A 115,343-nucleotide genomic window follows, 5' to 3' on the forward strand; every position below is an offset into this window, starting at 1 on the left:
CGGGTAGCGTAGCCACGAGGGTTTTACCTTCACCCGTTGCCATTTCAGAGATTTTACCTTGGTGAAGCACTGTTCCCCCGATGATTTGAACATCGTAATGTACCATGTTCCATTTAATAGGATGCCCTACTACGTTCCAAGTTGTGCTCCAGATGGCTTTATCGCCGTTGATTTTGACGTTGTCTTTCTTACTAGCAAGCTCTTGGTCAAAGATGGTAGCGGTTACTTCCAATGATTCATTTTCGGTGAAACGACGCGCGGTTTCTTTCACAATTGCAAAGGCAGTTGGCAAGATTTGAATCAAAACTTTTTCAAGCTCTTTGTCACGCTCGGCGATAAAAGTATCAATCTGCTTAAAAATTTCTTCCTTCTGGTTAACATCCATTTCGGCATTGTCAACAATCTGCTGGCGAAGAGACGCGATTTGGTCATCTATTGACTTAAGTTGACCTGCGATATACGTTTTGAGTTCTTCAGTAGCCTTGCGTAACTCATCATTGCTAAGATTGCGAAGTTTAACAAACTCAGCATTTACTTTTTCTACATAGGGAGTAAGTTCTTTCAAGTCACGGTCCGATTTCGTCCCAAAGAGCCCTGTAAAACTTTTAGTGAGGAATTTTATCATTTTTTTATATATAATAAGCTGCAACTGTCGTCGTATAAAGTCGCAGTGGTTTATCGTTTGTACCTTTCAATAATGCCAATTCTTTACATGTCACCAATATCGCGCCTAAAGTTCAACATTTTCGCAAAGTTAGCTTTTTGTCAGTAGTTTAATAACAATAATTGCCTCACAATATTTTATTCAGACAAATTGACAGTTAAAAATAGTGACTGACAGGTTGCCACTTTTGGTTGTTTTCTGCTATGCATACGGTTTAAAACAAAGAAAGAGGAGTCTCCTCCCCTTTCTTCTTGAGAATATCGGTTTTTACCAGAAAATCCAATAAATTAAACTAAAAGCCACAATAACAGCAATGGCGCCATACCGAAACTCAGGGGTAACTTTAAACCATTCGGGACGTACTTCAAAGGCATTGGCTTGATTTTTACCTTTGGATTGGGCGAGACTAATCGCAATATGCACTGCCGAACAAATCCAGAACACCACTCCCATGCGATTGAGGAATGGAAAATCAGGATACCAATTTTCAATCAATGCCGAGAGTGCAATACTCAATACAGCTGCCGCCAAAGCGCCGTTGGCCGTGGCTTTTTTCCAGAAAAAGCCCAGCAAAAAGATACTCAAAATACCCGGAGAAATATAACCTGTATAAACTTGAATATATTCGAAAGCCTGTCCAAAGTTGGCTAATAATGGACTTACCAACAAAGCAATGATAAAAGCAATAACAATCACTAAGCGCCCCGTCCAAACGGTTTGTTTTTCGGTGAGGTTTTTGTTGAAAAACTTCTGGTGAATATCTAATACATAAATCGTAGAAATACTGTTGGCTTTTCCTGCCAAACTTGCCACAATCGCCGCCGTGAGGGCCGCAAAAGCCAGACCTTTCAAGCCCACAGGAAGAAGATTGAGCAATACAGGGTAGGCATTGTCTGGTTTGACGATACCATTTTGGGTGATACCATTTACGATAGAGGTATCGGCATTTTCTTGAAACAATACATAAGCAGCCAACCCAGGCAATACCACTATAAAGGGCATCATCATTTTCAAGAATGCCGCAAAAAGCACTCCGTTACGGGCAGTATTGATGTCGGCACCTAAGGCACGTTGGGTCATGTATTGGTTACATCCAAAATAATTAAGGTTGTTGACCCACTGCCCTCCAATGATAAACATCATAATACCCGGAAGCTGATTGTAGGCATCAATAAATCCCCCACGACCGTCATGAACTTGGTATTGGCCGGGGGTAAAAATCATGTGTAAATGACTGTCGGCTTTTTCCCGAATCAGCCCTAAACCCTCTAATACTCCGGCCCCTGTACCTACTTTTACAGACAACAAATCTAGCGCCAGATAAGTAGTAGCCAAACCTCCAAATATTAAGCATACCACCTGAATAACATCCGTATATCCAATTACTTTCATTCCACCTAGGGTAATGATGACGGCAAAAGTGGTCAGAAAAATGGCACAAGGCATAAAAGCAAAACCCGTCATTTTTTCGAGACTCAACGCTCCTAAATAAATAATAGAAGTGAGGTTAACGAAAATGTACAAAAACAACCAAAAGACAGCCATGATAGTCGCCAATCGCTCATTGTAGCGTTTTGACAAAAACTGAGGCATGGTATAAATTTTGTTGTTGAGATACATGGGTAAAAAGTAAACCGCTACGATAATGAGCGCTACTCCTCCCAATAGTTCGTATACCGAAATGGCAATCCCCAATTGGAAGGCTTGCCCACTCATTCCAATAAACTGCTCCGCAGAGATGTTAGAAGCAATGATAGAAGCGCCAATCGCCCACCAAGTAAGAGAGCCTTCTGCTAAAAAGAAATCTTTTGAATCGGCAGTTTGTTTGCCTTTGTGTTTGTAAATCCAATAGCCATAACTAGAAACAATCACAAAATAAACGAGAAAGATTACGTAGTCTAGGGTTTCGAGTCCAAGGGTCATAGGGTGCTAGGTTTGAATGGGTAAAAGAGGTAAGGTTTGGAATATTTCGTTAGGTTAGTTTAACATTAATCAGCATCCTTGCCCATAGTAAGCATTTTTACCATGTTTGCGTTCATAATGCTTCATGCGTAAACTGTCTTTGATACGTGGAGTATGAGGGTTGATTTGCAAAGTCAAGTAAGCCATACGGGCCACTTCTTCCAACACCGCCGCATTGTAGACCGATTTTTCGGCATTTTTACCCCAAGTAAACGGCCCGTGGTTTTGGAGCAATACCATTTCTACTTCTTTGTGCGACAATCCTCTTCCCTCAAAAACTTCAAAGATTTGATTGCCCGTTTCGTACTCATAATCTCCCTGAATCATTTCATCAGAAAGTACAGCCGCACACGGAATGTCTTGATGCGTATGGTCGGCATGAGTAGTACCAAAAATCGGGATATCGCGCCCCGCTTGTGCCCAAGCTACCGCATAAGTACTATGGGTATGAGTGATTCCACCGATATCGTCCCAAGTTTTGTAAAGCAGCGCATGGGTTTTGGTATCAGATGAAGGGCGCATTGTTCCTTCCACCACCTTGGCATCATAATCCATGATAACAATATCGTCGGCTTTAAGAAGTTCATAAGGAACCCCGCTAGGTTTGATAGCAAAAACTGCCTTGTCTCTATCAACGGCGCTTACGTTGCCAAAAGTAAATAATACAAGTCCCAATTTAGGCAACTGCATATTGGCTTCGTAACATTCTTGTTTCAATGATTGATATAAGCTCATAAGAAATTCGTTTCTCCTGAAAATGTTATTGCTTGAAGTTAGCTTATTTATAGGCTACTTCGCTGTATCTCAACTGATTCTTCAAATCACGAATCTTGGTATCTTTGTCAATCACCACTAGCTCTACGCCAAACATATCAGCCAAATCTTCGATGTATTCGGTGCTGAGGTTTTGGCTATAGGCCGTGTGATGCGCTCCACCTGCCAAAATCCAAGCTTGTAAGCCTACTTCCATACTTGGCTGAGGTTTCCATAAGGCGCGTGCAGTTGGAAGTTTGGGGAATGCTTCGGTTACTTCTACGGCTTCCACCTCATTGACCAATAAGCGAAAACGATTGCCCATGTCAATCAAAGATACGTTAAGAGCCGGGCCTGCTGCGGCGTCAAAAACCAACCTTACGGGATCTTCTTTGCCTCCGATACCCAGCGGGTGAACTTCACACTTGACCTTACTTTTGGCAATCGACGGACAAATTTCCAACATATGCGAGCCTAAAACGAGGGGATTAGCAGGGTCGAAATGATAGGTATAATCTTCCATAAAAGAATTGCCCCCTTCCAATCCCGTTGCCATTACTTTGAGGGCACGCACCAAGGCCGAAGTTTTCCAATCTCCTTCTCCACCATAGCCATAGCCCGCAGCCATCATACGTTGAGAACCAATCCCGGGCAATTGTCGCATTCCGTGGAGGTCTTCAAAAGTATTGGTATAAGCCGCAAACCCGCCTTCTTCTAAGAAAGCTTTTAAACCTAGCTCAATACGCGCCGCTTCTATCAATGACTGACGCATAAGTCCTCCATTGTGGAGCGAAGGCATGAGTTCATACGTATCTTCATATTCTTGAATGAGCGTAAAAATATCAGCTTCTGAGATTTGATTGATGTACTTTACCAAATCTCCTACACCGTGGGTATTGACCGAAAAGCCGAAGGTCATTTCAGCGGCTACTTTATCGCCGTCTGTCACGGCCACTTGGCGCATATTATCTCCGAAACGTACCACTTTCATGGTTTGTAGTTCGTACTTAGCAGCCGCTACTCGACTCCATACGTTGATTTGTTGAATCACATCCGCTTGCTGCCAGTGGCCTACTACCACTTTACGATTGAGTCGCATCCGCGACATGATAAATCCAAACTCTCTATCCCCATGCGCCGACTGATTGAGGTTCATGAAATCCATATCAATGTTATCCCAAGGAATGTCGCGGTTGTATTGAGTATGTAAATGCAACAACGGTTTTTTGAGTACATTCAACCCTCGTATCCACATTTTGGCGGGTGAAAAGGTATGCATCCAAGCAATGATTCCGATACAGTCTGGCGCTACATTGGCCTCTTGACATATTGCATAAATTTCTTCGGGGGTTTTGACTACGGGTTTGAATACCACCCGAACGGGGATTTGGGGCGAGTCGTTTAGCGACCCTGCGATTACAGCCGAATGCTCATCTACTTGGCGAAGCGTCTCTTCTCCGTACAAATGCTGACTTCCCGTGACAAACCAGACTTCAAATTGTTTTAGCATGATTGTTTATAAATAGCTAGTTGTTTCTTATAACTTTTATTTTTGAACTACCTTAAAATTGTCAATTGATTGTCTGGATTTGGTAGTTCTAAATCCAAAATACCCCTTTGGTAAGGGAGCCTCATCCGTAAAGCTAAAAAATAGCCGATCATTGACATACAATTGCGTGATACGGTCTTGTACTGAGATTCGAAAATGGTATAATTTGTTGGCCTCCAAAAGGTGCTTCGTATCGGTATATTCGAGCAGTACCACGTGCTCTCCATCTGCTTGATACTTCCCAAATTGGGTTAGTGTGTTGTTTTCTGCTCCAATTTTGGCATAATACAAACTCAAAGAATCATAACTGGCTGCTAGAGGTTGGCGACCCATTACTGCCCCTAGATGAGGGTCAGAAGCTTGCCAAAAAAAATCAACATTGTTTAGCTTGTCATTAAATTTGCCTGACATCAACACCGTGCGGTCAAATTCCATAGTCCATTGCGAATTGAGCTCGTTTTTAAACCAAATAGTAGCTTCTCCACTTACATCCATGATCATCTGCCCATTTTCGACATAAATACTGTTGTGGGCGCTATCGAGCGTTTCTACGAACCAAAAATCAGCATTGAATCCTTGCTCAAAATTATCCTGATACGTAACTTTTTGAGCTACTGCTATACCAGAAAGCAAAAAACAAAACACCCACAATAAGCCCATCCTTTTAATCCCTAATTGATTGACTGACTATTTTTTCTCCACAAATTCCCCCAACGTTAAGTATTTTTGATAGAGATTTTGATACACCGCCACTTTATCTATCTCAGGTAGATATTCGGCATCAAACCCCGAACCCATTGCCTCTTGGGCTGCTTCCATAGAAGGGTGAATTCCGGCTGCTACGGCGGCGCACATAGCCGCGCCAAGCGCACAAGCTTGATCAGCACTCGCCGCTTTGATGGGCATATTGAGTACGTTGGCAAGGGTCTGCATCACAAAGGGTGATTTTTTAGCTACGCCTCCTATCCCCGTTACTTTTTTGATAGAAACTCCTTCTCTAAAAAATCTTTCGACAATAGCTCGTGAGCCAAAGGCAGTCGCTTCCACCAATGCTTTGAAGATTCGCACAGCATCTGTACCTAAATTTAATCCCGAAATAGCTGCTTTCAAAGTATGGTTGGCGTCTGGGGTACGGCGGCCATTGATCCAATCAAGGGCAATCGGGTCATTCTCGGTTACGGGGAGTTGGGAAGCTTGTTGCGACAAATAAGGAATCAGTTGTGTGCTAAGTTTCTGTGCGGCCTCTTCTCCTAAAAGCACTTTTACGGGTTCGACAATCACCTTCTGAAACCAAGCATATACATCCCCAAACGCCGACTGCCCTGCTTCCATGCCTAGCATCCCAGGCACAATCGACCCATCTACTTGGCCACAAATCCCTTTGATGAGCAAATGTCCAATTTCTTCATTGGGAGCAATCAACATATCACAAGTAGAAGTCCCCATCACCCTCACAAAAGTATAAGGCTCTATCTCTGCCCCTACCGCTCCCATATGAGCATCAAAAGCCCCGACACCTATCACTACGCTTGTGGACAAACCCAGCTTAGTAGCCCATTCTTGAGAAATAAAGCCCATAGGCTCATCAGAAGTGTAAGTATGGGTATAGAGTCGGTCTCTTGTACCTGCCAACAACGGATCTAATTTCACTAAAAACTCCTCTCCGGGCAGCCCCTCAAACTCACTGTGCCACATCGCTTTGTGCCCAGCAGCACAACGAGAGCGCTTGAGCGATAAGGGGTCAGTATTTCCGGTCAATACTGCCGAAATCCAGTCACAATGTTCTACCCACGAAAATGCGTGTTGGCGAACAGCGGCATCCGTACGAAGTGTTCGCAAAATCTTGGCCCAATACCATTCCGACGAATAGATTCCTCCTACGTATTTGGTATAATCTACATCCCAATGATGCGCCAAGTCATTGATTTCTTCGGCCTCAGCATTGGCAGTATGGTCTTTCCAAAGGATAAACATACCGTGAGGGTTTTCGGCAAAATCGGGCAAAAGAGCCAACGGCGTGCCGTTTTTATCAACTGCTACGGGCGTTGAGCCAGTAGTATCCACCGATATACCTTTAATTTGCTGCCTTACTTCGTCTGATACCGCTGCCAAAGCTCCTTTGATTGACGCTTCTAGTCCTTCCAAATAATCCAAAGGATGCTGTCTAAATTGAGAAATAGCAGGGTCACAATAAAGCCCTTGTTTCCAACGTGGATATTCAAATACGTGGGTTCCTACGCTCTCGCCTGTATGAGCATTGACTACCAACGCCCGCACCGAATCAGTGCCGTAGTCAACCCCTATCACATATTGATTTTGCATTTCTTTTGAACAAATTTTAACGGTTAAGTAGTTAAATTATCACTCACAAAAAGGCTCCTACGACGACTCTGGCATAAAATACCAAAAGGCATTGAATTTGCTCTCGTATTTTTGCTTATCAAGTCGGTAAAGAATCGCTTTTTTAGTAGCCGAATTTTCGTTTTTTTCGCCTGTATCTATCAACAATCCCGTCGATAAAATTTTACGACTAAAGTTGCGCCGATCAAGACGCATATCATAAATAGCTTCGTAGAGTTTTTGTAACTGGGGAATGGTAAATTTTTCGGGCAATAGTTCAAAACCAATCGGATGAAGTGCCGCCTTATACCGCAAACGCTCCAGGGCGTTTTCGACCATCCTATCATGATCAAAAATCAACTGAGGAACATTCTTAAGGCTTATCCATTGGGCATTATGAGCGCGAACCGACTCTTGGTCGTGCGCATGAATATTAATAAGAGCAAAAAATACAACAGATATTGTGCGTTCGACAGGGTCACGATTTACTTTGCCGTAAGTTTGAAGGTGTTCAACGTAAATATTATCAAGACCTGTCAACTCATACAAAATCCGTTCGGCACCTGCCTCCAAATCTTCCTCTTCTTTCACAAACCCCCCCATCAACGACCACTTGCCTTTCTCAGGCTCAAAATTTCGTTTGATCAGTAATAGTTTGATTTCTTCCCCATCAAAACCGAATATAATACAGTCGATTGCAACAAGTAAACGAGTAGAATGTAAATAGCGGTTCATTAAATGTGTCATTTCGACACAATAATAGACGCTTTTTTATTACTTTTCAACTATTTTCTTGAATTTATTAAAACATTTTTTTAATTACCAAGCATTTTAACAACATCATACCCAAAACGAAGTATCAAACCAAACACTACCACCAAAAATACGATTCTTATAAAGGTATTGCCGCGCAAGATAGCCATGCGACTTCCTAAAAACGAACCTACTATGTTACAGACCATCATTGGCAAGGCAATTTCAAACACTACGTACCCCTTCCATAGAAAGAAAACCAAGGAAGAGACATCAGCTACTACATTGATGATTTTGGCAATGGCAGAGGCTTTCAAAAACTGATATCCTACTACACTTACAAAGCCAAAAACCAATAAACTACCCGTGCCCGGTCCTACAAATCCATTGTAAAATCCAGCTGTCATCCCTATCAACAATCCATACCCAAGGAGTCGAGTGAGGGATACAGGAAGATTTTCTTCATGCCCTAAACGCTTATTGACATAAGTATAAATCGCAATCGCAGCCATCAGTAGCAGTATGATTGGCTTCAATATCTCTGCTTTCATGTGACTTGCTACCGTAGCTCCCCAATACGACATCAAAGCAGTACCCAAAGCTGTGAGCAACACTACATTCCACGGAACTTCTACTTTGCGAGCATATTGATACCCTGCCACGCTTGTGCCCAAAAATGAAGCAAAACGGTTTGTGCCTATTACTTGAGAAACCGAAAAGTGCGGAAATAAAACAAAAAGAGCAGGAACCTGTACCAACCCACCTCCACCCACAATAGAATCTACAAAACCAGCTAACAATGCCGCTAACGACGCCAAGATAATTTCCACCTACAAAGGGTTAAAATCAAACAATCAAAATTTTACTCACTCTTAAATATTGCTCCTCAATAATTTGATGGAGATTGCTATCAAAATCAATCCAAAAATCTTGCGCAAAACATCTGTCCCCGCTACTCCCAATAATTTTTCAATCCAGACCGAAGAGCGTAAGACCAAATAAATAAAAATAAGGTTAATCAGAATCCCGATGATGATGTTGATTTCTTGGTAAGCCGCTTTCAACGATAAAATGGTAGTCATCGTACCGGCACCCGCAATCATCGGAAAGGCAATCGGCACAATAGAGGTAGCATTGGTATGAACAGCGTCATGCTTGAAGATATTACGTCCTAAAATCATCTCTAAGCCAATCAAAAACAAAATCAAGGCTCCCGCTACCGCAAACGATTCGACATCTACCCCAAAAAGCCGGAGGATTTCTTTACCAATATATAAGAAAGCTATCATCAAACCACCCGATACAAAAGTGGCTCGACGGGCATTGATAGCACCTGCCTTACGACGCAAATCAATGATAACAGGGATAGAACCCAAAATATCAATCACCGAAAACAAAATCAGGGTGACGGAGACAATCTCTTTAAAATTTGGAATGGGCATACATTTAAGAATTCTGGAAGTGTAAAAGCTCTGCAAATCTACGAGGTTTTTGTAGGAAAAATGAGTGCGATAAAAAGTAACAATCAAAACACGTATATCTCTATTTCACCAAAGCGCGAAAGAGTGTTGATAAGGGCAGGTCATTGAGATAGAAAAAAGCTATTTTGTTTATACTTTGTCAAGACCTTTCATCTGTTTTTTTGACCGTTCTTCAAAGTAAGAAAAAAAATCTAGCCAAGTACCTTGCATCACAAAGTACCTTATATTAGCTTTGTACCATCGATTACCTATTAACAGCCATTTTGAAAACAAATAAAGGAAATATGGAGTGAGTACAGGAGGACGAGAAGCTTATAAAAATAACATCTGACCTTTTATACTCACTCTTGTTTTCAGTACTTTTTACAGCCATGACCGTCAATCAAAAAATTTCAAAACATGACAACAGCATGAATATTGAGAACGCTCAAGTGCAAATGCGAAAAGGAATCTTAGAGTTTTGTATTATGCACATCATCTCTCGGGGCGAAGTCTACGCTTCCGATATGCTCGACGAACTGACCGCGGCCAAAATCATGGTAGTGGAGGGTACGTTGTATCCGCTCCTTACCCGTCTCAAAAACTCAGGGTTGCTTGATTATAAATGGGTAGAATCTTCTTCTGGCCCCCCACGTAAGTACTACATACTGACCGATATGGGGAAACAGTTTTTGAACGAAATGCAACAAACTTGGATCGAGCTTTCGGACTCAGTGAATACCATTGTTCAGAAAACGAATGATTTGGGAGAAAAAAGCGAGCAACAGCCAACCAACTAATTGACAAACAAAACGGACAACTGTTAACTGATGCCACTGCATCCATTTGCCATGAAAAAGACTATCAGCATCAATATCGCCGGTCTAATTTTTTATATTGAAGAAGACGGTTACGATAAACTTAGAAATTACCTAAACTCAATCCAAAAGTACTTCTCTACTTACGAAGATAGTAAGGAAATCATTTCTGATATTGAAGGAAGGATTGCCGAAAAATTCTTAAACAAACAAAAAGCCGCCGAAAAGCAGGTCATTAGCCTTGAGGATGTCGAGGAGCTCATCAAAAGTATGGGTACTGTCGCGGATTTTGAAGCTATTCAAGAAGAAGAAGACTTGGCCAATGAAGTAGTACAAAATACCAAAATTCCAACTTCAAACGAACCAGTTGGGTCTACTTCCAGCTCATCTTATACTTCTTCTTCCACCACTACAGCCCCTCGCAAACTCGTTCGCGATACCAAACGTAAGCTTTTGGGAGGTGTATGTGCTGGTATTGCGCATTATTTCAATGTAGATCCTCTTTTGGTAAGACTTCTTTTCTTGCTCTTTTTCATGGGGCTACCGGCCTTGAGTGGAGGAGTATTTGGAGGAGATAGCATTGAATTTTTTGGTCCTTTGAGCGGAATTTCATTTTTAATGTACATCGCGTTTTGGATATCTTTTCCAGGATCTGAGACATTGGAAGAAGACAAGAGCATCAAGAAGTTTTACCGCAATCCTGACAAAAAAGTAGTAGGCGGAGTAGCCGCAGGGGTAGCCGCTTACTTTGGAGTGGATTTGGGGGTAGTCCGATTTGTGTGGGTATTGAGTATTTTATTGTTTGGTACAGGGTTTTTGCTCTACATTATTTTGTGGCTTATTACGCCTCGGGCCAATACCCTCACCGAAAAAATGGAGATGAAAGGCCAGCCTATCACTCTCGAAAACATAGAAACCAATGTAAAGAAAGCACTACAACCCGAACAAAAAGAAGAAAATATCCTTACAAAATTATTGTTATTCCCTTTCCGAGCAGTAGCGATTGTTTTTAATGGGTTGACTCCTCTGATGCGCTTTTTGGTAGTTGTTATACGAATCTTCGCAGGGCTGATGCTTGTAGCGATTGGGTCAGGTGCTCTTTTAGGACTTATCACAGCACTGCTTGCGGTGTTGGGATTAGGAACTTGGGATTTTGGCGATATTGACAATGATCTTATGCCTCTTCACTTTTTTATTGGTGAAGTATCACCCATGGCCTATATTTTTCTCTTTTTTGCCGCAGGTGCTCCTTTTGCAGCTATTGGATGGCTCGGCGTATCCCTTCTCGCAAAAGAAAACAAATTTTCGTCGGCGGTTTGGCAAACCTTACTTGGGTTATTTTTGGTGGGGATTATCGGAAGTACAATTTTTGGATTTCGATATGGAGCCAATTTCAGAAGAGAAGGCACCCTAGAGAAAGTACAGACTTATACGCTTCCTCAAACCCCGATATTGATTGATTTAAAAACTCAAAACTCTAGCGGCAATTACAACAATACTCATTTAGATTTAGAAGGTTATGAAGGTAACGTGGCCAAATTGGAGCTCCGTTTCCGCTCACAAGGTAGGTCGCGCCAAGATGCCGAGTTTAATGCTTCCAATATTCTTTATAATGTAGCTCAAAGTGATTCTTCTCTGCTGTTTGACGAAGACTTTACTCTCTCCAACAAAGCTTCTCGCTTCCGTGGCCAACGTCTCACTATGACACTTTATATGCCTTATGATAAAGCATTTAGAATGAGCCGAGACTTTTATGACCACTTCTGGGGAGTTCGCCACACAGCCCAAAAAGAATACGATCTCGAAATCAATGATGAGCTTTTCAAAAATGTACGTTGGAGTATTTCAAGAGATTCGGGACTGGTATGTCTTGACCGCCCTGTCATAGAGCAAAGAAACGACGACAACAACTATAGCGACAACAACGACATAGACGAACTTAGCGACGATATTGAGTCGGGTCTCAACGAAGCCTTTGACCGTTCTTTTGACAAAAAAGGTGAAATGAGTAAACAGTTTGAGGTAATTAATTTCAACAAAATTAAAGTAGACGGCGCTTTTGTGGTCACTGTCAAAAAAGGCGATACCCATAAAGTAGTAGCAGACGGCAGCGAAGAATCACTAGATGAAGTAGCGGTAAAAGTAGAAGATGGCACTTTGCGCGTTGAAAACCGTCGTAATCTCAAACTCACTGGTCAAAAAAGAACAGGATTAACGATTGTGGTTCCTAGCATCGAGGCGATAGATTTCTCAGGTGCCACCTTATCTCGCATCGAAAATTTCAACAACCTTGGTTCGCTCAAAGTAAACATTGCAGGTGCTTCCAAAACCATCATCAATGTGGAGGTCCAAAAACTTGATTTAAATATCTCCGGAACGTCCAAAGCAGAATTGCGCGGAAGCGCCAAAAACTTAGAGGCAAATTTGGCAGGGACTTGTTGGCTAGATGCCGAGCAAATGAACATTCAGACAGCCAGAGTTGAAGCCTCAGGCGTAAGCAAAGCCAACATGGGCAATATCCCTAATCTGACTTCAAATGCCAATGGATTGAGTCGCATACGTCGCCAAGGTGAAGATTAAAAATAATAAGATACAACCTATTCACAGCTGCCAAAAAGGCAGCTGTTTTTTTATATATCTTCTCTCAGATATAATTAGGCATCCTTTTTGCTAGGGGATGCTCGCCCTTTTCTTTTTGGTATAAATTACATCTTAAAGGTACTCTTTCTACATAAAATTGCCAGCCAAAGATGAATCATAACATTGGCATTTTTTTTGATTTATTATTTAGCATATAAGCAATAATGCAATAAGAGTATATGCCAAAAAATTTTAATAATCTTTTAGGGGTGCTTTGCGGAGTGGTGTTGATTGGCTTTTTTATATCCGAAAGCTGTCGCCCAAAAAACGACGACACCAATCCTACCTACGTAGATTCTACGGCACTTTCTTCTTGCATTTTGATGTCAGAAAGAATCAACGATGCCTTGCTCAAAACTTATGAGTATGATTCCTTGCGCCGTCTTACGCGTGTATTTGAATATAATGGCATGTCCCAAAACAATCGCCTTCTCAAAAGATACTCGTTTGTATACGACTCCAAAAGTCGGATTTTGCAGTTCAGAGAAACCAATTTAGCAGTTCGTGACCAAAGCTTTATTTATAACCTGGCTTATAGCAACAAAAATATTTTAGAAGCAATAGAAGTGCAGCGAGTATATAATTCTGGCGCACGTTCAGAAGATACTTTATTTGTCAAATACAACCCCAACAATCGGCTTACAGAACTCTCGTCGCGGCGAGGAATTTCGTCCAAATGGGAATACGATACCGAAGGAAATGCCATAAAATGGTTTGTAAAAACGCCTCTAATGCAAGCAGATAGCCTAGCCGCCGAATATGGTACCTTCGACGATAAGGTGAATATTTACGCTTTTTCACAAGGAATTCAACTCGTCAATTTACTAACAGGACGTGCTCCTAGTCGACGCAACCCTCTTAACTACACCACCTCTGGCCAAAGCGTAGAAGCTTCGTACCAATATAACTTAAAGCGGGTACCAACTTTGGCAGTGCTTAAATACAAAACTTCCAACAATACCCTGCGCGAAACGGTATACAGCTATGAACTTTCGTGTAAATAGTGTGTAGTTATCACTCAAAATCAGCCTCAAACTTAGGATTTTAATTTTTCGTTGTCTAAATGTCGAGTGGCATCTCTTTGGGTCTTTTTAGCCAGATTTTTCTCAAACGCCTCTGTTAAATTTACTCCTGTTTGATTGGCCAAACAAAGCAACACCCATAGCACATCGGCCATTTCATCTGGTAGATTTTTCTCCAAATCTGATTTTTTAAACGACTGATCACCGTAGGTACGCGCCATGATACGCGCAAGTTCTCCTACTTCTTCGGTTAGAATAGCCATATTGGTCAATTCACTGAAATACCTAACGCCGTAAGTCTTTATCCACTTATCTACATCTTGCTGGGCTTGTTCTAAAGTCATATTTTCTTAGTCTGTTTTTCTAATCCACAATCCAAATCCGGTCTGCTTCGTGGCCCTGCTCGCGCCATTCTACCAATACCCGCTGCGTATCTAAAGTATTGACTTTCATGCCTGTATAATCTGGCTCAACCGGAATCTCTCGATTATACTGCCGATCTATCAAAACCAACAACTCTACCTTGCGCGGACGCCCAAATGCCTGCATAGCATCTAGTGCAGCGCGTACCATCCGGCCGGTTGCCAGTACATCGTCGATGAGAATTACTTTCTTTTCTTCTATCACAAAGTTTACTTTGGTGGCATTAGGTTTGAGTGGCTCACGACGCCGGAAATCGTCTCGGTAAAAAGTCGCATCTAAATATCCCAATGGAATGTGTAAACCCGTAATTTGGCGGAGCTCATTGGCTATCCTTTCGGCAAAATAAATACCCCTAGGCTGAAGTCCCAACAAAACTGAATCAGAGAATTCTTGGTGATTTTCAATGACTTGTTGACAAAGTCGACTCACCATAATTTCGAGCAAAGGACTGCTCAATATAAGACGATTTTGATTCATATATCCTTTCTATTTTTAGTCTCACCATGAGTGCTCGCGCACCACTGAGTATTATTCACCACTTGCGCCACCAATCATTGTCAAAAACTCCTCTCCCGAAATCATTTTTACTCCTAATTTGGTTGCTTTATCAACTTTTGAAGCACCCGGCTTTTCGCCCACAATCAAGAAGTTGAGTTTGGCAGATACGCCACTTACAAGTTTGCCTCCATTGGCTTCGATTTTATTTTCCAGTTCTTCCCGGGTCATATTTCCAAAAGTACCTGTATAAAGAAATGATTTTCCTTCCAAAGCATTGGATTCTACCACAATAGGAACATCATCTGTTTCCATTTTCAAGCCTGCCGCCCGTAAGCGATTGACATATTCTCGATTGGCAGGCTCGCCAAAAAAGTCTACGATGCTTTGGGCGATTTTTTCGCCAATCTCAGGTACCTGACGTAGCGTTTCAAAATCGGCATTCATCAAGGCATCAATATTTTTAAAATAAGCTGCTAGCTTCTCGGCTACCGTAGCCCCCACAAAACGAATCCCAATCGCAAACAAAACTTGTTTGAAAGGTGCTTGCTTAGATTGCTCAATTCCTTTCAAGATATTCTCGACAGTCTTCTCTTTAAAACCGATTCTTTTGGTTTTACCTGTCTCATCATCCACGATCACTTTTTCTAATCCAAACAGCTTTTCATAACTCAAATCGTATAAGTCAGCGGGCTGCTGAATGAGTTTTTTATCAAACAATAGTTCAATTTTTCCTTCTCCTAAGCTATCAATATTCATCGCTTTTCGGTGAATAAAATGCTCCACTTTGCCACGCAACTGCGGCGGACAACCGCGTTCGTTGGGACAGTAATGATTGGCTTCCCCTTCTTTTCTAACCAATTCGGTACCACACTCGGGACAATGAGTGGGAAACTGAATCGGGAAAGTGAGTCTTGTAGCGCGTGCAGTTTGGTCTACACCCGTAATTTTGGGAATGATTTCGCCCCCTTTCTCCACAAAAACCACATCATTGAGAAGCAGGCCAAGGCGTTCTATTTCGTTGGCATTATGAAGCGATGCTCGCTTTACTCGTGTACCAGAAAGCCACAACCCTTTGCCATTTTGCTCTAAATTGTCAAGATTAGCCACGGGAGTTAGCGCCCCCGTACGCCCTACTTGGTAAGATACAGAGCGCAATACGCCTGGTTTATTTTCGGCTTTGTATTTGTAGGCAATAGCCCAGCGGGGGCTTTTAGCCGTAAAACCAAGTTCACGCTGCTGCGCAATAGAATTTACTTTTATGACAATCCCGTCGGTAGCTAGCGGCAAACTATGCCGCTTGGTTTCCCAATGATGAATATAATTTAGTACATCTTCGATAGTAGCGCATTTTTCCCAGCTTGGCGATACATTGAAACCCCAAGACTTGAGCGCTAGCAAACTATCTGAGTGAGTCGCAAATACCTCATCGTCTGCTAAGAAATAATATACATAACAATCAAGTTGACGTCGTGCCACTTCGGTCGAATCCTGCAGCTTAAAAGCACCTGATGCGGCATTGCGTGGATTGGCGTAGGTGGTTTCGTCAGCGTCTTCAAGTTCTTTGTTCAATTTCTCAAACACACTATTAGGCATAAATCCTTCTCCTCGTACCTCAAAATTGGCGGGTATTTGGGTGGCCCGAATCTTCAAAGGAAGAGTTTTAATTGTCCTGACATTGGCCGTAATATCGTCTCCACGGGTACCATCGCCACGGGTCACCGCTCGTTTGAGCACTCCATTTTCGTAAGTCATACTCAATGAAATACCATCAAATTTGAGTTCACACACATATTCATATGCTTCTCCGTTGAGTCCTTTTCGCACTCTTTCGTCAAAATCTCTGAGGTCTTGTTCGTTGTAGGTATTACCCAACGAAAGCATCGGATAGCGATGTGCTATGGTTTCAAAGTTTTTGGTAATCGTTCCTCCCACTCGCTGTGTAGGTGAATCGGATTGTTTTAGATGAGGATATTGATTTTCGAGTTGGATGAGTTCTTCCAACAACTTATCAAATTCATAATCACTGATTTCGGATACACTATCTTGATAATAACGATGATTGTAGTAATTCAGTAAATCAGAAAGTTCGACAATTCGTTCGGCTGGGTTCATGGGTTGTAATTGTTTTCGCAGCTAAGTAACATACAAAAGATGATTCGGACAAGCATATTCATGGGGGAATAAAACACGTCACTAACGTATAGGACTCAAAGAAGCTCTTTTAGCGGGTACATAAGATACAATCATCGTTACGAGGATTACCGTAAAAGCTGTTATTACAAAATCTTGCCATTGCATTTTGACAGGATAAGCATCTACCAACGAGCTTATCATACCCATCGACACAAAACCGTAGGTTTGTTGAAGCCAACAAATAATTACCCCCATCACTAGCCCCACAATAGCGCCCGTAAAAGCCACCAAAGCCCCTTCAAACAAAAATATTTTTTTCACAAGCGACGCAGTAGCTCCCATGGCAAATAGCATTCGAATATCGTCCTTTTTCTCGATGACGAGCATTGAAAGCGAGAAGAAAATATTGACAGCCGCCACCAAAATAATCAGCCCAAGCGTGATAGTCACGAAAAGTTTTTCGAGTCGGATAGCCCTCAGCAAATCTGCATTTTGCTCATCGCGAGTTTGTACTTGAAACCCTTCTCCCAGTTGAGATGCCACCACTGCTTTGATACGGTCGGGGTTGGAATGCGGCGTCAGTTGAATCTCCAAAGCCGAGCGTTTATCGCCATATCCCAAAAGCGACGACGCAAAAGACAAAGGCACAATGACATAATCATCAAAGCGCAATTCCAACATATACACACCTCCCACACGGATAATCTGCTGATTAAATGCATCAGGAGAATTGAGATTGAGAGTACGAGTATCACTTCGGGGATAGGCAAGTTCCAAAGGAGTAAAAATATCGTTGGTATTGATACCCAAAATCTGCTGTACCGTTGCTCCTACCACTGCTTTCAGTTCATCGCCGTCGTTTAGCAGCAGTTTTCCTTCTATCATAGCTGTGTCGAGCTGTTTGCGTTGAGAAAATGTCTCATCCACACCCTTGAGTTTTACCAATACCCTGCGGCCACCATAACTCGCAAGTGCATTGTCTTCAATCACTTGGGTAACAAACTTTACGCCTTCCAATTGGCTGATTTTCTTTAGTTTCGCAGGTTCTATCACAAATCGTTTGCCACTGGTAGGAGTTATTTTCAAATCAGGGTCAAAGCTTCGAAAAAGCTGTCGATTAAGTTCTTCCATGCCATTAAAAACTGACATCACAATCACGAGAGCCATCGTACCTACCCCCACCCCCAACATGGACATGTTGGAAATCAGGCTGATAAAGCTTTTCTTTTTTTTCGAACTAAAATAGCGTCGCGCTATAAAAAATGGAAAATTCATGCGTTAGTAAATTCTACTTTTTGGTGTTTTTGGGTAAACCATAACCCGCCCAAGGCTTGGTGGCATCATCTACGACAAGGGTCCAATCGCAAGTAGGACAAACTACTGGTGCCTTAAACTCCTTCACCCCGTCGTTGGCATAATCCCCAATTTTGGTAGAAACACCATCGCGTGGATTGTACCAATAAGCCACCAATTGAGTACTTGTCAATTGCCCCAAATCTATCTTCAAAGCACGCCCTACTGGCGTATAAGCTATCAAAAAATCTTTGTTTTCTCCTACAGCAGCCATTTGATAGCCCGCATTCTCGGGGTTATCTCCTTTCACAATGGCTTGGTTTGGTACGAGTTGTTGCCAAGGATGAGCTTCGTATAGTTTTTTCACATATCCCATTTGCCAGGCGCCTTCTTGGTCAAGCGCCCGTCGCCAATGCATACGAGCCGAAGAAATGGGTTTATTACGGTTTGGGTCAAAAAACTGCCAAACATTATGGTTGCCGTAGGTATGTCCGCAGCCACCGGCCAACATCGCCCACCATGCTGCTTGACGTACATCATGCGAATTGAAATAATCTTGCTCTGGTTTCCAATCTACTGGATGGTCCTCGTAGCGAGGCTCGCCATCGAGGGTAGGCTTGACGGGAAAAAGCTGGTAATTTTGTCGCTGCATCACATAATTTTTAGCATTTTTGGCCGAATGCCCCGACTGATACATATTGATATTGAGCCAGTTGTCTTTATGAAAAAAACCCGCCGAATTGCTATTTCCCATAGGGTGATAAGTAATAAGCTGCGTTCCGCCGCTCCCACTTTTGATACCCTCAGCCATCGCTCTGATGATGTCAAAATGTTTTTCTGATTCTGGGCTTCGATCACCACCTAATATCCAAATTACGGGCTTACCTTTGTAACGTTTAGCGAGCCATTCGCCATATATTTTTGCATTTTGTGGCGTAAAAACCTCAGGGCCTATTCCCCATTTTTTATTGAATTTATCCCCCCACGTAGGCAGTAGCCCTACCATCATTCCAAGCGAAGCCGCTTTATTGATGACATAATCGACGTGCTGAAAATACAACTCATTGGGTTGGGCGGGGTCATTGTTTTTAAGTGGAAGCTGCCCGTATTGGTTAGGCTGTGTAAGCCCATCAAATTCGGCCAAAGCTACCGCCTGAATCACCGTAAAACCTTGTTCGGCTCGGCGTTTGAGGTAATAGTCTGCTTCCTCTTTGGTAAGGCGATGAAACAACTCCCAAGCGGTATCTCCCAGCCAAAAAAAAGGCTTACCATCTCCCCGAGTAATCACTCTTTTATCGGGTACAATGTACAGTTTAGACCACTGGGCTTGTTTGGGGGCAGGTTGAGCTTGAACCCGTGAGGTCATTAGCATCAAAAAACAAATACCAAAACAAACAGCTTTCATATCAATATGAGTTAAAAAACGACAGTGAACTATGATAAGGCTTTAGGCTAAATAATTGAAAAAGCGAAGGTAGGAATACTTTTACCAAAAAAGCAGTCAAAACTTGAATTTTCAGCCGCTTCAATTGGGAGATTCATAGATTGTTTTTATTCAATTTCCGTAGAGATTCAACAAACTAGCTCCTTCTTTTTCCCAATTGTATTTATGGATTACGGCATCTCGACCGTTTTGTCCTATTTGGGTCATCAAAACAGGATTTTCGATGCACGTGATCATGGCATGGGCAAGGCTATCAGCATCATAAGCCGAAACACAAAATCCACACTGATGAGCCTCTATCACTTCTTTCAACAAAGGCAAATCTGAGGTAATCACCGGCAGTCCCAAGGCCATATAATCAAACAGCTTAGTAGGATAAGAATCCACATAATCACCGACGGGTTTTAACAAAACAATCCCGGCTAACGAGGTTTTGGCGTACTCAAAAGCTTGCTCTTGCGAAACATAACCGTAAAAAGTAAGGTGGTTTTGCATGGCTTCATAATCTGACAAATTCCGAAGGCTCTCCTCCGAAATACGTAAATGCCCAAATAATCGAAGGTGGACATTGGGATACTGCAAACTGACTTTTTTGAGTGCTGCCACCATCGTGTCGAAGCCTCGTTCGAGACTAATTACTCCCGCATAAAAAAAACTAGGGTTGCGGTAATCTGGCTGAGGCAAGGGCCATGAAAGCCACCTCGACTCCGCAAAATTGTGAACAATCGCAAAAGGCCGTAAAAGGTCTTTATATTCTTGTAAATAAGCATCTTCCGTCAATACAAACTTAAAAGACTGTCTTGCTTGTTGGTCAAAATAGCGAAACATTCGTTCAAAAAACCAGCCACGATTATAAGATTTCAAAGGAATTTTTTTGTACAGATTTTCTTGCACTTCATAAATTACCTCCGCCCCTAACCACCGAAATACAAAAGCCAAAGGCAGGAGCTCGGCTACAAAAATGTGTACAATCTGCGGTCGGATTTTTAGAAAATACCATAGTGCCTGTGGATGTAGCCATACCAATCGCCATAGCAATCGACGAAAATTGGCGAAAGCATGTAGATTTAATTTTTGTGTTAGAGATAAAGAGTCGTCAGCCGAATGGGTTTTCACTAAAGCACAATACACCTCATAATGTGGCAAAAGCACAGGTCTGATTTTGCCCATTATACGCGGGTCTATTACAGAATGAACCGTACTGAGCAGTAAGACGCCACGACGTTTGGGAGGTGAATACATTTTGCAAATATGGGCTAATCGCCGTATTTTTGAAAAAAGTCGCTACTTTTTTCAAACCTATGACGCATGAAAAATCTTCTTAAAGCCAATATTTGGCTCTTTTTTTATTTATTGGCACTCTTAACCACCGCCCAACCATCCCCCAAACTAAAACCTTATATGAATTCACCGCAATCTGACAAAATTGTTGTATATCAAATCTACACTCGCCTTTTTGGCAATCTCAATAGCACCAACAAATTTTACGGCTCTCGCGACGAAAATGGGGTCGGCAAATTCAATGACATTACCTCCACGGCTCTTCAAGAACTCAAAAAATTTGGCATCACTCACGCATGGTATACAGGCGTAATCGAACATGCCACCATGACCGATTATTCGGCATATGGTATTCCTAAAGACAATCCATATGTAGTGAAAGGAATCGCGGGTTCACCTTACGCAATCAAAGATTATTACGACGTAGACCCTGACTTAGCAGTAGATGTGCGTCATCGGATGGCCGAGTTTGAAGCACTCATCAAACGCTCGCACGAAGCTGATTTAAAAGTCATCATTGATTTTGTCCCCAATCACGTGGCTCGTCAATACAAGTCGGATATGAAACCTGATAGCGTAAAAGACTTTGGTCAGGAAGACCATGAAAATGAAGCCTTTCATCCCCAAAACAATTTTTATTACCTTCCTCATCGGAAATTTATTGTTCCTGACAACGTTCCGATTCCTCCTCGTATTTCCACTTTCCCGTATGAAGAGTTTCCGGCAAAAGCTACGGGAAATGATGTTTTTTCGGCCAAACCTAGTATCAATGATTGGTTTGAAACAATCAAGCTCAACTACGGTGTCGATTATCTCAATGGACGCGCTCGACACTTTGAGCCTACTCCTAGCACTTGGCTCAAGATGCGTGACATTCTACTGTATTGGGCCGCCAAAGGTGTAGACGGATTCCGTTGTGATATGGCCGAAATGGTACCGTTTGAGTTTTGGGGTTGGGTGATTCCCGAAGTCAAAAAAGTGTATCCAAATACCGTGTTCATTGCCGAAATCTACAACCCAGCCGAATATCGCAGTTACCTCTTCAATGGTAAATTTGACTATTTATACGATAAAGTGGGGCTATATGACTCCCTACGCCGCCTCATGGAAGGCCACGGCCACACGGGCGATATTACACGCGTCTGGCAACAAGAATCAGGAGATTTTGCAAATCGAATGCTACGCTTTTTGGAAAATCATGACGAGCAACGCATTGCCTCTAACTATTTTGCCAAAAATCCTTTTTATGCCATCCCTGCGATGGTAGTTTCGGCTACGCTTCATGGAGGCCCTTTGATGTTGTATTTTGGCCAAGAAGTGGGGGTAAATCCTACGTTAGCCGAAGGGTTTTCGGGCGAAGATGGTCGTACTACCATGTTTGATTATTGGGGTGTACCCGAATTTCAAGCCTGGGTAAACGAAGGTAAATTTGACGGTGGTAAGCTCAACGATGATCAGAAAAAACTACGGCAGTTTTATGCCGACTTACTACATCTTGTCCATTCAAGCGAAGCGATTCAAAAAGGACATTTTTATGACTTGCAATACGCCAACAGCGGTGGCCAAAGTAGCGGATACAACGACGCCAAGATGTATACCTATCTTCGTCATACTGACCAACAAAAACTCCTGATTGTCTGCAATTTTGATTTATATAACGGCACTCAAACCTCTATCAATATCCCTGCTCACGCCTGGGAAACTATGGGATTGTCGGCGCAAGGAAAATATACTTTAAACGAGATATTCCTTTATCCCCAAACCATAAATATCAATGCTAATGAAGGCATTCCTCTTTCAATAAATGCCAATAGCGTGCGCATTTTTGAAATTATACCAGTCAAATAAATAACCTCCTTTGAATTGCTGCGGCTGTGCTAGCCGCAGCAGAACCCTTGTAAAAACGTCAATTTTCTTCCTAAATTCTTGTTCTTTAACTTTTATTTTTTCAAAAATTCGCATTTTTTTTTGACGAAACTTTATTTTTCTTCTATTTGCGAATAAGGTCTACTCTCCTTATGAAAGGGAATCATTATCTACTTTACAAGGATTTGTTAGACAACAATTACATTTTTTAACCTCTACAAAAAATTTCATTATCACTCATGAAAAATGTTTTATTAAAAATTATTCTTTTTTGTAAAAGACCCGGAATCATCAACCGTTTAATTTTCTTTGGAGGAGCTTTAATTGCTCTTTTTTCCTTTTTTATCCCCGACGTCAAGTTTGGACTTACGATGAAAAATCCACCTAAGCTATCTATAGAACAGATAAAAAAAACACCAATCGATGACCTGCCTCGGTATATTATCGTGACGGATTCGAAGGTCTTGCAATCAGAAAGAAAATTTGGGCTTGAAGCCCTAGGCGATTCATTAGTAAGTACATTGAGCGAAGATCAAAAACAAAGTCTAGGTGAATCTTTGAATATTTCGAGTTATGGCTATGTAACAGAACAAAAAATTAAAAAGAGAGATACCACCCTCTCTGCGATATATTACCCAGTATATTCTATTGCAGAAGCCAAAACCACCCAAACTGCTAATGCGCTTGAGTGCTATGTCGTCATCAAAGATACACATGTCACACCGGCGGAATTAGAAAATGATAAATATTTCACTAACGCTACTTTTTCGATTCAAGGCCGATTTGACGGAACCACTATAGATAGTGAGACACTTAATTTATTGGAAGAAAGTGGGTATCATGCTAATAAAAATGCCATTATCCTCACCAAAGGAAATACCCCGATGTCGTTGGTCAATGCAATTGTTCTTTCAATATTAGCAGCTTTAATCGCAATCATTGTTTTTCTAAGCTTCTTATCTAGTAGCTTTTTGTATAAAATTTTTGGTGTCGAGCAAGATGTCATCAAAGTAAACGAATAATATTGCTTGGGCGAGGACTTGGGCCTTAGATATCTTATGGCAAGGGCTTCAGACTTTTATGACAATTTGTGTTAATTATTGATTTATTTCACTGGGGCAATTGAGCTCCATTTAGAAACAAATCCTTTGCATTTAATAATCTATGTTTCACCTCTATCTTGCTTGAAGCGAGATAGAGGTTTTTTTGTGCAAAACTGTTTCCTTTCATTTTCCAGTTTTTCATAATACAATTTTATCTCTTCGATTTCAAAATATTCATTTTTCTTCCTTTTAATAACGAAGAAAGCCTAAATTTACGCAGTTATAGTACTTTGAATACTATTTTAATTAAAAATAGCTATTGACTTATTTTAGTTTCGCTTTCTAATGAGCAACATTTATCATGAGATAACACCCCTGACCGACAACGATTGCTTCATGGTATTTACCCGGATAAAAGACAGATTTGACTTTCCGCTTCATTATCACGAAGAATACGAACTCAATTTTATCGAAGGAGGGCAAGGCGCTAGAAGAATCGTGGGTGACAACATCGAGACTATTTCTCATTTGGAACTAGTGCTGGTAGGTTCCAACATTCCGCACGGGTGGTTTATGCACGAATGCGTCAGTAGCGAAATTCACGAAACGACGATTCAGTTTCACCGCGATCTTTTTGACGATAAATTCTTAAAACGCAATCAGCTAAGTTTCATCCGAACCATGCTCGAACGCTCCGCCCGTGGTATTTCGTTTCCTGTGGAAACTATTCAAAGCATCAAACCTCGACTTCTTGCCCTCCAACAAAAAAGCGGATTCGATTCGGTAATGGATTTGATGTCTCTGCTACATGAATTATCACTTTCGCGTCACGTCCAAATCCTCACAAGTTCTTCTTTTGTCAACGAAAACACCGCCTACAACAGCCGTCGTATCGAAAAAGCTTTTGAGTTTATGAAAGCCAATTATGAAAAAGACATTTCGCTCGAAGACATGTCCAAGATAGTTAACATGACAGAAGTAGGCTTTAGTAGATTTATGCGAAAACGAACCGGAAAAACATTTATTGATAGCCTCAATGGTATTCGCTTGGGTCATGCTTCTCGACTGCTTATTGATACCACTCTTACTATTTCGGAGGTTTCGTTTAGGTGTGGGTTCAACAACCTCTCTTATTTTAATCGTATCTTTAAGAAAAAGCATAAGTGTACTCCTAAAGAATTTCGCGAGAATTATTCGGGCACGCGTACTTTTGTTTAAAAATAGCTTTATCAATCTTCTAAAAACAGTCGATATGTATTCCAAAAAACTTTCTTTTTTGTTGTTTTTGGCCGTCAGTATAGTGGCAGAAGCTCAAACCTCCCTTACGCCCGAACAGCTCTGGAAGCTAGGAAGGGTAAATGGGCGAGGTATTTCAAGGGATAGTAAATATGTGGTTTATAGCGTTAGTACACCCAATATCGAGACCGACAAAAGCAGCAGTAAAACTTATATCATTCCAATCAATGGTGGTAGACCAACTGAAATCAAAAACGCTGATAGTCTGCTTACTAACACCAAAATATCGCCTGATGGCAAATACAAAATCAGTAGCGAAGAAGTAAAGATTAAGAAAATAAGCGGTAGTGATTTTTATCCTGACCTACCCAAAAGCAATGTCCTCATTTATGACCAACTCAATTATCGGCACTGGGACGAGTGGGAAGACGGGAAATTTGGACACGTAATGCTTACTCCCATCAACGGAGGCCCTGCCAAAGATCTCATGCAAGGAGAGCCGTATGACTGTCCTCAAAAACCATTTGGGGGTGAGGAGGATTTTGTATGGAGTACTGATGGTAAAAAAATAGTGTATGTGGCTAAGAAAAAATTTGGTACACCTTATGCCATTAGCACCAATACCGACTTGTATGCTTATGATATTGCGACCGGAACCACCACCAATCTCACTGAAGAAAACAAAGGCTACGATATCAACCCTACTTTCAATCAGCATGGGCAAATGGCGTGGCTACAAATGAAACGAGACGGATATGAATCTGACAAACAAGACCTTATCGTAAGCAATGGCACTACCAAAATGAACCTCACAGCGCAACGGGACGATATTCATGTCGAAAGCTATACTTGGAGTGAAGATGGGCGTAGCCTCTTTTTTATCGCGCCTACCAATGGTACATTGCAATTATTCAAAGTGACTTATCCGGGTCTCACTAAAATGATGCCGATGATTTCGCAGATTACCAAAGGTGACTTCGACGTTAGTGCTATCGTAGGCCAAAGTGGTAATACCCTCATCGTGAGCCGTAGTGATATGAACCACGCTGCCGAACTCTATAACGTCAATCTTACGGATGGGCAATTGACCCAACTTACCCATGTCAACGACGACACCTACTCCAAACTAAGTATGTGCAAAACCGAACGTCGTTTTGTCAAAACCGTTGATGGCAAAAACATGCTAGTATGGGTAATTTATCCACCCAATTTTGACCCTAAACAAAAATATCCCGCTTTGCTTTATTGTCAGGGTGGTCCCCAAAGCCCTCTTACGCAATTTTACTCTTTCCGTTGGAATTTTCAACTAATGGCTTCGCAAGGGTATATTGTGGTGGCTCCCAATCGACGTGGAATGCCAGGCCACGGTACGCGTTGGAATGAACAAATCAGCAAAGACCACGGGGGTATCGTGATGCAAGATTATCTGAGTGCTATCGACAATGTAAGTAAAGAAGTTTTTGTTGATAAAAATCGCTTAGGATGCGTGGGCGCAAGCTATGGAGGCTATTCGGCATTTATGCTGGCAGGAATGCATCAAAAACGTTTCAAGACTTTTATCGCCCACGATGGCATCTTTGATTTTCGCTCTATGTATGGAAGCACCGAAGAAGTATGGTTTCCGGATTGGGATTATGGAGGGGCTTATTGGGATACAAAAAACCTAGCTGCCCAAAAATCTTACCGCGAATTTTCTCCTAGCAATTTTGTGGCGAAATGGGATACTCCTATTTTGATTTTTCAAGGAGGCAAAGACTATCGCGTACCACTCGAACAAAGCCTACAAGCTTTCCAAGCCGCCCAACTCAGAGGTATTAAGAGCCGACTTGTGGTATTGCCTGACGAAAATCACTGGGTACTGCACGCTCAAAATGCGCAGGTTTGGCAACGTGAATTTTTCAAGTGGCTTAAAGAAACATTGTAATTCTCGTTCTAATAATAAAAAAGAAGACCTTCCAAGTTTTGAAAACTTGGAAGGTCTCTAAAAAATTTTATCTCACTCTAGAATGCTACAGGAATTACTACATTTTCGGATATTTTTCTTTCAAAGGTCTTAACAAATACTCCAAACCATTGAGTTTGATTTCGTACATAGTAGCAAGCAAAACGCCCAATTTTCCCTGTGGAAAGCCATTTTTATAAAACCATACTAAATACGGCTCAGGCAAATCGCACAACAACACGCCTTTGTACTTGCCAAATGGCATCGGTATCTTCACCAATTCTTCCAGTAATTGAGGATTGAAATCACTCATTTTTATCAAAGTTTATTGTCCTGGGTGATAAGTACGTTCTGCATTTTTCAGAACATCTTCTTTGTAAAACAAGACTTCTTTAAATTTCCCTTTGGCATACATTTCACCTTGGTCGTTGAAGTGTTTTGAAGCAGGGTCGCTACTTTCTCCACCTGCCAACAATGACTTAGCTTTGATACGTGGACCAAACTCTATCGCACAAATAAAACTATTTCCACTCACTCCGTAGCGTTTTTGCGTACCAGCATACGGACGACTATTGTAAGAAGGAAGCATGCCCCACATAGCGGAAGCAAAACCTACCGGAATACTCGGCTGATTGTCGTCGTATTTGCTCTGAATATCTCCCGTCAATCTTTGAAAACGATTGATTTCGCCCCAAGGCATATTCCATTTTCCAAAGCGCGTTTTGAGTTCACTAAGGGTGGTAACAAAAGGCGTAATCAACTGAGAAGGCGTAGCCGATGCCGCAAAACGTTTGGTATTTTGTACTTGATCGGCTTCGCCTTCATTGATATACAACCGCATGATAGTGGGAGTCAATTTTTGCGCCCATTCGATAGCCAGAGTTGCCGCTATGGATTGCTCAGAAGTATGATAATCCCACGTTCTTAATATATCCATCGGCGCAGCCAACTGCGCATACAGCGAATCTGTCGGTTTTACACTTTGGTCAAAAGCTTTTACAAGGGATGGTACCAACACCTCAAAAGCCGACAAATAAGTATCATAGCCCGCTTCAATGACTTTGTCGAGAGTATAACCCGACCCCGCACTCAATACGCGCACCGCATTTACGCCTCGGAAGTTTTCACCGTCAGGAGCCATATAGGCTGGATAATCAGATTTTTTGGGGCTATTTTCGCCGGCGGCAGTATAAGGCGTCGAATTGCAATTTTGTAACCATCCGTTGGCAGGATTATAAAGATGCACCGTCTCATCAACCGAATGCAGCCCTTTCCATTCGGTAGCAGCCACACTTCCGTCCATCACTTTCGACCAGTTCATGCTTTTGTCGCGTACAGGTACGTAGTTTCCGTGCCAATAGGCGATATTTCCTTTATTATCAGCAAAAACCGTACTGTTGGAAGTATTGGCTTTCAAGTCCATTACTTTTTTGTAGTCCTCAAATCCTTTTGCTTTGGTGCGTTGCCAGCTTTGTATCAAGCTCGTCATAGAGCGATTAAACGAACGTAAGCTTACCCATTTGCCATCTCTTTTGGCCATAATCGGCCCATGGTGCGTATAGTATGTTGTAAAAGTTTTAGACTTCAAGGCCGTTCCGTCTAAGTATTTGATTGTGATTTGCTTTTCCGTAACAGGCTTTAGCTTCTGCTCGTATTCATAAAAAAACGTATTGCCTTTTTTAACCACTTTTTCGGCATACATATCTGCTACATCTACATTACAAGAGGTGTGCATCCAACCACAATACTTGTTAAAACCCTGATAAACAAAAAATTGCCCCCATGTCACCGCTCCATAAGCATGCAATCCTTCTTCACTGACTACTTGTACCTCAGGACGAAAATAAAACGTAACATGTGGATTGATGTACAAGATGGCATTGCCTGAGGCTGTTTTGGAAGGTGCAAACGCAAATCCATTAGAACCTGTTTGATACTCTGGGTCTTTGGGTTCGGGAATCGCTGCCGTAGCCTCACCCGAATAAAAATTTTTGAGTTCGGCCACTGTCAAGTCAGCTGTACTGATAGCTCCAATACTTCCGTCGGTCCAAAGTAATGGATACCAAGGTTGAAATTTTGTCAAAAGACGAGGTTTCACTTTTGGATTTTTGTACAAAAAGTAGTTGATACCATCGGCGTAAGCATTCAATAGTTTTTTGAGCCAAGGAGCCGCTTTTTGGTAGTCTGCTATCGCTTCAGTAGTATCGATAAGAAGCTTGATTTGTAAATCATTGTACAGGTCCTTTTCTCCATTTAGCTCCGAGAGTCGGCCTAATTTTTCGATATAGTTAAGTTCTACCCGTTTAAAATCATCTTCACATTGAGCATACAAAAGACCAAAAACCGCGTCGGCATCACTTTTGCCATAAATATGCGGAATCCCCCAATTATCACGCACAATAGTGACCCGATTGGCTTGTTGTTGGTAGCGAGTGAGTTCAGCGGTAGTAAAAAGCTGCCCCCATACAAAAGTCGGTAGGAGACATAGCAAGAAGAATTGTTTCATAGGTAGAAAAAAGGATGAGGATGTTTGTAGATGAATAATTCTTAATGATTGCCACAATTATTTGTAGCTTTAGCAAACTTATTAATTACGTTGCCAAGCTCAAAACTAAATTTCAACTCATTTTAGTATGGCTACCAATCCTTACCCTTTTGAAGGACTTTCTGACGACCAAGTAGTCGCCGCTCGCCAACAAAATGGTGATAATTCTCTCCAGAAAAGCACCAACACTGCTTGGCTGGCATCGCTTAAAGATGCAGTCACAGAGCCTATGTTTTTACTGTTGGTAGCTTGCACTGTCATTTATTTTTCGTTGGGCGAAACCTCCGAAGGTTTTTTTATGCTAGGTGCCATTGTGCTGGTATCCACAATTTCGTTTTACCAAGATTCTCGTAGCAAAAAAGCATTGGAAGCGCTTAAAAGCTTTTCGCAAGCCGCCGCCAATGTGATTCGCAACAATCAACTCACTAAAATCGCCATCGATGACGTAGTCGTGGGCGATTATGTGGTGGTCTCGGAAGGTGAGCTTGTGCCTGCCGATGGTAAAGTAAAGCAAATCAACGACTTCTCTGTCAATGAATCTCTTCTCACAGGCGAAGCTTTTGCGATTCATAAAGAACTTGATGCTACTGATAATAGCGAAGTATACCGAGGCTCATTGGTGCAGTCAGGTCAATGTATATTTGAAGTAACCGCCGTTGGAATCCATACCAAGCTAGGTCAAATTGGCAAATCTCTTCAAGAAATTGAAACCGAAAAAACACCCCTCCAATTACAAATCGAAAACTTCGTCAAAAAAATGGCAGCGGTGGGAATAGTGGTTTTCCTGCTGATTTGGGGGATTAATTATTTCCAATCGCGCGATATTTTGGCAAGTTTACTCAAAGGACTTACCATTGCAATGTCGGTATTGCCCGAAGAAATTCCCGTGGCATTTGCCACTTTTATGGCTTTGGGAGCGTGGCGATTGATGCAGCAAGGGGTGATTGTCAAACAAACCCAAACGGTGGAGGCGTTGGGTTCGGCCACTGTCATTTGTACTGACAAAACGGGCACTATCACCGAAAACAAAATGGAGCTTCATCGGATTTATGTTTTTGAAACTGACCAAACTCTTGCTCCTAATCAATGGCACCAAGCGGCGGCCCAACGGCTTATTGCTACCGCGATGTGGGCCAGTGAACCCGTACCTTTTGACCCCATGGAGAAGGCACTACACGAAACTTATCAACGATTGGCCTCCGTCGACGAACGCCCTCTTTACAAGTTCGTCCATGAATATCCCCTGTCGGGCAAGCCTCCTATGATGACGCATATCTTTGAAAATGAGGCTCATCAACGTATCGTTGCTTGCAAAGGAGCCCCCGAAGGAATTATCCACCTTGCGCAGCTCTCTGAGAAGGAGCAGTCACATTGTCGTCAGCAAATAGCCTCACTAGCCGCTGATGGTCTCCGAGTACTAGGCGTAGGTATTGCCTCTTATGAGGGTGACGTTTTTCCAGAAGAACAACAAGATTTTTCGTTCAAATTTTTAGGATTAGTTGGTTTTTATGACCCTCCCAAACCCAACATTGGGCATGTTTTTAAACAATTTTATGATGCCGGAATTCAGGTCAAAATCATCACAGGCGACAATTCTCTCACTACGGCGGCTATTGCCAAGCAAGCGCATTTTCGTAGTTCCTCACCTCCGCTTACAGGGGCTGAACTCCTGCAACTAGACGCCGATGCCCAAGCCCGTAAGATTGCCGAAACCAGCATTTTTACTCGTATGTTTCCCGAAGCCAAACTAAAGATTATCAACACTTTAAAAGCCCAACACCAAATAGTAGGTATGACAGGCGACGGAGTCAATGATGGACCTGCGCTCAAGGCTGCCCACATCGGCATTGCTATGGGTAAGCGCGGCTCAGAAATTGCCAAGCAAGCTTCCTCGCTGATTTTAATGGACGATGACTTCGGAAAAATGGTGGACGCCGTAGCCATGGGTCGAAAAATTTATAACAACCTCAAAAAAGCCATTCAGTATATTATCTCTATTCATATTCCTATTATTTTGACGGTGGCTATTCCGTTGATTTTGGGGTGGGCCTATCCTGCTATTTTCACGCCCGTTCACGTTATTTTTTTAGAACTCATCATGGGGCCTACATGCTCGATTGTCTATGAAAATGAACCTCTCGAAAAAAACAGTATGCTCCAACCACCCCGCCCGATTACCGATACATTCCTAAGCCTTAAAGAGCTATCAATCAGCATCATACAAGGACTCTCCATTACCTTTGGTACTTTGATGGCTTATCAATATGCCCTTCATCAAGGCTATGATGAATCCCTTACCCGTACAATGGTGTTTACGACTTTGGTAATAGCCAATGTATTTTTGACCTTGGTCAATCGCTCCTTTCGTGAATCACTCCTGACAAGTTTTCAGTACAAAAACAACCTCCTGCTAGGCATCATTTTGTTGACCGTGTTGATGTTGTTTGCTTTGATTTATATACCATTGTTTGCCGATTTTTTCCAGTTATCGCCTTTGTCAAGCAAAGACTTGGGGATCGCTTCGATGATTGGTTTTTTGACCACTGTTTGGTTTGAAATCTACAAATGGCGAAAAAGGCAAAAAAGCCTATAACGCTAATCCAACACACAATCTCCTAAAATCCGCTTTTTTATTGGGGACAAACTTTGGGTATTTTGTGTTTAAGAAGTATTCATTTAAGATAAAAATCAGGAGTAATCACCAATATGTCTGTTTTTGACGCCAAAGTCGAGCTAGCCAAAATCCCCTCTGAACCAGGAGTTTATCGTTATTTTAGCGAAGAAGAAGAAATTATTTATGTAGGGAAAGCCAAAAATCTTCGCAATCGGGTAAGTAGTTATTTTATCAAAAATCACCCCGATCGCAAAACCCGCCGCTTGGTGAGTCAGATTAGGCGCATCGAATACACGATTGTCCATACAGAATTTGACGCTTTATTGCTCGAAAATCAGCTCATCAAAAAATACCAGCCGCGCTTCAATATTCTCTTGCGCGACGATAAATCTTATCCTTTTATTAAGGTCTTCCATGAGTCTTTTCCGCGCGTTGAAAGTACTCGGCGAGTGGAGAAAAAGACGGGTACTTTTTATGGCCCTTTTGCCAACGTAAAGGGGATGTATCATCTGCTTGATATGTTTCGCGAATTATACACTTTGCGAACCTGTTCCCTCAATCTTACCCCCCAAAACATCGAAGATGGTAAGTTTAAGGTATGCATGGAATATCACCTCAAACGCTGCAAAGGGCCCTGCGAAGGCAAACAATCACGCGAAGAATACGAAGAAGAAATCGCCCAAATTCATCAAATATTGAAAGGTCAACTCACTATTCCACAGCAGTATTTCAAAAAAAATATGATAGAAGCTGCCGAAAAATTGGAGTTTGAGAAGGCGCACCAATGGAAACAAAAGCTCGAAACCTTACAAAATTTCCAAGCCAAATCGACGGTAGTGAATCCCAAAATCGGCAATGTGGATGTCATAGCGATTGCCTCCGACGAAGAAGCGGCTTATGTCAATTATCTCAAAATCGTCAATGGCTATATCAACGGTGCCCAAACCCTCGAAATCAAGAAAAAACTCGACGAAACCGACGAGGAAATCTTGGCACTCGTGCTTTTTGAAATGCGAACCACCTTTGAAAGCGACGCCAAAGAAATCATTTCCAATGTCGACATCAACGTGGATTTTAAAGCCGAAATCACCATTCCTAAAATTGGTGACAAACGGAGTTTACTAGATATGGCACTCAAAAACGTTCATTTTTTCCGTAAAGAAAAAACCGAACGCAAGCTCATCGAAGCAAGTGCCACTACCAATCGCCGCGACCGTGTTTTGATTAAACTCAAAGCTGATTTACAGCTTAAAAACCTCCCAAGACACATCGAATGTTTCGATAACTCCAACATACAAGGTACCAATCCCGTAGCGGCGATGGTTTGTTTTAAAGAAGGTCGTCCTTCTAAGAAAGATTATCGACATTTTACCATCAAAACCGTAGTGGGTCCCAACGATTTTGCGAGTATGCACGAAGTGGTGACGAGGCGCTATACACGCTTACTCGAAGAGCAAGCCGACCTCCCCGATTTGATTGTCATAGACGGTGGCAAAGGTCAATTGAGTGCCGCTTGTGATGCTCTCAAAGGCATTGGACTATATGGTAAAATACCCATCGTGGGAATTGCCAAACGCCTCGAAGAAATCTATTTTCCCGAAGATACTCTGCCGCTTTATATCGACAAAAAGTCAGAATCGCTGCGCCTTATTCAACAAATCCGCGACGAAGCGCACCGATTTGCCATCACTTACCACCGCGACAAGCGCAGTAGAGCGGCGATTGTGAGTGAATTAGAAAACATAGAGGGAATCGGTAAAAAAACAGCCGCCAATCTCCTCAAAGAGTTTAGGAGCGTAAAAGCCATTCGCGAGGCAGAAGAAGAAAAAATCGCGGAGTTTGTAGGAAAAGACAAAGCCCACAAAGTCAAAGAATATTTTGCCAATATGGAGCAGTGATTGATCTTGAAACAAACTTGGCAAGTTTTTTATTTATGAATCTTCAAACTTGCCAAGTTTGTTATGCAAAACTTCTGTCACCCTAAAACCGATACCTGAGCTTTGATGTCTTCAAACGAAATATCAAAATGAGAAGCATCGAAGATACTTTCGCCCTTGTGAATGATAAGCGCCTGAGGAGATTCGTGCCATACTCCAAACTCCTCCGCAACTTGATTAGAGATGGAACGATTGGCAATCAAATCCAAAAAATAAGGTTTGAGCGTACCCACTTCTCCTTGTTTCCAATTACGCTCCAAACGCCCAAGTGTCGCCGAACTAATAGAGCAACGAGTGCTGTGTTTATAAATCAAAATCGGATGTTCAAAAGACTCTTGCTTGATTTCTTCTAATGCCGTAGCATTGGTAATCTGATGCCAATTCATTTTGTCAATTCTTTTATAATGATTCCTACTGGAGGAATAAGTGTTATTTTTTAGGAATAAAAGCTCATTTTTAGCGTAATCCCCTTTAGCTTTGCCAACAAAACACAACCTATTCCAAAATTGTTCGCTTTTTTATACACCCTTTTCATTCGATTTTCTTACGGGTTAGCACAGGTAGCTGCGCTTTTTCATCCCAAAACCCAAAAATGGGTAAAAGGGCAGCAAAATATCTGGAAATCGCTAGCCAAGCGCGATGCTTTTCTTCCAAAAACCACTTCTCATTCTTCGCTTTGCATTTGGTTTCACTCAGCTTCATTAGGCGAATTTGAACAAGGAAGGCCCGTTATCGAAGCTTGTCGAAAATTATATCCAAACGCCAAACTCGTCCTGACCTTTTTCTCTCCTTCGGGATACGAACACCGCCAAAATTACGACCAAGTAGACGTGGTAAGCTATTTGCCACTTGATACCCCTGCCAACGTCTCCCGTTTTTTAGATATTATCCAGCCTGATATTGCTTTGTTTATTAAATACGAATTTTGGTATCATTACTTGTCCGAACTCAAAAAAAGACAAATTCCAGCCCTACTTTTCTCAGCTATCTTTCGTCCCAATCAGCTATTTTTTAAATCTTATGGCGGTTTTTATCGAAAACTACTTTTTTGTTTAGATACTATTTTAGTGCAAAATCAAGCCTCAGCCCAATTGCTTCGGCAGATTCACTATCCAAACGTCATAATTGCCGGTGACACCCGCCTCGACCGCGTCGTACAAATTGCCTCACAAGCCCGTAACTACCCTCTCATCAAGGAATTTAAAGGCCATAATCCCTTAATGATAGTAGGCTCCGCTTGGCCAGACGACCTTGAAGTGATTATTCCGTTTATTAATCAATTTAGGAAGCCCCTCAAAGTCATCATCGCACCCCATGAAATCAATGCTGAACAAATAAAAAAGTGGCAACAACAACTTCAAGTACCTTCGGCTACTTATCTTGAGCACTTGCCCCAAGGACATATTTCTTCTGAAGTTTCTGTTTTGTTTCTTGATACGGTGGGGATGCTTTCTTCGATGTATCGTTATGCTGATTTTGTGTTTGTAGGAGGGGCATTTAAGGATGGACTTCACAATACCATGGAGCCGGCGGTGTTTGGAATGCCTATTTTTTTTGGTCAACCTTACTTTAAAAAGTTCCAAGAAGCCTTAGATTTGCTGCAGTTGGGCGGAGCTATTACGGTAAAAGATACTCAAGAATTCAATAAAACTTTCACAGAACTGTATGATGACTTAACTTTGCGGCGCCAAAAAGGCGAAATTTGCCGCACTTATGTACACCAAAACAGTGGAGCTACCGAAAAAGTAATGCAGCAGATAAGTCAAATTTTAAATAAAAAGATTTTCCACTAGTCCCAAAAACCAAATCCAGTATTTAGTCGTAATTTATATAAAAGCCTTTTGATTGCGACAAATATCATTTTTTGTGAGTAAAACTTTAGGCTTTTTGGATTATCAATAAAAACAGGATAAGCCAATCGCTCATCCCATACATATGCAAACATCCGATCAAACTCATTGGCTTGCCCGCCTCCAGAACAAATGGGGCTTGAAAAACACTTGGCAAGTAATCGCAGTCTTACTGACCTTCACTTTTGCAGGTTCTTCCGTAGTATGGTTCCGTAAAGGGTTATTTTATCTTCTAGGATATGATGAAACTACCCCTTTTTGGCTCAAAACCGTCACTTATCTTATCTTCATTTTCCCAACCTACCAAACGCTCCTACTTCTTTATGGTTTTTTGTTTGGTCAGTTTAGTTTCTTTTGGGAAAAAGAAAAAAAGATGATTGCATGGATTAAGAATAAAATCAATGGCAAAAAAGCCGTTATAGAAGAAAAAGCCTAGTTAGCCAAATCCAGCAGGGCATGGTGGTTTTCAGATATATTCAGTAGCAGTTTGAGTATATGTGTGTTGAGTTATTCATTCGTCAATGTTATCCAAACGGTACATAGCACTTTTTCTTTTAATGCTTATCAGTTTCAAATCGCTGGTGGTACCGTTTATTTATTTGGATTTTGAATTGCGCAAAGAATACATCATCCAAAACCTCTGCGAAAATCGCTTCAATCCCCAACTACACTGCGATGGCAAATGCTACCTGGCCAAGCAACTCAAAAAAGTAGCGCAAGAACACGCCCGCGACGCGGCTCAAAAACAAAGCGAAAGCACAAAAAAAATCTTTCTAGAAATATTTGAAGTTCTTTCACCTGAACTTCAAATCCAGAAAGTATTTCATGAAAAGTCATTGGACTTTTTTCCTTTCTACTCTCTTATTCAAAAAGGTTTTACTTTAAAGCCTCTCCTACCTCCTATTGCCTAGTTTGTATCTCTGGCGCTGACAACACCTTTTTGTAAACAAACTTTTTCTAACAAGGCAATCCACATTCCAATGAAACTCAATTCATTGCTTATAGTATTGGCTATAAGTATCGCTTCTTGCCAAACCCAAGAACAAAAACAAATCGACACCCTCGAAAAAGAGGTAATGATGATTCACGATGCTGTCATGCCCAAAATGGGCGAATTGATAGCTTTGCAAAGCGCCCTCAGTAAGCACATTGCTCATACTGACAGTCTTCTTAAAATTACCCCTAGCGATACCTCTCTTCAAAATACCCTGCGACAATCTACTATGCTTGCTACCGACCTCAAAAAGGCAGATGATGGTATGATGAATTGGATGCATCAATACAAAGGTGACTCGCTCAAAAAACTTCCTTCCAAGGAGGCAATCCAAGCACTTACCCAAGAAAAAATCAAAATCGAACAAGTAAGCGACAACATGCTGAAAAGCATCGAAGACACGCAACAATTATTAAAGATAAAATGAAGAATCCCAAAAAGCGATGATTGTTTCACAACTGGTTTCTGATTTATAAGAGGCTTTTTGTACATTTGAGTGCATTAGATATTCAAAAATCAGTACAAGGCTCCCTATGGAGCCTTATTTCATCCATCACAACACTAAAAGCAATTTATTCATGAAAATCAGCCGTAAATCAGCCATTCACACCCTCACAGGAAGCTTACTCTCCATTCCTTTTGTGGGAATGTCGCGAAGTCGTAAAGACCTTCAAAATTTTAGTCAAGAATTTTCAAGTGCGTGGAAACGCTCATTAGATTATACCATTACTGTTTTTAATCAAATGCCGGAAGAGCATTTAGATTATAAATACACGCCCGAGTCCTTCTCATTTCGTACCCAATTTGTGCATTGCATTGTGTTTTCTTCTCTTCAGTTTGCGGGTCGGTTAGAAATCAAAAACCCTTATGAAAACAAAAAAGATTGGAACAAAATCACCAAAACCCAATTGGCTGACGAAATAAAGGGATTTTATACATGGGTCGAAAAAGTAGCTAGTGAAGTTTCTCCCGAACGCCTTGCCAAAGAAGAGGCATTTGCCGGTGGAAAGCTCCAAGTATGGCAATTTTTTTATGCCATGGAAAACCACATCATTCACCATCGAGGCCAAGCGATCTGCTATCTCCGTCTCAAGGGCATTACACCCGAAGGCTACGTAGGTTGGTAACCTAAACATAATTTCAAATTCATGAATTGCAGAGGCGCGTTATTTACTTTTATAAAGCATATTTTGATAAATATTAAATGACAAAAGTACTTTTCTTGGTGCAAGGTGAGGGACGTGGGCATTTGACCCAAGCCATTTCGATGAGTCAGCTACTACGCGAAGCTGGGCATAAGGTAGTAGCAGTATTGGTGGGAGGTCCGCAAGACCGCCCCGTTCCTGCTTTTTTTCAAGACCAAATCAACGCCCCAGTAGAAGCCTTCAGCAGCCCCAATCTCGTTTTTAATGGCGCTGGCAAGGTAGATTTTATAAAAACAGTAGTACATCATTTACCGCACGTTGGGCGTTTTTTGGGAAGTTTGAAACAAATACACACGGCCATTCAACGCCATCAGCCTGACCTTATTCTCAACTTCTACGAGATTTTAAGCGGATTTTATAATTTCTTTTATCGTCCTTCTGTTCCTACGTTTTGCATCGGGCATCAGTATCTTTTTTTTCATCCTGATTTTAAGTTTCCCCCGCAAAAAAAATTAGACCGTTTTTTAGTCAATCTTAATACGAGGTTTACGGCCATCGGGGCAAAAAAACGTTTGGCACTTTCTTTTGATGCGCTGCCAGACCAGCCCTCAAAGAAGCTTTGGGTGGTTTCTCCTTTACTCCGTCGGGATATTCGTACGTTGACGGTAGACCAAAAGGCCTTTATTTTGGTTTATCTCAATCATCCTTCTCTATTTTCGCAGATTCAAAAGTGGCATCAACAAAATCCCGATGTCGAAATACATTGTTTTTGGAGCAAACCCGATGCTCCCCCAGAAGAAAAAGTCAGCCCTAATTTGACCTTACATAAACTCGACGGGGTGAAGTTTTTAGAAATGATGTCACAATGTAAAGCCCTTGTGACCACAGCAGGATTTGAATCGGTATGTGAAGCCATGTATCTCGGCAAACCCGTGATGGTAGTTCCGATTCATTATGAGCAAGCTTGCAATGCGACTGATACTGAGCGCGTAGGCGGAGGAGTCGCTGCTTCGACTTTCGATCTTTCGGTTTTGATGAAATACTTACCTCATCATCAGCCTGTAGGAAGCAATTTTAGAAAATGGTGTGGAGAAGGCGAAAAGAAATGGCTAAAGCACTTTGAACTTTAATAAAAACCACCTACCAGCCTATCGCCAGTAGGTGGTTAGATTTTTTAGCGACGGCGGCGGCGATTACCCTCTCCACGAGGACCGCGTTTTTGGCGCTCAGTGGCCTGCCATTCTTGGTATTTTTTGTACTGTTCTTCACTCAAAACACTCTTCATGCTTGTCTGAAATTTTTCATTAACTCCTTTCATGCTACTGCGCATTGCCTCGCGGTCGCCAGCATTAGCCTCTCTGATTTTAAGGGCTTCTTGAGTACGTGCCAATTCCAAATCATAGACTTTTTTGGTGGTAGCATCATCAAGCGTCAATGCTTGTTTCAAATCTGCCAAAACGCGCTCCGCACGTTTTTCAGGATTCATCTGACCACGCTGAGCAAAGGTTGTGAATTGAGCACCAATAGCCAAAGCTACTACTAAAAGGGTGCGAATCATTTGTGTTTTTTTCATGGTTTTCTGTTTACCGCCTTAGCGGCTGTTTTTTGTTTCGTAAGCTTTGATGTAGAAGTGATACGAAGGTTTAATGCTGCTCTTATTTTTAATTAGAGCTAAGGCTTACGCAAAGTGTTGATTGTCAGTCAACCCCTTGTGAAGGTTTGAAATCTTCACAAGGTTAGTTTTTAACAAATTAGCTATTTGATTGCGTAAGCCCTTAATTTTTGGCGAAACAAATTCTTTACAAAATGGTTGAATCCTACAACACCTAATTGTAAACTCAACCCATGAATTTGCCCCCGCAAGACCTTGACCGCATCGTACAAATGGCGTGGGAAGACCGTACTCCCTTTGAGGCCATAGAAGCCCAATTTGGGTTGGCGGAGAAAGATGTCATCGCGCTGATGCGTCAAGCAATGAAACGTAGTAGTTTTGAAATGTGGCGTAAACGAATGAATGGACGTAACACCAAGCACCGTTCTCTGCGAGCCCTTGATATAGAGCGATTTCATTGCTCTCAACAGCGTAGCATCAGTGCCAACAAAATCTCTAAACGCGGATAAATTAAGCAGCTTCAATTTGGATATACGTACTTTTGCGGGGATTGATTACGGTGCCAAAACTTCTGGCAATACTGTGATTTGTTATCATAATGGGCAAAGCCTCCTTTTTTTTGATGCTCTCAAAAAAGATGCGGATTCATTTATTTTTGAGTGGATGCACCAAAACCCCTGGGTTTCAAATCTTTTTTTGGACGCGCCCCTTTCCTTACCCGCCGTGTATTTTCAGCGTGAGGGTTTTATCAATTATCACTATCGCCACTGCGACCTTGCCTTGAAAGCCATGTCACCCCTATTTTTGGGAGGACTCACAGCCCGCGCCATGGAATTAACCCAAAAATTGCGTTCAGTTCTCAATATCCAAACCTATGAAGTTTACCCAAAAGCATTGGCTCAATTATGGCTAGGAAATAGCTATCACAAAAAACTTTCAGTTGTCGAAATGACGCAATTAGGTAAAATTTTAATCCAAAAACATCCTTCTCTACATCTAGCCCAATCCCCTCATAATCAGCACCAATTCGATGCTTTGTTGGCTTGGTTGTCGGGTTATCGCTTTATGAGTAATCAGCACCTGACTTTTGGAAAAGCCGAAGAAGGTCTCATTATTGTTTAATATGAAAAATGTAAAAAAAGAGAATTTACCTCAAAAGGTATGTACCGTTTGTGGCAGGCCTTTTGTGTGGCGCAAAAAATGGGAAAAGTCTGGGAAGAAGTAAAATATTGTAGTGACCGCTGTCGCCAAAATCGGGCAAGTATAGGAAAATCGATTTGAGCGCTGTTTATTATAAACAACGCCCAAACCGATTTAATCATGTTAACGCATAATGAGTCTTGTTTGAGCGGGAGAAGTATCGGCCTCTTGCAACTGAATACTTAATGAATTGGCAGAGTTTGTAGCACGGTCAATCGCCAACGTAATCGTATGTACACCTTGCGGCAATTCGGTCACAATCCCGTATTGTCCTATTTTCAAAGGTTTAGTCCCTGCCCATGCGCTTACGCCATCGGTTGAGTTGAAAGAAAAATTCACATTTCCTTTGTTGAGTACTTCAATGTCAAATTTCACAAAACTGTATTTTTTTGTCGCATTGACTTCCACAATCGGCAGTTCGTTCAAGGGCAAATCTCCTGCTACTTTGCTGTAAGCTGGCAATAAAGACAGTTTGGCATTGTCTTTAGCCACATAATTTACGCCTTCTTCTTTGAGTTTGCGTGTTAATTCTTTGGCGGCAAAGACGGTTTCCCAATGACGAACAAAGCGGGTATTGGGCACACGAAACTTACCCGATTCTCCTAGTTTTGAAAGAAAACTAATAAGGTTGATAAAATCTTGTTTGTCCAAGTCGGCAGTAAGGCCTGCGGGCATGAGCGAGCCCGGAACTTTTTCCATTAGTTCCATTTGGCTTTTGGGAATTGATACTTTTTTACCCAACACATCACGAATCACTACCTCCGACGTCCCTTCGCTCACTAAGTAGCCCATCATTTCACTACCGTCTTTTTTCACGACTCGCTTCAAGTCATAACCCTCTTTGATAGATTCGTTAGGAGCTAAAATCGAACGGATGATAGTCTCTACGGGCGAGCTAGTACCCAAACTGCTCAAATCAGGCCCAATAGCACCACCAGCGCCACCAATAGCATGACAAGATTGGCAATTGGTGGAAGTTTTACGAAAGATTAATTCACCTTTTTCAGGGTCGCCCGATTCTTTGATCGTTTTGGCTAAAGATGCCAACTCCTGCTTGTTGAGTTCTTGCGGCATACGTTCTGGAGGCAATGTACCTCCCGAAGCCTCCAACCCTTGCTTGAGAAGTACGACTTCTGCGTCTTTTTGGCGGTTAGCATTCACCTGCCGTTGTACTATTCGGCGTCCTACTTTGGCAAACTCTTCAGGAATTTTTTGATTGGATAAAGTTTCACCCAATGCTTTCATGGCTTGTTTGTTAGCCACAAAAGCCTGAAATAAATCAGACACATCAGTACCAGCAGGTAAGTTTCTCAAAACCCCTACTCCTACTTGTGCGGCTTCATTGGCATCCGTAGAGACCAATTGCGCAGCGGCCAAGAGTCGCAACTCAGGTGTATTTTTTGCAGTGGTCATTTCAAGGAGCATCGCTTTGGCATTTGGATTCATATTGGCTAATGAAGCCAATGCCGTCTTCTTGATATTTTTTTCACCCGTTTGTACCAAAGTCGTCAGTTGCGGTTTCAAATCTTCCAATTTCCACAATCCAACCAGTCGAATGGCACTTAGGGCTACTGCTTCGTCGGAATGATTGATAAAGGTAGCAATGCGACTAAGGTTTTGAGTAGGTTTTATTTGCCGCTGTTTTGCCGCATCTTCAAGTCCTGCGAGTTGTGCGAGTATGGTTGAATTATTGGGGGTTTTAGTTGCTTTATCAAGCAATATTTCGATTTCTATCTCTCCTCCTCTTTTAGCTATTACTCCAATCACATCCTTTTCGTAGCTTTCTGGTACTTTGCCTTGGGCATATAGCTGTGCCAAGCGTGCGGTAGCTTCGGGGCTATTTACTGATTTGAGGGCATAAACTGTTTTTTTATCATCTCCCAAAAACGAAGGTTCTGTTTTTACGCGCTTGGCCCAAGCAGGTTCAAGTTCACGGACGGTCTGCCAAAGAGCAAAATCCAAAAATTCGTCCATTGGAGCATCCAATACCGTCAGCGCTGTACGAGCCGATTCGGCTGTGGGAAGTTTTCTTAAAGCAATTACCGCTTCTAAGCGTACTTGTGCGTGAGGGTCAGCCACGGCTTTGGTGAGCAAAGCTTCTGGCTTCGAAATTTTATTATACCAAAATCCAAGCGCACGAAGAGCCGCTGCCCGTGCTTGATGATTTTTGGCATTGAGCAGATTCAAAAGGAGTTTTTCGTTGACCACCTCTAGTGATTGATATACCCACAGTGCTTCCAACAACTGATGTTCATAATTAGCATCTTGCGGGTTAAGTCCAGCTACCCATTTTTCGAGAGAAGGCACTACTTTGGCAGCACCATGTCCCTTAAGTATTTGTTTGGCTTGTCCACGCGTCCAATCTTCGGGCGATTTGAGTGCGCTCAGTAGTTCGTCGATAGAAGCTTTCGATAGTTTAGGAGTTTTGACCAAGGGGCGATTTTTGGCTGTAATGCGCCAAATACGACCATGCTGTTGGTCACGGCGAGGGTCATAAAAATCCACTTCGCCATGTTGGATGATAGGGTTATACCAATCTGCCACATAAATAGCCCCATCAGGCCCTACCGAAATATCTACGGGACGAAAGGCTACGTGGTCGGTCCAGAGTAGGTCTTCGGCTTGTTTAGATACATATCCGCTACCCTGTTCTTCTAGTCTAAATCGATTGACACGATTGGCGCGGAAGTCGTTCGTAATCAAGCTTCCTGCCCATGCTTCTGGCAAATGCCGTCCCGATACAATATCCAAACCACAATGTTTGGGCTGACCTGGATTCAATCCCCGAATAATTCTTTCGGCTTTAGGGGCGGTTACGAAAGTGGCACCCGGAAAAGCGAAATTGATACCTTCTCCACCCGCTCCGTCGGTAAGGAATGATTGCCCCCAACGGTCAAAAATCAGCCCCCAAGGATTGATAAGTCCCCGTGCATAAATATCCAAATCAAGAGTCTGTGGATTGAGCTGCCATACGCCTCCCCCTTCTAGTCGTTTGATACCAGCAGGCGTTTCGATGTGGCTATAGATATAAATCGATTGGTTGAAATAAAGTTGGCTTTCGGGTCCCCACCGAAACGTATGAATTAAATGGTGCGTATCGCCTGTCCCAAAGCCCGTCAGTACTTGTTTACGTTTGTCGGCCTTACCGTCTCCATCGGTATCAGACAAAAAAAGAATTTCGGTAGAGTTAGCCACATATACCCCGCCATCACCCGGTAAAATTCCCGTAGGCGTCAACAACCCTTCCGCAAAAATGGTTGATTTATCAGCTTTTCCGTCGCCGTCGGTATCTTCAAGAACATAGATCTTGTCGTTGGATACATCACCCGTTTTCAAATGAGGATAGGTGGTACTACTCACTACCCACAAACGCCCGTCGGCGTCCCAATTCATCTGAATCGGCTTCACCAACATCGGTTCGGCAGCAAAAAGCGTCACTTCCAAACCTTCCGCCGTTTTGAAGGAATCAAGCTCTTTTTGCGGGTCAGGATTCTCTTTTCGATCATCAAGATTGGCCGAAGAAGTAATCAGAAACATGAGCGGAATGCTAATGACTTTGGCGCACAGTTTTAAAAATTTGGTAGATATTGTCAATGTATTTTTTCTCATTCCAGTAAAATCTTTTATCAAATCAATCAATTTTTCACTTCAAAAGTATCAATCCATAAGTATGCGGTTTAGGAGCGCACACCAACGAAATCTGACTTTCTATCCATCTGATAATGTGGTTTAAATCTTCTAAGCCTTGAACATGACGCCCTTGCTCGTACTTCCTAAATCCAATGATATAAGTACGATTCAAAGGGCGATATTGTTGGAAAAACAAACCGTTTTTTTGGATAATTAACTCTCGCAATTTCTGGGCTTGTTCGAGCGAAGGTGTATGCTTAATTACTATCCCCTTTTCCCATTCCTTAGCCGAAGCAGCCATTACCTGCATACTATCAACAGTCAACGCATAAATCCCTTTTTTTAGACCCGCTATTTTTACGGTCAATGCTTTATCATCTTTTTGCAACGTGGGAAGAGGCAAGGGCAAAATAGGCTCTTCTACGTCAAAACTCAAGCTGCCCTGTTTGGCATCCCAACTGCCTTTTTGCACAGGTGGTGTAGTTTCAACTCCATTTTTATTCAAATTGATTTCAAGCAAATGAGGGCGTGCTGCATACCCAAGCCCTTTTTCAAGAGCCACGGCCAAGTGATAATATCCTAATTCATTGAGATGCACGTTGTTGTCAGAGATGTGTTCTTTTTTACTAATTTCTTGGAGAGGCTTAAATACATCCACGTATTTGGCGTTTCGCTTGGCAGCAGTGGTAGCGATTGTAGAAGCATATAGTTCAAGACTTGTATTGCGTTGAGCTAGTTTTTCGGGAGAAGGCGCCCCAAACTGCGGAATGGGTGACAACAAAACAGCCTTAGCTCCCAATTCTTGAATTTTATCCAATAATTTGTTTAAGCCTTCCGTAAATCTTGGAAGTCCTGCTTCCCCTTCTTGTGATTCAATCCCACCATAAGCCACGACCACTACGGTGGGGTTGGCTTTGGTGAGTTGTTCCATCAACAATTCATAGGGCGTAGGCGGATTGGTATAGTAGCTGCGCGCATCACCCCATACGGTATCGCCAATCCAACCGATATTTCGGAAAGTGATGTTTTTGGCAGGCCACCTACTTGTAAGCGCAAATTCTAAATACCCAAAAGGCAAATCATTCTCAAAAAGGGAGTTTCCCACAAAAACCACTCGGTCGCCATCTTGAAGCTTCAAGGATTCATTAGTAGGGTTTTGAGAAAATAAAGGGAAACTAAAAAGAAAAAATAAAAGAGAGACAGAAGCACGAAAAGCTTTGTTTGTGCTTGAGTAGTGTTGTTTTGAAGTTATCACAACCAAAATAATTATCAAAAATTTAAGGGATTAGCAAATAAGCCGTTTGTAATACTTTCATTAAAAGAAAAAATACCATTAATTCTCACTATACATCCGAAATATTAAGGTTATTCTCCCAAAATGGCAGGCCGCTAAAACAATCTTCTTTATTTCATGTTTCTTCTACCAACTATTAAGTTTATCCCTCAATTTGCGTTATTATCAGAATCTTTTGAAGAGTTGTCTACTTTTTGCATCATTTTTGCGTTAACTTTATACGTAACTTTGGAAAAAGTGGGATTCCTATCTAACACCAGCCAAAACATTACTATATGAGAACCCAAACCCTTTCCGTACTGCTGGAGCGCATTGGTGAGTACAAGCGGAAATTTTATCTAAATCAACTCGTCAAAGGTGTCATTTTTGCCGTAGCTTTTGTGCTATCGGCCTATCTCTTTGTCAACACGCTTGAGTACTTTGGGCGTTTTAGTTCCACGGTACGAGCCACGTTATTTTTCGGTTTTTTAGGCATTTTAGGTTATGCCATTGTGCGGTGGGTAGTCATTCCATTGATACATTTATATGGCCTACGCAAATCTATCAGTGATGAAGAAGCAGCCGCTCAAATCGGCAATTTTTTCCCAGAGATTGGAGATAAACTTATCAATACCCTTCAGCTAAGAAATTTATCTGGAATACAAACAGATCTTATTGAGGCCAGCATTCAGCAAAAATCAAGCCAATTGATGATAGTACGGTTTTCGGACGCCATCAAAATCGACCAAAATCGCCGCTACCTCAAATATGCCGCTTATCCCTTAGCGGCGATTGCAATGGTGCTTTTGATCAATCCCCGCTTTTTTGCAAGCAGCTCAGACCGTATTATTCATTTTGAAAAAGAATATACCGATGCGCCATTTACATTCAAACTAGAAAATCCGAATCTGAAAGCCTTTCGTAACGAAGACTTCAAATTAGAATTGTCGCTGGCAGGTGGAGCACTTCCAGAAGCGGTATATGTGGTGCACAACAAAGCCAAATTTAAGCTCGACCCCGAAAGCACCGATTCTTACTCGTATACTTTCAAAAATGTCCAGCGCCCTATTGAGTTTTATTTTGAAGCTGCAGGCTATAAATCAAGCACTTACAAACTCACTTTGGCCGAACGCCCCAGCCTATTGTCTTTTGATGTAACACTGCGCTACCCAGCCTATTTGGGAAAACCTGCCGAACAGCTGAGCAATGTAGGAAACTTGACGGTACCTGAAGGGACCGTTATTACTTGGGATTTTAATACCAACGCCACCAAAGAAATGGCACTGCTATTTGAAGGTGACAAAAATCTATACCCAGCCGAAAGTAAGCTTACAGGAGGATATGAGTTCCAAAAAAGCGCCAGACGCTCGGGAAATTATGAAATAAAACTCAAAAATGAAGAATCAGGAAATCGCGAAAAAATCAGCTATTTCCTCAACGTCATCAATGACAAATACCCAACCCTTACCCTCGAAAACTACCAAGACACTACTTTGTACAATTACTTTATGCTTGGGGGTAATATCGCCGATGACTATGGCTTTTCAAACCTAAGGGTATTCTACAACTTACGCCGCAAAGGTGATAAAACCGACGAAAAGAAGGTAGTTTATAAAGGATTCGCGATTCCTTTCAATAAATCAACTACCAACCAGACTTTTTACTTCCAATGGTACGTCGATAGTCTTCGTCTTACCCCAGGCGACCGTATCGAGTACTATGTACAAGTATGGGACAATGATGGTATCAACGGACCAAAATCAGCCAAATCACGCATGATAGATTTTGCGGTACCATCTAAAGAAGAAGTAAGGGCCGAAGCCGAAAAATCTGCGGAAAAAACTGCATCCCAAATCAATAAGACCCTCCAAAAAGCCAAAACTTTGCAAAAAGAATTGGAAAAACTAGACCAACGTCTCAAAACCGACCGCGACTTAGATTTCCAAGACAAAAAACAAATAGAGGACTTGCTTAAAAAGCGCGATGAGCTCATGAACGACATGAAGAGCATGCAAGAGCAAGCTCAAGCTGCCCAAGAAAAACAAGACCGTTTTGCGGAGCAAAGCCCCGAAATGAAACAAAAAATGGAGCAATTGCAGAAATTGATGAAAGAATTGCTCGATCCCGAAACTCAAAAGCTGTATGAACAACTCGAAAAACTCCTCCAACAGCAACAGCAGGATGAGAAAATACAGGAGTTGATGAACAAACTCAAAAACAAAGAATTCAATGCCCAAAAAGAAATCGAAAAGGCATTGGAGATGTTTAAGCAACTTCAGCTTCAACAAAAAGCCGAGCAAATTCAGAAGGATTTGAAAGAAATGGCTGATAAAGAAGAAAAACTCGCCGAAAAAACCGAACAACTCGCCAAAGAACAAGAAAAAGAACAGAAAGGTAAAGACTCTGAAAATAAAGATCAGAAAAACAACCAAGATAAAAAAGGCAAAGACCAAGACAACAAAGATCAAAAAGACGGTAAAGACCAAGATAAAAAAGACCAAAAAGGAAACGAACAGCAAGACAAAAACGCTCAGCAAGAAGAACTTAAGAAAGAGCAAGAAGAGCTAAACAAAGAGTTTGAAGAAACAAAAAAAGACATTGAAGAACTCGAAAAACTCAATGAGCAGCTGGACAATAAGCAGGAAATGGATACCGGCAAAGAACAACAGCAGGAGGTTGATAAACAGCAAGAAAATAGCTCAAAACAACTAGAACAAAAGCAAAACAAAAACGCCTCTCAATCGCAGAAAAAAGCAGCAAAATCGATGCGCCAAATGGCTCAGCAAATGCAAGAGTCGATGGAAAGTGCCGAAATGGAAGAAATGAGCGAAAACATGGACAACCTGCGCGATATCCTCGAAAACCTGATTCATTTGTCGTTTGACCAAGAACGCGTGATGAAAGACTTCAGAGGAGTTAATCTCCAAGACCCTCGCTTTGTTAAACTTGCCCAAGAGCAGCTCAAACTCCAAGATGATGCCAAGGTGATTGAAGATAGTCTATATGCACTAGCGAAGCGTGTGATGCAAATTCAAACGTTTGTAACGCGAGAATTGAACGACATGAAGTTTCACATGAATGAGAGTACTCGCTATATTCGGGAGCGCCGCCTCAACATGGCCACTAGCAAGCAGCAATTTGCGATGACTTCTATCAACAATCTATCGCTCATGCTAAGTCAAACCTTGGAACAAATGCAAGCTGCTATGATGGCAATGAGTAGCCCTGGACAAGGCAAGAAAAAGGGCGGTAAAAAGCAAGGTCAGAGTTTAGGAGAATTGCAACAACAACTCAATAAACGTATCAACGAAATCCAGAAAGGACAAGGTCAAAGAGGAGGTATGGGTGGCCGACAAATGTCCGAACAACTTGCCCAAATGGCGGCTGAACAAGCCCGAATCAGACAGATGCTCAAAGAACTCATGGACTCTCAAAAAGGCACCGAAGGAGGCAAAAAAGTAGGCAATGAAGTCAAAGATTTGATAGAGAAAATGGACGAAACAGAGACCGATTTGGTCAATAAGCGCGTAGACCCTAATCTCCTCAAACGTCAACAAGACATAATCACGCGTTTGTTGGAATCCGAAAAAGCGTTGCGACAACAAGAAGAAGATACCCAACGCAAAGCCGAAACCGCCAAGCCCCAACCACGCACCCCCCCTGCTGCTTTTGAGCAGTATGTCAAAGACAAGCAGCGACAAACGGAATTGTTGCGTACAGTTCCGCCTAGTTTTGCACCTTTTTATAAGCGAGAAGCCGACAGTTATTTCAAAAAATCAAGCGAAAAATAAACACTCAAGTTTTCTCAATCAGGTAGCCGACGAACCGTCAGCTACCTGATTTTGTTTTGGTAAAATCGCCCAGCTCAAATATAAACCAACTACCCTGCTTTTGGTGAGTCAGGATATAGATACGATGTTTTCAAAAGAAGAAATTGATTTTATTCAACAGCACCTTCATACGGATACCAGCGCACTCTTCCTAAAATACGGAAAAGACAAAGAATCCTTAATCAAACAGATTGAAGCCCGCCAAAAATCACGCACCAAATTGCCTGAATGGTATGCCAATCCTGAGGTGGTATTTCCGCCTGCGCTATCGGTTGAGCAAAGTTCTTCGGAGACAACTGCCCACTACAAAGCGTCTCTTCTCTCAGGCGACACCCTCATCGACGCAACCGGTGGTATGGGGATTGATAGTTATTTTTTCAGTAAACAATGTGAAGCTGTCATTTATATTGAACAAAACGAAACTTTGGTAGCGCGTGCTCACCATAATTTTGCCGTTTTGAAAGCCACAAATATTCGTTGCGTACATCAAAATTCTATTGATTTTTTGGAGAAATTCCCTCAAAAAGTAGACTGTATTTACCTCGACCCAGCGCGCCGCAGTGCCGACCAAAAGCGCGTCGTCAGTCTCGTAGATTGCGACCCCGACGTTACTAAGCATTTACCATTATTGTTAAACAAAACTCGGCATATATTGCTCAAGGCATCGCCGCTACTTGATCTCAAGCAGACCATCCAGACGCTGCCTTTTATTCACACAGTACACGTAGTAGCCGTTGATAATGAATGCAAAGAACTACTATTTGAGATAAGTGATTCTGTTTCGTCGCCAAACATAATTGTAAAAAGTATCAATCTCAAATCAGATACCGCCCATCAGTATTTTGAGTTTGATTGGGCACAAGAAACCAACAAGCCAGTATCATTGAGCCCTCCCCTTCGCTACATTTATGAGCCCAACGCCGCCATTTTAAAAAGCGGAGCTTTTAAATCAATCGCTCATTCGCTCAATATTTCCAAAATCGCGCCTCATAGCCATTTATATACTTCTTCGGAATTAGTCCTTGATTTTCCGGGACGTAGCTTTGAGCTTGAAGCGATTTTAAAAGTTGATTCAAAGACACTTAGAGAGCATCTGCCTACTCTCAAAGCAAATCTCACTGTACGGAATTTTCCAGCTACTACCGACGAACTTCGCAAAAAACTAAAGTTAAAAGACGGGGGTGATGTATATTTGCTGGCCACAACCCTTCTCAACGGAGACAAAAGGCTTTTGAAATGCCGTAAAGTTTGAGAAGAGCCATGCTTTAGTTTGGCGCATGGCTTCTTATTCATCACAATTAATCCAAATCGATTATGTTTTTTGAACGCATTCCCGACAAAGAATATCCTAAAGAGCCCGAATCACGTGTCATTATCCGATTCCAGGACTGTGACCCACTTCAGCACCTCAACAACGCCAAATACTTTGATTATTATTTCAACGCCCGTGAAGATCAAGTAGCCAAATTATACGAGTTTAACTTTGGAAGACTTTTCAGAGAACTCGGTCAAAGCTGGGTAGTATATCAGCACCAAATCGCCTACGTAAGGCCAGCAATGGTGAGCGAATGGGTCAGGATTACTTCGCGTCTTATTTTTTTTAATGAAGATACTATCGTAACCGAATATTTCATGACCGATGATAGCCGAACTCAGTTGAAAAATGTGCTGTGGGTTACTTCCAAATACATCGATGTACGCTCAGGACAACGCGTAGTACATCCTCCCACTGTGATGGATTATTTGGCAGCCACTTGTCTATCTGACGTAGATTTTCACCACTGGAATTTCAATGAGCGTATCCGCGAAATCAAGCGTAGTCTCACTAGTCATGGAGGTGAATAAGTGCAAAGTGCCCTATGGTTAGTGTATCATTAAGCAATATATTGGTTCTCAACTCCTTCCTATGAAGTGGTTAAAAGATTTTTTCTTCATAATTGAATATTACCTTATCCGCATTCACTGGCTAAGCTTAGATGTAGTAGCTGGTGCTATGCTTACCCACGTAATAGCCTCTCGCCTACCCGATGGTCACGGAGAGGTTTCTTGGGCTTCCACGGTATTGGTAGGCATCAGTGTGTTTTTTATTTATGTAGCGGATCGTTTAATTGACAATCACAAAACCAATACTCCTACTACAGCTCGGCACAAATTTCACGCTCAACACGAAGCTATTCTACTCAAAATAATGATGGGACTAGGCGTGGTCGGATTGATTTGTTTGTTCTGGCTTCCTTTCAAAGTCATCATGCTTGGAATCGGCTTGATGGTATTAGTAAGCGTGTATTTAAAAGTAATTCAGAAAATCTCTTCTACCGATACCTTTCAGTTGTTTAAAGAGCCGATGGTTGCTATAATATATACCATTGGAGTTTGGGGGTCGGCGGTTTTAGCCCAACAACACACCTCCTGGGAAGAGACTTCATTTATGGTTTTACTGGGGATTATAGCCTTCCAAAACCTGCTTTTATTTTCATGGTTCGAGTCTTTTGACATAGAGGAAGGCTATTCTTTGGCTATTGCATGGGGCACAGATACAGTGAGCCAAATCATTAATATCCTGACTATCTTAGTAGTAATTGGAGCTTTAGTAATCTTATTTCTAACCACTCATCGTTATAGTATTAGGACCTCAGTAGCAGTCATTTCAATGAGCCTCAGTTTGTACTTTTTAAAGAAACATTATTCTCAATTTTTAGGCCATGAGCGTTATCGTTGGTTGGGAGATGGTATCTTTTTTTACATGCTTTGGCTTCTTTAAAATTACTACAAAATTGACCTCTTCCGTTATTTTTGTTTCTTTTTTATGGAAGGTTTTATGGTCGTTTTAGGCTTACTTTCTTTTTTTTCTGGTACATATTTAGAAAGTACAGGTTCGGCATTTCGCCGTTTACGAAGTAGCAGAAAGCCCAATAAACACGATAAACAAAACATCAGCAACCAATAACTCTCTTGAAACGATACACGTCGAAACTCCATCACCCAAAGGATAAAGAAGCCCAAAGACGCCCAACCTGCCATACTTTCAACAATAGGAGTTTTCATATATTTGGTATGATTAAGGTATCAAAGGTACAAGGTTTATTAAATAAGAAATAATTCTCAAGCAATATGATTGAATATCGGCAAAAATTTGTATAATTTTGCAAAATTTTTCTTCAAAACCAATCCTATCAAGCTTCACCAAAGCCTATGAGTAAACTACGGATTTTGTATGTAGCCAGCGAGATAAATCCCTTTCTCCAAATCACAGAGGTAGCCGACTACGTAAGAAAACTTCCCCAAGCTATGCAAGAGCGGGGCATGGAAATCAGAATATTAGTACCTCGTTTTGGACTCATCAATGAGCGCAAAAACCGCCTCCATGAGGTTGTTCGTCTGTCAGGCATTAATATTTCGGTCGGTGACGATGAAAAACCTCTGGTAATCAAGGTAGCTTCTATCCCAAGCGCCAAATTGCAAGTTTATTTTATTGACAACGAAGACTATTTTCATCGCAAGTCCGTTTTCTTAGATAAGGACAATAACTTTTTTGATGATAATGACGAACGCGCTATCTTTTTTTGCAAAGGTGTGCTCGAAACTGTCAAAAAATTAGGATGGGCTCCCGACATTGTACATTGTAATGATTGGATGACCGCCCTCATTCCTCTTTATTTGAAAACCACTTACAAAAATGATCCGATGTTTAAGGATACAAAGTGTGTTTTTACCGTCTATAACAACGCCTTCAACTTTAAGTTTGAAGAAGGGATTATGGACAAAGCCAAAGCCATGGACGTTAGTGATGAAGCCCTAGCTCATCTACGCTCGGCTGATTTTGAAGGATTTATCAAAATTGGTTGTGCCTACGCCGACGCCGTTGTAAAAGCTGATGATGATTTTAGTGAAAGTTTAAACAAAATTTTTGATGAATTGCCCGAACGCAAGTTGGAACTGGTCGAAGAAGACGCAAATTTTACAGAAGCTTATTACAACTTATACAATGAACTGGCAGGCTAAAGCTGCCCTCTTTCTGGTCACTGTTTTCACCATTTCTTTGACCGCCTGCGAAGCTCCCAAGGAAATCGGGCTTCCGCCCGAGGTAATTGCAGAAGTGCAATTTACGGATACACTTACAGTCAAAACAAGCACGGTTTTGCTTGATTCTGTTCGTACCAATAGCACCACGCAGTTGTTGTTAGGGAGTTATCGCGACCCTATCTTTGGCCGCGTCACGGCTCAGCCCTATTTTGAGCTTGGAAATAGAATTGACTTCAACGCCGACGGTAGTACTACGACTTATGTGTATGATTCGCTTACTTTAGATTTGGCCTACTTTTATTACTATGGTGATACTTTGCAGCCATTTCAGATGAATCTTCATCGCCTTACCGATACGCTGATTACAGGCAAAACCTATTATAACAATAGTACCATGCCTTATGAAGCGACTCCTTTAGCTACGCTCACCATAGATCCTACGCCTGCCACCAATAATACTTTCAAATTTAAGTTACCTGATGCATTGGGGAAACAGATTTTTGATTTAAGTGGCAAGCCCGATGCAAGCTCTGCTTCTAAGTTTGTTCAAACTTTTAAAGGCTTTACGCTCGTTCCTTCCAACAATAGCAGCATGATTATGGGCTTGCCATCATCTTCTGGTATTTCACTCAACTTGTATGTGCATATCACTGGAGATACTGTAGGTAAAGTACAAGCTATTCCACTCCTAAAAAGATTTAACCACGTACAGGCCAATCGCCAAGGAACCGAAGTAGCTAAACTCCAGCCTCTCAAACCTCTGAGTGCTGCCGAAATGGGAGGCCTCAATTACGTACAAGATGCTTTGGGAATTGTGACTAAGGTAGAATTTCCGCACTTATCAAAATTGTTTACCGACGGAAGAGTCGCTATTAATAGAGCTGAGCTCAATATTGTACCAGAGCAGCCTCAAGGTAGGTTTTTCTTACCTACAGGTCTTACCATGGCCGAAACCGACCAAACAAATCGTTTGTTACGGTCAGTAGGGGGTACAGAGCTATTACTTCCTGTTGATGGAAGTACATTCCAGTCTTATATTCTTCCTCAAATCTCTGTTTATAATGATAAGTTCCGAAATTATAATTTCGTTTTAACTACTTACTTACAAGCAGTATCGATTGGATTTAAGAAAAGTACGGGGCTTTTGTTGATGCCAGTTAGTTCTACCTCTTCTTTGGTATCTCTATCTCAGCCTCTCTCGATTTACTATCCTTATCTCAACAATCGGCTAGAGAGATTAACAATTAATCCTACTCGTGAAAACGTAAAACTTTACATATTTTATACCACTACTAAATAAGTATAATTTCGTTTTTTAAATATTTCAAAAGCTCGTAAGGAATTCCTTACGAGCTTTTTATTTTTGTAATATTTCTGTATTTTTCGAAAAATAAAGGAATAATCATTGTACAAAACCAAGTTTTTAAAAAAGTTTAATCTCCTAAAACTGTTGGTAATATTTTTTAAAAAATGGGATTCTCTTTCATAAAGCATTTAATAATAGAGCCGATTATTCTACTAATTCTAAATAATAAAAAGGCTTTCTAAAAAGTCACCTTATTTTTTTTCAACTATTTGACTCACCTTAAAATCTAAGAAAATGTGCGGAATTGTGGCATACGTAGGGCATCAAGAGGCGTGTCCAATCATCCTTAAAGGACTCAAAAGATTAGAATATCGAGGATATGATAGCGCAGGTATCGCATTGCTCAATCATGGCGATCTTTGTGTTTATAAGAAAAAAGGCAAAGTAAAGGCACTTGAAGCAGAACTTGCCCCAAAAGACCTAACCGCAACTGTGGGTATGGGGCATACTCGCTGGGCTACCCACGGTGAGCCAAACGATGTCAATGCTCACCCGCATTATTCATTTCACAAAAAACTCGCCATCATTCACAATGGAATCATTGAGAATTATGCGGCACTCAAACAAAATCTCCTTAGAAAAGGCCACTACTTCAGCTCAGAAACTGACTCTGAGGTGTTGGTTCATTTCATTGAAGATATTCAGCAGGAGACCCAATGTAGCCTCGAAGAAGCTGTACGATTGGCATTGCAAGAAATCGTAGGTGCGTACGCTATCGTAGTGATGTCAGAAGATGCTCCTACACAGCTTATCGCTGCTCGTAAAAGTAGTCCTTTGGTAATTGGCGTAGGTGAGGGCGAGTTTTTTTGCGCCTCCGACGCTTCTCCTATCATCGAATACACCAAAGATGTCATTTATTTAGACGATAATCAGATTGCCCTCATCAAAAACGGAGAATTGAAGGTAGTAAATCTTGACAATGAGAGACAAGTACCGTATATCCAAAAGCTAGAACTCGAACTCGAAGCTATCGAAAAGGGAGGTTATGAGCACTTTATGCTCAAAGAGATTTTCGAACAGCCCCGTTCAATAGCCGATAGCATGAGAGGACGCCTACAGAGTGAAGAAGGGCTTTTGCAATTAGGAGGTTTGCAGGGGTATATGGATAAGCTTGCCCAAGCCAAACGTATTGTGATAGTAGGCTGTGGGACTTCATGGCATGCAGGACTTGTGGCTGAATATATTTTTGAAGAATTGGCGCGTATTCCGGTCGAAGTCGAATACGCTTCTGAGTTTCGATATAGAAATCCAATTATCCATGCAGATGACTTCGTAGTGGCTATTTCTCAATCAGGAGAGACGGCTGATACCTTGGCAGCAATTCAGCTCGCTAAAAGCAAAGGAGCTACTATTTTTGGGGTATGCAATGTAGTAGGATCTTCCATTGCCCGAGAAACACACGCCGGGGCCTACACTCATGCTGGTCCCGAAATCGGCGTAGCAAGTACCAAGGCTTTTACGGCCCAAGTAACCGTCCTTACTTTGATGGCGATTGCAGTGGCTCATAGACGAGGAAGTATTTCTGATGAGCTTTATAGAGAGCTTCTGGTAGCGTTAGAAAGCATCCCAAGCAAAGTAGAGCAAGTACTTAAAGCCGCTGATAAGGTCAAGGAAATCGCGTACATTTTTACTTATGCGCGCAATTTTATTTATTTAGGTAGAGGACTCAATTTTCCAGTGGCGTTGGAAGGAGCTCTAAAGCTCAAAGAGATTTCGTACATCCACGCCGAGGGCTATCCTGCCGCCGAAATGAAACATGGCCCTATTGCCCTGATTGATGAAGATATGCCCGTGGTTTTTATCGCAACCAAAGACAGTTCTTATGAAAAAATCGTATCTAATATACAAGAAGTAAAAGCGCGTAAAGGGCGGGTAATAGCCATCGTTACGGAAGGCGATACCTTGATCCCAAGCATGGTAGATTTTGTAATAGAAATCCCCCAAACCCACGAAATCTTAATGCCTTTACTATCGTCGATACCACTCCAATTGTTGTCATATTATATAGCTGTCATGCGGAAACGCAATGTAGACCAACCCCGTAATCTCGCAAAATCTGTAACAGTAGAATAAAATCATAGGCGCTATTTCGGGAGATTGTTCGTTATTAACAAAAAACAAAATTATTTATGTGGATAGAACAAAACAATAAACTCGTTAGGGAATATGAGTTTGAAGACTTCAAAGAGGCCTTTGTTTTTATGACCAAAGTGGCCGAAATCGCCGAGCAAATGAATCATCATCCGTGGTGGTCAAATGTATACAACAAAGTCACTTTTGAGCTTTCGACCCACGATGCGGGCAATACCGTCACCGAAAAAGATGAAGCATTGGCTGAGGCCATCGAAGCGATTTATGATGAAATGTGAGGGGTATATTTAGACCTGCTAAGTTTCAAAAACTTAGCAGCTCAAGCTCACGCAAAAATAAAAAGCCCTCACCGCAAAGCAGTGAGGGCTTCTGTCACTCTTAAGCAGATAAAAAATATCTTAGTTGAGCAACTGCAATTTCAAATCGTTTAGGCGTTTGCGAATCGAAACATCCACTTGGCGATCTCCTACGCGCAACACATATCCACCGATAAGTTTATCATCTACTTTTTCTTCCAACTCCACCGTCTTACCAGTAGCTTCTTCCACAATCGCCGTAAACTGCTTGCGCAGTTCGGGCGTTAATGGAGTAGACGAAGTGATAAAAGCTTTAACAATGCCTTTTTGAACATCATACAGCTTTACAAACTCATCGGCAATGCTATACATGATAGCTTCGCGATTTTTCTTAGTAATGATTGAAAAAATGGTGTAAGACACCGGACTTACTTTTGACTTAAAAACGCCTTCAAGAATAGCCATTTTTTTATCATGGCGTACTACAGGGCTTTTAAGAGCAAGCATCAATCCACGGTTTTGTTCAGATACTTGCTTAAACAAAAGCATATCTTGATACACAGTATCCACTACATTTTGTTCTAGTGCCAAATCAATGAGAGATTTGGCATATCTTATAGCTACGGTCGATTCTGACATTTGTTTAAAGTGTAAAGTTTAGAGAGAAAAACGTAAAGCAACTCAAGCCTTACAAGCTTTCTTAATTGAGTCTTGCTTCTTGAGCCAAATCTGCCACCAATTTCTCTTGAGCACTTTTGTCACTCAACTCTTTGCGTAGTACTTTTTCGGCGATGTCAAGCGAAACCGTAACGATTTCTTTTTTGATCTGAGCCAATAAAGCCGCACGCTCATTGTCGATTGCTTCGCGAGCATCTTCGATAATACGTTTTCCTTCAACAGTAGCTTTTTCTTTCGATTCAGCAATGATACGATCAGCTGCTTCTTTGGCAGATTTCAAAATACTATCACGCTCAGCACGTGCTTCTGCCAACAATTTTTCGTTGTCAGACTGCAACTTAGTCATGTCAGCGCGGGTTTTTTCGGCCAAATCCAACGCACTCTGAATCTGATGTTCACGCTCTTTCAAGCCATTCATGATAGGTTTCCAAGCGGCAACGCGTAGAATAACCACCAAGATGACAAATACCACCAACATCCAAAAAAGTAAGCCGATTGCGGGGGTCAATAATTCCATTTTAATACAATTTACAGATGATTAAAAGTATAAATTTTATGATTCCTGTTGTTAAAAACTATATAATTTAAAAGGTGGGTTTCGTACTGACGCCTAATGCGAGCAGTACGAAACACCATTGTTGCGATTAGAGCTTGAAAGAAATCAACAAGCAAATAACGGCAGCAAAAAGAGCAACGGCCTCGATCAAAGCCGCGATAATCAACATCGCAGTTTGGATACGACCAGCAGCTTCTGGCTGACGAGCAATACCTTCCATAGCACTACCACCGATACGGCCGATACCTAATCCTGCACCGATAGCAGCTAAACCTGCACCTAGTGCGGCACCGAATACTGCAAGACCTGCACCGCTTTCAGCAGCTGCTTGAAGTAAGATTTGAAGCAACATGATTGTAAAAAATTATATAGTGAAACAAAAGAATTCAGAAAAACTAAATAAATGCCTAGTGACCGTGATCAGCTTCGTGATGCTCTTCAATGGCGCTTCCGATATACATCGACGACAACAGCGTAAAGATAAAAGCCTGCAAAAATGCCACCAACAACTCAATGAGGTTCATAAACAAAGTGAAAATCAACACTAATGGACTGATAGACCAGCCAGTGCCACCTCCACCTAGGTTTTTTGCGATAAAAATCAACCCTAGCAAACTCAAAATGATGATGTGACCTGCGGTAATGTTAGCAAAAAGACGAACCATCAAGGAGAAAGGCTTCATGAATACCCCTACAATCTCAACTGGTACCATGACAGGCAACAAAGCCAAAGGTACACCTGTAGGTTTGACAAGGTGGGCAAAATAATGTTTGTTGGCGTTGAAATGTACAATTAAGAAAGTAATTACGGCCAATACTAACGTCACGGCAATATTACCAGTCAAGTTGGCACCTCCAGGAAGAAGTCCTAATAGGTTATTTATCCAGACAAAGAAAAATAAAGTCAACAAATAAGGAAGGTACTTTTCGTATTTAGGACCGATGGCCGGTTTCACAACGTCGTCGCGAATCATCAATATGACTGGCTCTAAAAACGACTGAATTCCTGAAGGGGCTTTGCCTTTATTTTTATTATATCCTTTGGCTACAGCTGTAAAAATAAGGAATAAAAGAACAGCACTTAACAAAAGTGAGGCGACGTTTTTTGTAATGGAAAAATCCAAAACATGAGCTTCTTTATCAGCCTTACCGTCAGCCCCTAAACGATACACATGCTCATGCTCCAATACATAGCCTAGCTCTTTGTTTGGATAGATGTGCTTTTCGTGATCTTCGTGGGTAGCATCAGGTGAATGGTAGAACTTACTAGAAGAAAAAACCTTCAATCCATTGTCATAAATAATCACGGGTAAAGGGATAGCAAGACCATGTGCAAACTCCCACTCATGAGCATCTGAGATGTGGTGCATAATCATCTCACCGATGTTAAATTTTTCTTCTTTATGCTCATGATTATGAGCAGGCTCTTCGGCATACGCGAAGGAAAAAGCAGACAATAAAGCGAGGGCTGCCGCAGCAAATTTATGACGTAATTGACGTAACATGTTGACCATTAACAAATAACGATTGACAAATACTATTATTCTTCTAAATCGCGGCGCAAGTTACGATACAATCCGTATATTTCAAAACAAGTATAAAATAAATAAAATGCAAAAAAGGTAAGAACGAAGCCATTGGGGTCTTCCACTTTCAAATATAAAAATACTCCAACGAAGATTAAACACATCACAAAACGGGCAGTAAGCGAAGAAAGGTAAAATTGAACGAATTTTTTACGATTTTCCCGAAATCCAAATTCCATTAGGCGGTGTTGAAGTAAAGCCAACGCTAAAAAAAAAGCCAAAATAGACCATTTTTTAGGGTGAATATATTGCCCCAAAGAAATGTAATCGGCTGTAAAAAGTACAATTCCTAAAAAAATGGTAAAAACAATCGAACGAAGCATTTTATATCGGTTAAGTTCAAATATACAAGACAACATAATCTAAACTCTTCTCTAGGCCTTTTTTGGAAAGACTTTGACAAGGAGGATATTTCACAGATTCATGTCAAGTATTGACAATCTAAGTCCTGAGTCTTTAGTTTTTTACTTGCTGAATAAAATTATACAAAGCTGCGCCAATTGACACCAGAGAAAGTGTAAGTGTCCATCCGGGGATTTTATTGCCCTGCCATTCATCTAGTCTATACCCCGCATAGGTCCCTAGCCCTATCGTCCCCAGCATCTGTATACCCATACCAGAGTATTTGGCGTAGCTTTTGGTACGCTTGTTGGCCTCTTGCATTTTTTTCTCAAATTGATTATTCATTGAAATAAACTGTTGTTTCCATAACGCTTGAATTAGCCATTAAACACCACAAATATACATTTACGTTCAGATTATTTTTATTTTCCAACAAATGACTGATACCTCTTAACTTTGCAAAAAAAGTATTGTGTGAAAAAAGTATCTATTCTCATTGCGGCCCGCAACGAATCTGCCAATATCGTTGCTTGTCTCACTTCGGTGGCCGCGTTGAGTTATCCCATATCCCACTTGCAAGTACTGGTCGGAGATGATGCCTCTGACGACAATACCGCTGCTTTGACTAAGGATTTTATCAAAGACAAACCTCATTTTGAGCTGATTTCTATCGTATCTACTCTTCCTCAATTGAAAGGCAAAACCAATGTATTGGCTCAACTTGCTCACCATGCAACGGGCGATTACTTATTTTTTACGGATGCCGATATCGAAGTACCGGTCGGATGGATTGAAAATATGTTGGCGCATTTTGAACCAGGTGTAGGAGTTGTTACAGGTATTACGACCATGAAAAAAGGAGGGATATTTGGGCTGATGCAGGGACTTGAATGGCTTTATTATTTGTCGATGATACGCCTTTTTTCCCTTTTTGGTATTCCCATTACGGCGATGGGAAACAACATGGCCGTCAGTCGGGAAGCTTATGAGGCAGTCGGGAAGTATGAAGGTATTACCTTTTCTATTACGGAAGATTACGCTCTTTTCCATGCTATTTTAGCAAAAGGTTTCTATTTTGCACAGCTATTCGATGCGCGTGTGCTTACCATTTCCCGCCCGATTGCTACTTTTGGCCAATTGCTGACTCAGCGCAAAAGATGGATGTTTGGGGCAATGTCTTTGCCGTGGCAACAGCGCTTAGGGGTTTATATCAATGCCTTTTTATTGCCTTTGTTGATCGTAATGGGATTTTGTTTTCCAAAAACCACCCTCCTTTTGGCTTTTCTCCATTATCTTTTGGTGATGGCTTGGATGGTCGGAATTATCAATTGGCTACAACTGCCTACTCTTATGATAGGGCTTCCTATTTTCTGGTTTTACCACATTTTTATGAATTTTGTAATGTTTATCAACTTTTACACGCGCCAATCCACCGTTTGGAAAGGACGCGAGTACTAAGAAAATTATTTACTTCCCATGCTTAAATTAAATATGATTGAGACCCACGCCCATATTTACGACGATGCTTTTGATGAAGACCGTACCCAAATGCTCGAAAGGGCTTTCGAATCAGGTATAACACAAATATGGATGCCTAATTGCGACCATACTACTATCGACGGGATGATGGCGCTGGCAACCCAATATCCTAATGTCTGCCGACCCATGATAGGGCTGCATCCTACCTATGTTAAAGCTGATTTTGAGCAAGAATTGTATATTGTTGAAAATTGGCTTCATAAAATGACTACTTCAACAAACCACCCCATTTCGATAGATGCTATCTCGACGGACGGGTCGTCCGTTCCACAGTTTGTGGCGATTGGTGAAATAGGAATGGATTTGTACTGGGACAAAACTTTTGTAGAGCAGCAAAAACAAGCTTTTTTAATCCAATGCGATTTAGCAATCAAACATCACCTTTGGATTGATATTCACTGTCGTAATGCTTTCTGGGAAGTTGTAGAACTTATTGAAAAAGTAGGGAATTCACGTCTGACCGGAATTTTTCATTGTTTTACAGGTACACTTGAAGAAGCCCAAAAAGCTATTGACCTTGGTTTTAAGTTGGGTATTGGCGGAGTCGCAACGTTTAAAAACGGGGGTCTCGACAAAGTCTTACCTTATATTGACATGAAGCACATCGTTTTGGAAACAGACAGTCCCTACTTAGCACCGGTGCCTTACCGAGGTAAGCGCAATGAGGTAGCTTATGTACCACTCATAGCTCAACGTGTGGCTGATTTGATGCAAGTATCGGTGGAAGTACTAGCTTCGCAAACGACGGCAAACGCTCTTTCTCTTCTTTCCTATACATAGCCAATTCGGTAAAAGATTAAAAGGGTTGGGGATATTGGACTACCAATTAATACCCAACTTTTATTTTTTAGACAATAAAGCAGACAGACTTGTCTATCTAAAAAATAATATAGACATTTGTGACATGAAAGAATCAGCCGTAAAAGACCGCATTCTGGAAGTAGCTTCCAGATTGTTTTTTGAACAAGGATACAACCTAACTGGAATCAACCAAATTATCGAAGAAGCCGACATTGCTCGGGCTACACTCTATAATCATTTTGATTCTAAGACCGATTTGTTGCTGACCTATATTGACCAAACGGGTCTTCAGCGATTTGAAGAAATGAAGAAATATATCGAAAGCCTCAGCACACCCAAAGAACAAATATTGGGCTTGTTTGATTTTCGTATCAAACGCCAACAGGATTTAGCTTTTAAGGGGTGTCAATTCATCAAAATCACTTCTGAAGTGAGCCGCGACGAAACAGCCGTATTTGATTTGGTTCAAATTCAAAAGAATCGGATTCGGGGATATATTCGCCAATTAGTAAACGCCGTTGAGCATCATTCTCCCTTGTCTGATGAGTTATTTGCAGACATGGTTTTCCTTTTATTGGAAGGGGGTACTACGAGCAGTTCTATTTATCGCGACGCTCATACGCTAGCAAGTGCAAAAAAAGTTGTGGAAAAATTCCTCTAACTTTTTTTACTTTAAAGTAGACAGACCTGTCTGTATAAACATAAGTAGAATAAATATGGCTATTCTCAAAAAACACCACTTATTAGTCGGTAGTTTATTAGCTACCGTGATTTCGCCACCCACTTTTTCACAAAAAAAATTAAGCATTGAAGAGGCTCTCCAAACCGCCGTATCCAATTACGGAAGTATTAAGGCCAAAGCTCGCTATGCCGATGCCTCCAAAGCTAGTGTAGAACAAGCTCGCCGCGACCAACTTCCTAATTTCAACCTTTCGGGGCAGTTGGATTATGGTACGGTCAACGGGCAAAACGGCCCGCTTTACGGCTTCGGAGGATTAGGAGCTGCGTCATCGGGTCTTCCCCTTCCTCACACTAACTGGAATGCAGCATTTGGGGCTATGTATCTCACCAATGTCAATTGGGACTTTTTCGCTTTTGGTCGTGCCAAAGAAAAAATAAACGTAGCTTCTTCGACAGCTTTGCGAGACGACAGAGACTTACAGCAAGAAGTTTTCCAGCATCAAATTAAGGTAGCTGCGGCTTATTTAAACTTGCTCACCGCTCAACGCCTTACCGAATCGTACCGTAAAAATCTCACACGGGCAGAGACTATCCGAAATGTAGTAGCAACGCGCGCTAAAAATGAATTGATTGCAGGAGTGGATTCGTCACAAGCCAATGCAGAAGTTTCTAACGTCAAAATTGCTTTGATCAAAGCCGTAGATTTTCAACAAGAGCAAGCCAATCTCTTGGCACGGCTGATGGGGGTAACACCTCAAGCATTTGTTTCGGATACAGTGTTTGTGACTAAACTTCCCGCATCATTGCCTGAAGAAGGAACAGCTAGCTTATCGCAACATCCTACTTTAGCATTTTACAAAAGCCGTATTGCCCTAAGTGAAGGTCAAATCAAATATTTCCGTACACTCTACATGCCTACTTTTACGGTGGTGGGTATTCTTCAGACGCGTGGCTCAGGTTTTAGTAGCAACTACGCCCAAGACCAAACAGCTTTTACCCACAACTTTTTTGAGGGTATCAAACCGAGTCGGAGTAATTACTTGCTCGGTGTGGGTATGACATGGAACTTAACTCAACGCTCGCGGATTTCGCAACAAATCAAATCTCAATTGCACATCAGTCAAGGTCTGCAAGAAGAATACGACTTGATAAATCAGCAACTTGAAGCGCAATCGCTTCTCTCAGATACCAAGCTCAAAAATGCCTTGGCGGTCTATCATGAAGTGCCTGTTCAGGTAAAAGCTGCCGAAGAAGCCTATCGCCAAAAAACGGTGCTTTACCACAATGGCCTCACCAACTTGGTAGATGTGACACAAGCTTTGTATGCGCTTATTAGAGCAGAGACCGACCGCGACATCGCTTATACCAACGTATGGCAAGCCCTGTTGCTAAAAGCTGCTGCGGAGGGCGACTTGAACTTGTTTATGAAAAATCTCTAAATCCATACATCCTAAAATCGCTTCTGTATTTTCACTGTAGAGGCGTTTCAGTACCACATTCAATCTTTCCAGTATGCAGTTAATACTTTTTGCCTTGCGAAAACCCATCACGATTATGGTGGTGGTAGCATCACTGTTTTTTTTCGGAATCAGCGCCCTACGCACTATCAAAGTCGATATATTTCCGAAGCTCGACATGCCTGTTATTTACATCGCTCACCCTTATGGAGGCTTTACCCCTACCCAAATGGAGACTTTCTTTGGGAAGCAATATATCAACTTACTGTTGTACGTAAATGGGGTCAAAAACATCGAAACCAAAAACATTCAGGGATTGACGTTGATGAAAATCAACTTTTACCCTGGTACAAACATGGCACAAGCCGCCGCCGAAGTCAGTGCTTTTAGTAACCGTGCACAGGCGATATTCCCTAGTGGCTCCCAACCCCCCTTTATCATTCGTTTTGATGCCTCTACTCTTCCCGTAGGACAGTTGATTTTGAGCAGTAACAAACGAAGCAATAACGAACTCCTCGACTTAGCCAACGTCTATGTTCGTTCTTCTTTTACCAATATTCCGGGTTTGGTTTCGGCCCCGCCTTTTGGTGGCAATATTCGTACGGTAGTGATAAAAGCCGACCCTGTGCTACTCCGCTCTCACAACCTCACCCCCGACCAACTCGTAGAAGCTCTCCGTCTCAATAACCAAACTGCTCCTTCGGGCAACGTCCGAATTGGGGACAAAAACTATATCTCCACTACCAACACCACCATCCGTACTGTTAAAGACTTTGAAAATATTCCGTTGTTTAAGGGCAGTGTCCAAAATCTCTATCTTCGCGATGTAGCCACCGTAGAAGATGGCGCAGACATCACGGCGGGTTATGGCTTGGTCAACGGCAAACGCTCGGTCTATTTGAGTATTGCCAAAAACGCAGATGCTTCTACATGGGATGTAGTACAAGAGCTCAAACGCTCCATTCCCAAAATGCAAGCGCAACTCCCCGATGATGTACATCTGAGCTATGAATTTGACCAATCCGTTTTTGTCATGAATTCTGTCAAAAGCCTCATCAGTGAAGGCGCCATAGGCGCTATTTTGACGGGTCTAATGGTACTTCTTTTTTTGGGTGATGTGCGGGGGGCCTTGATTGTGATTTTGACTATTCCTACGTCGGTGATTGCGGGGGTATTATTTCTAAATCTTTTTGGACAAACCATCAATATCATGACACTCAGTGGCTTGGCCTTGGCTATTGGTATTTTGGTGGATGAAAGTACCGTAACTATTGAAAATATTCACCAACACCTCGACATGGGCAAGCCGAAACGACTAGCTATTTGGGATGCTTGTAAAGAAATTGCTTTTCCAAAACTTCTGATTCTTTTCTGTATCCTAGCAGTATTTGCTCCCGCTTTCACGATGGGAGGAATTCCAGGCTCATTGTTTTTACCATTGGCATTGGCGATTGGCTTTAGTATGATTGTATCCTACTTCTTGGCACAGACCTTTGTACCCGTAATGGCCAATTGGATTATGAAAGACCACAAAAAGCCAGCAGCGGGCTTCCACTTCCCTACTGCCAATTCAGAAAGCGATACTTGGGATCAGAAAAAAATACTTGTAGAACAAGAAGACAGTAACCAAGACGGAAAAATCAGCCTTTTTGAACGTATAAGAATGCGTTTTTTACGTTTTCTCGATCGTTTGTTCCGTTTCCAAACCCCCATTATCGCAGCTTATTTTATCATTACGTGTGGCTTGGCCTATTACCTGCTGTCAAGCATTGGGAAAGATGTATTGCCCAAAATCAATGGGCATCAGTTTCAAGTAAGAATGCGGACTTATGAAGGTACTCGCATCGAACGTACCGAAGAAAAGACCCTCAAACTTATCCAAAATATCAAAGATGTGGTAGGCGCTGAAAACGTCGCTATTACGTCGGCATATGTGGGGCAGCACCCGGGTCTTTTTTCTGTAACGCCCATTTACTTATTCATGGCTGGGCCCCACGAAGCAGTGCTTCAAGTAGCATTGAACGAACATTATAAAACCAATTTGGATGAACTCAAAGAAAAAATTCGTCAAAAAGTATCCCAAACTTCGCCTGATGTACAGCTTTCGTTTGAACCTATTGAATTGACCGACAAAATCCTAAGCCAAGGCTCCCCCACGCCGATTGAAGTGCGGCTGTCGGGGCGTAACAAAAAACTCAATGAGCAATATGCCCAAAAAGTAATAGATAAACTAAAAGCCATTCCATATCTGCGTGATGTACAACTCAAACAATCGACAAAATACCCCGCTATTTCAATCGACGTTGACCGCGTAAGAGCGGCCCAATTGGGAGTTGACATTACCGATATCAACCGCTCCTTAGTGACTTCCACTTCGTCGTCACGTTATACCGAAAAAAATGTTTGGGTTGACGAAAAAGGAGGATTTAGTTATGGGGTACAAGTCCAAATTCCTGAAAGTAAAATGAACAGTATGCAAGAAATTGCGGAGGTACCCTTATTGAAAAACACCAGTCGTCCCGTGCTAAGTGATGTTGCCACTATCTTGCCCGATACCACTTATGGCGAAAACGACAACATCGGAGCCATGCCGATGCTTTCTGTAACGGCCAATCTCAACCAAAAAGACCTAGGAACTGCCGCCACCGATGTACAATCGGCGCTTACTTCATTGGGCGAACTCCCTCGTGGATTAAGTGTCGATTTGATTGGAATGAGCCAAACCCTCACCGATACCTTGGACAGTTTGCAAAACGGTCTTGTGGTAGCGATTGTGGTGATTTTTTTGATGTTGGCGGCCAACTTCCAATCTTTCAAAGTATCAGGTATTGTGTTGGCTACCGTACCTGCGGTGTTGGTAGGAGCCTTAGGTTTACTCATTGGCACGGGTTCGACGCTCAACCTACAATCGTATATGGGTATCATCATGTCGGTAGGGGTATCGATTTCAAATGCCGTGCTACTTATTACTAATGCCGAACAATTGCGCCTTCATAACGGTAATGCACTGCTTGCTGCCAAAGAAGCCGCCGCGCTTCGCTTACGCCCTATTATCATGACCACCCTTGCAATGGTAGCGGGAATGATTCCGATGGCAAGCGGCCTAGGCGAAGCAGGAGACCAATCTGCCCCACTTGGGCGGGCTGTCATCGGTGGGTTATTAGCCTCTACCATAGCTGTTTTATTCATTTTACCATTGGTATTTGCCAAAGGTCAAGCCAAAACAAGCACCCAATCGGTATCACTTGAAGCCAACGACGAAGAAAGTATCCAGTATCTCAATGCCTTAAACGCCTGACAATGAAACATAAATCACATCTCACCTTTATTATTATGTGCAGTCTCGCTGGGCTCACATTTATCTACGGTTGTACTTCTCCCGAGGCCAAAAACGACACCCCTTCAACCGTAGTAGAAGCGCCTTCTTACGAAACTTTTGCGTTACAGCGCGAAAATATCGCTTCTAACTTGCAGCTTCCCGCCGAACTGACGGCTTATCGACAAGTAGATTTGTACGCCAAAGTCACTGGTTTTGTGAAAGAATTGAAAGCCGATATTGGTTCTGAAGTAAGGGCAGGGCAGCTATTGGTTAGCCTCGAAGCTCCCGAACTAAGCTCACAACTTGCCGCCACCGAATCACGCCTAAAATCACAAGAAGCTATTTATACCGCCGACAATGCCACCTACAATCGCTTGCTAGAAACAAGCAAAACGCCAGGTACTATTTCCAAAAACGACCTAGACATTGCTTTGGCAAAACGTACCTCATCACTGGCGCAGCTGGATGCCATCAAAGCCTCGCATAAAGAAGCAGGTATCATGGTCAGCTATCTCACGATTAGCGCTCCTTTTGACGGTGTGATTACTTCTCGTAATGTAAACTTAGGAGCTTACGTAGGACCTTCAGGCAAAGGTTCAGAATTCCCGATTTTTACCTTACAAGAATTGCGAAAACTGCGTTTGGTATTATTCATCCCTGAGGCTTATAAAAGCTTGGTTAGACTGTCGGATGAAGTAAAATTTACTGTCAAATCTTTCCCCAACGAAGTCTTTTCGGGTAAAATAACGCGACGAGCGGGAGCACTTGACACCAAACTCCGCGCCGAACGCATCGAAGTCGATGTCCTCAATCCTACCCAAAAGCTCTCCCCTGGTATGGTAGCCGAGGCGGCGATTGCACTTTCGCGAAGCAGTAATACCTTTGTAGTCCCTAAATCAGCGTTGGTCAATTCGAGCGAAGGTTTGTTTTTGGTCAAAGTTATTAATAAAAAAACTGAACGAGTATCCGTCACCAAAGGCCAAGAAACCGAAGAAAAAGTAGAAGTATTTGGACCTATAAATGAGGGGGATACGTTTATCAAAATAGGCAGCGAAGAAATCCGCAACGGTACGCTGATTCATTAATTTTGGCGGTATGCTCTTTCCGCTCGATGTATTTTACAGGCAGTAAACATCGAGCGGTTTCGAGAGAAAAAAGTGTTGGTTTACGAGCTTTCATCTAATTTTGCAGCGTCACAAAAACTTCATCAACTTTGCCAGCTTACAAAACAGTCAAAATCAACCCCGCCTTACCCAATCGCCCCCGTGCTTCGGTATTGGTCATTTATACAGGCGGCACTCTCGGTATGGTATTTGAGAAAGGCAATCTTGTGCCTTTTGATTTTGAACAAATCCTCGATAAACTACCCGAAATCAAGCGTCTTGATTTCGAAATCACCTTTACGAGTTTGGAAGAAATCATGGATTCTTCCAACATGCGCCCCGAAGTATGGGCCGAAATCGCCAACTTAATACAACGTAATTACGCCTTTTATGACAGTTTTGTAATCCTGCACGGTACGGATACGATGGCCTATACAGCCTCAGCATTGAGTTTTATGCTCCAAAATCTCCACAAGCCCGTGATTTTGACGGGTGCGCAGCTACCTATTGGAGTAGCTCGTACAGATGCCCGCGAAAACATCATCACTGCTTTGGAGATAGCTGCCGCCCAAACCAACGGCCAACCACTCGTGCCAGAAGTGTGTATTTATTTCCAAAACTATCTGTTGCGCGGTAACCGCGCCAAAAAGAAGGAAAGTTCACAATTCAACGCTTTTCGTTCCGAAAACTACCCTGCATTGGCAGAAGTCGGTGTCACTATTGAATACAACCTTCCTTATATCGCTTCATATCGTGCCGAAGCACCTTTTGGCATACAAACACAACTTGATGCTAACGTGGCGATTTTGAAACTTTTCCCAGGAATGACTCAAAACGTAGTACGCTCTGTGCTGAGTATCCAAGGGCTACGCGGTATAGTACTCGAAACCTTTGGAGCGGGCAACGCTCCTACCCTGCCGTGGTTTTTGCACGAACTCAAAGAAGCGACCGAACGCGGCATAATAATGCTAAACGTATCTCAATGCGACGGTGGCAGAGTAATGCAAGGGCGTTATCAAACCAGTAGTTGGTTTGATAAAATAGGCGTAGTAAGCGGCGGCGACATCACCACCGAAGCAGCCATTACAAAAATGATGTGGATACTTGGTCAAGAAACCGACCACAACCTGATACGCCAACGCCTCAGCCAACCTCTTGCAGGCGAAATGAGCCTATAATAGGCGTTATAGCGGAGATTTTTGATAGGGATTATTAGAAAATGTGTTTCTATTTTCTATTTTTGCAACCTCAAAAATAAGGTCAAACAAAGACCACCAAACAGAGGGGTGTCCGAGTGGTTGAAGGAGCACGCCTGGAAAGTGTGTATACGGGCAACCGTATCGAGAGTTCGAATCTCTTCCCCTCTGCTAGAAGCTTTTGATGATGAGGTAAATGCGTATCTTAACGCAATGGTTTTCTGCTGATTAGGGTCTCATCCCCAAGCCCCTGCACTACAGTTAAGTTTACGGTTACGGCAAAATCTGACGGTTACGTCACTTTTTGCCGTAACCGTAAACTGCATATTTAGCATACTTTTTGCTCTTCCCCTTCACCAATGGGTAGTGTGGCGCAAGCTCACTACTTATGTACAACATTAAACAGATGTATATTTTATTTTGGTTTCGCAAGTCAGAAGCCAAGACAGAAGTAACTCGCAGAAAAGAAAACCCTGACTATGATACCCTTGGTAATATTGCTTGCCGAGTCACCATTGATGGGGAAGCAGTTGAAATTGGTAATGTCCACATCGAATGTAGGAAGTCTAACTGGGATCCTGAAAACCAGCGACTGAAAGGTTCCAGCAATGAGGTAAAAAAACATAACAAACGAATCAATGAACTCAAGGTACAAATCGAACGAACATTCGACTTGGTACAGATTGAGTTTGAGCATGTGACGGCCATGCTCGTCAAAGAATTCGTTACCCAAAAACGACTATTTCGCTTCTCTACTCAGCAACTCATTACGGAGTATTTCAAAGACAGGGCTACTCAGGTAACAGACAAAAAAATCACTCAAGCCACCGTGGATGTCGAAGAAAATTATTCCAAAAACCTCATACGATATTTAGAAAAAGAAAAACTTACCTCACGACTTCCACGAAGCTTTGACGAAACCATTGTTTCTGGCTTTCGCACCTATTTACTTGATGTAGCGAAGTTTGCTCCCTCACATAGTCACAAGCATATAGTGTGGCTCAAAATGTTGTTTAAACATTCGCTCAAAAAGAAGCGCCTCAAATTTAATCCAATTGAGGATTGTGAGATAGGTACCGATAACACAAAACCTGACACCACCCACTTGACTGTAGAGCAGCTTTCTAAATTGGCAAGATTTGATTTCTTTGACCTTGCAAAACGAGGATTTATTGCCCAACAAACAGCCGAAAAATGTGACCTCGAGAGAGACGCATTTGTTTTTAATTGCTTTAGTGGTATGCACCACATCGAATACACCAATAAGTTATTTCAAATTGAAAATTGTAAAGAAGGAGTGTTTCTGAAAGGATCACGCCAAAAAACTGGTGAAGAGTTTATGGTTAAATTGCTAGAGCCAGCCTTGATGATTCTAAACAAGTATGGGGGTGAAATTCAGAATCTCCCTATCAAATCCAACCAAAAGCGAAACGACACCTTGAAACAAATCGCTGTTTTAGTGGGCATCCCCGTGGTTTTGTCAACCAAAATAGCGCGTAAAACATTTACGGACATTGCCCTCAATGAATTGATGATGGAGACAAAGGATGTAGCCACTTGCCTGGGTCTAAAAAATGACCGCTATTTGAAGCACTATGCTAGAATTCGAGAGAAAAGGCTAGCCGCGAAAATGATGTCGTGGAATGATATCCTAAAATTTGCTTAATCCAAAAATCAACTAATTAATCATCTGCCACACTACCCGTGGCTGCACATTTTACCTAGCACAGCAAAAAGTTGCTGTGCTTTTTTTGTGATACCCCTGGCTTTTTTACTCCCGGTATATTCACGGTTTTTTGAAGAGGAATATGAGTATCGGTCTGGATGCCGATACTCCACAGAGGAGGCTTTTTTACTCCCCCCTTCAATAATTCCATGTCAGGCATTCCACCTTTCTTCTGTTTTTATTGCGACGGCACTCTACTGGAAGCGATTTTTCATGCTTCTCATGTTTCCAGCCATATTTTTCAATGTACTCAAAAAGTAAGGTTTCGGGATAGGTGCTTAGGAGAAATTTGCCCTCCAAATTTGCACAAGCTTCTAGGAGCTTACGAAAATGTGCCTCAGTATAACCTGAATAATGCCCTTGATTGGCCGAAACATAAGGCGGATCAAAATAGAAAAACGCATCGGGAGAATCATAGGCTTTGATGACTTTAAAAACATCGTTGTTTTCGATGGTGACTTTTTTGAGCCTCTCTTTATAAATCTCGGTCAGAGCTTCTTTTTTGTTGAATAACCTTAATGAACATTTTCCGTTTCGGTCATACCCAAAACCCGCTCCTATCATACTTCCAAAACTCATGTTGGTCTGAACCCATACTGACCAAGCAACTTCAAGCGGATTTTCATCCCCTAACACATATATTTCTTTTGCTTTAGTATGTTGCGTACGGGAGAGGAAGGTTTCGTCAATTTTTTCTTTTAGCCCCTCAAAGTCGTATTTCAGCACCTTGTAAAAAGTGATGAGGCTATGATTTAGGTCATTGATGACCTCGGCTTGTGAAGGCTCTTTTGCCCAAAATACGGCCCCTCCCCCAAAAAAGGGTTCGATATAGGTTTTATGAGGGGGGATTTTGGGGAGGATTTGGGAGAGCATCATTTGCTTACCCCCATAATAGGTAATGGGGGTTTTTAAAAGTGGTTTCATGGCAGTCATGGTGTGTAGTTTTATTAGGCTTGCAAAACTATTTCCCTACCGCTTGCATGAAAGGACGGAATTTGTCAACTTTATGACGGAATAGCGTCATTTTTTTGGCGTAAAAAGCAGCGGCATCAGCTGACCAAAACGGATAATTATGTTAGACCAATTACAACTAGGCAAAGAACTTGGGAGAAAGCACTTTGCTCAAATCAACGCGATGAGTTCGCGTTGGAAAAACCGATTTATTCCTGCTTACATAAGGACACATTTATATGTGCCCTACTACCTAGTGGAGGTAGATGGTGAGCAGGTACTGTACGTAATCCAATACCCCTTACATGGGGGGAGAGTCTCATTCCTCCCCTTGGTACGGGGGGCTATACCTGAAGGACCCTCATGAAACCACCGAAGTTTTTAATAACGCATAACGAAGCCGCCCAACCAGGAGCGGCTTTTATTGTTCATACACAAGAACCTTCTTTTGTTGGAAGAATAATAACGTTTGAAGATGAAGAAGAACTTAATCAATTTGTAAACAATAACGATTGTATCATCATAAATGAACAAGTTGTTGTTCACATTTATAAGTACTTAACATCAAATGAGTTTAATCGTATTGAAGGATTAAATGAACGTTTAAAACATTGGATTCTTAAAAACTGGATACAGGATTAGCCTTTCAGATATTCGTAAAAATTCCAGAATTTTAGTGGCTGACGTTAAAGGGCGCGCAGTTCGACGTGCGCGTGGTTTATTCCATATATTATCCCCCTCAGACAACAGACAGAGGGACAGATGGTTGTCTGAGTAGGTCGGTTTAATTTTTTTGGAGGGCTTTTTGATAAGTTAGCAACAGCTTTGTGTGTTCCTTATCAAGTTTGATGATTTCACTAACTACAGAGGGATTAGGAGAAGGATAAGAAGCTACGAGCTGGTTGGAAAGTTGACCAGCTGCAAGAACTACATTCCTGATTTGTTCCCGTAACTGGTCAGCTTCACTAAGATTCGCTACTCCTCTTTTTTTTTAGCGTTGGCTTTGGGCTTTGTCTCCTTTTGAGGTTTAGTATTGACGGGGTTTTCCGCTTGAGTATCCGCAGGAGTGGCGGGAGCTTGAGGCGGTGGGGCTTGCTCTGTGGGTTTTGCTTCAGCAGGAGTTCCTGCTTGAGTATCCGCAGGAGTAGCAGGAGCCTGAGGCGGCTGGGCTTGCTCCGTGGGTTTTGTTTCGGCAGGAGTTTTCGCTTGAGCATCGGTAGAAGTGGCGAGGGTGGACAACTCTTCCGACTGCGTTTGTTTAGCTATTTCTGCTTTTAGAGCTTCTACTTTTGCCTTATTTTCTTCGCTTGGGTGGCGGCGCTGGGCACGCTCAGCGAGCCACAAGTTTGCTTCGAGTTGTTCGAGTGATTGCATGATGGTATGGGCTTTATACAAAAATGGTCGGCGTGAAAACCGACCATTTAAGAAAGAGAAAAATTTATTTTGTTTTGGTCACTGGTGCTGCTGATTCAGCAGGAAGCTCAGGGAGTTTTTCGATGGCTTTACAGCCTCCTTTGTAAAAAATCTCCGCTTCTTCGTCGGTCATTTTATCGGCGATATCGGCGATGCAGACCGTGCGGCCTTGCAGCGGGTGAAACCACGTCTCTTTCTTCGCGGCTTCTTTATCAATTTTGTATTTGGTAAGCATGGTAAGTGAAAGGGTTAAAGAAATTGGAGACTCTGCTCCAATTTCTAAGTGAACAAATTACGCAAGGGCGGGGAGCGGATCGATGGCAAAAGTAGCCGTCGAAGCCAACGGAATCACAGGGAACATGAAACCGTCATTTTTCGCCGTAAAGGTGATTTTTTGAGGGTCACTTCCTTTGGATCCGGAGTCGGAGTTTATCTCAAACTCAAGCGGTACGTCGAGCGAGCCCACAAAGTAGTTGGTGTTGTTGTTGCCACGGGCAATAATCACACAAGGCGTATTGAGCAAGCGAGCGACCAAAGCCACCGAGTCTTTGTCGATACCGTAAAAATCGAAGGTGATGTTTTGCTCAAAAGACTGGTTTCCTGACTTGCCTTTGGAAGCAAAACCCCATTTGGTGGTGTCGTAAGCGGCCTGTATTTCGATAAACTTCTTGGCTGAAGGTGTCGAAATCAACGGAATGGGTCCTGTAATCTCCCCTGCGACGGCATCCGCATACACGGGAAATTCAATGTCTTGAAAGTACTCCACTGGTGCAATGTACAAGCGTTTGTTACCACCGGGCTTGGGGCCACATTTTCGCCTCAGACCCGTAATGGCAAGGCAAGAATACACGAGTGCTGGCGGTGCTTCAGGAACTTCCGAGAAGGGCGTATCCGCAAAAAGGCTGCGAGCTTCCACAAAAGCGACCGCTTTTTCGGCAATTTCGGTCAAAATCATCACGGGGCTTGTCAGCTCCATGCCTTCCAAAAAAGTAGCTACTGAAGCAAGGGGATTCTCTTGGTGCTCAACGACGATTAGCTTGTGTTTTTCGAGCAAGGTGTCGGCTTGCGCCTGGACATACCCGATGCCTGCAAAACCTAGGGTGCAGGCTAAAATCAGTTTTTTCATGGGGACTAAAAAAGTTTTGGTGTGAATAAACATTCTATGAAGCAAAAAGCGAGGGGGGATGGCTCCCCCTTCTTATACTTTGTTGTTGCGAACGATGAACTTACCGTAGGCAAAATCAAAGGCCGCGCGGAAAAACAAGTTGACTTTCCAGCCTTTCACATCCTGAATGATTGTCAGGCGGTTTTGCCCACCGTCTGTGCCAAAGAAAAGGTTGCTTGGAGGGGTGATGATAACCGTCTCTTTCCCTGCTAAACCGACATCGATGGTAAATACCAAGTTTTCGTAATCGTCGGCAGTAGTAGCCACATCTTTTGGCCCCACTGAATCAGGGAATTTAGTGCGACGGCCACGGTCATAACGCTGCTTCATACGGCGCGAGAGGCGAATTTCGGCGCGGCTCTCGGCAAGGCGAGGAAGTACGTCAGCGTATTTGTCAGCCAACGCCTGAATGTGGTCATAGACCGCTACGTCGTCTGCGAACGCCCCTACTACGGTGAGGGTGTTGGCGGCGGGGATACTGTTGTCGGCTACCCCTGCAATCATTTTTAAAAGCAAACCGTCCAAGGCATACAGGGATCCTGTTTGTGCCGTGTCAGCGTCCCCTTTCCAAGACGAGTTTTCACGAAGGAAGAGACCTTGGCCTTGGATAATCTCTTTTAGGAAGAACGCCTCAAACGGATTGTCCAAAGTTTCTTGAACGCTACCCACGCGTTTGGCATTGCGTAGCCAAGACTTGGCTAAGGAAATAAGCTGAGAACGTGGGATGAAAATATCGGCATCTACATCCTGCATTTTCCACTTCCGATAGCCGAACTCAGCGGCTTTTACGGGCGTAAAATCATCGGAAGCCACGCGCAAGATGTCCATCACCCGCATGTTGGTAATCACTTCTTCGTCATCCGCGTAGCGAACGTCAAAGTCGTTGTTGATTTGCTGAAAGCCGTCCTGAATCAAATCAGTAATGATTTCGGGATTGGCTTCGACATATCGCTGCAAGTCGGCAGGGATTGCAGTGTAGTCAAGGGATTGAATTGGCGGCATAGATATAAAAAAATTAAAAGTTGGTACGATGCATGAAAAAGCCGAGGGATATTCGCGTCCCCTAGTGGTTACTTTTTCGGGTTCTTAGCGGCAATGGCCTCTAGTGCGGTACGCATGAGACTGCCTTCAGGGAATTTTTTGATAGGGTCTTCACCCGTCAAGTTTTGGTCGGTGCCTGGCACTACAGCTTGGGTCGTTTTGGCATGGTTTTCTTTCCATTGACGCAGCTGTTCGGCTTCGGTTTTGAGCGTGTCTCGCTCGCTTGTCAAAGCGGTGACTTGCGCTTGTGCGCTATCGCGCTCGGCGGTAAGTGCCGTAATTTGGCCGTTTAAGCCATCGATGTTGGCTTGAAGTTGGGCAGCTTCCGCTTCGGCGGCATTCATCACCTCTTGGGAGGCATTGCCCGCCACAAAAGCATAAGCAGACGCTAGGAGTCGGGATAAAACGGAGGAGTCAGGACGGTTCATGGTGTGGATTATTTATCGGAAAGTTGAATAACTCGTTGTAAGGCTTGGGCATACGTCCCCTTGCGGTCGGCAAGACCTACGGCTACTGAAGCATCGGCATCGAAGGTGTCACCACTCCATACGGCATCAGACTTGATGCGCATCCCACGACCGCGACGAACATAGGCTTTGAACTCAGCATTGGCGGCGTTGACGCGGGCTTGGAAACGATTGGCCGATTCTTGGTCGAGCGGTTCGTAAGAGTTGGGAACTCCTTTGCGCGTAGAACCCTCCGAACGAAAAACATGGACTTTGACTCCCTGCTTTTCATAAGAGGCACTTTGGTCGTAGTGGACGTAGATGGTCCCGATAGACCCAATTTCGGTAGAGCTTTGCGGCTCGGCCATTATCTCATTGGTCTGGGAGGCTATCCAATAGCCTGCCGAGCAGCAATAGGAAGTGTGAGTGACGATAGGCTTGGGATACTTGTAAAGAAAATCTGCAAAAGCCACTAACTGGTCAACCATGCCCCCTGCGGTCTTGATTTCAAATAACGCCCCTTTGATGTCAGGGGCTTTCTGGGCGATTTCTAAAACACGGGTGTAGTAGTTGATGGCATAAGGGGAAATGTAGCCGTCAATGGATAACTCAAGGATCGCGGGATTTTCTGGACTCCGAAAATTGTTGAGTCGTTGCATCTCTTCACGGGAGAGAAGGGGGTAGCTAGACGCCTGCGGGACGCAAATGTGCGTCTCATCTTTGATGGCGTATAAACCAGAGGGAATTTGTACCGTCATGAGTGATTGATTTCGGGTGACCGAAGTGGACGGTACAATGTTCGCGCTTATCAATAAAGGCAGAAAGGACGTATTTACTATAAAAAGGTACGCTCAAAACCACTACTAAAGTAACGATAGAGGTTGGTTGGCAGGGCATCGGTGTTGTAGGGAGCCTGCGGTGTACGACCTTGCAGAAAGACGCGGCTGGTGTTTTGGTCGGTAATCGATTGGGAATAGGTCAGCGTCAGCGGGTAGTCGGGGGTACCAGCTACGTAGTAGTTTTGGTTGTGGTCTTGAAAGAAGGCCACCCAACGTCTGTTCCTGTCTTTTTCGAGGGCTTGGGTCACGCTCTCGGCGAGTTTGGGGAGATTGCCCTGCAAACTTAGAAGATACAGGGGGCCATCTGCCGTCATATTTTCGGTGAGGGCGTATTGGCAGCTTTTGTATTCAAAATTAAAAGCGTGCGCTTGCGCATCGGCAGCAAAGCCGATGTCTCCCATGGGGAGTAGTTGGGGCTGCGTATGACCTAACAACAAGGCGGGGTCGGGCAGGTACTCCACCTCTTGATGAGACACCAATACCAGCCTACGCACAAAGCCCGCGTTTTGGCATACATGACGGCTTCCAATCGTTATTTTTTCCATTTTTTAAGGACGTGATTTTGAGGGGGGTGGATATACAATCTTTTTTTGGCTCGTTTGCTTGTTGCCTGATTTTGTGAGCTTTATACCAAATGACGGCTTTGACTTTCGGGGATTTTTTACCCACATATCGCCGTTTTTATTCCTAAAACGTCGTTTTTATTTCCAATTTGCCGTTTTTGTGGCCGAAACGTCGCAAAATTTTTCCTGCTTGAGGGCGGTTTTTTCTTCGTACAACCTGAGTTTTCGCAAGGCGGCATTCACCGTCAAATCCTCATCGTCGATGCCGTACATTTCCAAAAAAGTCACTACGTGGGGTTGATAGTTGCGGGTCATGCGGTGACCACTCAGGCAATAAAACCTGAGGGCTTCATCAAACTCGTCACTCAGGATTTTGGTCAGGTAGTGTAAACGGGGGGTAGGTACGTACAAGAGCTTGGCATCTTGGTAAATCTTCACACTCACCACGCAGCCTTCGGGTTCAGCCACGGGGTGTGAGGTAAAATTCTTCTCCAAAAACGACTCTATGATGATGCCGAGGGTTTCGTCTCTTCGTACATAGATGCTACCTTTTTCATAACGGTAGCTCCTTTCCAGAAACTTTTTAACGTAACGGGGAACAGGGATTTTTACTTCAATTTTACGATTCATACCGTTAAAAATACGAAAAATATGCTATTTACTTCCTAAACTCGAAATGGCTCCGATAAGCGCATCCAAACGCCCCGATTGGTTGCTATCACGCACGGCAGATTCGACGGCTTTTACCGAATTGGCGGTTTCTCCCAGCCCCATGATGACAAACTTGGTGGCACTGGTGGTGTCTTTGGTGTTGCGGGCGATTTCCTCCAACAACTTGAGTTGTTTTTCGCCCTGTTCCCGCGCTTTTTCGCCCTGAGCTTTGGCATCGTCGATGCCTTCTACGTTGGCTCCTCCCGTATCATAGCCGCTTACATCAAATTCATCGCCTCCCCCACTGGCTTCCGCAGCAGCCGCTTCAGCCGCCGCCGCTTCCGCTGCTTTCTTGGCTTTTTTGCCTTTTCCGAAGAAATTTTTCTCCCAAAAAGGTCGCTCACCTTCGGGTTTGAAAGCCCCGCCATTTTGATAGTATTTTTTACGACGAAGGGGTGCTGGGCGACCTTTTTGTGATTGGTCGATGATTTCGTCGAGTGTCTCGCGGTGGTAGTCTGTCACGGGACTACTGACAATATACGCCTCGTTGTTTTCGACCTCGGCGACCTTTTTCCCACTGCGGCTGTCAATCATGTCGATGCCTCCTTCCGAATGCTTGGAACCTCTCAGCACCCCCGCATTTTGAAAGAAACCACCACTGGCAAACTGCGGTTCGGGTTGGTTTTTGATTTTGGCTACCTGAAGCCCGGTGGCTACGGCAGTCAAGGCCGCAAACACCAAGTTTAAGGGAAACATCCCTGAGGCCAAGGCTTTGATAGTGGCCAACGCTCCCGATATTAGGGCGGCGGCGATATCGGCTTTTTTCTGGTTGCGGAAGTTCTTCAGCTTGGCCTCTTTCTCCTTGTTCATCGAATCCTTATTGATGGCATCAATGTTGGCTTCTTGCTTCTTTTTGGCACTCAGAATAGAGGCATTGTACTTGTCATTGATGCTTTTTTTCTGGGTAGTGAGCTTGTCTTCGATGGCTTTGGCTTTGTCGGCTCCGAGCTGCTCTTGCATGATGTTGGCCTTCACGGTGGCGAGCTTTTCGTCACGTTCGGCCTTCAATCGCTCCATTTCTTCTTCGTTGCCTAAGTCACGTGCTTCTTTGATGGCGGCCTGATACTCCAGTTCCATTTTTTGCTTGGCGTTGGTAAAGGCCGTGTTCAAACGGGTAAGCTCGGCTTTTTCGAGATTGTTGGCCAACAATTCCTGTTCTACGCGGTCGAGTTCGGCGTTTTGCTGGGCTTCGATGTCGGCAAGGATCGCTTGGGTCTCGGCTTGCGAAGCGGCAATTTTCGTCGTTTTTTCTTTTTCGATATTGGCCAACTCCTTATTGAGCCGTTCTTCGGAAAGCTGCTTGAGAAATGATACCGATGCTTGAGCCAACTGACCTACGGCCTCGTATTTTTCGGTATTTTCGGCAAGGCGGGTTTGCCACGCCTGCTTTTCGCCCTGCACGATGTTGGAAGCGTGCTGGACAAAACCGTTGAGGTCGCCTTGCAGCAAGGCTTTGATGGCGTTGGAGCCTTCTGTCCACTTGGCGGTGCGGGCTTGCTTGAGCTGCTCTTCGACTTCTTTGATTTGGGCGGCGGTGTTGGTTTCGGCGGTGAGGCGCTCGGCACGGTGCTGGTCTTCGATGGCTTTGATGGCCGCCGCTCGTTGGGTAGTATCGGTGATTTTTCGCGCGGCTTCGGCTTTGTCGGCTACTTCTTCGGCGTCTATCTTCTCTTTTAGGAAACGAAGCTCGGTTTCGAGTCGCTCTTTTTTGATGGCGGCTAGTTTGGTGGCATTGCCTTTGGCTTGCACTTCTTTGAAGTCCAGCAGAGCCATTTCTGCGGCTTTTTCCTGCTCTTGGATAAACTTATTGGCTTCGGCTCGTTTGGTGGCGGCCTCGGCTTCCGCTTTGGCTTTCTTATCCCGATAGTCGGCTTCCTTAGCCGAAACCTCGGCTATCATTTGGCTATGAAGCAGCTTGATTTGGCTGTTTTTGTTGGCTTCACTTGCCAACGAATTCATGACCTCTTCCTTTTTGAGGTCGTATTTTTGGGTAATTGCTACCCGCTCCCGCGTCAGCTCATCGGTGATGGTACGAAGGTGCGCTTCAGCTTCGAGTTCGCCTATTTTCTTGATGGCATCTTCATTGGCTTTTTTGACCTCCTCCAAGTGTTTTTCTTCCGCTTTTTTGGCGGCATCTTTGGCTTTCTTATCCTCCTCACTTTTGGCCTTGGCGTACTTTTGCCCTTGGGTTTTGCCTGCAAACTCGGCGGCCACCCCTGCACTGGGATCTTTCCACATTTGAACGACTTCATCAATCCCTTGATTGATGTTGGTCTTCATGGAAGTGATGGTTTTGGTACCGTAAGTTACCGACTCATCCAAGGCTTTTTTGGCACCTGTCAAATTGCCCTGCACGAGTTTAGCCGCTGCATCGCCCAAGGAGTACAGGGCTAGACCTGCATTTTTAACGGTATCGACCAAGCCTACCACCAAACTTTTGGCGACCAAAATCACCGAACCGATGGCTTTGCCCACAATGGTAAGCACGGGAATGGAGGCATTCAGAAGGTCAAGAATGGCGATAAAAACGGGACGGAGGCCGTCGCCGAGGGTTACCATCATCGCATCGAAGTTGTCTCCTAAATTGGAAGTCTTGCCGCCCAAGGTCTCCATCATTTTGGCGTTTTGACCCGCTACACCAGTCATAGCACCCATGGCTATCATCGCCTTGTAAATGGCCTCTTCGTTGTTTTTTACGACCTGCGTTTGCCCTTTGAAAGTAAGTGAGATGTTATCCCCCTCTTTTTTGGCTTTGATACCAAACTCTTTGAGCCGCTCAAACTCGGCACCTTGTGCATCAAGTACGGCCTCCACTAATTGGTCGAAGGTTTTGCCTTGGGAGGAGGCAAGGTCGGCAAGAGCAATCATTTCTTTCTGACTCGGTCGAAGGCCACGGTTCACCATTTTGACGTAGCCTTCCGTGAGTTCATCTACGCTAAATGAGGTATTAGCCGCCATGACTTTGATGGCTTCCATGCTTTGTTTGGCGAGCTTTTCGCTGCCCAAGGCCGTGGTCAATACCTTTTCGTATTTCTCGAATTTGCCAGTGATGTCGAAAATGGCCTTGCCCACGCCGACGATGAACTGCACGATTTGGAGGGCAATAAAGGCATTGAAAGCCGCACTCACTTTGCCGACTCCTCCCGAGAAATTGTTCCACAAAGTAGGCTTGGAGGTTTCTTGCAAAGCGGTATTGGTGCCCTTGACTTGTTGCTGTACTTTTTGCAGCTGGGTTTCGGCGGTTTTGAGCCGACCCACGGCCGCATTGAACGCATTGGTACCGGGCGTCAAGCTTTTGACTTCGGCATTGAGGTGTTTGACGTGGTTTTGGAGCTGCCCATAAGTAAGTTGGGTAATGTCCACATTCTTACGATGAGTGGCAATGGCTTTGTCGGTTTCGTCTACCTGCTTCTTTACTTTTTTCCACTCTTCCGAACCCTCACCCACGGTTTTGGCAACGTCCTTGAGCTGTTTCTGGAGGGCTTTTGATTTGGTCTCAAGCGCGGCCATTTCGGTGTTGGCCTGCTTGGTTTCGAGCCTCAAATCAATGACGGCTTGTTCTCTTAAATCCATGAATCGGTGTGGTTATTGGGTAAGGATATTTTTGATGTATTGAATCGCAAAGCGAGCACCGGCCTGAGCCGCTTGGGACTTCAGGCCATTCATGGCTTTAGAAATAGAGCTGGAGTAAATACCTCGGTAGCCACGCGCCCGGTTGGGCTTGCGACGAAAGGACATTTTTAACGCCCACGCAATACGACGGGTGGCGATTTCGTCAGAAGAAGGCCATTTGCCGTCTTCATAACCAGGAACGTAGTTGAAGCTGTGAAGGCTGTTGGCTTCCACGAAGTATTCCATTGCATCGAGCGGCGGCGTACGCTCATAGTGCATAGAGCGCAGGTCTTTGATGCGCACGTAATCAATCATGCTGATTTTTTTGGCGATGTAGCCATTGCCCTCTTCGGTGGCCGCAACGCGAAAAGAATTGAGCATTTCGCCCGTCATCACGAGGTCTTGGGAACGGATACGGCGTTTCATTTCGTCAACGGCTTCGTCAACGTATTTTTCGAGCAGTACTTTGAGATGTTCGTTGGAAAACATGGTGCTTCAGCCCATTTAGAAAGTGGGATGATGCAAAAAAAATGAGGTAAAATCAGGGGCGAAAGGACGGGAAAGGGAGTAGAAAAGAGTGATTGCATTTTAGATTTTCTCGTAAATTGCACATCACTCTTTATAACTTAATTTTCAATTCAATGACGAAGCAAACCACCATCCAATTTATTGAGGATACTTTATCAAAACTAGGAGCTTTCCAGTCGGATGAGCCAGAGCTGGCTTTATACGACTACCCATCAAACAAAGCAAACCCTCACTTCCATTTTGCCTTTGATGCTTACAATCTGCAAGAAGCTACGCAGGTAACAGTAATGCTCATGGGACGAGGCGATAACTTTAAAATAGAGGGCGGAAAACCTGTTGACGTTCACCTTACCCCCTTGGGCGTATTTTCATTAGAAGGGTTTGCTACGTTTTTAGAATGTCTTCTATCAGCAACTTCGAATAATAAACGCCCTTAAATTAAACCGACACCAACAGCACCGACGTAGCTTGGGCAATGGGGTAGCTATTGGAAAGCCTGACGGGGAGGTAATTGACCCCGTTGATGTGGACTTTTTGCTTGAAATCTAACAAAGCAAGGTCGGCTTCGGTCAATAGAAGTTGGCAATCTAGGTAGTGAATCTGACGGCGAAAAGCTTCTGTTTTTGCCCATGCCCAGTTCACAAGGCCATCGACGCCATTCCAATACAAACTTTTGCCACTACGCGTGGGCAAGGCGGCGGGATACCCTCCTACCATGCCCTGCCAAAACAGCAACCGTGGACTAGATTTCTTTTCGAGTTGGGCAAACTGTGAGGTGGCGCCCTGCTGACGAGCCGACGCAAGCCCACTTTCTACCAATAGCGTGCTAAACTTGGTGGAAAGTTTGGCAATGGTGAGGTCATCGGCAAACGACGGCGTGAGGTAGTCGGCGACGGCAGCGGGGCGATCCTTTTGAAGGGTGTCGTTGGCATCTAACTCCATCGACAATTGTAAACGGCGGCTACGCTCCAGTACTTTTCGCGCACCAATCACCAATTTGTCTGACCAATCTACCTCACACGGCAAACCAAAAATACTGTCGGTGAAGTCAATAGTAAGCCGTTTTTGGACGGTGTTGAACTTCAAACTTAAATTGAGGTACTTACGAAGCTCCACGATGAAGTCCACCACCGTCAGCTCAGGCAGGTGATGCCTGAGCGTGACTTCGGTAGCCCCTTCCAGCTCCCTGATATTGTACAGAACGAGTTGGCCACAGTCGGCATCGGTCATGAAACTGCCATCGATAGTGACCCCTGCCAAAGTCGCAATACGACTCAGCAAATAGCGCACAAATACAAAGGGGACTTTGGGACCCGTGGTGGTATAGGCTCCCGATCCGTAGTCGTTGACTTTGCCTGAGTAGCTTATGGAAGCCCCGTTTGTGCCGTAGTAGTCGGGATTGACCACTGTAGGGAAACACACGGCATTTTGGCCTGAATGAGTGATAGCAGCTGCCAACGGCGTAGGTAGCGGTAGGGTACCAAAATCAATTTCGGAAAGCAGCATTTTTTGGATATCCCCAAAAAACTCTCCCACGGGCTGCACAATGGTGAGTTGGTAGCCTTTGTCCGAAAAATCAGTAAGCAAGGCCGTACCTTCCTGCACGAGGTGGCCATTGAGGTACTGCTCAAATTCAAAACGAGGCACATCCGAACCGAGGTTGGGGATGTCAATGTAGCCAAAAATGGCGCGGTTGGTAGGCGTAAAAGGCAACGCAGGTATCTTGGCCGAATCAGTCAAAAAATCTTTGGCCTCGTAAGTGAGGTAGGGATTGAGGCGTTCAAAACTGCCCTTTTGGTTGCGGTTTTGGTCAACTACGTAACCATTGATGCGGGTTTCGAGGGTCATCATGAGATTTGAATGTAAAATTTATCGCCATCGGCGGGGGCGTACAGACCTCCGCCGACACCCGTATCATCAAACATGTAGTGATTGTCGTAGCCGCTGACACCCAAGGTGCTGGCAAGGGTCTTTTTCAAGACGCCATTGCGGTACACCTTCAGGGTATAAGTAGTGCCATTGGTGCCATACACCCTGAAGTAGAAGCCTGCCCCACCGTCGACGGGGAAGTTGAGGGCATTGCTCCCCACGGGGTAGATGTAGGAGCCTACCACCGATTGTAACTCAGGGGTATTGCCTTGGTCGCCCGGCCACGGAGCCGAGGGAGTCAGACGATGTAGCCCGATTTTGGTGGGTGCATTGGAACGATACTGGAAATGACCCGTCGGTACCGTAGCGGTATAATTAGCGTTGAGGGTACAGGTACCGTTGGTATTGGCGTAGGCTTGGGTATTGAGCGAGTTGTATTCGGCCTCAGCCAAGGCGTCGGCATCTCCTGGTTGTTCACCACCGTACTTTCCTGAAGCAACGGTAATGGTAGCGGGACCACCTTCTAATCCCGAAGGACAGGTGGCGGAAGAGCGCACAAAAGTAGTAGGACGGCTGATAGCGGTATTGGGATAAGGGGTAGAGCCTACCACAATACCCGTATCAAGGTACTCCGAGACGTAATCAGGATCACCTGCGGCATTGGGCTTTTGGGTCAGGGGCGCAACGGCTGTATCATCATCCACGTAACACTTCACGAGTTTGAGCGGCCGTACCATGCCCGTACGCTTGCCATAAGCATCCAATAGATACCTCAATCCCTCAGCTTTCCAGTAGGTAGGCCGCTCAGGAGCGGGAGGAGCAATGGGTAAACGGCTGTAGGAGTTTTGTTGGCGCACGTAGCGAAATTGAAACTGACGCGCCACGAGGTCGGGGATGTCGTCGTGGTCAACGAGCTGCGTCGTGATGAGTTCGAGCGGTTCGTGGTTTCGGTCGGTGACCAGATACCATTCCTCTGCCATCAGCAACTCATCAAGGTAGCGGAGTTGGGCGGCTACATCACGCTCAAAGAAACCAGTGCTTATGGTCAGCTCGCGGTCGGCGTAGCGGTCAACGATGTAAAACTCCGTAAAATCGGGAGCGGCATTCAACGGCCTTTCGCGCTCGGCGGTGGTGCGTGTCACCTTGATGGCTTCGGTGGAAGCTCCCGTGAGCCGTAGGGTATCGTAGGTGTGGAAAGAGTTGTTGAAGATGATAAACCGCTCTTGCGCTACCTTACGGTGGTCTAAGTGATAGGTACGGATTTCGCTCAAACGGTGGTCATACTCGTTGGAAAGCCATACTTGGTAAGATTGTAACGTTTTGGTAGGGTTGGCCCCGATAACGTGCGTACCGACGGGTACGGTGACTACCTGCCCAAACTGCGCCGAGCGCAATTGTAGAGGGGTGTATGCCTCCCTTGTGCCATCGGTAAATATGGCGGAAACCCTGAGCTTGAGGATGCTCGGCAAAGGCATGAAGTTGAGCATAAAAAACAAGTATTCTTCTTGATGCTCCACGATGCGTTTGTGGTTGGGCTGCCACGTAAGGAACTGACGTTTTTCGGCCTGATAAGTGGAAAAGAAACGCTCGCCCCACTGGTCAAAATCACGCTCTGTCATGCCCATTTTGGCCACCCACTTGGGAAGTAGGAGGTTGTCTAGCACGTTGACGCCGTCGTAGTCCACGGTTTCGAGCAAACAATAGGGAGAGGTAAGCTCCGTGAGGGTTATCATCGAATTTTGCCGAAAAGTGGGCTTTTGACGCTTGAGCAAGCCATCCAAAATGTTTTCGAAGTTGAAATGTGCCCCTTCGTAGCGGCTCACGGCTCCTTCGACCACGGGTGGTTTTTCGCGGCTAGGAATGGTGATGAGATCCTGAAAGCTAGTACTGCCCGGAAAGTCGGGGATTTTGAGCGTGAGGTAATACTTGATACGGTCACGCAAGGGGTAGGTCTCGGGGTCGATGGCTACGATGTTGTGTTGCAAACGATTGAGACTGGGCTTGAAGGGCTGAAATATGAGGTAATCGGCTAGGAAGTCTATCATGGAAGTTCACAAAAAAAGGCTTGTAATCATACATTTTTTCGCCTCAAAAAAATTTAAAGTCTTGATTTTCAAGAACACAGTTCGTAAAAAAAGTAATGTAATCGTACATTTTTTCTTACAGGGGGCTAGTCATCATCGTCTTCATCACACAGGTGGCCTTGCGCCCAAAACGTAACCGTAAAGCGAAACTCGTAGCCGTAGGTACGGTCAACAAAAGTGGGAAGGATGACTTCGCCGCGCACGTTGTTCATGTTGAATTCGAGCAGGATGTCTTTGTAAACCGATTCTTTTTTGAGCTTGGAAAATATCTTCTCCCATAGTTGACGGGAGGTTTTGAGGGCGAGGTATTTTCCCTCGGCCGTATCTTCCTCCGCCCGTACCAATATCACCCCTACCGAATCAAAGTGAACCATAAGCATCTCCGAACGCTCCTCAAAGCGTACTTGGGGGTATTCGAGATGAAGCAAGGGGTAGCCAAAGGCATCTTCTGACCGTGAGGCGGTGATGACGGTTTCGATGAGGTCGCAATAGTAAGATTTCAATCCCACTTCGGGGCTAACAAATTGCTCAAAATACTCACGGTAGGTATCGTAGTGTTGGTCAATCAGCTTCATCATACGTTTGGGGATTAGAGGTGGCGGGGCGGCCACCCGTTTCTTTGTTTTTAATGCGTTCGAGGGCATCAAAGACCTCGTTGACGGGGGCTTTCATCACTTCGGGAACGGTGCCAAAAATGCGTTCTTCCGCCACCACATAGCGTAAGTTTTTCATCTCCATGAGCTGGTCGCGCCAGTCATACTCTCCCGCCGCTTCGACGGGGGTATTCCGCTTGGGAATGGGGTCATCAAATACGTCGTAGGATTCGTAGAGCCACTTGAGTTCATCGACAAAGTATTGCACAATGGCCGCCAAAATCCCCGTCGGTAGGTCGAGAAATTCTTTGGCTCGAATCTCGACCACGTGTTCGTTGAAAGGCTCGCGTTCGTCGCCTGACCATTGGGGGGCAAGCCGATTTAAGTCCGGTGGCATCGGTCGGCACAGCGTGGCGACCAGGCGCGACGCAGAAAGCTCCCTTGGGGTATCGGTGTCGTAGTAGGCTTGGAAAAGGTAAGCGACCCCCGTCAGATACTCCGCAAAGGTGGTGGTGCGGAACTGAGGCATGGGGGTGTAATACATCACTCCCCGATGCTCAAAATGGGTACAGGGACGGCCTTCCTTTTTTTTCTCCCATACCCAATCTAGCGTTTGGAGAAGCTCATTGACTTGCCAAGGCACCAGTTTCCGAAAAATGCGCGGTGGAATGGGATTGATGAGCTGAAGGGCATCCAACTTGCTACGCTCGGTCATGGGCTGCTCGTGAGCAAGTCGGAGCAGTCCCATGACACGGTCGGCAGGCACCTGTTTCCAATTGTCGGCGAGGGTGTATTCGATATCGTTGAGCCAAATTTTCATTTTTTGACAGGATAGGTTTCGGTGGTTTCTACCCCGAAGAATTGACCTGCAATGGCAATCAAGGCCATGACATCCGCGTAGATTTTGAGAATGATATTTTCGAGTTCGGCGGGATACTCAGCCTTGGCAAAGAAGGCAACCAGCGCGGCTCCCAGCGCGGCCATGAATTGGATGACCTGAAGGATAATGGTGGGGGTTTTGGCCCACAGTTGGGTGATTCCGAATTTCATTTTTGTAGGTTTAAAATGTCCTGATAAATAGATTCTGTAAACATGGCTCCTAAAACAAAGGCTTCGTGGGTGGTCATCGGAACGCCATCAAAAAACACCGTAGGGTCGGGACTTTCCTGCCCATGCACGTTTTGGAGCAACGCAGCGAAGAGGTAGTCGATGCGGGCTTGGTCAATTTTTGACGGCTGTTCCATGTTGGTTTTTTAGAAATGGGGTAATGTGATTGGCTACGGCCTTGATCCACGATTTTGACCGCCAATTGAGGTGGCATCCTTGCTGTTTTTGTGAGCCGCCGGTGGTGTTCCAACCGATGAGCTGCACCAACTCTTCGTCTTCATCCTCAAAGCCCGCAGGGTCGGCGACAAACTCCACGTGGCTGCGAAACAAACTCACCGCGTCGAAGACTTGCACCCTCTGCCCTTGCTGCCACTTGACTTGCTTTTTGGGGTCGGCAAACCAACTCCGTACGGCAGCAGGTGCGGAAAGGGGGAGACGCACACCATTGACGAGGTGACACCAATATCCGCCACTGGCACAATAGAAGGCGTTGTCGGGGACGCCAACGGCTCGGTTGTAGATGGTGATTTGTGGGTGTCGGTTGTTGTTTGCGGCTCCTGGCTTCTCACGGAGTTTGAGTTGGGTTTTGCCCGTGTCAAGAATGGCACGACGTAATTCGGCTTCATTGGTCACAATCGGCTTGGTGGGAAATACAGCTTTCTTTAGGGCTTGGCCATGTGCGCCAAAACCGATAATAACAAGAAGCCCAAAACAGTAATGACGGAAATAAGTGCTCTTTGCCATGGGGTGAGGTCGTGAAAGAATTCAGTCCAAAAGTCTTTTTTTGATTTGATGATGGGGACGATGTAAAGTACTACTGTTGGCATCACCAACAGACACAGAAGGGCAGCGCGGGGCAAATCGGCAAACATCGTGAAAGTCTCATACACGTACTTTTGTACGCTCGTGAGGTCGTAGGCGGGGCGAAGGGATTGACCTCCTTCGGGCACGTTGGCGTTGGCTTGGGTGATGAGGTTACCAATGAAAAAGAAGGCATCTAAGGTCATCCAAAGGATACCAAGCAAACCCACCACTTGGAAAGCCGCAAGGATGCGGTGGAGTTTGTTGCGGCGAATTTTGGCCGTATTTTCATCTTCGTTGGTCTCGGACTGCGCGTCTGGGGGAGCAATGATGCCTAACTCAATACCTATCTGACGGGCGTTGGAGTCGGCAGCCGCCGCCCAACGCAGGTACTTTTCGCGCTCGGCATCGGAGATATCAGGATTGCGCGATGACTGGCGATAGTTATCGGCATCGGTCATGAAAATTTCGTATTCACGATGTAGCTGCCTTTTGGCGGCTTCCTGCTTGATTTTTTCGGCTTCTTCTAGCTCTTTAGCGGCTTGCTGAGCCAACTCAGCGGCTTTTTGAGCTTGCGCTTGCAGCTCGGTAAGCTGCTCATGGGTAATGGAAGAGCCGTTGAGGGCAACTGCAGGGGCATCGTGCGGTTGAGGAGGGTTGGTACGGAGGATTCGGGAGACAGACATGGGGATAGAGAGTTAAAAAAATCCGAGTGAACTATTGGAAAGCGTGACGACCTGTGAGGTCTTGGCTTGTTTTTTGGTGAAATAGGCCGCGAAAATGGTCTCGGTGGCCGTTTCGTCGAGGTACTTGGTGAGCGCGGTTTCGGCTTCTTTGTAGCTATTGACAAGCTCCTTGCGAAGCTCATCCACGGCGGGATAGGTGGTGGGCGTTTGGTTTTTCATCGAATCATCGATGGTTTGGACGTAGATGCCGTCGCTATCTATCCGCAACCGTAGCCCAGGAATGGCACGGTACAGGGCATAGGGGGCAATGAGGTCAGCCAGCAGAAAAAGCAGCCGTTTTTCCGCAGGGGTGAGTTCCTGCGGGGTTTCGGTGTATTTGGTCTTGAGGGCGTCAAATACCTGAGCCGTACAAATATCACGGGCGATGCTATCCTCGGCTTTGCTGAGGTGAAAACGCAACGCCAAAAAGGTACGACGGCGGCTTTGTACCAGCGGCAAATGCTGGGTGAGCTGGGTGGCATTGCGAATGATGCGGCTACGGTTGGCTTTGAAGCCTTCGGAGTTTTTCCACGGGTCGGCGTCTAATCCTTCCAAGGCTTCGAGCAAATCTTCCAAAGCGGCATCGGCGTTTTCGGAGGTACTCGAGACCAAATCGACGTGGGCCCACTTGGGAGCCATCGTAGTACGCGAAGGCTGGTTCATCATGACGCCCAAGTCTCCACTGACGACCCGCAGGTGTGGGAGCGCCAGTAAGTAAGCGTACCATGCGGTGGCTTTTTGGGCGAGGGCTTTCAGCTCACTGTAGGTGGTATCAGTGGTGGCACATAGAAACTCAAAGAAGTCTTTGCCAATGGCCGTCTGGATAAAACGACGCTCGGCGGTCGCTACAAATGGCTCGATGGTTTTGAAATCCATTGATTTTTGGAGGCCACCAAGGTAGCTTTTGAGCTGTTCGGCAGTTTGGATGAGGGTGGGCATGGTTGGCTATTGGTTAGGGGCGATGACGTTTTGAGTACCTGTGGGGTTGACGTCGAGGGTGGTCATTTGGGCGTCGATGACTTGGAAAGTGACATCGCGCGGCAACACTCCCGAAATACGAGCCGCCGCAAGAATGGGTTTCATTTGCGCGGCGCGGTCGGTGGCCGTCATCATTTTGGCGTAATCGTAGGCCAAACGCAGCTCTGAGCCTGAACCTCCGAGCTTCGAGCCGGTGTCGATACCTGCCAAGCTCGGCAGTATTCCGTGTGAGCTGGCATGGGCGATGTCGGCGGTGGTGGCCACGCGGGTATAGGCTTCGTCGGAGAGGGGATTGTTGAGTGGCTCTATGACGATGCCGCTGATTTGCTTGCCACTGTTGTCCATAAAATAACGGGTAAGCAGTGCCTTATTGACGTTATTGACGCCACTGAGCCAACGGTCAAACTGCGCCTGAAGCTCGCCAAAAGCGGCTTTCTGTTCGGCTTCCTCCGTAATGCCCTGCTGGATAAAATAATCCACGGGAATTTTGATGAGGTACTTGATATTGTAGCCGTTTTTCAAGCCTGATATGTGAAACTGAGGGATCAGGTTGGAAACTTCCAGCCACTTTTCTCCACCCCACCAACCCGCAAAAGCGTAGAACGGTTGCCCAGGAATAGGCTCTTTGACGTGGATGATACTTTCGGCGTAGGCCGTAGGATAGGCAGGATCGAAAGCAGGCACGACCACTTTGGGAGCTACGCGGTGATAGGGAGTGCCAAACTTATCCGAAAGAAAAAAACGCTGTACTCGGCTCTCTCCCGCTTGGATGCGACCGAGGCGAATCGTGAACATATCTCTTACCGTAGGCTGAGCGAAGAAACGGCCATTGCGATAGCTGATGCTGAGGTTGGCGAAGCTGTTCCAAGAAAAAGCCCATTGCCACGATAAGGCTTTGAAAAAGTCTTGAATCTCGGCGGCTTCCATCCAATCTTGAAGCTCAGGCGAATCGTAAGGCTCATAGAGGGTTTTGCGGTTTTCGGTGATTTTACGGAAAGCCCCAATCCCCCCTCCTACGATGTACTTGGTCTGGGTGCGTAGCAACTGCGTGGCTTTGTCGTTGGCCGACATGAGCTTGTGCATCTGGTTGGGCTTATCGTCATGAAACCCCCAAGGGTAATGCTCAGGGTAGAGTGCCTCGGAGGTATCGTACCAACCAATGGCAGGGGTATGGGCTTGGTCATGGCCAACGAAGCTCAGAAAAGCGGACTGCGCGTCTGCGCCCGTTTTGCCGTTGGTGGCCAAGGTCAGATTATTAGAAAGGGCTTGAAGCATGGGGGCTATCGGGATGGGTGGATAATGGCAAACCAATCGGCAGAGCCTTTGGGACGGTAATGGGTCAATAACTTGATTTTGAGGTTGCGGAAATCGGTCTCTCCCGCCTCGTTTTTGAAGCGCACCCGAATCATGAAGTTGGACTTGAGATGGGGTGTCTCGCGGGTTTTGGCCGTCTTGGTTCCTCCTTTTTGAACGTCAGGTTTAGGTTGAATTATGATTTGCGTAATATCCTCAAAGGAGCGGGTGCATTGGCGTTTTTCGGAGGCAGTGCCGTTGGTTTTGTAATACCGAAAATCAGCTACTCGGGGAGTGCCGTCAGGTTCGGTACCGTTGAAAAAATCAAAGAGTACTGCTTCGCGCTTTAGAGATTGCATTTTGCCGATTTTTTTAGCGAAATTGGCAGGATGAAAGGATTCGTGAAAGGACGCGAATTTTAAACAACAGAAGCATGAAATTAGACAAAGCCGCCCAGCGGTGGGGTTACATTTGGCGAACGGTAGTTTTGCTCCTTATGTGGGTGCTATTGTCGCCGTTTGCTACATTATGGAGCGCCATTAGAAGTGGCAAGATGAAGGGTGCATGGATCCGCACTAAACTGGTGTATGATTCAGTCTATAAGAAGTTTGTGGTACGACCACGGCTCAATGACGATTTGGCTAATACCTCCAATGAAGACCTTGAAACGCTGATTTGGCTATCGCAAAACTATCCCGTCTCAATAAAGGAAGCAGCGGAAATTTGGGAAGGGAATGGACGAAGGTTAGGGGCTACTATTCATCAAATAGAGCTTATAGTACGTAAAAGATAGCTGTCTAGGCCCCTATGAAAAGCCAAATACTTGGTAATCAATCTACTGTCGTTTTTATTGTTAGCCAACTGTGTGAAAAATATCGCATTTTTTGAATTTTCAAAGTTTCTTTCGACCAAAGATTGTACTATTCTAACTGAAAAGTATTTTTCAAATTGTATTTTTTAAGTAAAAAATATGACTAAATAATTACATTATATATAATGATTAAAAATATGAATCACTATCCTTTTAGCTTTGGCAACAAAAATGAAAAATAAGAAATATGAGCATTTGAACACCGTCGCCTTTTCATTTAAAAAATCACTTCATAAGTCAATCCTACTTTTAGGCATCAATTATTACTAAACAATTAATATTCCATTTAAATACAATATTAACGATCTTTTAAATACAAAGGCCTTTAATGCAAAAATTAAAACTACTATTACCAAAACTCTCTTTTATCGACAATTTACTATTAAAAAACTCAAAAAAAACACAAAACTAACTTGACACTTTTACAATTCCATAACAAGCAATGAGCACTATATCAATAATAGATAGCAATAAAAAATTCACTCCTCTAAGATTTTACACAGAATTTCTAGAGAAGCTATCAGAATTTTACAAAACACACAGGTCAAAAAAAATAATCTTTAAATTATTTGAAAATGGCGACGAAAAAATTCACGAATCCTATTACAGAATTGACCCAATCACTTTACCACTATTATTAAGCATAATAGAGCAATTAAGCAAATTCCACAAAGAACCTCTAAATGTTTTACTATACAATAACGCCGCCACTATAAATGTACTTGAATTTTTATATAAATCAGATTTTTTCAAAACCGCTGGAAATGCAAATGAACACAATACTACTGGCAAAAATATAATAAATATTGACGAAAGATATTTTGGAGATTTTAAAGGAATAAAAATCCGCAGAGACCACCTCGTAAGGTCATATTCTATTAAAGAATTCAAAGTTAGCAGAGAGCCTAATTCATATATTGAAGAAATGAAATTAAGGGATTACATACTATCCACAACAACATATAAAATTTACAATCATTTCAAGGAATTATTATTCGAAAACGAATCAACCTTAAACAATCACAACTTATACATTGATATTCTATCTGAATTAGTCACTAATGGAATATTGCATTCCGGATCAACTACATATGCCATGATGTTTGTAGACAAATATAAAACAAAATTTTCTATATCTGATAACGGCATTGGATTAAAGGAATCCTTAGACAAAAAAAAAGACCTTTCATTCTATTATACTAAAAATGAATTCCAAGAGAGTATATATCAAACTCTCAAACCATCCATCTTGATTGACAGTTTCAAACCAATATTTGAAACCTTATTCTACTCCTCCCTTAAAGAACGACGGGGACTTTTTGATTTAATGCTTATTGTAGTCATTAAAAGCAACGGATATTTTAGATTACATACTGACAATTGCCAAATAATAGCTTCTAATAGAATTTTCGATCAATTACAAAAATTACACAAATACAGAGAAGAAATATTCAACAACCATATGTCTTTTGAATTAAAGAAAATAGAAAATGAAATTTACAGAAATACTACACTAAAATTAAAAGAAATGATAAAAGAATTATTTCTTGAACTTTTCAAAGATATAATAGAATATTATTCAGAGGACACAAGATATTCATCTTTACGATTCTTCAATGTAAGATTTCGTGGAGTACATATTGAAGTTGAAATCCCTAACATATAGATATATAGACATGATAATATCTAAAATCACATCACAAAACTTTATTTACTATAATTTACATAGTGAAGAGGTTGTTACATCAAATTTTATTGAAGAAAATAATAGTGGCATTTATTGTGATAGACTACAAATATCTACTATTCAACGTGTAGTAGAAGACATCGAACAACAAGAAGGTATTAAAAATATAGTACTTGACTTCAATAACATTGAAGCAATACAATCCAACTTAGGAAACTATATTATTCCTTTAAAAAACAATGGTTTCGCAATCGTCCTAACCAATATTCTCGAAAAACTAGTTGCCGATATGGGTTTTTTTTCACTATCAAATCCTAATAATTTACAAAAAAAACAACCCTCAAACGATAGACAATTTGAAACAACAAATACTAATCAATCAGTTTTTAAAAAATTCTATTTATTTGAAGCTAACAATAATTTTTTAAATGAAAACTTTATTCCAAATAAAATATTTAACAAACATTTTAAAAACATTTTAAAAAAATATATAGAGATTAATGAAAAGCCACACACATCCTCTTTTGTATATTTAAAATCATTTGTAAATATAAAAAAATTTATATCTCACGAAAAATCTCTATCAATTTTATCAATTTACAAACTTGCATTAAAAATCAAAAAAGAATGGGGAAAAGAAATTGAAAAAAAACCTATTTTAATTTGCCAAAGCTTAAATAGTTCTTATATAGTATCAATACTTTCCAGTTTACTAAAATTAGACATTCTAATATTGGACAAAATTGGGCCTATTAACAAACTTTACACTAGGCTTGGCAATAGTATCTCAAACGAGAGAAAGTATATAGTAGTATCAGATATGGTCTGCTTAGGTACTGAGGTTAAAATAGTTAAGAATCTTATAGAGTTCATAGGAGGAAAGTATTTAGGTAATGTTTCTATCATAAAAGCTGAAACTTTGAAAAAATCAGATATTTCAAGAAAAGATGCAACTTTATCAGTTTTTTCGATTGATAAAACTAATAACAAAGAATTAAACTATTACATAACTACTGAACTAGAGTTCACAAATGAATGACATCATAGTACACATCTCTGATTTGCACATATCAGACCATTATGGCATAGGACGTAATAATAAGAATACTTTTCTAAAAGCCGAATCAAAAAATGAAGAAAATCATGCATTTATAAACTCATTAGTGCATAAAATCAAAGAAATACAGCACAGGCACATATATTTAATAGTAACAGGAGATATATCAGACTGTGGCGAAAGTTGCGAATTCGAAATAGCAACTGAACTTATGAATAAGCTAATAACGGATTTAAATATCAAAGGTACACTTCAAATACCTGGCGACCACGATATACATAGAGATTCTATAAAAAACGTACTAAGGGAAACAAGAAAAAGAAGTGAGTCACCTTTCTCAGAATCTACGCTTCAAAACATCTCTCATGATATTACTAAAGCAAAGTTTAAAAATTTTAACACTTTCTATAAATCCATCAAAAACGAAGACTTTAACTCAGATAAAATTATTTTCGACTCTCTAGTCACTGAAAATATAGTTTTTCTTGGAATAAACTCTAATCATGAAATCAATCAAGACGGGGGAAAAGGATTCATTAATACTATTCAATTTGAAAATGAGTTACAAATTATAAAAGAAACATATCCTGGCCTAGAAATTGTTTTATGTATGCATCATAACTTGCACGGCGATTATGAGAATACCCAATCTGGACAATGGGATGTTGACAACAGAAGACTTTTGATTAGTGATTTTCAAAAACAAGGTGTTAAGTGTATATTATCTGGAAATGAGCACACACCAAACTCTAAATCCCTGTCTATATCAGAGATAATAATTAGTGATTCTGGCTCTATTTCATCGGTAAGCAACCCTCCAGGAAGTTTTAAAATTTATGAAATAATAAAAAATGAAAAAGGAATTTACTTAAAAAATAACCTATATACTTTAGTAAGTACAGGAAGTGCCAATGCACTTAAGTTTGGCAATTGGACTACCATTAATATCAGTGAAACAAAAGGCGCAGAAAAAGATTCTTTTATTCTAAAAGACCTTCCAACTCCTGTTTCTCCGTCCTCAATACAAGATTTACCACATAGTAACGACATTATTGAAATAAATCAAGAAATTAGCAACATAGAGATTCAAAGAAAAGTATATTCAAACCCTATTATTCAAGAAAAGTTATATCAAATTATAAAAGAAAGAAAACTTTTCCATCAAGGGCATTTTCATTGTAGTGAAACTTCAAGAACGCACAACTGGATAGACACTGCACGATTATTAGAAAAAGAAGAGGATTTGTTTTTTATAAAAAATGCAATTATAGATATAATATCAACATTTAATCTATCCTTCAATTGCAATTTAATAATTGGACTTGGATATGAAGGCAATATTATTGCCAGTAAAGCTGCGATAAAATACAACATTCCATATACTTTTTTACCATACGATTATAGGTACAAAGATCACCATGAATTTGAAAATAATATAAACTTCGACAATTCAGAGTACAAATATAAAAAAGCAATGATAATAACAGATGTTGTTAACACAGGCAGTACTATTATAAATTTAATCAAGGAAAAAGAGAGAACATTCTTTGAAAATACCGAAGAAATTACTATAATATCATTATTTTACACTGGACAAGACGAGCTAAATCATGATATATTAAATCATAAAATCAATGATATTACTACAATGTATCCACCTAAAAAAATTGAACTCTATTCTATCAAAGTAATTAAAATCGAAAGATGTCCTTATGGAGCAGACTATAAAAATACATGTTTTATCTACAGAGACCAATTAAATCCTGTATATAAATTTTATACTGAAGAAGAATAGCTTTTCTGTTTCACCAGCCTAATCAACAATATCGTAGCAATACAAATTCTTCAACATACTACCTCTTGGCAAGTATTAATATATATCAGGGAGGCAGGACAAATACAATATTTAATTACAAGAAAAAAAATAGAATAATTTCAACTTTAAAAGAGAAACATATTTTATTTTCCCTGTCTCTAGTATATCTTGTATTACATGTACAAAAGCAAGTTTTACTTATACTATATTGGGCTCAAGCCCCCATCAGCATAGAAAAAATTCCGTCATTGTTTTAGGTATGCAAAATTAAAATTCGTCCGAAATAAATCTAATTCACAACCAACCAACCGTTGGGATTACCGAGGTAGAGGCACCAAAGCGACCGATGCGACTGCCGTATTTGCCGCAGAGGTAGTAGTCTAGGGTGTCGGATAAGTGGGTGGCAAGTTCTTGGGGGATTTTGCTTCTTTCCGAATTTTTGTTCTTCGAAAAATCATCATTGATGGGGGCTTGCTGTACGCTGTAGATGAGTGGTTTAGCTCGCTTTTCGTTGATGCGTACTTTGGGCAAACGGGGGTTTTTCTCCAATAGGATTTCATCAATGAAGAAGTGTTTGTCTTTTCCCTGCCAGTTGAAAGAATTGACACGAGAGATGACCGTCCAACCCAAATCTCGGATGGTTTCGGAAAAGACATCTAATTGGGTTTGGACAGTATGGGCAGCCTTAGAGGTGGTGTTGCGGTCACCCCAGAGGTACACTACTTTTTTGCGATGCCCCACGTACTCTTCATTGAACTTGAAGGCTAGCCGCTGTACTAGGTTGGATTTTTCGTTGTTGGGCTTTACAAACAGTGCATTGAGGCAATGCTCGGTGCCGCTTTTTTCTTGCCAGACGGTGCAGCTGGTGAAGGCGGCGTTGGCATCAATCGACACTTCGATGGCAGCGTCGGGATTGTAGTCGTTTTGTTCTTTGTGCCATAGTCCTAGCTCATCGTCGAATTCGTAGGAATAACCGTAGGAAACGTGAAGCTCTGATTTGAAAGAGGGATAAAAGCCGTCGCCCGTGCCTTCGATGCGCTCGTTCATCATCTCTATTGCAAAGGTGATGGGGTCGAGCAGGTCGTATTGGGTTTGGACGTAGTCGGGTACTTTTTTGAGCAAGGCGTAATTGTCGTAGGCAGTAGCCGAAGCCCAGTAATATTTGTCGGGTTGGGTTTGGGCTAGCTCCTCGTACTTCCATATCCACTGCCCGGTAGTATCGGTAGGAACGGAGGTGAAGAAATAAAAGGCCAGATTGAGAGGGGATGAGATGTCGATGGGGGCGCGGTTGCGAGGGAGAATGATTTTGTTGACCCAATCTTCTTTGAACCATGCGGCCTCATCAATGAAGTTTTGGGAGTCATTGCCACCGCGATTGGTATTGGGGCGGTCGTAGGAACGTAGCTGCAAACAGTAACCTGACTTGAAGCTAATGACATTTTCCCATTTTTTGGGGGCAAACAGGGGACGCGGCCAATCGTCGGGGGGACGGCGGAAAAGGGTGTAATTGCCCCTACCTGTTTTTGGCTCGTATAAGTGCCAGCCGTACTGCTTCCAGATATCTTCGGACTGCTCGAGGATGATTTCGAGTGCCTGACCGAAGTGGGTACAGTTGAGCGAGGCTTTGGCACGGGGCAGCTGCCGAGCCGAAAGCCCAATGACGTGGTTGAGGGTGTTGGTCTTGGCGGAGCCACGACCGCATACGGCGGCTTTAATGCGCTGGGGAGCTTGGAGGAATTTGACCTGCCACGGGTTTAGGGGTATCGTGCCTGATGATTTCGTAGGGGACATCTATGACTTCGTAATTTAGGGTGGGCGGAACGGAGTAGTCGGTAAGGTCTTCTTCGGTGGTTTTTTCTTCGTTGTACGTACCGAGGATTTTGTTGATTTGGTCGTTGAGACGGGCGGCGGCGATGTGGTCACCAGCAGCCACGGCGTCTTTTTCGCGACGCTCTAAGTGCTGAAGACGGAAGGCTTTGCGCGCTCGAAGGGAAAGTTGCTGCATATCGCCAAAGAGCTCCAAGGCTTCGTTGACGATACGATTGGACATTTGGATACTGACGTGGTAATTCTGTCGTACAAACTTTACAATTGCGGCACGGGTCCAGACGGGTTCGGCTTCGTCGGGTTCGTTTTGCCCAAAGAGAAGCATGACTCGCTCGTAGCGGTCGAGGGATTTTTTTTCTTCCTCATTGAGGTCGGTAGTACCAGCGTAGTAGTCGCGGTACTTTTGTAGCTTGTCTTCGTCGGGAAGAAGGCGAACGGCACGGGTCATTTTAGTACAAAATAAAGGGTGAGAGCGGCACCGATGCGCCACGCCCAACGTTCGAGCTGGGCACGGCGAAAACGGCGATGCAGATGGTCGTAACTGGTATTGGCAGCGTGAAGGCGCGCGGCCATGTCGTTGGCGTCGGTTCGGAGCTTGCTCGACTGTACTTGGCATCCGATGAGCTGCGTTTGGAAACTGGTGACTTGCGTCGTCTTGAGGTGCAAGGCGGTTTTGGCATCTTGATAGCGTAGGAGGCTGTCGTAGATGGCACGGGAATTTTGGATATAGGACTCCAACTCACTTTTTTCGGAGGTGGGCGTTGATTGCGCGTATGGCTTGAAGCTCGCTAAGGTGAGCAATGCTGTCAGAACGAATACGCTGCTGAAGGCCAAGAATGGTTTCATCTTTGAGGGCAATGGTGTTGGCGTTTTGGGCTAATTGGGTAGCGACGTTTAGGGAGTCGCGTAGGCGTTGCTCTTGCAAGGCGGCATCCGCAGCAAGCTGCTGGACTCGGTTGAGCTGCTGTGAGTGGATGACCATGCCTAACCAAACCCCCGTGGCGAGGGTAAGGAGGTAGGTAATGGTGGGTAGGAGCCATTTGGGAAACTTGACTCCTACCAAAAAGCGCAGGATTTTCATGGGATAGCGTTTAAAATCATGCCTATAGCCGCCTCAAGGTCTTGGGCTTTGATGGGCATCAGCTGGGTGTCCCCTTGAGTTACGGGCATTTCGACCAGTGACGAGGAGCCGTCTGGATTGGGCAGGGTGAGGGTTTTGTTAACGACTTCTTTCAAGAAAAACTCTGAGGTAGTGACGCCTTTGGTGCGACTTCCACGGATGACAACTTCAAATTCGGTATCGACGGTGAGACCTAATTCGGCAATGGCTTCTTCTTTCTGTGCAGCAGAAAGGTTGGTATAGATTTTTTTGAAGAGTTCTTCGGTGAGATTGATTTGCATAGTCTTACCACGAAGTGGTGTTTTGAGTAAGTGATCCTTTCAGTTTAAGATTGCCAGCGTTGTCGAGGTACATCATGGGAGGATAGGTGGCGTAGTTGGTGGCATCAAATTCAACCGTGCCGGTGGGCGTAGTGGTGGTAGTAGCCTCTGAGGGGTAAAGGGTGGCATTTTCGCGACTGATGACATTGTACCTGACAAGATTGTAAGTAGGGTTAACTTTGATGTAAATGTCGACGGTATTGTCGGCATTGCGCATGGCTAGGAGACCAGCGACGATGTTGTCGGAGAGGGAGCCTTTGCCTCCTGTAATGTACCAACGGTATTTGTTGGCCGATGAAGTACCGCCGCGATTGGCAATGATGTAACGAGCCACTAGGAAATGGTCGGCACTCCACAGACGTGCCATGACTAGCTCCACGACAAGGTTATCGTAATTGGCACTGTCTTCTGCATACTTTAGGCGGGCGATTTTCAGGTAAGTAGTGCTACCGAAGGCATTGCCCATGTACTTGGTCATGCTTATGCCATTCAGAATACCCGTGACCGAAAGATTGCCTGCGGCCGTGAGGTCACTCCCTGATTCGGAAAGGATGCTATCGGCAAAACCTGTGGAGGTGCGCCGTGGCAAACGCCCTACGGTGGGATTGACAGTATCGCCCATGGAGGCGGCTGGATCCCATGCGCCGTCGTTGGTAAGGTGATTGAGCAAGGATTCGAGATAGTCGGCTACCTCCGTAGCAGTGACGGGGTCTTGGGGCGTGGCCAACCGAATCTGGTTGATGTAAGCTAAAACTTGTGAACGTGTAGGCATGGAGGCTTAACTTTTTTTGACGAAGGTAAGCTCTCTCTCAAGAGGCAGAAAGGACGGGATTTTAATGAAAAAACCCGTCCCCTAGCAAGGGCGGGCTTAGTAATAAAAACACTGATAGAGATAACTCTATTGGGCAGCGAAGGTACGGAAAATGTTAGGATTCTGCGATTTCGTCAAAAGCTGTGATGACGCTTTGGCAAGTGCTGATAAGCTCATCATCTTCGGCATCGAATTTCTGGTCGCGTATTTCAGGCGTCAGAAACCCCAAATTAAAAGAAAGCTCTATGCCGTCTTTGAAAGTAACAAAGCAGAGAAGGGGGTTGTCGTTTTCGTCATCATGCTTTTTCATGACGGCGAATTGATAGCCGCCTATTTCAAATATTTTTATCCATTTTTCCATGTGATGTGCTTTAGGAGGCGATGGCCTCGTTTAGGTCAACGGACAATTCTTGAGAAACACTCGTAGAATCGGCGTTGAGGTGTAAGGTGATTTGAGCTTGGAGACCTTCTGACTGGGCAACAGCCAAGAGAAAATTGAGCCGATTTACTTCGGCTCTGATTTTGGTAGCGAGTTCGTTTTTACGATTGTGATTCATTTTAATTGGCGGTTGGCAAGTTCTAGGTACTTTTCGTTGCGGATACGGATACGCACTTCTAGGCTGTCTTTGGTGATGTTGACGACTTGGCCTTGGATGACGGCGTAGGTCATGCCATGAACTTGGAGGGTAGTTATTTGGTCGGGGGGGATATCTGGAGTATCGGTAGATACGCCGCGACTGAAGCAACTAAAAATCAAAAAGCTGCTCAGAAATGTACCTATTTTTAGGGCTTTTGGGCGTAGCGTCTTCATCTAATTCAAGGGTTTTGTAATTGATACCTGATTGCTTTTGATAGGCTTTTACGGCCTTTTCTAGGGTTTTGAGAAGTTCAGCAGGCGTTTCAAAGTCCCCTAGTGGTTTTTCCTTTTTTAAAAAGCCAATTACAAATTGAGCCGCGGTTTGATTAGCACACTCTTCGGGATATATGGCTAAGTTAATCTCTGCACTAAGTCTAAATCGGTATGATTCCCAGACCGATTGACTGATGAAAAATTTATTTTTGGGCGAGATGCGAAGCAGGATTGCTTTTACTTCATCTCTTAGTTGGGTTAGTGTCATGATTCATCTCCTTTCTGAGTGTTAAATTCATCTTCATCAAAATAGTCATTTTCATCAAAAGAGTCATCGTCATCGTACAATGCATCACGAGCCTCACTAGACTCTTGGCAGTATTCACAGCTTTCGCACCTTTTAGGTGTAAGGTCAACTATTGAATCGTCCCAACTTCCTGAGCAGTAGCATTCGCCACCGCATATACAACATGGGTGTGCCATTATGAGTCACCTCCTTTCAATGGGTCAAGTGAGGCTTGGACTGCTACTGACCAATGCTCAATGAGTTTTGTTCTTAGTTTTTCCAAATTTGCGACGGCTTCACGATAACCTTTGAGTTCTAAAGCATTGGGGGCATTGAGGTAGCTGCTGTAAAAGAAATTGTACCTGATGGAACTCCCTGACTTAAAGAATACTTCGATGTAGAGCGTTTTGTAGGTACCGCTTATCCCTGATGGCCCGGTATCAGTTCGACAGGGGCCAACGGCCATGATATCGGTGAGGTCAATCGTATGACCCGTGAAAATCGTGGTTAAGACTTTTTGATTATTCATTGTTGCAGTTGGTTATGATAAAATTATGGTCTCCATTTTTTTGGCTTCTTGCTCGGTCAGGGGGTGGCCTTTGTTAATCTTTTCCACTATTTTCATCAAATAGTCGGTGGTGGGTGACGAACGTTTGAGAATCCAATGCGTGGTGATAAGGCATTTTTGGCCTTTGTGGGTAGACAAAAGCTCCAAAAACGACTCTTTAAATTCTTCGGTAAACCCATAAGGGTAGGTTCTCATTGAGTTAGCCAATTGTAGAAAAGCATCGTCAATGAATTGCACGGTGTTGATTTTGTCGGTGCCACCTGCTTCAATGAAAGAAGACAGTGCATTGACACCAAGAGTAGCAAATTTATCTTGGGTGATGATGGCAAATCTTAACATGGTTATTGAAAGTTTTGGTTGTTGAATCCAAGATTGATGAGTGCTCGGTCGAGTTGCCCCAGTATTTGACCTTTGAATTCGTCGGTATGAGACTCAGGGATGAGGTCTTGGTATAGGGCAATGGCCTCGGACGGTTTGAGAGTAATACTACGGCTTTGGGATTGGCGAGCATTGGCTATCAATTGGAGGGCTTTTCGAGAAAAATAGTCTGTCAAAACCAAATGAGCCACCGAACTATTGAAACCAAGACTATGAGTGTTTTTGGTAATCGTTTCTAAATGGCAGTACAAGGATGCAAACTCAATGGGATGCAACTTGATGGTGATTTTAGGGAGCATGGTCAGGTCAGTGATGGTCGTATTTCCAACTTGAGCTATATTCGACAAGCGACAAAACGGGAAGCAGAATGATGATACACACAATCGCTACAAAGGCGGCAAATAGACTAGCTAATGCCATAAACACAACGAGGATGATTTCAAAAACGGCAATGAGAGTTTTCATGAGAGGAGATGGATGAGTTCATCGGGTTTCTTTTTCTTACGTTTGTTGCCTTGGCCACTCTCGGCATTGACGGCGGTAGCTGCGGTGAGTAGTTCGAGCATGGCTTTTTGTTCGAGAATGGGCAGCCGTTTGAAGTTTGTGACCCAGCGCCGTTGCATCCTTGTGATATCTTCACGCTCTCGGTAATTGGAGCCTAGATAGCGGTAATCGTGAAGCTCGGTGAGGGCTGGGTAATTCATCCAAAGTTGCTCAGTGACACGCCCGTGGCGGGTCTGGGCGGAGATTTCGGCAACTTCCCAATGCTCAAACAGACGGTCATCATAGATTTCGTTTTTATAGGTACTTATGGCGATTTTGGCGTAAGTATATTCCCGAATGTTGTTGAGCAGGGCTAGGTGCTCTTGGTCGGATAGCTCATACTTATAACTTGGTCGGCTATCGCGCCGCGCCGTAAGAGGGTATGGAGGGTCGAGGTAAATGAAATGATGTTTGTTTTGGTCAAGCAAGTCAGCATAATCATTGATGTACTCGAGTGCGTCTTCTATGAAATAGAATGCTCCTGGTCCCGTGCGGTAAATGCGGTTGTTGAAATCGACGATATCAAAGCAACGTTGGATTCCTAGCTTGGTGTAGTAGGCTTCTAAGGTAGCATCGCGCTCAATGATGAAGGTGCGATACGAGGGCTTTTTGTGACGAAAGATGCCAACTTTACCTCCAAATAGCTCAAAATAAGTAGCATGAGGAGGGATTCGATTGATGATTTGGTGGAAATGACCGTCGCCAGATTTGCCACCGTAGTAGTGATTGTCCATCGTATTATTGCCAGCCTTTGCCTTTGTCAAACTGGGCGATTTTATCGCCTCGATTGCCGACGTTGTTGTGAAAAATAGCTCCCGACACCACGCGACCTTGCCAACCTTCGGGGGTTTCGTGTTCGATGCGGTGCTTCCAATACTGTACCCAATATCCTTTGTGGCCGTATTGCCATTTGCCTCGGTAGCGGATATCGCCTGAGTAGAAGGTACGGCGGTTGCCGTCGATGAAGCACACAATGACTTGGATGCTTGCTTCCTCTTTGAGGGGGTCAGGGTTGGCCTGACGGGTCCGAGGGGTGTTTTGAGTTGTCATTTATCTATCAGTGTTTATGGTAAAAAAATCTAATTTTTCCTTTTGATGACCTTGGTAAAGCCGCGTTGGAATACGACGGGCTTGTCTTGGCCAACGGTGATGGCGAGGGCTTTGAAGCGGTCGAGAACGGCTTCGCCGAAGCGTTGGAGGCTCTGCTCGATGGTACGGTAGGCTTCGAGATAGGTGAGTTTTTGAAGTTTGGCCGGGGCTGTGCCGCACCGGTGTTTTTGTAGGGCCCTAATAGCACGGGATACCACTTGACGGGTGTAGTGCATACGATAGAGCTGCTGGCTATTGCGGAGCCATTGGGCAGTGGCTCGGAAACCTCGCTCGTTTTCCCAATCGAAATATCCTGCTCCTTCTCTACCCCATGCGTATGGCTCAGGAATGAATTTGTTGGGGTGTTTGGCGTAGTAGCTTGAGACCATTTCGATGCGCTGGTATAGCTCTTTTTGGTAATTGTCCCATTCTTTTTCTGACATTTCGGGTTCAAAATGATGATATACCGACCTGCGAATGGTAGCTAGGGCTAACTCTTCCTGCCAAGGCTGAAAATCGCGTGAGGGGTAGAGCAATTGCTTGGCATAGAGCCAAAAACTGTGCAAGAAACCCTCAAAAATCGCCTGTTTTTGGGCATCGGTGCGCTCTTGGTGGCGTCGTTTTCGCGCCGCCGCGCCGCGCCCCCCCTGATTGTCACAGTGACCTACAGTGACATTGGCTTCTAACGTGGGGGTTTTGCCTTCATCTGGCTGTTGCTGTTCGGTGTCGCCGTGAATGTCACCGTGTGATACTGCTTGACTTTCCGCTTTTTGAATGTCGCTGTGCTTATTACTGACATTATCTATTTCTATATCTTTGTTACTATAAGTCACAGTAACTCTATGCGGAAAATTTTTGTCTGATTGGGCTAAAACCTGCGCTGTGATGGTGGACAATTTTTGTTGGTCAGCTTCCATTTGTGGACAATCGAAGAGGATTTCTGGGTTTATCCACACTTCAAAATCGGCCTCTGAGCCGTGAAATTTGTAATCTGAGACTATTTTGGCATCACGTAGGGTGGCCAGATGATTGCGACTGGTGCGGTCGGAAAACGAACGCCAAGCGGCAATCTGGACGCCATTGGTAGTCAGGGACGGTAAGCCGTCTGTAAAGGCGGCATCTCCGATGCTGGAGATGGTTTTGTAATACTCCTTGACGTAGGCTTTGACCAAATGCTCGGCGGTAGCCTTGGTGGAAGCATTGATGCGCTTGGGCCGATAAGCGATGGTTTTGGTACTACCGCTTGTGTATGTACGCACAAAGGTTTTGACAGGCATGGCCTCGTTTAGTTCTTGGACATTTTGGTGGAGCCTACGAAGGGCGGCACCTTGGTCGATGGTACGCGGATACTGCATCTTTGATTTGAGGGTTTACAAACCGTCCCCCTGACCCCCTCTTAAAGGGAGCACCAAGGGAGCATCGGTGGTGTTTTCTTCATAGGTGAGTGAGACCCATGAAGATGACAAGGCTAGTGCTATGTCGGTGGCTGCTCAGGGAGGATTCGAACCTCATACCCCAATGGTGGACAGAGCAGGGAAAGGACTAGGTTTGGGGGGCAAGTTCGGGCGAGGAGTCTGCCTCCGAAAGGACGTTTTTTAGGATGAAAAGTTGAGCTTGCAGAATGTCGGGAAAAACATCATGAATGATGGCCGTCTCGGTCTCGTCGAAAACGTTGGCGTGAACGGTAGAGTCGTTGATGACTCGGTAGCTTGCGACGATACGTGCGGTAAGTTTTGGGATACCATCGACGCGTGGTTCTTGCACATCGGAAAGCAGAAATCCTCGTTCGGGGTGATTGGCATATAACCATTGCATAGTATTTAGGAGGTTTGAGATTTGGAGTGTTTACGTTTGTGGCCATTGAGTGCCATTTGGGTCCGAAAAGGCGGCTCACCAGCGCAATCGGGGTGAGGGCAGGGATAGCCTTCCGATACTGAGACGGGAGGTACGACGGGAGCAGGTTGTAACTTTTGGCGGAGGTAATCGAGCGGGGCAACACCTGCTAAAAAAGCATGGCGGAGGATGTCTTGGAGCATCTGCCGCTGGAGATAATCTTCGCCCGGGCTTTGGAGACCTCTCTCCAAAGCAGCATCCATTTGCTGGAGGCGGTAGGTTAGGCTCATAGTCTATTGTCGGTTTTAGGTTTGCGACGAATCAACCACCATAGGGCTAATACGGGGCCATCGAAGAGCAGAAGAAATACGAGCGTGGCTTCGAGCCAAAAACGAGCTTCGGGGTTCATGATTGAGCGACAAAAGAGGGTTTGTAAAACATTTTTAGTTAAACTATATTCAAGCCGAACGATTGAAATTTGACTATTACGATGAGACCTCAATTTGAATACGACATTCAGGTTTTTGACCTTGAAGAAAGAAATGCTGACCTTATCAAAAATGTACTTAATAAAAAAGGGAGGGAGGGGTTTGCCATTGCTTCGGTAAATGAAATGGCAGGCTATAAAGGTCCCAAGAAAATTATGTACACATTGACCCGTGAGAAAAGAGACTATAACCCGTTTGAAGAGCCTGAATTTTTCAGAACCTCACAAGGGTTTATTCCTCCTACGTCGTCTGATGAGAAGACTTTTTCGAGTAAAGTGAACAATTTGCCACTGCTAAAGCCCGGTGATGAAGAATCTGACTTCTGATAGCCTCTAACTGTACATCTAGCTTCTCTTCAAATCCTGCTTTGACTATATCGCCGTCAGAATTATCAACGGTCAGTTGAACTGCTATGCCTTCTAATTCACTGCTATTGGCATTTGAAATGAATTTTACTCTGAACATGAGTGATTGGGTTTATGAATGAAAAGTAAGTTGGTGCTCAGTGTAATGATTGTGATAACGCTGCACAGTCTCCATCAGCCAATTCAGTTCTTTGGGAGTAGGGATTTCCGAACTTCCTACGGCCATCATCATTGTAAACTGCTGGTCGGTAGAGTACCCAAAAAGCTCTACAAAATCTTTCTTGATTTCGGAGCGGGCTTTCTTTTTGATGACCCCATCATGGTACATCAGACGTACTTCTTCGAGTGTCATAACTTTGCCGTTTAGTAAATAATTATTCGATTTATTACAACTATTTTCTAAAAAGTTGTTTATTTGTTGTTGTAATTGAATACAAATATTGTATAATTATATGATACTATCAAATAATTATACGAAATAAAATTTTACAAATAATGCAAATTATTGAAAATCAATAATTTAAAAAATAAATATATATAATAATTATGCTATTTATGTCGACAAAATATCGAGTATTTCTGCTATTTATTCTGTTTGTCTGCGGATGTAAGGAGACTCCTGAGCCAGAATATGAATATATTATAGAGAACATTTCTAAACATACTGTAATTGCCTATAATAATGATGCTACTAGTCCTATAGACAATTTCGAAGAAGTGTCGCTTGAACCTCAGACGAGAGCTACAGTTAAAACCAAGTCACCAGATGGATTAAAACCTACGTTTAGGTCGTCGGATCCTGATTTAGTGTTTGATATCAAGAGGGATATAGACAAAAAGACTTACTATGTAAACGCTGACTATAAATACTATGAATATACTCTTGAAAACCTATCAAATTTTACCATAACAGTATTTAACAATGATACCATATCTCTTAAAGACAACTTTAATGAAGTAACAATTGCTCCTAAAACTAAAGCTACTGTCAAAACAAAGTCCGCAGACGGGTTAAAACCAAAACTTAAATCTTCTGACCCTGATTTAGTATTCGAAGTGAAGAGCGACGCTGAAAAGAAGGTTTATTACTTGAGTGCTGACTACAAACAGTATGAATACATTGTTGAAAATATATCTAATTTTCCTATCACAGTTTATAATAATGATGTTACTACTCCAAAAGACAATTTTGAAGAAGTAACGATTGCTCCTAAATCTAAAGCTACTGTCAGAACTAAATCCGCAGAGGGATTAAAACCCAAACTTAAGTCGCCTGATCCTGATTTGGTACTGGATGTAAAGAGCGATACTGAAAAAAAGGTCTATTATCTAAATGCCGATTATAAATACTATGAGTATACACTTGAGAACATATCCAATTTCTCAGTTATAGCTTATAATGACGACAGAAATAGTCCCAAGGATAATTTTGAAGAAGTGAATATAACACCGAAAATGAAAGTCGTGGTTAAAACCAAATCGTCTGACGGACTAATTCCTAAGCTAAAGTCACCAACCCAAGATTTAATATTTGATGTTAAAACCGATGGAAGTAAAAAGCACTATACCATAAACGCTGATTATCAGTACTATGAATATATTATAGAAAATACCTCTAATTTCCCTATCATAGTTTACAATAATGATTCTAGTAACCCAAAAGGGAACTTTTCTGAAACTACAGTTAATCCTAATTCTAAAATTGTAATTAAGACGAGAAATGGCAATGGAATGGTACCAATGATGAAATCAGGTGACAGAATCACAGAATACGAAATTAGTGGTAAGACTTATATTCTAAATGCCTACTTAAATACATTAGAGTATATTTTTTCTGGAACTTCTAAAACTGTAAATATATACTATACTACTCCTGAAGGGAAACGTGATTCTTTGCTTAATGTGAATTTACCTTCAGAGTTAAAATTCAAGTTGTTTGGCGTGGAAACCGCTCAGATAACTGTTTACAAACCTTATGTATCAGGTAACATCACAATTGAGGTTTATTTTAAAGGAAAATCAGTCCACAAACTTACTGGAAGTGACCCTCACTTACGTTTAACCTCTTCCTATAATACAAAAACGAAGAAGGCTACCGAATCACGTTCAGCTCCTGAAGAGTGGCCTTGTGGAGTTTATAATGGCCGAACTCTAATTACAGGGCCAAGAGGAGGCTGTTACTACATTAATTCAAATGGCAATAAAACGTATGTAGATAGAAGTTACTGTAATTGTGACTAATCAGAAAATTGAAATCAATTTTAAAAACAAATAAATGTATTAAGGGTATGGAACATCCAATTGCAAGCCGAATTGAGAGTTTGATTAATGCGCTTAAGATGAACAGGAATACCTTCGCAAAATCGCTAAATAAAAGTTTTAGCTCTATTCAAATTATAGTTGAAGGGAAAAGTAAACCGGGTTATGACTTATTAGAAACCATTTTGTTAGCATATCCTCAGGTAAACCCTAGTTGGTTGATGAAAGGAGAGGGTGAAATGTTTTTAAATGAAGAAAGTAAGCACATCGCTCCAACTGATTATCTTCAAAATCATCTACAAAAGCTGGAAGAAAGCTTTCAGCGCCTTAATCAACAGATTGAAGTGAAAGATAAGCAAATTGAGTATTATCAGCGTCAGAATGAGCGCTTGATGGATTTACTGGGAAAGCCTAGTGACGTAATTGGAGAGGCAAAGGTTATGCCGCTTTGGAAAAAAGTAGAAATTAGACAGATTATCTAATTTTTTATCCATTCGCGGTTACGTTTGCAATTACGTCGTAGTTTCCATACAATGGAAACACCTCAATATCAAATAGTTACCCAGAGGGGTGAGAATCTCTTCCCCTCTGCCCAATTTTCTCATTTTCAGTAATTTACATAAATAAATGCTTGTTTTTTAAAAGGCACAGATATACATTCGAGGGCTTTATTGGCTTCGTCAGTATTTTACACCTCATTACTTTACTAAAATAGCTACTTACCTACCACTTGATAACTTTTTCATTCATATATAGTGACAGCATTGCTTTGGTATAGTTATATTGCTACTTTTATTTCTTTTGAAACTTTTACCTAAAATTAGTTAATGCCAAAAGTTAGGTATCTAAAGTAAGAAGAATACTCTAAATCTTCCAAAGTTCAACTTAATTAAGCCAATATACTCCAATACAACAAATCAAAGTAAAAATGGAACAGCTTAACATTTTTATTAGTGTTGGTGCGACAGCAAATGATACTCAAGAAAAATTTGTCGCTGCTATTGAAGATAAATTAAAAAGGGAAAATCTAATTCCAAATACAGTCGGTAGAAATAAATTTACCTCAGGTTCACCTTTAAAAGCTATTAACGAGCTTATGGATGAATGTTCTGGAACTATCATTGTAGCTTTGGAACGGACATTTTTTTCAACTGGCTTCGAAAAGCGAGGAGGAGTGAAAGAAAGACAGTTAACTAATACGAAATATGCTACACCTTGGAATCAGATAGAAGCCGCAATGGCATATTCAAAAGGATTACCATTATTACTCATTATTGAAACTGAATTAAAAAGTGAAGGTCTATTAGAAGAAGGTTATGATTGGTATGTGCTATGGGTAGATCCCAATGAAAATGCTTTAACAACAAAGGAGTTTAATGGCGTTTTTTCAGATTGGAAGCGAAAGGTAGAAAATTACAAAAAAAATCAGCCTAATAGATTAGCAACAGAAAAAAGAAAAGTTCCCTTATTCAATGGAAATTTCTATAATATAAGCGTTGAGACTTTTTGGGTTGCACTTCCAATTATTTGTAGTCTTGCATTTTTTTTAGGTACAATAAAATATGATGCAGACAAAATCAGCCTTTCCGAACAAAAAAAAGCATTGGAGGATACGGTTAGAGTTCGGGAAAAAACGATTAAATATATTAGACATAATTCGGATTCAGCGTTAAATATTCTAGGGCATATGCCTTATAATGAAATGACTTTGGATTCACTATCTTTCAGAAAAGTTCAGACTACTATTGAAAATGCCGGTGGTGCTTTGTATTTAAATAGATAAACTTTGTTCTATATTAGTTAGCCATACAACAAAGTCTATTTGATTCTAACTTCAATATATCCAAGCTATTACTTTCTGTCCCTTAACTCCCTACGCCGATATGCCTTTTGGCAATTGTGAGAACAAAAGGCAGTATCTACCCTACGGGCTTCAAAATTTACCTTGCAATAAAGGCACTCTTTACGATAAAATAGCCCTATCTCCGTTACTTTGCCATAATGTTCGTAATGAACTTTATCTTTCTTAACACTTATAAAATTGTAGTTGCGGTTACTTCTTTTCTTTTCCATTTGTCTGAGTTATTTCTGGTTTATATTCGAGTTATTGGTGGTTTAATGGTGGCCTAAACAGCCTTTTTGACTGGTTTTTTGCCCTCATTTTTGCCTAATTTTCTGCCTCACATACGTACGGGAGCATTCACACGCGCACAAGGTTAAAGCTACTGCCTAAAAAAACACTTTGTTAAATAATCGTTTACGTCTTTGTAGGGTTTATACAACTCTCTGCAATCCGTCACGTTTACCCCTGCCATCATTAATGAGTTCATTCCCGTTTTACCTCCATTATCGTTATCAAGGTAACCATACACCATTTGGTACGTTTTAAGTAAAGAAATAGCTGTTTGGATATTGGAAATGGAGTTAAAAACGATAACATCACAATTCGGTTCTTTGCCCTGCCAAACGATGTATGAAAGAAAATCAATAAAGCCCTCAAAAATCAACGCTGTTGAATTATCTATTCCTTTAATTGTAGTTATCGCTTTGGGGTTGGTTGATAGCTGTACATAAACGTTTCGTAGCTCTAAACCCTTCAAATCATTTTCAAAGCAAACCGCAAACTGATTTTTGTCGTTGACTTTAAAATAGCACTCTTTTACGTACTTATGAGCAACGGCAAACGGAATGCCCCGTACATTGCCCAAATACGTTATCAAGGCTCTATTTTCAAGTGATTTTACTTTCTGTACTGTCAGAGTTGATTTTTTTTCATTGCAGGGCTTTATTAAGCCGCTAAAAGAAAAAGAATGGGTGATTCCCTCAAATTCTTCCAGTAATTGAACGGCTTTAGCGAAATTACAGGCTTTTAAGCGACATACCAAGGTGATTACGTCACCTCCTTTATCGTTGGTCGTAAAGTCCTTAAAAACATTTCTCTCAGGGTTTACAAAAAATGAAGGTGTATGTTCGTCTTTGAATGGTGAATAGTAAAGCAATTGCCCGTTTTGTTCTTTTACAGGTTCAATGCCCCTACTCGAAAGATAGGCCGTTATCGGTATAGTCTTTAGACGTTGTATTACTTCGTTTGGTATCATTTCTTCTTTTCTTTTTAGCGGCTTAAAACTTGGTTAAATTCAATTTTCAATTTTTACCAATCAGCCTTTTTATACAAATGGTTTATAGAATTTTTTGCTTTTACCTACTCGGTCACTCGTTCTGTACTTTAAACAGCTTAAGTATCTGATAAACAACTTATTATTTGTTATTCTTACGAGTGACTAAGGTTAAACTCGGTATTACTGTCTACTCGGTTTTTACCCTAGTCACACTCAAAAACCGAGTAACGAGTAGAAACGAGTAAGATAGCATCTACTCGGTTTTTTATATATTAATATAGTGATTATCAATGCTATACAACATAACGAGTAACCGAGTAGGTAAAATTTACTTTGCGATGAGAAAATAACCCTTTTCGGAGTAGCGCAATGCACCATTCCACATTGATGATTGTGGGAATCCTAACATTTTTAAAGCTGCCCCAATTTGGGTAGGCAGTAACTTTGGAAAACCTTTATCACGAAGAAGTTTTTCAATCTTGGATGGGGTATAAAATTCGGCTCCTGCCTGCCCTTTTTCGGCTTTTTCAAAATGAGAAGCTACCAATTCCATTTCAGTTGTTACCCTTAAAAAACGACGGTTCAGGATTTCGTTTTGATTGATTTCATCACGGGTAAGTTCACACTTAAAACCGTCCTTTAACAGGCTGTAAGCTTGCGACCATACCTTTTCAATATCAACGTTTTTGTTGTATCCGTTTTGTTCTCCGTTATCATGCTGAATACTCAACACATTAAAAATTATCCAACGGACAGAACCCGTAGCATCCGTTAAAAAATCGCGGCTGTTTGTAGTTGCTACGAAAGAAGCACGGCGGGGAATTGAT

The 115,343-nt window shown here is 42.9% G+C and carries 118 protein-coding genes, 1 tRNA gene and 1 pseudogene (2 of these 120 cut by a window edge); 46 read left to right on the forward strand and 74 right to left on the reverse strand.

Features of this window, described 5'->3' with window-relative positions; genetic code table 11:
• The 9 genes from secA to P1X15_RS09620 form a co-directional block, all read right to left on the reverse strand.
• A protein-coding gene (gene secA, locus P1X15_RS09580; protein WP_277337922.1) for a preprotein translocase subunit SecA crosses the window boundary here: on the reverse strand, positions 1-625 show its 5' end (the start). Its footprint begins 2,729 nt before the window's first position; only the first 625 of its 3,354 coding nucleotides appear in the window; it begins with the start codon at positions 623-625; its stop codon lies beyond the left edge, outside the window.
• Between the two features lie 306 nt (positions 626-931).
• On the reverse strand, positions 932-2,587 hold the full coding sequence (locus P1X15_RS09585; RefSeq protein ID WP_277337923.1) for a sodium/sugar symporter: 1,656 nt from the start codon (positions 2,585-2,587) through the stop codon (positions 932-934).
• 69 nt (positions 2,588-2,656) lie between these two features.
• Complete coding sequence (locus P1X15_RS09590) at positions 2,657-3,361, reverse strand: L-ribulose-5-phosphate 4-epimerase (RefSeq protein ID WP_277337924.1); 705 nt, start codon at positions 3,359-3,361, stop codon at positions 2,657-2,659.
• 43 nt (positions 3,362-3,404) lie between these two features.
• A complete protein-coding gene (gene araA, locus P1X15_RS09595; RefSeq protein WP_277337925.1) occupies positions 3,405-4,889 on the reverse strand; it encodes an L-arabinose isomerase in 1,485 nt (494 codons plus the stop codon).
• Positions 4,890-4,925: 36 nt separating this feature from the next.
• The gene (locus P1X15_RS09600) at positions 4,926-5,588 is read right to left on the reverse strand and encodes a DUF6250 domain-containing protein (protein WP_277337926.1); all 663 of its coding nucleotides are present in this window, start codon (positions 5,586-5,588) and stop codon (positions 4,926-4,928) included.
• A 27-nt stretch (positions 5,589-5,615) separates the two neighbouring features.
• Positions 5,616-7,250 (reverse strand): ribulokinase, encoded by a 1,635-nt coding sequence (locus P1X15_RS09605; RefSeq protein ID WP_277337928.1) that lies wholly within the window; start codon positions 7,248-7,250, stop codon positions 5,616-5,618.
• A 57-nt stretch (positions 7,251-7,307) separates the two neighbouring features.
• Positions 7,308-8,003 carry an NrtR DNA-binding winged helix domain-containing protein gene (locus P1X15_RS09610; protein ID WP_277337929.1) on the reverse strand — a complete coding sequence of 232 codons (696 nt, stop codon included), beginning with the start codon at positions 8,001-8,003 and terminating at the stop codon, positions 7,308-7,310.
• An 80-nt stretch (positions 8,004-8,083) separates the two neighbouring features.
• Complete coding sequence (locus tag P1X15_RS09615) at positions 8,084-8,851, reverse strand: TSUP family transporter (protein ID WP_277337930.1); 768 nt, start codon at positions 8,849-8,851, stop codon at positions 8,084-8,086.
• Between the two features lie 42 nt (positions 8,852-8,893).
• Positions 8,894-9,463 carry a MarC family protein gene (locus tag P1X15_RS09620; protein ID WP_409049679.1) on the reverse strand — a complete coding sequence of 190 codons (570 nt, stop codon included), beginning with the start codon at positions 9,461-9,463 and terminating at the stop codon, positions 8,894-8,896.
• A 449-nt stretch (positions 9,464-9,912) separates the two neighbouring features.
• On the opposite strand from P1X15_RS09620, the gene P1X15_RS09625 reads away from it, so the two are divergent.
• The 3 genes from P1X15_RS09625 (at position 9,913) to P1X15_RS09635 (ending at position 13,943) form a co-directional block, all read left to right on the forward strand.
• Complete coding sequence (locus P1X15_RS09625; protein ID WP_277337931.1) at positions 9,913-10,281, forward strand: PadR family transcriptional regulator; 369 nt, start codon at positions 9,913-9,915, stop codon at positions 10,279-10,281.
• 51 nt (positions 10,282-10,332) lie between these two features.
• Positions 10,333-12,879: a PspC domain-containing protein gene (locus P1X15_RS09630; RefSeq protein WP_277337932.1), complete on the forward strand. Its 2,547-nt coding sequence runs from the start codon at positions 10,333-10,335 to the stop codon at positions 12,877-12,879.
• A gap of 239 nt (positions 12,880-13,118) precedes the next feature.
• Positions 13,119-13,943: a hypothetical protein gene (locus tag P1X15_RS09635; protein ID WP_277337933.1), complete on the forward strand. Its 825-nt coding sequence runs from the start codon at positions 13,119-13,121 to the stop codon at positions 13,941-13,943.
• A 32-nt stretch (positions 13,944-13,975) separates the two neighbouring features.
• Here the strand turns inward: P1X15_RS09635 and P1X15_RS09640 are convergent, their stop codons facing one another.
• The 6 genes from P1X15_RS09640 to P1X15_RS09665 form a co-directional block, all read right to left on the reverse strand.
• Positions 13,976-14,305 (reverse strand): nucleotide pyrophosphohydrolase, encoded by a 330-nt coding sequence (locus P1X15_RS09640; protein WP_273215482.1) that lies wholly within the window; start codon positions 14,303-14,305, stop codon positions 13,976-13,978.
• 19 nt (positions 14,306-14,324) lie between these two features.
• A complete protein-coding gene (gene pyrR, locus P1X15_RS09645) occupies positions 14,325-14,861 on the reverse strand; it encodes a bifunctional pyr operon transcriptional regulator/uracil phosphoribosyltransferase PyrR (protein WP_277337934.1) in 537 nt (178 codons plus the stop codon).
• 51 nt (positions 14,862-14,912) lie between these two features.
• Positions 14,913-16,994, reverse strand: coding sequence for an NAD-dependent DNA ligase LigA (gene ligA / locus P1X15_RS09650; protein WP_277337935.1), 2,082 nt, complete (start codon positions 16,992-16,994; stop codon positions 14,913-14,915).
• Positions 16,995-17,075: 81 nt separating this feature from the next.
• A complete protein-coding gene (locus P1X15_RS09655; RefSeq protein ID WP_277337936.1) occupies positions 17,076-18,290 on the reverse strand; it encodes an FtsX-like permease family protein in 1,215 nt (404 codons plus the stop codon).
• Between the two features lie 13 nt (positions 18,291-18,303).
• Positions 18,304-19,713 (reverse strand): glycoside hydrolase family 140 protein, encoded by a 1,410-nt coding sequence (locus tag P1X15_RS09660; protein ID WP_277337937.1) that lies wholly within the window; start codon positions 19,711-19,713, stop codon positions 18,304-18,306.
• Positions 19,714-19,863: 150 nt separating this feature from the next.
• Positions 19,864-20,994 carry a glycosyltransferase gene (locus P1X15_RS09665; protein WP_277337938.1) on the reverse strand — a complete coding sequence of 377 codons (1,131 nt, stop codon included), beginning with the start codon at positions 20,992-20,994 and terminating at the stop codon, positions 19,864-19,866.
• A gap of 159 nt (positions 20,995-21,153) precedes the next feature.
• Here P1X15_RS09665 and P1X15_RS09670 point away from each other — a divergent pair, with 159 nt between their 5' ends.
• From P1X15_RS09670 to P1X15_RS09685, 4 genes are all read left to right on the forward strand, one after another.
• Complete coding sequence (locus P1X15_RS09670) at positions 21,154-22,881, forward strand: alpha-amylase family protein (RefSeq protein WP_409049680.1); 1,728 nt, start codon at positions 21,154-21,156, stop codon at positions 22,879-22,881.
• Between the two features lie 257 nt (positions 22,882-23,138).
• A complete protein-coding gene (locus tag P1X15_RS09675) occupies positions 23,139-23,921 on the forward strand; it encodes a hypothetical protein (protein ID WP_277337940.1) in 783 nt (260 codons plus the stop codon).
• Positions 23,922-24,287: 366 nt separating this feature from the next.
• Positions 24,288-25,160, forward strand: a complete 873-nt coding sequence (locus tag P1X15_RS09680; RefSeq protein WP_277337941.1) for an AraC family transcriptional regulator — start codon at positions 24,288-24,290, stop codon at positions 25,158-25,160.
• 34 nt (positions 25,161-25,194) lie between these two features.
• On the forward strand, positions 25,195-27,102 hold the full coding sequence (locus P1X15_RS09685) for a S9 family peptidase (RefSeq protein ID WP_277337942.1): 1,908 nt from the start codon (positions 25,195-25,197) through the stop codon (positions 27,100-27,102).
• Between the two features lie 97 nt (positions 27,103-27,199).
• On the opposite strand, the gene P1X15_RS09690 is transcribed toward P1X15_RS09685, so the two are convergent.
• Together P1X15_RS09690 and P1X15_RS09695 are read right to left on the reverse strand one after the other, a co-directional pair.
• Entirely contained in the window at positions 27,200-27,433 is a 234-nt protein-coding gene (locus tag P1X15_RS09690; protein WP_028666935.1) for a DUF3820 family protein, read from the reverse strand.
• Positions 27,434-27,445: 12 nt separating this feature from the next.
• The gene (locus P1X15_RS09695; protein ID WP_277337943.1) at positions 27,446-29,626 is read right to left on the reverse strand and encodes a penicillin acylase family protein; all 2,181 of its coding nucleotides are present in this window, start codon (positions 29,624-29,626) and stop codon (positions 27,446-27,448) included.
• A gap of 127 nt (positions 29,627-29,753) precedes the next feature.
• Between P1X15_RS09695 and P1X15_RS09700 the strand changes: the two genes are divergently transcribed.
• Positions 29,754-32,258, forward strand: a complete 2,505-nt coding sequence (locus P1X15_RS09700) for a cation-translocating P-type ATPase (protein WP_277337944.1) — start codon at positions 29,754-29,756, stop codon at positions 32,256-32,258.
• Between the two features lie 113 nt (positions 32,259-32,371).
• The gene (uvrC, locus tag P1X15_RS09705) at positions 32,372-34,177 is read left to right on the forward strand and encodes an excinuclease ABC subunit UvrC (protein WP_277337945.1); all 1,806 of its coding nucleotides are present in this window, start codon (positions 32,372-32,374) and stop codon (positions 34,175-34,177) included.
• Positions 34,178-34,254: 77 nt separating this feature from the next.
• On the opposite strand, the gene ytxJ is transcribed toward uvrC, so the two are convergent.
• Positions 34,255-34,602: a bacillithiol system redox-active protein YtxJ gene (ytxJ, locus tag P1X15_RS09710; protein WP_277337946.1), complete on the reverse strand. Its 348-nt coding sequence runs from the start codon at positions 34,600-34,602 to the stop codon at positions 34,255-34,257.
• A gap of 120 nt (positions 34,603-34,722) precedes the next feature.
• Between ytxJ and P1X15_RS09715 the strand changes: the two genes are divergently transcribed.
• The 6 genes from P1X15_RS09715 (at position 34,723) to P1X15_RS09740 (ending at position 39,335) form a co-directional block, all read left to right on the forward strand.
• On the forward strand, positions 34,723-36,009 hold the full coding sequence (locus P1X15_RS09715) for a 3-deoxy-D-manno-octulosonic acid transferase (RefSeq protein WP_277337947.1): 1,287 nt from the start codon (positions 34,723-34,725) through the stop codon (positions 36,007-36,009).
• Positions 36,010-36,151: 142 nt separating this feature from the next.
• The gene (locus P1X15_RS09720; protein WP_277337948.1) at positions 36,152-36,502 is read left to right on the forward strand and encodes a DUF6787 family protein; all 351 of its coding nucleotides are present in this window, start codon (positions 36,152-36,154) and stop codon (positions 36,500-36,502) included.
• A 121-nt stretch (positions 36,503-36,623) separates the two neighbouring features.
• Entirely contained in the window at positions 36,624-36,977 is a 354-nt protein-coding gene (locus tag P1X15_RS09725; RefSeq protein ID WP_277337949.1) for a hypothetical protein, read from the forward strand.
• A 69-nt stretch (positions 36,978-37,046) separates the two neighbouring features.
• On the forward strand, positions 37,047-37,487 hold the full coding sequence (locus P1X15_RS09730; protein ID WP_277337950.1) for a hypothetical protein: 441 nt from the start codon (positions 37,047-37,049) through the stop codon (positions 37,485-37,487).
• A 151-nt stretch (positions 37,488-37,638) separates the two neighbouring features.
• Positions 37,639-38,187 (forward strand): DinB family protein, encoded by a 549-nt coding sequence (locus tag P1X15_RS09735; protein ID WP_277337951.1) that lies wholly within the window; start codon positions 37,639-37,641, stop codon positions 38,185-38,187.
• Between the two features lie 77 nt (positions 38,188-38,264).
• Positions 38,265-39,335 (forward strand): glycosyltransferase family protein, encoded by a 1,071-nt coding sequence (locus P1X15_RS09740; RefSeq protein WP_277337952.1) that lies wholly within the window; start codon positions 38,265-38,267, stop codon positions 39,333-39,335.
• 44 nt (positions 39,336-39,379) lie between these two features.
• On the opposite strand, the gene P1X15_RS09745 is transcribed toward P1X15_RS09740, so the two are convergent.
• The gene (locus tag P1X15_RS09745; RefSeq protein WP_277337954.1) at positions 39,380-39,778 is read right to left on the reverse strand and encodes a hypothetical protein; all 399 of its coding nucleotides are present in this window, start codon (positions 39,776-39,778) and stop codon (positions 39,380-39,382) included.
• A 272-nt stretch (positions 39,779-40,050) separates the two neighbouring features.
• Here P1X15_RS09745 and P1X15_RS09750 point away from each other — a divergent pair, with 272 nt between their 5' ends.
• The 3 genes and pseudogenes from P1X15_RS09750 (at position 40,051) to P1X15_RS09760 (ending at position 41,098) form a co-directional block, all read left to right on the forward strand.
• Complete coding sequence (locus P1X15_RS09750) at positions 40,051-40,326, forward strand: TIGR03643 family protein (RefSeq protein ID WP_277337955.1); 276 nt, start codon at positions 40,051-40,053, stop codon at positions 40,324-40,326.
• Between the two features lie 16 nt (positions 40,327-40,342).
• Positions 40,343-40,939, forward strand: a complete 597-nt coding sequence (locus P1X15_RS09755; RefSeq protein WP_277337956.1) for a DUF429 domain-containing protein — start codon at positions 40,343-40,345, stop codon at positions 40,937-40,939.
• A 1-nt stretch (position 40,940) separates the two neighbouring features.
• Positions 40,941-41,098, forward strand: a pseudogene (locus tag P1X15_RS09760) (DUF2256 domain-containing protein).
• Between the two features lie 42 nt (positions 41,099-41,140).
• On the opposite strand, the gene P1X15_RS09765 reads toward P1X15_RS09760, so the two are convergent.
• Both P1X15_RS09765 and P1X15_RS09770 read right to left on the reverse strand, forming a co-directional pair.
• A complete protein-coding gene (locus P1X15_RS09765) occupies positions 41,141-44,626 on the reverse strand; it encodes a PVC-type heme-binding CxxCH protein (RefSeq protein ID WP_277337957.1) in 3,486 nt (1,161 codons plus the stop codon).
• Between the two features lie 34 nt (positions 44,627-44,660).
• Positions 44,661-45,785 (reverse strand): GDSL-type esterase/lipase family protein, encoded by a 1,125-nt coding sequence (locus P1X15_RS09770; protein ID WP_277337958.1) that lies wholly within the window; start codon positions 45,783-45,785, stop codon positions 44,661-44,663.
• A gap of 431 nt (positions 45,786-46,216) precedes the next feature.
• On the opposite strand from P1X15_RS09770, the gene P1X15_RS09775 reads away from it, so the two are divergent.
• From P1X15_RS09775 to P1X15_RS09790, 4 genes are all read left to right on the forward strand, one after another.
• On the forward strand, positions 46,217-49,711 hold the full coding sequence (locus tag P1X15_RS09775; RefSeq protein ID WP_277337959.1) for a DUF4175 family protein: 3,495 nt from the start codon (positions 46,217-46,219) through the stop codon (positions 49,709-49,711).
• A gap of 103 nt (positions 49,712-49,814) precedes the next feature.
• The gene (locus P1X15_RS09780; protein ID WP_277337960.1) at positions 49,815-51,002 is read left to right on the forward strand and encodes a class I SAM-dependent methyltransferase; all 1,188 of its coding nucleotides are present in this window, start codon (positions 49,815-49,817) and stop codon (positions 51,000-51,002) included.
• Between the two features lie 62 nt (positions 51,003-51,064).
• Positions 51,065-51,595 (forward strand): thioesterase family protein, encoded by a 531-nt coding sequence (locus P1X15_RS09785; protein WP_277337961.1) that lies wholly within the window; start codon positions 51,065-51,067, stop codon positions 51,593-51,595.
• A 61-nt stretch (positions 51,596-51,656) separates the two neighbouring features.
• Positions 51,657-52,511, forward strand: a complete 855-nt coding sequence (locus P1X15_RS09790; protein ID WP_277337962.1) for a hypothetical protein — start codon at positions 51,657-51,659, stop codon at positions 52,509-52,511.
• A 26-nt stretch (positions 52,512-52,537) separates the two neighbouring features.
• Here P1X15_RS09790 and P1X15_RS09795 read toward each other — a convergent pair whose 3' ends face one another.
• The gene (locus P1X15_RS09795) at positions 52,538-52,795 is read right to left on the reverse strand and encodes a hypothetical protein (RefSeq protein ID WP_037327600.1); all 258 of its coding nucleotides are present in this window, start codon (positions 52,793-52,795) and stop codon (positions 52,538-52,540) included.
• A 147-nt stretch (positions 52,796-52,942) separates the two neighbouring features.
• On the opposite strand from P1X15_RS09795, the gene P1X15_RS09800 reads away from it, so the two are divergent.
• From P1X15_RS09800 to P1X15_RS09815, 4 genes are all read left to right on the forward strand, one after another.
• Positions 52,943-53,752, forward strand: coding sequence for a glycogen/starch synthase (locus P1X15_RS09800; RefSeq protein ID WP_028666956.1), 810 nt, complete (start codon positions 52,943-52,945; stop codon positions 53,750-53,752).
• Positions 53,736-55,073: a DUF4270 family protein gene (locus P1X15_RS09805; RefSeq protein ID WP_277337963.1), complete on the forward strand. Its 1,338-nt coding sequence runs from the start codon at positions 53,736-53,738 to the stop codon at positions 55,071-55,073. Before P1X15_RS09800 ends, P1X15_RS09805 begins: the two co-directional genes overlap by 17 nt.
• 300 nt (positions 55,074-55,373) lie before the next feature.
• Entirely contained in the window at positions 55,374-57,212 is a 1,839-nt protein-coding gene (gene glmS, locus P1X15_RS09810; protein ID WP_277337964.1) for a glutamine--fructose-6-phosphate transaminase (isomerizing), read from the forward strand.
• Positions 57,213-57,268: 56 nt separating this feature from the next.
• A complete protein-coding gene (locus P1X15_RS09815) occupies positions 57,269-57,508 on the forward strand; it encodes a 4a-hydroxytetrahydrobiopterin dehydratase (protein ID WP_277337965.1) in 240 nt (79 codons plus the stop codon).
• A 120-nt stretch (positions 57,509-57,628) separates the two neighbouring features.
• Here the strand turns inward: P1X15_RS09815 and atpH are convergent, their stop codons facing one another.
• From atpH to P1X15_RS09845, 6 genes are all read right to left on the reverse strand, one after another.
• A complete protein-coding gene (atpH, locus tag P1X15_RS09820; RefSeq protein ID WP_277337966.1) occupies positions 57,629-58,165 on the reverse strand; it encodes an ATP synthase F1 subunit delta in 537 nt (178 codons plus the stop codon).
• A 61-nt stretch (positions 58,166-58,226) separates the two neighbouring features.
• A complete protein-coding gene (gene atpF / locus P1X15_RS09825) occupies positions 58,227-58,721 on the reverse strand; it encodes a F0F1 ATP synthase subunit B (RefSeq protein ID WP_277337967.1) in 495 nt (164 codons plus the stop codon).
• Positions 58,722-58,848: 127 nt separating this feature from the next.
• On the reverse strand, positions 58,849-59,112 hold the full coding sequence (gene atpE, locus P1X15_RS09830) for an ATP synthase F0 subunit C (protein ID WP_028666962.1): 264 nt from the start codon (positions 59,110-59,112) through the stop codon (positions 58,849-58,851).
• Positions 59,113-59,167: 55 nt separating this feature from the next.
• Positions 59,168-60,265, reverse strand: a complete 1,098-nt coding sequence (atpB, locus tag P1X15_RS09835) for a F0F1 ATP synthase subunit A (RefSeq protein WP_277337968.1) — start codon at positions 60,263-60,265, stop codon at positions 59,168-59,170.
• A gap of 35 nt (positions 60,266-60,300) precedes the next feature.
• Positions 60,301-60,669, reverse strand: coding sequence for a hypothetical protein (locus P1X15_RS09840; protein WP_028666964.1), 369 nt, complete (start codon positions 60,667-60,669; stop codon positions 60,301-60,303).
• Positions 60,670-60,802: 133 nt separating this feature from the next.
• Complete coding sequence (locus P1X15_RS09845) at positions 60,803-61,033, reverse strand: AtpZ/AtpI family protein (protein ID WP_277337969.1); 231 nt, start codon at positions 61,031-61,033, stop codon at positions 60,803-60,805.
• Positions 61,034-61,162: 129 nt separating this feature from the next.
• On the opposite strand from P1X15_RS09845, the gene P1X15_RS09850 reads away from it, so the two are divergent.
• From P1X15_RS09850 to P1X15_RS09890, 9 genes are all read left to right on the forward strand, one after another.
• Positions 61,163-62,146: a glycosyltransferase gene (locus P1X15_RS09850; RefSeq protein WP_277337970.1), complete on the forward strand. Its 984-nt coding sequence runs from the start codon at positions 61,163-61,165 to the stop codon at positions 62,144-62,146.
• A 33-nt stretch (positions 62,147-62,179) separates the two neighbouring features.
• The gene (locus tag P1X15_RS09855; RefSeq protein WP_277338071.1) at positions 62,180-63,007 is read left to right on the forward strand and encodes a TatD family hydrolase; all 828 of its coding nucleotides are present in this window, start codon (positions 62,180-62,182) and stop codon (positions 63,005-63,007) included.
• 124 nt (positions 63,008-63,131) lie between these two features.
• Positions 63,132-63,689, forward strand: coding sequence for a TetR/AcrR family transcriptional regulator (locus P1X15_RS09860; protein ID WP_277337971.1), 558 nt, complete (start codon positions 63,132-63,134; stop codon positions 63,687-63,689).
• A gap of 55 nt (positions 63,690-63,744) precedes the next feature.
• On the forward strand, positions 63,745-65,148 hold the full coding sequence (locus tag P1X15_RS09865) for a TolC family protein (protein ID WP_277337972.1): 1,404 nt from the start codon (positions 63,745-63,747) through the stop codon (positions 65,146-65,148).
• Between the two features lie 73 nt (positions 65,149-65,221).
• Entirely contained in the window at positions 65,222-68,464 is a 3,243-nt protein-coding gene (locus tag P1X15_RS09870; RefSeq protein WP_277337973.1) for an efflux RND transporter permease subunit, read from the forward strand.
• Positions 68,465-68,466: 2 nt separating this feature from the next.
• Positions 68,467-69,570 (forward strand): efflux RND transporter periplasmic adaptor subunit, encoded by a 1,104-nt coding sequence (locus P1X15_RS09875; RefSeq protein WP_277337974.1) that lies wholly within the window; start codon positions 68,467-68,469, stop codon positions 69,568-69,570.
• A gap of 128 nt (positions 69,571-69,698) precedes the next feature.
• Positions 69,699-70,766: an asparaginase gene (locus P1X15_RS09880; protein WP_277337975.1), complete on the forward strand. Its 1,068-nt coding sequence runs from the start codon at positions 69,699-69,701 to the stop codon at positions 70,764-70,766.
• A 102-nt stretch (positions 70,767-70,868) separates the two neighbouring features.
• Positions 70,869-70,955: transfer RNA gene (locus tag P1X15_RS09885), tRNA-Ser, on the forward strand.
• Positions 70,956-71,172: 217 nt separating this feature from the next.
• A complete protein-coding gene (locus P1X15_RS09890) occupies positions 71,173-72,450 on the forward strand; it encodes a phage integrase SAM-like domain-containing protein (RefSeq protein ID WP_277337976.1) in 1,278 nt (425 codons plus the stop codon).
• 198 nt (positions 72,451-72,648) lie between these two features.
• Here P1X15_RS09890 and P1X15_RS09895 read toward each other — a convergent pair whose 3' ends face one another.
• Entirely contained in the window at positions 72,649-73,434 is a 786-nt protein-coding gene (locus P1X15_RS09895) for a DNA adenine methylase (protein WP_277337977.1), read from the reverse strand.
• A gap of 148 nt (positions 73,435-73,582) precedes the next feature.
• On the opposite strand from P1X15_RS09895, the gene P1X15_RS09900 reads away from it, so the two are divergent.
• Positions 73,583-73,828: a hypothetical protein gene (locus P1X15_RS09900; RefSeq protein ID WP_277337978.1), complete on the forward strand. Its 246-nt coding sequence runs from the start codon at positions 73,583-73,585 to the stop codon at positions 73,826-73,828.
• Positions 73,825-74,103: a hypothetical protein gene (locus P1X15_RS09905; protein ID WP_277337979.1), complete on the forward strand. Its 279-nt coding sequence runs from the start codon at positions 73,825-73,827 to the stop codon at positions 74,101-74,103. The genes P1X15_RS09900 and P1X15_RS09905 overlap by 4 nt, the downstream gene beginning before the upstream one ends.
• A gap of 333 nt (positions 74,104-74,436) precedes the next feature.
• Here the strand turns inward: P1X15_RS09905 and P1X15_RS09910 are convergent, their stop codons facing one another.
• The 10 genes from P1X15_RS09910 to P1X15_RS09955 form a co-directional block, all read right to left on the reverse strand.
• Positions 74,437-74,835, reverse strand: coding sequence for a hypothetical protein (locus P1X15_RS09910; protein ID WP_277337980.1), 399 nt, complete (start codon positions 74,833-74,835; stop codon positions 74,437-74,439).
• Positions 74,836-74,899: 64 nt separating this feature from the next.
• Positions 74,900-75,109 carry a hypothetical protein gene (locus P1X15_RS09915; protein ID WP_277337981.1) on the reverse strand — a complete coding sequence of 70 codons (210 nt, stop codon included), beginning with the start codon at positions 75,107-75,109 and terminating at the stop codon, positions 74,900-74,902.
• Between the two features lie 57 nt (positions 75,110-75,166).
• Complete coding sequence (locus P1X15_RS09920; protein ID WP_277337982.1) at positions 75,167-76,000, reverse strand: hypothetical protein; 834 nt, start codon at positions 75,998-76,000, stop codon at positions 75,167-75,169.
• Positions 76,001-76,072: 72 nt separating this feature from the next.
• Positions 76,073-77,041 carry a hypothetical protein gene (locus P1X15_RS09925; protein WP_277337983.1) on the reverse strand — a complete coding sequence of 323 codons (969 nt, stop codon included), beginning with the start codon at positions 77,039-77,041 and terminating at the stop codon, positions 76,073-76,075.
• 68 nt (positions 77,042-77,109) lie between these two features.
• The gene (locus tag P1X15_RS09930; RefSeq protein ID WP_277337984.1) at positions 77,110-77,508 is read right to left on the reverse strand and encodes a hypothetical protein; all 399 of its coding nucleotides are present in this window, start codon (positions 77,506-77,508) and stop codon (positions 77,110-77,112) included.
• A gap of 8 nt (positions 77,509-77,516) precedes the next feature.
• The gene (locus tag P1X15_RS09935) at positions 77,517-78,284 is read right to left on the reverse strand and encodes a S49 family peptidase (RefSeq protein ID WP_273215550.1); all 768 of its coding nucleotides are present in this window, start codon (positions 78,282-78,284) and stop codon (positions 77,517-77,519) included.
• A gap of 77 nt (positions 78,285-78,361) precedes the next feature.
• Positions 78,362-78,910 (reverse strand): hypothetical protein, encoded by a 549-nt coding sequence (locus tag P1X15_RS09940; RefSeq protein WP_273215552.1) that lies wholly within the window; start codon positions 78,908-78,910, stop codon positions 78,362-78,364.
• Between the two features lie 156 nt (positions 78,911-79,066).
• On the reverse strand, positions 79,067-79,558 hold the full coding sequence (locus P1X15_RS09945) for a hypothetical protein (protein WP_273215554.1): 492 nt from the start codon (positions 79,556-79,558) through the stop codon (positions 79,067-79,069).
• Between the two features lie 24 nt (positions 79,559-79,582).
• Positions 79,583-83,212: a hypothetical protein gene (locus P1X15_RS09950; RefSeq protein ID WP_277337985.1), complete on the reverse strand. Its 3,630-nt coding sequence runs from the start codon at positions 83,210-83,212 to the stop codon at positions 79,583-79,585.
• Positions 83,213-83,224: 12 nt separating this feature from the next.
• Positions 83,225-83,740, reverse strand: a complete 516-nt coding sequence (locus P1X15_RS09955; protein WP_273215557.1) for a hypothetical protein — start codon at positions 83,738-83,740, stop codon at positions 83,225-83,227.
• A 152-nt stretch (positions 83,741-83,892) separates the two neighbouring features.
• On the opposite strand from P1X15_RS09955, the gene P1X15_RS09960 reads away from it, so the two are divergent.
• Positions 83,893-84,216 (forward strand): hypothetical protein, encoded by a 324-nt coding sequence (locus P1X15_RS09960; protein WP_277337986.1) that lies wholly within the window; start codon positions 83,893-83,895, stop codon positions 84,214-84,216.
• Position 84,217: 1 nt separating this feature from the next.
• Here the strand turns inward: P1X15_RS09960 and P1X15_RS09965 are convergent, their stop codons facing one another.
• The 11 genes from P1X15_RS09965 to P1X15_RS10015 form a co-directional block, all read right to left on the reverse strand.
• Complete coding sequence (locus tag P1X15_RS09965) at positions 84,218-85,630, reverse strand: hypothetical protein (protein WP_277337987.1); 1,413 nt, start codon at positions 85,628-85,630, stop codon at positions 84,218-84,220.
• Positions 85,627-87,693 (reverse strand): DUF5977 domain-containing protein, encoded by a 2,067-nt coding sequence (locus P1X15_RS09970; protein WP_277337988.1) that lies wholly within the window; start codon positions 87,691-87,693, stop codon positions 85,627-85,629. Before P1X15_RS09970 ends, P1X15_RS09965 begins: the two co-directional genes overlap by 4 nt.
• A 125-nt stretch (positions 87,694-87,818) precedes the next feature.
• Positions 87,819-88,310, reverse strand: coding sequence for a hypothetical protein (locus P1X15_RS09975; RefSeq protein ID WP_273215566.1), 492 nt, complete (start codon positions 88,308-88,310; stop codon positions 87,819-87,821).
• Positions 88,294-89,145, reverse strand: coding sequence for a hypothetical protein (locus tag P1X15_RS09980; RefSeq protein ID WP_273215569.1), 852 nt, complete (start codon positions 89,143-89,145; stop codon positions 88,294-88,296). The genes P1X15_RS09975 and P1X15_RS09980 overlap by 17 nt, the downstream gene beginning before the upstream one ends.
• Positions 89,142-89,375, reverse strand: coding sequence for a hypothetical protein (locus P1X15_RS09985; protein ID WP_277337989.1), 234 nt, complete (start codon positions 89,373-89,375; stop codon positions 89,142-89,144). The genes P1X15_RS09980 and P1X15_RS09985 overlap by 4 nt, the downstream gene beginning before the upstream one ends.
• Positions 89,372-89,569, reverse strand: coding sequence for a hypothetical protein (locus P1X15_RS09990; RefSeq protein ID WP_273215573.1), 198 nt, complete (start codon positions 89,567-89,569; stop codon positions 89,372-89,374). Before P1X15_RS09990 ends, P1X15_RS09985 begins: the two co-directional genes overlap by 4 nt.
• Complete coding sequence (locus P1X15_RS09995) at positions 89,547-90,176, reverse strand: hypothetical protein (protein WP_277337990.1); 630 nt, start codon at positions 90,174-90,176, stop codon at positions 89,547-89,549. The genes P1X15_RS09990 and P1X15_RS09995 overlap by 23 nt, the downstream gene beginning before the upstream one ends.
• The gene (locus P1X15_RS10000) at positions 90,095-90,919 is read right to left on the reverse strand and encodes a hypothetical protein (RefSeq protein WP_277337991.1); all 825 of its coding nucleotides are present in this window, start codon (positions 90,917-90,919) and stop codon (positions 90,095-90,097) included. Before P1X15_RS10000 ends, P1X15_RS09995 begins: the two co-directional genes overlap by 82 nt.
• A 12-nt stretch (positions 90,920-90,931) precedes the next feature.
• Complete coding sequence (locus P1X15_RS10005; protein WP_273215578.1) at positions 90,932-91,897, reverse strand: DUF6712 family protein; 966 nt, start codon at positions 91,895-91,897, stop codon at positions 90,932-90,934.
• A gap of 6 nt (positions 91,898-91,903) precedes the next feature.
• Entirely contained in the window at positions 91,904-93,211 is a 1,308-nt protein-coding gene (locus P1X15_RS10010) for a hypothetical protein (RefSeq protein ID WP_277337992.1), read from the reverse strand.
• Between the two features lie 5 nt (positions 93,212-93,216).
• Complete coding sequence (locus P1X15_RS10015) at positions 93,217-93,588, reverse strand: hypothetical protein (protein WP_277337993.1); 372 nt, start codon at positions 93,586-93,588, stop codon at positions 93,217-93,219.
• 74 nt (positions 93,589-93,662) lie between these two features.
• On the opposite strand from P1X15_RS10015, the gene P1X15_RS10020 reads away from it, so the two are divergent.
• From P1X15_RS10020 to P1X15_RS10035, 4 genes are all read left to right on the forward strand, one after another.
• Positions 93,663-94,022, forward strand: coding sequence for a hypothetical protein (locus P1X15_RS10020; RefSeq protein WP_277337994.1), 360 nt, complete (start codon positions 93,663-93,665; stop codon positions 94,020-94,022).
• Between the two features lie 520 nt (positions 94,023-94,542).
• Complete coding sequence (locus P1X15_RS10025) at positions 94,543-95,766, forward strand: hypothetical protein (protein ID WP_277337995.1); 1,224 nt, start codon at positions 94,543-94,545, stop codon at positions 95,764-95,766.
• 10 nt (positions 95,767-95,776) lie between these two features.
• The gene (locus P1X15_RS10030) at positions 95,777-96,826 is read left to right on the forward strand and encodes a hypothetical protein (protein ID WP_277337996.1); all 1,050 of its coding nucleotides are present in this window, start codon (positions 95,777-95,779) and stop codon (positions 96,824-96,826) included.
• Complete coding sequence (locus P1X15_RS10035; RefSeq protein WP_277337997.1) at positions 96,819-98,639, forward strand: metallophosphoesterase; 1,821 nt, start codon at positions 96,819-96,821, stop codon at positions 98,637-98,639. The genes P1X15_RS10030 and P1X15_RS10035 overlap by 8 nt, the downstream gene beginning before the upstream one ends.
• A gap of 315 nt (positions 98,640-98,954) precedes the next feature.
• Here the strand turns inward: P1X15_RS10035 and P1X15_RS10040 are convergent, their stop codons facing one another.
• The 21 genes from P1X15_RS10040 to P1X15_RS10140 all read right to left on the reverse strand — a co-directional run bounded on the left by P1X15_RS10040 (position 98,955) and on the right by P1X15_RS10140 (position 108,694).
• Positions 98,955-100,451, reverse strand: a complete 1,497-nt coding sequence (locus tag P1X15_RS10040) for a hypothetical protein (protein ID WP_277337998.1) — start codon at positions 100,449-100,451, stop codon at positions 98,955-98,957.
• Complete coding sequence (locus tag P1X15_RS10045) at positions 100,372-100,935, reverse strand: hypothetical protein (protein WP_277337999.1); 564 nt, start codon at positions 100,933-100,935, stop codon at positions 100,372-100,374. Before P1X15_RS10045 ends, P1X15_RS10040 begins: the two co-directional genes overlap by 80 nt.
• Entirely contained in the window at positions 100,932-101,225 is a 294-nt protein-coding gene (locus tag P1X15_RS10050) for a hypothetical protein (protein ID WP_277338000.1), read from the reverse strand. The genes P1X15_RS10045 and P1X15_RS10050 overlap by 4 nt, the downstream gene beginning before the upstream one ends.
• A gap of 1 nt (position 101,226) precedes the next feature.
• On the reverse strand, positions 101,227-101,568 hold the full coding sequence (locus P1X15_RS10055) for a hypothetical protein (RefSeq protein WP_277338001.1): 342 nt from the start codon (positions 101,566-101,568) through the stop codon (positions 101,227-101,229).
• A complete protein-coding gene (locus tag P1X15_RS10060) occupies positions 101,565-101,888 on the reverse strand; it encodes a hypothetical protein (protein WP_277338002.1) in 324 nt (107 codons plus the stop codon). Before P1X15_RS10060 ends, P1X15_RS10055 begins: the two co-directional genes overlap by 4 nt.
• Before the next feature lie 4 nt (positions 101,889-101,892).
• Positions 101,893-102,699 carry a hypothetical protein gene (locus P1X15_RS10065; protein WP_277338003.1) on the reverse strand — a complete coding sequence of 269 codons (807 nt, stop codon included), beginning with the start codon at positions 102,697-102,699 and terminating at the stop codon, positions 101,893-101,895.
• Positions 102,700-102,853: 154 nt separating this feature from the next.
• On the reverse strand, positions 102,854-103,099 hold the full coding sequence (locus P1X15_RS10070) for a hypothetical protein (RefSeq protein WP_277338004.1): 246 nt from the start codon (positions 103,097-103,099) through the stop codon (positions 102,854-102,856).
• Between the two features lie 10 nt (positions 103,100-103,109).
• The gene (locus P1X15_RS10075; RefSeq protein WP_277338005.1) at positions 103,110-103,295 is read right to left on the reverse strand and encodes a hypothetical protein; all 186 of its coding nucleotides are present in this window, start codon (positions 103,293-103,295) and stop codon (positions 103,110-103,112) included.
• Positions 103,292-103,495 (reverse strand): hypothetical protein, encoded by a 204-nt coding sequence (locus tag P1X15_RS10080; protein WP_273215605.1) that lies wholly within the window; start codon positions 103,493-103,495, stop codon positions 103,292-103,294. Before P1X15_RS10080 ends, P1X15_RS10075 begins: the two co-directional genes overlap by 4 nt.
• Entirely contained in the window at positions 103,485-103,856 is a 372-nt protein-coding gene (locus P1X15_RS10085; protein WP_277338006.1) for a hypothetical protein, read from the reverse strand. Before P1X15_RS10085 ends, P1X15_RS10080 begins: the two co-directional genes overlap by 11 nt.
• Positions 103,853-104,071 carry a hypothetical protein gene (locus P1X15_RS10090; protein WP_277338007.1) on the reverse strand — a complete coding sequence of 73 codons (219 nt, stop codon included), beginning with the start codon at positions 104,069-104,071 and terminating at the stop codon, positions 103,853-103,855. Before P1X15_RS10090 ends, P1X15_RS10085 begins: the two co-directional genes overlap by 4 nt.
• The gene (locus P1X15_RS10095) at positions 104,071-104,403 is read right to left on the reverse strand and encodes a hypothetical protein (RefSeq protein ID WP_273215610.1); all 333 of its coding nucleotides are present in this window, start codon (positions 104,401-104,403) and stop codon (positions 104,071-104,073) included. Before P1X15_RS10095 ends, P1X15_RS10090 begins: the two co-directional genes overlap by 1 nt.
• Positions 104,404-104,415: 12 nt before the next feature.
• Entirely contained in the window at positions 104,416-104,781 is a 366-nt protein-coding gene (locus tag P1X15_RS10100; protein ID WP_277338008.1) for a hypothetical protein, read from the reverse strand.
• A gap of 2 nt (positions 104,782-104,783) precedes the next feature.
• Positions 104,784-105,119 carry a hypothetical protein gene (locus P1X15_RS10105; RefSeq protein ID WP_277338009.1) on the reverse strand — a complete coding sequence of 112 codons (336 nt, stop codon included), beginning with the start codon at positions 105,117-105,119 and terminating at the stop codon, positions 104,784-104,786.
• Between the two features lie 7 nt (positions 105,120-105,126).
• On the reverse strand, positions 105,127-105,285 hold the full coding sequence (locus P1X15_RS10110) for a hypothetical protein (RefSeq protein WP_273215614.1): 159 nt from the start codon (positions 105,283-105,285) through the stop codon (positions 105,127-105,129).
• Positions 105,282-106,127: a hypothetical protein gene (locus P1X15_RS10115; protein WP_277338010.1), complete on the reverse strand. Its 846-nt coding sequence runs from the start codon at positions 106,125-106,127 to the stop codon at positions 105,282-105,284. The genes P1X15_RS10110 and P1X15_RS10115 overlap by 4 nt, the downstream gene beginning before the upstream one ends.
• The gene (locus P1X15_RS10120; RefSeq protein ID WP_273215618.1) at positions 106,102-106,413 is read right to left on the reverse strand and encodes a hypothetical protein; all 312 of its coding nucleotides are present in this window, start codon (positions 106,411-106,413) and stop codon (positions 106,102-106,104) included. Before P1X15_RS10120 ends, P1X15_RS10115 begins: the two co-directional genes overlap by 26 nt.
• 29 nt (positions 106,414-106,442) lie before the next feature.
• The gene (locus P1X15_RS10125) at positions 106,443-107,807 is read right to left on the reverse strand and encodes a hypothetical protein (RefSeq protein ID WP_277338011.1); all 1,365 of its coding nucleotides are present in this window, start codon (positions 107,805-107,807) and stop codon (positions 106,443-106,445) included.
• Positions 107,808-107,994: 187 nt separating this feature from the next.
• Positions 107,995-108,267 carry a hypothetical protein gene (locus P1X15_RS10130; RefSeq protein WP_277338012.1) on the reverse strand — a complete coding sequence of 91 codons (273 nt, stop codon included), beginning with the start codon at positions 108,265-108,267 and terminating at the stop codon, positions 107,995-107,997.
• A gap of 5 nt (positions 108,268-108,272) precedes the next feature.
• Positions 108,273-108,575, reverse strand: coding sequence for a hypothetical protein (locus P1X15_RS10135; RefSeq protein ID WP_277338013.1), 303 nt, complete (start codon positions 108,573-108,575; stop codon positions 108,273-108,275).
• The gene (locus tag P1X15_RS10140) at positions 108,572-108,694 is read right to left on the reverse strand and encodes a hypothetical protein (RefSeq protein ID WP_277338014.1); all 123 of its coding nucleotides are present in this window, start codon (positions 108,692-108,694) and stop codon (positions 108,572-108,574) included. The genes P1X15_RS10135 and P1X15_RS10140 overlap by 4 nt, the downstream gene beginning before the upstream one ends.
• Before the next feature lie 81 nt (positions 108,695-108,775).
• Here P1X15_RS10140 and P1X15_RS10145 point away from each other — a divergent pair, with 81 nt between their 5' ends.
• Positions 108,776-109,099 (forward strand): hypothetical protein, encoded by a 324-nt coding sequence (locus tag P1X15_RS10145; protein ID WP_277338015.1) that lies wholly within the window; start codon positions 108,776-108,778, stop codon positions 109,097-109,099.
• A 151-nt stretch (positions 109,100-109,250) separates the two neighbouring features.
• On the opposite strand, the gene P1X15_RS10150 is transcribed toward P1X15_RS10145, so the two are convergent.
• Complete coding sequence (locus P1X15_RS10150) at positions 109,251-109,490, reverse strand: hypothetical protein (protein ID WP_277338016.1); 240 nt, start codon at positions 109,488-109,490, stop codon at positions 109,251-109,253.
• Between the two features lie 203 nt (positions 109,491-109,693).
• Here P1X15_RS10150 and P1X15_RS10155 point away from each other — a divergent pair, with 203 nt between their 5' ends.
• The 3 genes from P1X15_RS10155 (at position 109,694) to P1X15_RS10165 (ending at position 113,180) form a co-directional block, all read left to right on the forward strand.
• Positions 109,694-111,379 (forward strand): hypothetical protein, encoded by a 1,686-nt coding sequence (locus tag P1X15_RS10155; RefSeq protein WP_277338017.1) that lies wholly within the window; start codon positions 109,694-109,696, stop codon positions 111,377-111,379.
• Between the two features lie 47 nt (positions 111,380-111,426).
• A complete protein-coding gene (locus P1X15_RS10160) occupies positions 111,427-111,879 on the forward strand; it encodes a hypothetical protein (RefSeq protein ID WP_277338018.1) in 453 nt (150 codons plus the stop codon).
• Between the two features lie 446 nt (positions 111,880-112,325).
• The gene (locus P1X15_RS10165) at positions 112,326-113,180 is read left to right on the forward strand and encodes a hypothetical protein (RefSeq protein WP_277338019.1); all 855 of its coding nucleotides are present in this window, start codon (positions 112,326-112,328) and stop codon (positions 113,178-113,180) included.
• A 439-nt stretch (positions 113,181-113,619) separates the two neighbouring features.
• Here P1X15_RS10165 and P1X15_RS10170 read toward each other — a convergent pair whose 3' ends face one another.
• Positions 113,620-114,495, reverse strand: coding sequence for a toprim domain-containing protein (locus P1X15_RS10170; RefSeq protein WP_277338020.1), 876 nt, complete (start codon positions 114,493-114,495; stop codon positions 113,620-113,622).
• A 349-nt stretch (positions 114,496-114,844) separates the two neighbouring features.
• Positions 114,845-115,343: the 3' end of a VapE domain-containing protein gene (locus P1X15_RS10175; protein ID WP_277338021.1), read on the reverse strand. Its footprint extends 683 nt past the window's final position; only the last 499 of its 1,182 coding nucleotides appear in the window; the start codon falls outside the window, past its right edge; its stop codon occupies positions 114,845-114,847.

Origin of the sequence: Runella sp. MFBS21 (assembly GCF_029433105.1) — a bacterium.
GTDB lineage: Bacteria > Bacteroidota > Bacteroidia > Cytophagales > Spirosomataceae > Runella.

Coding starts and splice junctions, on each gene's coding strand:
- P1X15_RS09720 (WP_277337948.1), top strand. CDS start 36,152: ATGCAAACATCCGATCAAACTCATTGGCTTGCCCGCCTCCAGAACAAA.
- P1X15_RS09985 (WP_277337989.1), bottom strand. CDS start 89,375: ATGAAATTCGGAATCACCCAACTGTGGGCCAAAACCCCCACCATTATC.
- P1X15_RS09775 (WP_277337959.1), top strand. CDS start 46,217: ATGAGAACCCAAACCCTTTCCGTACTGCTGGAGCGCATTGGTGAGTAC.
- P1X15_RS09700 (WP_277337944.1), top strand. CDS start 29,754: ATGGCTACCAATCCTTACCCTTTTGAAGGACTTTCTGACGACCAAGTA.
- P1X15_RS10130 (WP_277338012.1), bottom strand. CDS start 108,267: ATGCAATGGTTATATGCCAATCACCCCGAACGAGGATTTCTGCTTTCC.
- P1X15_RS09950 (WP_277337985.1), bottom strand. CDS start 83,212: ATGGATTTAAGAGAACAAGCCGTCATTGATTTGAGGCTCGAAACCAAG.
- P1X15_RS09990 (WP_273215573.1), bottom strand. CDS start 89,569: ATGGAACAGCCGTCAAAAATTGACCAAGCCCGCATCGACTACCTCTTC.
- P1X15_RS09665 (WP_277337938.1), bottom strand. CDS start 20,994: ATGTATTCACCTCCCAAACGTCGTGGCGTCTTACTGCTCAGTACGGTT.
- P1X15_RS09640 (WP_273215482.1), bottom strand. CDS start 14,305: ATGACTTTAGAACAAGCCCAGCAAGATGTAGATAAGTGGATAAAGACT.
- P1X15_RS09865 (WP_277337972.1), top strand. CDS start 63,745: ATGGCTATTCTCAAAAAACACCACTTATTAGTCGGTAGTTTATTAGCT.
- P1X15_RS09620 (WP_409049679.1), bottom strand. CDS start 9,463: ATGCCCATTCCAAATTTTAAAGAGATTGTCTCCGTCACCCTGATTTTG.
- P1X15_RS10100 (WP_277338008.1), bottom strand. CDS start 104,781: ATGTTAAGATTTGCCATCATCACCCAAGATAAATTTGCTACTCTTGGT.
- P1X15_RS10075 (WP_277338005.1), bottom strand. CDS start 103,295: ATGAATCACAATCGTAAAAACGAACTCGCTACCAAAATCAGAGCCGAA.
- P1X15_RS09635 (WP_277337933.1), top strand. CDS start 13,119: ATGCCAAAAAATTTTAATAATCTTTTAGGGGTGCTTTGCGGAGTGGTG.
- P1X15_RS09855 (WP_277338071.1), top strand. CDS start 62,180: ATGATTGAGACCCACGCCCATATTTACGACGATGCTTTTGATGAAGAC.
- P1X15_RS09970 (WP_277337988.1), bottom strand. CDS start 87,693: ATGATAGACTTCCTAGCCGATTACCTCATATTTCAGCCCTTCAAGCCC.
- P1X15_RS10045 (WP_277337999.1), bottom strand. CDS start 100,935: ATGACCCGTGCCGTTCGCCTTCTTCCCGACGAAGACAAGCTACAAAAG.
- ligA (WP_277337935.1), bottom strand. CDS start 16,994: ATGAACCCAGCCGAACGAATTGTCGAACTTTCTGATTTACTGAATTAC.
- P1X15_RS09765 (WP_277337957.1), bottom strand. CDS start 44,626: ATGAGAAAAAATACATTGACAATATCTACCAAATTTTTAAAACTGTGC.
- atpE (WP_028666962.1), bottom strand. CDS start 59,112: ATGTTGCTTCAAATCTTACTTCAAGCAGCTGCTGAAAGCGGTGCAGGT.
- P1X15_RS10040 (WP_277337998.1), bottom strand. CDS start 100,451: ATGTCCCCTACGAAATCATCAGGCACGATACCCCTAAACCCGTGGCAG.
- P1X15_RS10025 (WP_277337995.1), top strand. CDS start 94,543: ATGAGCACTATATCAATAATAGATAGCAATAAAAAATTCACTCCTCTA.
- P1X15_RS09935 (WP_273215550.1), bottom strand. CDS start 78,284: ATGACGGTACAAATTCCCTCTGGTTTATACGCCATCAAAGATGAGACG.
- P1X15_RS10110 (WP_273215614.1), bottom strand. CDS start 105,285: ATGAAAACTCTCATTGCCGTTTTTGAAATCATCCTCGTTGTGTTTATG.
- P1X15_RS10065 (WP_277338003.1), bottom strand. CDS start 102,699: ATGCCTACACGTTCACAAGTTTTAGCTTACATCAACCAGATTCGGTTG.
- P1X15_RS09590 (WP_277337924.1), bottom strand. CDS start 3,361: ATGAGCTTATATCAATCATTGAAACAAGAATGTTACGAAGCCAATATG.
- P1X15_RS09695 (WP_277337943.1), bottom strand. CDS start 29,626: ATGAAACAATTCTTCTTGCTATGTCTCCTACCGACTTTTGTATGGGGG.
- P1X15_RS10005 (WP_273215578.1), bottom strand. CDS start 91,897: ATGCCCACCCTCATCCAAACTGCCGAACAGCTCAAAAGCTACCTTGGT.
- atpF (WP_277337967.1), bottom strand. CDS start 58,721: ATGGAATTATTGACCCCCGCAATCGGCTTACTTTTTTGGATGTTGGTG.
- P1X15_RS09895 (WP_277337977.1), bottom strand. CDS start 73,434: ATGAAACCACTTTTAAAAACCCCCATTACCTATTATGGGGGTAAGCAA.
- P1X15_RS09975 (WP_273215566.1), bottom strand. CDS start 88,310: ATGATGAAGCTGATTGACCAACACTACGATACCTACCGTGAGTATTTT.
- P1X15_RS10060 (WP_277338002.1), bottom strand. CDS start 101,888: ATGCAAATCAATCTCACCGAAGAACTCTTCAAAAAAATCTATACCAAC.
- P1X15_RS10165 (WP_277338019.1), top strand. CDS start 112,326: ATGGAACAGCTTAACATTTTTATTAGTGTTGGTGCGACAGCAAATGAT.
- P1X15_RS09905 (WP_277337979.1), top strand. CDS start 73,825: ATGAAACCACCGAAGTTTTTAATAACGCATAACGAAGCCGCCCAACCA.
- pyrR (WP_277337934.1), bottom strand. CDS start 14,861: ATGAATCAAAATCGTCTTATATTGAGCAGTCCTTTGCTCGAAATTATG.
- glmS (WP_277337964.1), top strand. CDS start 55,374: ATGTGCGGAATTGTGGCATACGTAGGGCATCAAGAGGCGTGTCCAATC.
- P1X15_RS10145 (WP_277338015.1), top strand. CDS start 108,776: ATGAGACCTCAATTTGAATACGACATTCAGGTTTTTGACCTTGAAGAA.
- P1X15_RS10015 (WP_277337993.1), bottom strand. CDS start 93,588: ATGCAATCTCTAAAGCGCGAAGCAGTACTCTTTGATTTTTTCAACGGT.
- P1X15_RS09730 (WP_277337950.1), top strand. CDS start 37,047: ATGAAACTCAATTCATTGCTTATAGTATTGGCTATAAGTATCGCTTCT.
- atpB (WP_277337968.1), bottom strand. CDS start 60,265: ATGTTACGTCAATTACGTCATAAATTTGCTGCGGCAGCCCTCGCTTTA.
- P1X15_RS09980 (WP_273215569.1), bottom strand. CDS start 89,145: ATGAAAATTTGGCTCAACGATATCGAATACACCCTCGCCGACAATTGG.
- P1X15_RS10030 (WP_277337996.1), top strand. CDS start 95,777: ATGATAATATCTAAAATCACATCACAAAACTTTATTTACTATAATTTA.
- P1X15_RS09940 (WP_273215552.1), bottom strand. CDS start 78,910: ATGGAAAAAATAACGATTGGAAGCCGTCATGTATGCCAAAACGCGGGC.
- P1X15_RS09860 (WP_277337971.1), top strand. CDS start 63,132: ATGAAAGAATCAGCCGTAAAAGACCGCATTCTGGAAGTAGCTTCCAGA.
- P1X15_RS09800 (WP_028666956.1), top strand. CDS start 52,943: ATGAGTAAACTACGGATTTTGTATGTAGCCAGCGAGATAAATCCCTTT.
- P1X15_RS09890 (WP_277337976.1), top strand. CDS start 71,173: ATGTACAACATTAAACAGATGTATATTTTATTTTGGTTTCGCAAGTCA.
- P1X15_RS10125 (WP_277338011.1), bottom strand. CDS start 107,807: ATGCAGTATCCGCGTACCATCGACCAAGGTGCCGCCCTTCGTAGGCTC.
- P1X15_RS09805 (WP_277337963.1), top strand. CDS start 53,736: ATGAACTGGCAGGCTAAAGCTGCCCTCTTTCTGGTCACTGTTTTCACC.
- P1X15_RS09845 (WP_277337969.1), bottom strand. CDS start 61,033: ATGAATAATCAATTTGAGAAAAAAATGCAAGAGGCCAACAAGCGTACC.
- P1X15_RS09790 (WP_277337962.1), top strand. CDS start 51,657: ATGAAGTGGTTAAAAGATTTTTTCTTCATAATTGAATATTACCTTATC.
- P1X15_RS09725 (WP_277337949.1), top strand. CDS start 36,624: ATGCTTATCAGTTTCAAATCGCTGGTGGTACCGTTTATTTATTTGGAT.
- P1X15_RS09655 (WP_277337936.1), bottom strand. CDS start 18,290: ATGAATTTTCCATTTTTTATAGCGCGACGCTATTTTAGTTCGAAAAAA.
- P1X15_RS09625 (WP_277337931.1), top strand. CDS start 9,913: ATGAATATTGAGAACGCTCAAGTGCAAATGCGAAAAGGAATCTTAGAG.
- P1X15_RS09955 (WP_273215557.1), bottom strand. CDS start 83,740: ATGTTTTCCAACGAACATCTCAAAGTACTGCTCGAAAAATACGTTGAC.
- uvrC (WP_277337945.1), top strand. CDS start 32,372: ATGTCTGTTTTTGACGCCAAAGTCGAGCTAGCCAAAATCCCCTCTGAA.
- P1X15_RS09600 (WP_277337926.1), bottom strand. CDS start 5,588: ATGGGCTTATTGTGGGTGTTTTGTTTTTTGCTTTCTGGTATAGCAGTA.
- P1X15_RS09745 (WP_277337954.1), bottom strand. CDS start 39,778: ATGAAAAAAACACAAATGATTCGCACCCTTTTAGTAGTAGCTTTGGCT.
- P1X15_RS10105 (WP_277338009.1), bottom strand. CDS start 105,119: ATGCTCCCTAAAATCACCATCAAGTTGCATCCCATTGAGTTTGCATCC.
- P1X15_RS10090 (WP_277338007.1), bottom strand. CDS start 104,071: ATGGCACACCCATGTTGTATATGCGGTGGCGAATGCTACTGCTCAGGA.
- P1X15_RS09995 (WP_277337990.1), bottom strand. CDS start 90,176: ATGGCAAAGAGCACTTATTTCCGTCATTACTGTTTTGGGCTTCTTGTT.
- P1X15_RS10150 (WP_277338016.1), bottom strand. CDS start 109,490: ATGACACTCGAAGAAGTACGTCTGATGTACCATGATGGGGTCATCAAA.
- P1X15_RS09585 (WP_277337923.1), bottom strand. CDS start 2,587: ATGACCCTTGGACTCGAAACCCTAGACTACGTAATCTTTCTCGTTTAT.
- P1X15_RS09685 (WP_277337942.1), top strand. CDS start 25,195: ATGTATTCCAAAAAACTTTCTTTTTTGTTGTTTTTGGCCGTCAGTATA.
- P1X15_RS09670 (WP_409049680.1), top strand. CDS start 21,154: ATGAATTCACCGCAATCTGACAAAATTGTTGTATATCAAATCTACACT.
- P1X15_RS09630 (WP_277337932.1), top strand. CDS start 10,333: ATGAAAAAGACTATCAGCATCAATATCGCCGGTCTAATTTTTTATATT.
- P1X15_RS09900 (WP_277337978.1), top strand. CDS start 73,583: ATGTTAGACCAATTACAACTAGGCAAAGAACTTGGGAGAAAGCACTTT.
- P1X15_RS09675 (WP_277337940.1), top strand. CDS start 23,139: ATGAAAAATGTTTTATTAAAAATTATTCTTTTTTGTAAAAGACCCGGA.
- P1X15_RS10120 (WP_273215618.1), bottom strand. CDS start 106,413: ATGACAACTCAAAACACCCCTCGGACCCGTCAGGCCAACCCTGACCCC.
- P1X15_RS10070 (WP_277338004.1), bottom strand. CDS start 103,099: ATGGAAAAATGGATAAAAATATTTGAAATAGGCGGCTATCAATTCGCC.
- P1X15_RS09960 (WP_277337986.1), top strand. CDS start 83,893: ATGACGAAGCAAACCACCATCCAATTTATTGAGGATACTTTATCAAAA.
- P1X15_RS09680 (WP_277337941.1), top strand. CDS start 24,288: ATGAGCAACATTTATCATGAGATAACACCCCTGACCGACAACGATTGC.
- P1X15_RS09945 (WP_273215554.1), bottom strand. CDS start 79,558: ATGAATCGTAAAATTGAAGTAAAAATCCCTGTTCCCCGTTACGTTAAA.
- P1X15_RS10085 (WP_277338006.1), bottom strand. CDS start 103,856: ATGACACTAACCCAACTAAGAGATGAAGTAAAAGCAATCCTGCTTCGC.
- P1X15_RS09875 (WP_277337974.1), top strand. CDS start 68,467: ATGAAACATAAATCACATCTCACCTTTATTATTATGTGCAGTCTCGCT.
- P1X15_RS09815 (WP_277337965.1), top strand. CDS start 57,269: ATGTGGATAGAACAAAACAATAAACTCGTTAGGGAATATGAGTTTGAA.
- P1X15_RS10010 (WP_277337992.1), bottom strand. CDS start 93,211: ATGCTTCAAGCCCTTTCTAATAATCTGACCTTGGCCACCAACGGCAAA.
- P1X15_RS09660 (WP_277337937.1), bottom strand. CDS start 19,713: ATGAAAGCTGTTTGTTTTGGTATTTGTTTTTTGATGCTAATGACCTCA.
- P1X15_RS09840 (WP_028666964.1), bottom strand. CDS start 60,669: ATGCTTCGTTCGATTGTTTTTACCATTTTTTTAGGAATTGTACTTTTT.
- P1X15_RS09915 (WP_277337981.1), bottom strand. CDS start 75,109: ATGCTTACCAAATACAAAATTGATAAAGAAGCCGCGAAGAAAGAGACG.
- ytxJ (WP_277337946.1), bottom strand. CDS start 34,602: ATGAATTGGCATCAGATTACCAATGCTACGGCATTAGAAGAAATCAAG.
- P1X15_RS10035 (WP_277337997.1), top strand. CDS start 96,819: ATGAATGACATCATAGTACACATCTCTGATTTGCACATATCAGACCAT.
- atpH (WP_277337966.1), bottom strand. CDS start 58,165: ATGTCAGAATCGACCGTAGCTATAAGATATGCCAAATCTCTCATTGAT.
- P1X15_RS09735 (WP_277337951.1), top strand. CDS start 37,639: ATGAAAATCAGCCGTAAATCAGCCATTCACACCCTCACAGGAAGCTTA.
- P1X15_RS09920 (WP_277337982.1), bottom strand. CDS start 76,000: ATGAAAAAACTGATTTTAGCCTGCACCCTAGGTTTTGCAGGCATCGGG.
- P1X15_RS10095 (WP_273215610.1), bottom strand. CDS start 104,403: ATGAATAATCAAAAAGTCTTAACCACGATTTTCACGGGTCATACGATT.
- P1X15_RS09910 (WP_277337980.1), bottom strand. CDS start 74,835: ATGCAATCACTCGAACAACTCGAAGCAAACTTGTGGCTCGCTGAGCGT.
- P1X15_RS10170 (WP_277338020.1), bottom strand. CDS start 114,495: ATGATACCAAACGAAGTAATACAACGTCTAAAGACTATACCGATAACG.
- P1X15_RS09750 (WP_277337955.1), top strand. CDS start 40,051: ATGAATTTGCCCCCGCAAGACCTTGACCGCATCGTACAAATGGCGTGG.
- P1X15_RS09870 (WP_277337973.1), top strand. CDS start 65,222: ATGCAGTTAATACTTTTTGCCTTGCGAAAACCCATCACGATTATGGTG.
- P1X15_RS09925 (WP_277337983.1), bottom strand. CDS start 77,041: ATGCCGCCAATTCAATCCCTTGACTACACTGCAATCCCTGCCGACTTG.
- P1X15_RS10020 (WP_277337994.1), top strand. CDS start 93,663: ATGAAATTAGACAAAGCCGCCCAGCGGTGGGGTTACATTTGGCGAACG.
- P1X15_RS10140 (WP_277338014.1), bottom strand. CDS start 108,694: ATGAACCCCGAAGCTCGTTTTTGGCTCGAAGCCACGCTCGTATTTCTT.
- P1X15_RS09690 (WP_028666935.1), bottom strand. CDS start 27,433: ATGAGTGATTTCAATCCTCAATTACTGGAAGAATTGGTGAAGATACCG.
- P1X15_RS10000 (WP_277337991.1), bottom strand. CDS start 90,919: ATGTCTGTCTCCCGAATCCTCCGTACCAACCCTCCTCAACCGCACGAT.
- P1X15_RS10160 (WP_277338018.1), top strand. CDS start 111,427: ATGGAACATCCAATTGCAAGCCGAATTGAGAGTTTGATTAATGCGCTT.
- P1X15_RS09785 (WP_277337961.1), top strand. CDS start 51,065: ATGTTTTTTGAACGCATTCCCGACAAAGAATATCCTAAAGAGCCCGAA.
- P1X15_RS09795 (WP_037327600.1), bottom strand. CDS start 52,795: ATGAAAACTCCTATTGTTGAAAGTATGGCAGGTTGGGCGTCTTTGGGC.
- P1X15_RS09605 (WP_277337928.1), bottom strand. CDS start 7,250: ATGCAAAATCAATATGTGATAGGGGTTGACTACGGCACTGATTCGGTG.
- P1X15_RS09930 (WP_277337984.1), bottom strand. CDS start 77,508: ATGAACCGTCCTGACTCCTCCGTTTTATCCCGACTCCTAGCGTCTGCT.
- P1X15_RS10135 (WP_277338013.1), bottom strand. CDS start 108,575: ATGAGCCTAACCTACCGCCTCCAGCAAATGGATGCTGCTTTGGAGAGA.
- P1X15_RS09965 (WP_277337987.1), bottom strand. CDS start 85,630: ATGATGACCCTCGAAACCCGCATCAATGGTTACGTAGTTGACCAAAAC.
- P1X15_RS10155 (WP_277338017.1), top strand. CDS start 109,694: ATGTCGACAAAATATCGAGTATTTCTGCTATTTATTCTGTTTGTCTGC.
- araA (WP_277337925.1), bottom strand. CDS start 4,889: ATGCTAAAACAATTTGAAGTCTGGTTTGTCACGGGAAGTCAGCATTTG.
- P1X15_RS09740 (WP_277337952.1), top strand. CDS start 38,265: ATGACAAAAGTACTTTTCTTGGTGCAAGGTGAGGGACGTGGGCATTTG.
- P1X15_RS09610 (WP_277337929.1), bottom strand. CDS start 8,003: ATGAACCGCTATTTACATTCTACTCGTTTACTTGTTGCAATCGACTGT.
- P1X15_RS10055 (WP_277338001.1), bottom strand. CDS start 101,568: ATGAAAATCCTGCGCTTTTTGGTAGGAGTCAAGTTTCCCAAATGGCTC.